Origin of the sequence: Halorientalis marina (assembly GCF_023028345.1) — an archaeon.
In the GTDB taxonomy this organism is placed as follows: domain Archaea; phylum Halobacteriota; class Halobacteria; order Halobacteriales; family Haloarculaceae; genus Halorientalis; species Halorientalis marina.
Genome location: NZ_CP095487.1, coordinates 655897 through 765672, shown reverse-complemented (window position 1 = coordinate 765672; position 109776 = coordinate 655897). Strand labels below are relative to the sequence as shown.

The following is a 109776-nucleotide window of genomic DNA, read 5'->3' as shown; positions in this document are numbered from 1 at the left end:
CGCACCCAGGTCCGCGTACTCCTCGAACTCCTCGTCGGCCGTCGCGTCGTCCTGATTAGTCGTCATCGCTGGTCACCTCCTGGGCGTCGCCGCCGCTGGCACGCGCTTCGAGATCGCCATCGACTTGCAGGTTCAGGTCGCGCAGGCGGTCCTCGGTCGCCTCGTCGGCGTCCCAGAGGTCCCGCTCGATGGCCTCCAGGAGCGTGTCCGTGATCGACTCCAGGGCCCACGGGTTCACGTCCCGGAGCCACTCCTGACGGTCGGCGTCGAAGGCGTACTTCTCGGCCACCTCCGCCCACAGCGTGTCGCTGACGACGCCCGTCGTCGCGTCCCAGCCCAGCGCCACGTCAACCGTCGTGGAGAGGTCGCCCGCGCCCTTGTAGCCGTGCTCCTCCATCGATTCCAGCCACTCAGGGTTCAGGACGCGCGCCCGCATCGCCTTCCGCACTTTCTCCTCGTTGGTGTAGACGTCGACGTTGTCCGGGTCGCTCGAATCGCCCACGTAGGAATTAGGCTCTTCGTCGGCGATCTCGCCGACAGCGGTGATGAAGCCGCCGTGGAAGGCGTACCAGTCCGAGGAGTCGAACTCGTCCTGTTCGGCCGTGTCCTCGATTTTCACCGTCGCGTCGACGTTGCCGAGGCGGCGCTCGAAGGCGTCGTGGGCCTCCGAGACGCGCCCCCGGGAGCCCATCGCGTAGCCGCCCCACTGGACGTACACGTCCGAGAGATCGGAGTGGTCCTCCCAGTTGCCCTCGTCGACGGCCTTGTTCGTCCCCGCGCCGTAGCCGCCGGGCTTCGTGGTGAACACGCGGTCCATCACCGCGTCGCGCGCGTCGTCCTCGTCCATGTCCGTCTCGCCCTGCAACCGCTCGGCCTCTTCCTCGACGTGTTTCTTCACGTAGTTCATGTCGAGGGGTTCGTCGAGGTCGACGACGGCGTCGACAGCGTCGTGGATGACGCCCGCCGCGGCCGGGAACGCGTCGCGGAACAGGCCGGAGACGCGCGTCGTCACGTCGATGCGTGGGCGGCCGAGTTCCTCGAGCGGAATCGGCTCCACGTCGTCGACGCGGCCGGCGTCGGTCCACTGCGGTTCGACGCCCATCAGCGCGAGTACCTGCGCGATGGTCTCACCGCGCGTGCGGACGGTCGGAGTGCCCCACGCGACGACGCCGATCTCCTCGGGGTACTCGCCTTCCTCGTCGTGGTGGCGCTCGGCAACGCCGTCGGCGACCTCGCTGCCCACGTCCCACGCGGACTTCGCGGGCACCTTCCGCGGGTCGAGGGTGTAGAAGTTCCGCGCGGTCGGGAGCAGGTCGACGCCGCCGCGGGTCGGCGCGCCGGAGCCGCCGGGTTCGACGTACTCGCCGTTCAGCGCGTCCGCGGTCTGGGGTATCTCCTCGGCCGCCCCCGCGACGCGCGGCGCGGCCTCCTCGCAGATGTAGGCCAGTGCCTCGCGGAGATCGTCGTGGGCGCCGCCCGCGACCCGGGCGTCGCCGAGCGGCTCGATGTCGACGACCAGGAGGTTCATCGTCGTCTCGTCGTCCGGGCCGGCCTCGGGTTCGGCCTCGGGGAGGTCGAAGTCGTGCGCGGCCAGCGTCTCCACGAGGTCGACGCTGGTCTCGTAGACCTCGTCGGCTGCCTGTGCGTACGTCATCCCGAGGTCCTCGTCGTAGGTTCCCGGTTCGTCGAGCATCCGCTGGTAGTCGACGCCGAGCACGCCCGCGACGGATTCCCGGAGGCTCGGCGCGCCGGGGTTCTCCAGTCGCGTCAGCGCGACGAGGTACTCGATCAGGCGGTCGTCGGCCGGCGGCTCGCCCATCGTGTGCAGGCCGAGTCGGATCTGTGTCGTCTTCACGTCCGTGACGTACTCGTGGACGCGCTCGACCAGTTCCTCGACGTCGACCTCGTCGCCGTCGACCGCGCCCTCGGCGAGCGTCGACCCCGCTTCGTCGGGGCCGCGCACGTCGGCTTTCTCGTCGATCTCGCCGGCGATACCGAGTTCGACCGCGAGGTCGAGGTCGTCGACTTTCTCCCGGAGCAGGGCTTCGAGGTGTTCGCCGTCGTCGGCGCGGGCGTCCTCCATCCCGGCCTCGCGGTACTGGTCGGCCAGTTCCTCCAGTTCCGCGATCTCGTCGTACGTGCCCGCGTTGGACATGACCGGCGTGAGGTAGTCGACGATGGCCGCGTACGAGCGGCGTTTCGCCTGCGTCCCCTCGCCGGGGTTGTTGACGATGTAGGGGTAGACGTTCGGAATGTCGTCGACCAGCTGGTCGGGCGCGCTCTCGCCGTTCAGCCCGACGGTCTTGCCCGGGAGCCACTCCAGGGAGCCGTGGGTGCCGAGGTGGACGACCGCGTCGGCCTCGAAGGTGTTACGGAGCCAGCCGTAGAACGCCACGTAGTCGTGGGGCGGCTGGAGGTCCGAGTCGTGGTAGACCTTCGAGGGGTCCATTCCGAAGCCGCGCGGGGGCTGGACCGTCACGAGGACGTTCCCGAACTCGACGCCGGGGATGGCGAAGGGGCGGTCCGGCGGGTCGCCCCACTCCTCGGTGATGCGCTCCTGGAACCGCTCGTCCTTGCCCTCGAACCACTCGGCGTACTGCTCGGGCGCGACCGTGTCGACGCTCAGGTCCCGTACGTCCTCGGGCGCGACCCAGCGGTCCTCGAGCGTCAACTGGGCGGTCAGGTCGTCGATGAGCGCCTGGCCGTCCGGCGGCGACCGACCACCGAGGTCGTACCCGCGCGCGTCGAGTTCGTCGAGGAGGTTGACCGTGCTCTCGGGGCTGTCCAGCCCGAAGGCGGTCCCGATGCCGTCGTCGCTCGGCGGGTAGTTGTGGAGGACGACCGCCACCTGCTTCTCGTCGTTGTCGAGGTAGCGCAGGCGCGCCCAGTTGACCGCGAGGCGCGCGGCGTGGTCCACGCGGTCGTCGATGGGGAAGTGCTGTTTGGGGGCGCTGCCGATGCCCGCCTCGTCGTCGGTGCGCTCCTTCCCGCTGATGGGGTGGGTGATGACGTTGCCGTCGAACTCCGGAAGCGCGACCGACAGGGCGAGCTCGAAGCCCATGACGCCCGTGTCGCTGGACTCGTACCGCGACCGCGAGCGCATCGTCGTGACCGTCTGAAGCACCGGCACGCCCAGTCGGTCCAGGAACACTTCCTCGGCGCCGTCGCCCTCGTCGCTCGCGCTCCGGCCTCGTTCGTCCATCGACAGCGAGAACATGAACGAGGAGAGCACGGCGTCGACGACCGGTTCCCCCTCGTCCAAGAGCCACTGGTCGGTCACCCACTCGGCGTCTTCCTGCTCGTCGGTGTCGGTCGCCGGGTTGCAGAAGATAGGCAGCGCGTCGGCGCCCTGTTCCTCGACGGCCCGGACCTGGGCGTCGACGTAGCGGGTGTTCTCGTGGGTCCAGTGGGACTCGTAGAACCAGATGGCGACCGTCGGGGTCGCCGGGTCGAGTTCCGCCCGGAGTTCCTCGTAGCTCGCGCCCGGGTAGTCGGGGTGGTAGACGCCCTCCGTCGGGAGCGCCACGGGGTCGTCGTGTGGCAGGTCGACGTCGGCATAGCTGTCGACCAGGAAGCGGACGCAGTTGGCGACGTTGCTCGCGCCGCCCCGGTCGAGGTACTCGTAGACGCGGTCCCGGTCGTCGGCCGCGACCGACGTGTCCTCGACGGCATAGGCGTCGCCCGTCGACTTGACCACCAGCGGGACGCCGGCCTCGTCCAGTCGCTCGACCGCGCGCTCGTAGCCGGGCATACTGTCTTCCGCGCCGTGCAACCAGAACACCGCCGCCGTCGTGTCGGCGAGGTCGTCGAGGAAGGCGTCCACGTCGTCCGGTTCGTCGAGGTCGCTCTCGGAGCGCACCACCAGATCGACGTCCGCATCCAACTGACTCGCCGCCCGCTGGACCGCCCCCAGTTCGTTCTCCGTCGCCGTGTACAGGCCGATGGTAGGCATAACGTTGTTAAACCTCTGTTGTTACTAGAGCAAGTATGGTTGATTTCGGATCGGGCAAAAAGCTGTCGCCGCTGGGGTTCGACGAGGTCGTCGGCCAGCACGAGCTGAAGGAGGCCCTGCTGGCCGTCGGCGCGAACGACGCCCTCTCGGGGCTGCTCGTGCGCGGCGAGAAGGGGACCGCCAAGTCGACGGCGGTCCGGGCGCTCGTCGAGTGTCTCCCCGACCAGCGCGCGGTCGCGGACTGTCCCTACGGCTGTCCGCCGGACGAGCCCGACTCGCAGTGTGCGGACTGCCGGGACCGCGAGGACCCCCCGGTCGAGCGGCGGCCGGTCCCGCTCGTGACGCTACCGCTCGGTGCGACCCGCGACCGTGTCGTCGGGACGCTCTCGGTCGAAGATGCCCTCGATGGCACGAAGGAGTTCGAGCCGGGACTGCTCGCGCGAGCCAATCGGGGAATCCTCTACGTCGACGAGGTGAATCTCCTCGACGACCATCTGGTGGACGTGCTTCTGGACGCGGCCGCCAGCGGCGTCAACCGCGTCGAACGCGACGGACTGAGCGTCACGCATCCGGCCGACGTGACCCTCGTCGGGACGATGAACCCAGAGGAGGGGGACCTCCGCCCACAGCTCCGGGACCGGTTCGCTCTGCAGGCGACCGTCACCGGCTGTGACGACATCGAGGACCGCGTGGCGATCATCGACCGCGCGCTCGGCACGGACGGTAGCCCCGGCGAAGCCGGGAGCGACGACGAGGGCAGCGAACTCGACGCGGCCGCGCGGCTCGCGGCCGCACGCAAGACACTTCCCGATGTGGAACTGCCCGCGGAGTTCAAACGCGAGATCGCGGAACTGTGCCGGGAGGCGGGCGTCGATGGGCACCGCGCCGACATCGCGGCCGCGCGAGTCGCACGGACCTTCGCGGCACTTGACGGCCGGCCGACTGTCATCGAAGGCGACGTGCGCCGCGCGGCCGAACTCGCGCTCCCGCACCGAATGCAGTCCGACCCCTTCGAGGACGCCCCCGACGCCGACGAGGTGGTCGACGACCACTTCGACGACGAGGGCGAGGACGACGATACGGAGGGCGACGACGCCGAGGCGGCGGACGGTCCCGACGAGAACGACGCCCCGGACGGCGACGTGGACGACGAGCCCGGCGGCGAAGACGAACAGGGTGACGGAGAGACCGGTGCCGACGACGCGAGCGACGAGGACGCGGAGAGCGGCAACGGGGAGGACAGCAACGAGTCCGGATCCGGGACCGGCCCCGAGCCACAACCGGCGTCGGCCGACGGGGACGGACGCGGATCGGACGGAAGCGACGAGGGGGCAGACAGCGAGGGCGAGGGAGGCGACGGAAGCGGTGACGGAAGCGACGGTGAGAGCGACGAACAGGAGACCGGCACGCCGCTCGTCCCCGGTGCCGCCCGCGAGGGAATCGGGGACGGCGTCGCGCCGTCGGTCGACGGGGTCGACCCCGGCGACGCCACGGGGAACGGACAGCGGGCCAGCGCCGGCGCGAGCGTCGATGGGACGGGCGCGCGGGTCCGGACGGAGCGAGCGAGCGCGGACGACGACGTGGACGCGGTCGCGTCGATGCGGGCGGCCGCGACGCGCGGCAGCGACGCGGTCGGCTCCCGGGACCTCAGAAAATCCGTCCGGACGGACTCGGCAGGGACGCTCGTCGTGTTCGCGGTCGACGCGAGCGCGTCGATGCGGCCGGCGATCCGCGCCGTCAGGGGCGTCGCCATCGACCTGCTCCGGGACGCGTACGAACACCGCGACGAGGTGGCGGTCGTCACGTTCGCGGGCGAGGGTGCGGAGGTCGTCCTCCCGCCGACCGACAGCGTGACGCTCGCGACCCGCCACCTCAAGGACCTCCCGACCGGCGACCGGACGCCCCTCCCCGCCGGGCTGTCGACCGCCGCGGACGTGCTCGACCGCGCCGACCCGGACGCCGCCGTCGTCGTGGTCGTGACCGACGGCCGCGCCAACAGCGGTACCGACTCCCCGACCGCCGACACGCGCGCGGCCGCCCGCCGACTCGCCCGCCTGGACGCCCACACCGTCGTCGTCGACACCGACCCCGACGACAGCCGGACCAGTCTGACCGCCGACATCGCCGCGACCACCGACGGCCAGCACGTCCCCCTCGACGCGCTCACGCCCGAACGCGTCGACCGCGCGCTCGGCGGCGCACGCGACTCCTGACTGCGACGCCCCGGTCCGTGCGCACTCACCGTGCCCGGAAGTTTTACAATCTTGCTTGTGTAGGGAACAAATAGAGTTTCAAATGGAGACGGAAACGGACACGGTTCACGGACGCATCGAACACGCACGGACGACGCTGTCGCGGACCCAGCTGGTCGTCGGCCTCGCGCTCCTGCTGGCGCTCGGCGCCGCGCTCCTCGTCGTGCAGGAACCGATGATGCACGACTCCCTGCACAACTTCCGTCACTCGGCGGGGATCACCTGCCACTGATGGCGACCGACTACCTGCGGCGCGGCCTGCTCGCCGGGCTCGCCGGCGGCCTCGTCCACGGCGCCTACGTCGCCTTCGTGGGTAACAATCTGATCGCGGTCGCGGAAGGCTTCGAGCAGGGACACAGTCACGGCGGGGCGGCGGTGTCGGAGGCGACCACGACGGCGGTCAGCATCGGCGCGGGCGTCCTCTGGGGCGTCCTGTTCGGGATCCTCGTCTTCGGCGTGGGCTACTACCTGCTCGAGCCGCTCCTGCCGGGCGGCGAGGGGACCCGGAGTTACCTCCTCGGCGCGGCCGGGTTCGTGACGGCCTCCGGTGCGCCGTGGCTCGTCCTCCCACCGGTCGCCCCCGGCGTCGAGCAGTCGCTCCCGACCGGGACACGCACCGCGTGGTACGTCGGGATGATGGCGCTCGGCGCGCTGGCCTGTGGCGGTGCCGTCCTGGCATACCGTCGGCTCGCCGACCGACGACGCGCAGTCGCACTCGCCGGGGCCGCGGTGCCGTTCGCACTGCTCGCGGTGCCCGTTGCACTCGCGCCGGCGAACCCGCTTCACGGCCACGTTCCGGCGGCGCTCGCGACGACCTTCCGGGCCGTCGTCGTCGCCGGCCAGCTCATCCTCTGGGGCGCACTCGCCGCGTCCCACGCCTGGCTCGTCGGGCGCACGGACGAGGCGCCCAGGCTCGACGCCGACCGAGCCGAGCGATCCGCCCACCACGCTGGCTGACGCCGAGCGGTCGATCACACGCCCCCTTTCGTACCGCAATCCCGTAGTGTCTGGCGCGACCAGTACCGCTTATGGGTACACCCCCGGTGACGCTCGAACCGGCCGAGCCGGACGCGCTCCGCTACGTCGAGTCGCTCCTGGAGCAAAACGACCTGCCGGTGAGGGACGTGCCCTCGAAACCCGAGTGTTTCTACGTCGGGTACGACGGCGACGTTCGGGTCGGTATCGGAGGAATCGAAACCGAGGGGACCGTCGGCCTGCTCCGGTCGGTCGTCGTCGAACGGGCCTTGCGAGGAGCGGGATACGGGAGCGCGCTCTGTGGCGCGCTCGGAGACGTTGCGCGGGCCGAGGGTGTCGAGCAGTTGTACCTCCTCACGACGACCGCAGCGGAGTTCTTCGCGGGCCGCGGCTACGAACGGATCAACCGGTCGAGTGTGCCCGCATCGATCCGGGAGACCACCGAGTTCGCGGAGCTCTGTCCGACGACAGCCGCCTGTCTGCGAAAAGAACCGTAGTCGCTACTCGCCAGCGGAGAGGCCGGTGACGTGGAGCCGGTACGCGCCGTGTTCGACGCCCTCGTCGTGGTAGACGACGGGCTCCTCGACGCTCGCGGCCGTCGCCGAGTCGAGCGCCGCGGCGGTCACGACGCCCGCCGCGTCGACGGTGTGCTGGCGGCCGTCGGCCACCGCAAACACCCGGAGCGCGTGGCCCGAGGGGTCGCGGTCGCGGAAGTGCTGTGCGACCGGGACGGCGATCCGACTGCCGTCCGCAGCGATGCCGTGTGCGAAGCCGCCGATTTCGGCGGCCCACCGCCGGGTCCCGTCCGGTGCGACGCCGACCGCCGTGTGCTCGCTCGGGTGGCGGCCCTCCGCCTCGCGGCCCTCGGTTGGGTAGGTGTTGCCCGTCAGGAAGACCGCGCCGTCGGCGGTCGCGTGAACGTGGTTCGGGTAGGCGTAGAGCCGTTCGTCACCCACGTCGGTCGGTGTCGCGAGGTCGACGCGCCAGCGCACGTCGCCGTCGCGGTCGAGCGCGTATCCCCGGTAGTCGCCGTGGGAGGCGGCGACGGCACCGTCGGGAACGAGCGACACGTCGCCGACGCGGCGGTCACCGTCGGTCCCGGGGTCCCAGTCCGCCCGGAGAGCCCCCGTGCGTCGGTCGAGAACGACCAGTCCGCACCCGTGCTCGCCGGGACAGCGATTGTACGCTACCGCCAGCCGGTCGTCGCGGGCGGCGAGCGAAATGGGCGAGGCGTCGGCCTCGTAGCGCCACGCGACGGTCCCGTCGGCCTCGAACGCGTAGACGACGCTCTCGAAGTGTCGGTCGTTCGTGTCGGGCGCTGCATCGTCGGCCGCTCGTCGTTCGTACCGGCGGGCCGCGACGTAGGTCCGGTCGCCGGCCGTCACCGCGTCGACGACGAACGGCAGGAAAAAGCGCGTGTCCTTCGTCGGTTCGCCCACGTCGTCGGCCGTCCGGTGGCGCCAGCGTTCCGCCCCCGTGTCTCCTTCGAAGGCAGCTACCCAGCCGTCCGGGCCGCGCGTGCCCGCAACGACAGTCTCGTTGGTCGTCGCCAGTGTCACGATACTGCCGCCGTCGCCCGGGAGGGCGGCTCGCCAGCGCTCCCTCGACGAATTTCTCTCGAAGGAAATGATATCACCCTCGGCAGTGCCCACGAGGAGGGCCCCGTCAGTGAGTGCGACGGCCGAGCGGCGGCCGCGCTGGCGCGACCCCGCGGGAGCGATCTCGCCGAGCGGTCGAGTCCGTGCGAGCGCGCCGTCAGTCATCGTCGGGGAACGTCTCGTGGAGCAAGTCGTGGGCATCGCCGAGGCCGGCCAGCACGTCCTCGCCCTGGCCGGCCAGACGGCCCACTGCTCGCTCGGCGTCGCGGACGGCGACGAGGCGGCCCCGGAGGTAGTCGTAGTCGGCGTCGTCCTCGCTCGCCGCGGCGACCTCGCTCTCGAGGTCGACCAGCGCCGCGTCGAGGTGGCGCTGGACGTCCGCTATCGTCTCGGCCTCGGCGAGTGCCTCGATTGGGCCCGAAACGTCGTCGCCGAGTTCCTTGCGGGCGTGGTCGCGTGCGCTACGGTCCTCGGTGCCGAGGACGTTCATCAGTCCGAGTTTCAGTGCTTCGATCTCGTGGCAGGTCATGGTGTGATGTGTATGAGTCGTGTGGTCGCGGGTTTCGATCAGAGGGTCTGATCGACGAGTTCGGAGACGATGCGGTCCCGGTCGAGGTGGGACGAGACGATGCTGTCGGCGTCGTCGGGATCCAGGTCGCCGTACCAGACGCCGTCGGGGTAGACGGCGACGATCGGCCCCTCGCCACAGCGGCCGAGACACGAGGAGCGAGTGATGCGCGCGTCGCACGCCTCGGAGTCCCGTTCGGCCTGCCGGAGGCGTTCGAGGACCGCCGGCGCGCCGTCGGCCGCGCAGGTCTGGTTGGTACAGACTGCGACGTGCTTTTCCGGCGCGTCGTGGACGTGCGGGTCGTCGTCGACGTTCTCGCGGTCGGCGTGCTCGGCCTGGTGGTTCAGCGCCCGGAGCATCGCGCGGGCGCCGCCCACGTCCTCCTCGTAGCCGTCGAGTTCCACCTTGTACTTGCAGGTGTCACAGGACATCTCGACGCTGTCGGTGCGGGCGGCCTGCCAGCGGTCGCCGAGCACGTCCAGCAGGCGCGAATCGGTCCCGAGCGGGTCGCCCGCCGCCGCGTCCACGTAGGGGTACTCCGCGTCGAAGTCGTCGGCTCCGTCCCGGATGCGGCCGGTCAGCACCCCGTCGCCGAGCATGTACGGCAGGACGACGACGGCATCGGGGCGCTGCTTCGCGACGGTGTGGAGCGTCTCGTCGAGCGTCGGCTCGGTCACGCCGATGAACGTCGGGTGGACGCTGGTGAACTCACGACCCTCGTCCAGCAGGCGCGCGAGTTTGTGCACGTCCGCGTTGGCGTCCGGGTCGCTAGAGCCACGGGCACAGAGGACGGCCGCAACGTCGTCGTCCTCGCGGTCGACGCCGAGGTCGGCTTCGACCGTTTCGGCCCGGTCGTCGAGCAGGTCCACCAAGGCCGGGTGGATGCCCAGATGCGAGCCGTTGTTGATCTCGATGTCGTGGCGGGAGCGGGCACGGTTGATAGCCAGCGGCACGTCGTTTTTGACGTGGCTCGCCGCGAACAGCGAGAGGTGGACGACCGTCACCTGCGAGACCGACGCGGCCAACCCCGCGATGGCCTCGGGAATGGACGGTTCGGCGAGTTCGAGAAACCCAGCGTCGACCGGGACGCCGAGCCGTTCCTCCAGCGCCGCGGCCAGCGTCCGGACCTGCTCGTTCGACTTCTCGCGGCGGGAGCCGTGCCCGGCCAGCAGCACCGCCTCGTCGTCCAGCTCGCCGGCCAGCGTCGGCGTGGTCCCCGTCCCCTCCTCGGGGTCGCTGCTCCGGCTCATCCCTCTACCTGCGCCAGACTGCGGGTGAGTTTCCGCCGCCGTTCGGGGTCGAACAGGCCCGACGATTCGCTGCCCTCGTAGAGCCACGGGCCAACGTCGGGGACGGCGTCGTCGTCGATACTGAACCAGTAGCCGCCCGAGGAGGTCTCACCGATCTCGCCGGTCGGCGCGTCGACGGGAATCCCGTCGAGCAGGCCGTCGATGCCTTCCAGGACCGCCCGGTCGTCGTGGACGAACGAGAGCCCGACAGCGCCGGCGTCGGACTTGAAACAGACCGTCCCACACCCCTCCAGCAGGCCACGGAGGAGCTGGCGGTCGTGGTCGGCCAGCGCGTCGAGGCGGTAACCGCCCGCGTCGCCGTCGATTGGCAGGCCCAGCGCCGCGCCCGCCCGGTCCGCGAGCGGGCCGAACACCTGCACCGTGTACTCGTCTTCCGTCCGCGTGACCGACGTGTCGTGGGCGTACTGCCGTTCGACGATGCGGTGGTCGACCTGCTCCGCGCCGGCGATGGCCGCGAGCCGCCGGGCGGCCGTCTCGTGGCCCGCCCGGACGGTCACGCAGTCGCTCGTCAGATCCCCGTCGCCGACGACCCGCCCCCAGAAGTACGCCGTCTCCGGGTGGGCTTCGAGCATGTCCGCCGGCGAGCCGGTCTCGATGCTCACGAGGATAGCACCTCCACGTCGATGGCCCCCGGCGGACAGGCCGCGGCCGCCCCCTCCGCGTCGGCCAGGCGGTCGTCCTCGAACTCGGCGACGATGCGCGTCCCGTCCTCGTCGGTTCGCATCGTCGCGTCCGCGGCGTCGAACGTCGCTAGCCCCTCGGCGTCCTCGACGAACCGCTCGTCGCGGGTCAGGCAGGCGAAGATGCCGTCGCAGGCGTCGCGGTCGATGGTGACTCTGTAGCGTGGCATGGTCAGTAGTCGTACTTCGTCTCGTAGCCCCGCGGGGTCACCATCCGATCGTCCCAGACGTACGTGTCCTCGTTGCCGACGATGATCGTCGTCGTCATGTCGATCAGGTCCGTCTCGCCCAGGTCCGCCAGCTCCTGCAGTTCGACGATCTCGGCCTGCTCGTCCTCCCGGCCCGCGCCGTGGACGACGCCGACCGGCGTCTCCGGATCGCGGTGCTCTGCCAGGATTTCACAGCACTTCTGGAAGTTGTCCCGCCGCTTCCGGCTCCAGGGGTTGTAGATGGTGATGGTGAACCCCTCCTTGGCCGCGGCGTGCAGGCGTGACTCGATGGTCGGCATGTCGGTCAGGTGGTCCGACAACGAGATGGAGACGGTGTCGTTGACCAGTGGCGCGCCGACGCGGGCCGCACACGACTGCGCCGCGGGCACGCCGGGGACGACCTCGAAGTCGACCATCGACGCGGTGCCGCCTTTCGACTCCAGGATTTCCAGCGCGAGGCCGGCGAGGGCGTAGACGTTCGGGTCGCCCGAGCCGATGATCGCCACGTCGTTGCCCGCGAGCGCGCGGTCGATAGCCTCCTCGGTCCGGGAGACCTCGCCGCACATCGGCGTGTCGTAGATGTCGTCGGCCGACTCCGTGATTTCGTCCGGGAGGAGGTCGACGTAGGTCGTGTAGCCGACGATGTGCTCGGCCTCGGCGAGCGTCGATTTCGCGCGGGTCGTCATCCCCTCCGGCTGGCCCGGGCCGAGTCCGACCGCGATCAACCGTCCCGGGTCGGCGTCGAAGTCGTCCACGGTCGCGCCGACTTCCTCCTCCTCCTCATCGTCCGCTTTCGCGCCACAGCCGGAACTTGACGAGCTCGACGAGGACGACGCCCCGCACTTCGAACTCGACGATTCCTCGTCCGTGGTCGAGGCACCACACTTCGACTCGGTGTCGGTGCTTGCCTCGGCGCTCGCCTCGGCGGTATCGGCGCTGGATGCGCCACACTTCGATTCGGTGCTCGCGTCGGTCGTATCTGTGCTCGCGTCGGTCGTGTCGGTGGTGGTGTCGTCAGTACTCATTGTCAGAAGTCGTCGACGTCACGCCCGCCGCGGGGCGTGACCAGGAACTGTTCGTAGTCGTTGCGCCAGACCTCGGTCTCGTGGTTGCCGACGATGATCGAGGTGCCCATCCCGCCGACCTCCTCGTCGTGCTCGGTCGCCTCGTCCAGCCGGCAGATGGTGTGGGTCTCGTCCTCCAGGTTCCGGCCGGCCTCGCCGCGGGCCGCGTCGTTGAAGATGGCGACCGGCACGTCGTCGGCCCGTTCCTCCTGAATGACCTCGATGGCCCGCTCGTAGTCGCGCCAGCAGTTGTAGAGGACGATGACGAACCCCGAGATGGCCGCCGCCCGGAGTTTCTCCTCGATCTCCTCCCAGCCGCGCCACTTGTCCGACAGCGACACGGTACAGAAGTCGTTCGAGAGCGGGGCACCGACGTTCGCCGCCCCGCCCAGCGCCGCCGTCACGCCCGGGACGATCTCGATGGGAACGTCGGTCGCGTCCTCCTCCTGTGCCATCAGGAAGAGCAGGTCCGATTTCCCGTAGACGTTCGGGTCGCCCCCGGAGACGTGGGCCACGTCTTCGCCCGCGCGGACGCGCTCGAAGGCTTCGCGCGCGAGTTCGATCTGCCGCCCCATCGACGAGCGGACGAGGGTCTGCCGGGAGCCGTCGGGCCGTTCCAGTACCGTCCCCTCCTCACCGGGTGCGACCGCCGTGCCGTCCTCGGCGCTCGTCCCGCCGTCGGCGGCCGCCTCGACGGCGGCGCTCTCCGGCGGCAGGGTCCCGTCCTTCCGGAGGAACTCCTGGTAGAGGTTCGAGGCAATCACGCAGTCGGCGGTGGTGATGACGTCGCGGGCCTCCTGTGTCATCTCGTGTGGGAGGCCGGGGCCGATGCCGACCACGTACAACGTGCCGAGGTCCGCATCGGGAGTACCGTCGGCCCCGTCTTCAGCGTCGCTCGCGCCGTCCTCGGTCCCGCTCATCGACCGATCGCCACCGTGACGGCTTCGTCGTACCGCTCCTTCTCGGCGACCAGTTCGTGCTCGCGCCCGCCGGCGATGGCCGACGCCTCCGAGATGCCCGGCCAGCCGATCAGTTCCTTCGAGCGGGAGGGCGTCGGCCCCTCGAACTCCTCCAGGGTCTCCTTCTCGAAGGAGACGACGCCGAGGTCGAGTTCCGCGGCCGCTTCGAGCAGACCCTCCTCCTCTTCCTTGCGCGTGCCCGTAGCGACGAACTCCACGTCGCCCATGTCGTAGTCGGTGCCTTCGAGGGCACTTTCCCAGGCCTCGATGAACTGGCCCTTCTTCGCACCGGAAACGCTGCCCGTGCCGAGGACGACGCCGTCGTCCGTGTTGCGCTTCAGTACCGTGACGTCGTCGCCGACCATCACTGCCTTCGGCCCGTCGAGTCGCTCGACGGGGCCGAGTTCGTCGTCGAGGACGGCGAGGTTCGTCGCGACCGTCGAGTCGCCGTTGACGACGTGGGAATCGAGGGCCTTCGCCTGCTTTTCGACGCCCTGTTTGTCCGCGGCCTCGGACGCGGTCGTCATCGCGGGCACCGCGCCCATCGACGCGAGGTCGTCGGCCACCTGGTTCGCGCCGTGGTGGCCGCCCGTGATTGGGATGGCCCACGTCAGTTCCTCGTCGACGACCACGACGGCGGGGTCCTCCCACTTGTCGTCCAGCAGGCCCGCCGTCTTCCGCATCACGATGCCGCTCGCCATCAGGCCGACGAAGCAGTCGTACTCGCCCCAGTGCTGCTCGAACACGTCGCCCTCGTACTCGATGAGGTCGATACTGTCGTAGCGGTCGCCGATTCCCTCCTTGATTTCCTCCGCAGTATCCCACTTGCGCTCGAAGGAAATGATTGCAATGTCATCGGCGACTTCCCCGTCGCTGTCGGGGGTCGAGCAGTGGCCGCCGGAGTCATCCGAGTCATTCGATGCGTCCGCGTCGGTCGTGTCGTTGGTGTCGGTGCTCATTGTCAGTCGTCTGCCTCCGTTTCCGAACCGCGATTTGCCCAGCCGTCGTAGAGGTAGGAGCGCTCGTAGCCGCCGCCGGTGACGGCCTCGCCGATGACGACCATCGCGGAGGCGCGGTAACCCGCGTCCTCGACCTTGTCGCCGATGGTCTCGATGGTCCCCGTGATGACGTCTTCGTCGGGCCAGGAGGCGTGGTAGACCACCGAGACGGGCGTCTCGGGGTCGTGTCCCTCGTCGAGGAGGCGGTCCATCGTCTCCCCGACGGCGTGGGTCCCGAGGTAGATGCAGGTCGTCACGTCGCCCATCCCGACGAACTCGGAGATGTGATCCTCGTCCTCGTCGAGCGTCTTGCCCTGCGGGCGCGTGAACGCGACGTGGTTGGCGACCTCGTTGAGCGTCAACTGCGTCCCGAGGGTCGCACTCGCCGCGAACGCCGAGGTCACGCCGGGGACGAAATAGGTCGGCACGCCCTCGCTCTCCAGCGCGTCCATCTGCTCCAGCGCGGCGCCGTAGATCGCCGGGTCGCCGCTGTGGAGCCGGACGACAGTCCGCCCGTCCTCGTAGGCGTCCCGCATCAGCGGAATCAGCTCTTCGAGGTCCTTGCCGATGGAGGACACCTGCTCGGCGTCGGCACAGAACTCCTCCAGGAGTTCGCTGTTGACCAGCGACCCCGCGTGGACCACGAGGTCCGCGTCCTCGACGAGTCGTTTGCCCGTCACCGTCAGCAGCCCCGGATCGCCCGGGCCGGCGCCGATGAAGGGAATCCCCTCCTGTACGTCTCCCGCAGTGTGCTCCGCGTCCGCCGTGGTGTCTTCAGTCATCGCCCATCACCGGGTCCCCGTGTTCGATGCCCTCCGAGCGTTCGGTGCTTTCGAGGAAGGCGTCGGTCGCGCGGTCGGTCGTCAGCCCGCGCTTCTCCGCGTAGGCGAGCGTGTAGTAGTCCCGCTCCGCGATGTCCGACGGGTCGTCGGTCACCAGCGTCTCGCCCTGCTCCATGTAGAGCCGGCGGCCGTAGGTCACGTCGTAGCCGGCCTCGACCAGTCCCTCGTGGGTCGCCGGCGCGTCGGTCACCTTGAACAGGACCATCCGGTTCGGCCCGGTCGGGGACGCCCCGTTCGCGGCCTCCCGGAGCGACAGGCCCGCCCCGGCGTCGATCTCGACGCCGAGCGCGGTCGTGAAGGCCGTCACCGCGCTCACGCCCGGAACGATCTCCAGGTCCACGTCGTCGTGGAACGCCGCGAGCGTCCGGCGCAGGTGGCCGAACGTCGAGTAGACGTTGGGGTCGCCGAGCGTCACGAACGCCGCCGTTCCCTCCCGGGCGCGGGGCGCGATCTCGGCCGCCGCCTCCTTCCAGGCGCGCCGGAGTTCGTCCGGGTCCTTCGTCATCGGGAAGTCCAGGTCGCCGATGCGGTCCTCGGGGACGTGCTCGATCGCGACCGTTCGCGAGAGTCGGCCCGGCGAGTACACCACGTCCGCGTCCTGGAGAACCTCGCGCCCGCGCACGGTCACGAGGTCGGAATCGCCGGGACCGAGACCGACGCCGTACAGCGTCATCGCTGCCCCTCCGTGGGCGCTCGACCGGAAACGGTCCCGCCGTCGGCCGCGACCTGCTCGCCGTCGTCGCCCGTCCCGCCGACGAGCATGTAGACGGGGTTGTCCGAGTCGAAACTCGTCGCGCCCGCGAGATCGTAGCCGTGACTCACCTGGAACTGGACGACCTCGGAGAGCAGGTCGCGCTCGCGGAAGGCCCGCGTCGCGTCGCCCGCGACCTCCAGCCGCGAGACGTTCATCACGACGCGGTCGATTCCCGTCTCGACGGCGTGGTCGAGGACGCCCTCGAAGTTGCGGCTCCCGCCGAGGAACAGGGCATCGGCGTCGTCGGGCAGACCCGACGGCGCTTCCGTGACCCGCAACTCGATCTCCGCGTCCGTCTCGTTGGCCGCGAGGTTGTCGCGTGTGACCTCCGCTCGCTCCGTCTTCCGTTCGAGTGCCGTCACCCGGCCCGCCCGCCGTGCCGCCTCGATGGTGACCGCCCCCGTACAGGAGCCGACCTCCACGAAGTGGTCCGACGGCGTCAAGCCGAGTTTGGACTGCAGGACGGCCCTGACCTCCGCTTTGGTCGGCCCGGCCCGCGCGTCCCGTGGCAGTTGCACGCGTGGCATACCGCGTACAAGTACGGTAGCGCCTAAAACAATTGTGCTTGTCTTAACCAAACTGAGGTTTGGTTTCTGACGAACCTAGACAATTTCCGTTGTTCAGAGTTCGAAGACGGTCGCCCGGCGGTCGGTCACGGCACCGTGGTCGGCGTCGGCGACGGAGCGGGGGAACGCGCGGTCGGGGTAGCGCGCGGCGAGCGCGGCGCGGACGGCCTCGCGGACGCAGGCACGGGTCGCCGCGCCGACCGGCGTCGCGCTCCCGGCGAAGGCCGCCGGCTCGCCGCTCGGGTCCGCGCCTACGATGACGGCGTCGGAGGTCGTCCCGGTGAAGCCCGTCTCGGCGAGCAGCGTCGCGGTCTTGGCCTCGACGGCCGTCCCCAGGAGCGTCGCGAGGGCGCCGTCGTCGAGCGCACGCGCCGTGGTGACGAGGAGATTGACGGTCCCGGTCGGCGGGTCGTCGCCGGGAGCGTCCTCCTCGCGGCCCCCGCTATCGCCACCCCCGCCAGCCGGGTCCAACGGCAACGTCGACGGATTGGAGAGGCCGACCGTCGCCAGAACCTCGACGGGACCCGACCGGGCACCGCGCGCGTGGGCGAGGTCGACGCCGGTCAGCGTCGCCGGACCGGGCTCGTCGAAGCCAGCGTGCTCGCGGCGCTCGCGGACGTAGGTCAGGAGGTCCGTCCGGTCGAACCCCTCGGGGACGGAGACGTTGTACGCGGCGTTGGCCGTCCGGTAGCCCCCGTCGAAGCCGGTCGTGAGCCAGCGTGCCCCCTCCTTGCGGACCCGGCAGATTCCGTCGCGGACCGTCGCCATCAGACACCCAGTGCCGCGAGCAGACGGTCGTTCTCGTCGGGCAGGCGGACGGCGACCCGGACGTGGGAGTCCAGCCCGCGGAACGTCCGCGCGTCCCTGATCGCGATGTCGTGCGTGCGCGCGTCGTCGATAGCCTGGGTCGCGTCCTCCGTCGACCCCGCGTCGAGCAGGAGGAAGGGTGCGTCCGAGTCGTGAACGTCGAACCGCGCCGCCAGGCGCTCGGCCATCCGGGCGCGCTCACGAGCGACCCGGGCGCACGTCTCGTCGACGAACGCCTCGCAGGTCATACAGTGTTCGCCGACGGCCATCGCCGGGACCGAGAGGTTCCAGGTCCGCCGCGCGGCTGCCAGCCGGTCGTGGAGCCGGCCCGTCGCGACCGCGAAGCCCATCCGGAGGCCGGGCAGGCCGAACAGTTTCGTCAGCGAGCGGGCCACGACGACGCCGTCGGTCCCCGCGAGGGAGGGCTGGTCGGTGAACCCCAGGAACGCCTCGTCGACCAGCAACACGGTGTCGGCATCGCGACACCGGGCCGCGAACGAGCGCAGTTCGTCGGGGTCGGCGGCGTCGCCCGTCGGATTGTTTGGATTACAGACGACGGCCATCGCGTGGTCGCCCGGGTCGGCGTCGAGCAGGTCGTCGTGGGCCACCGGCGTCGGCTCGCCGCCCTGGAGCCGGACCTCCCGGTCGTACTCGCCGAAGCTCGGATACGGGACGAGCACGGACTCGCCGGGGCGCACGCAGGTCCCGATAGCCAGCCGCATGGCCGCCAGTCCGCCCGGGGTCGGGACGACCGCGTGCGGCTCGCAGCCGACGTACTCGCCGGCCGCGATCCGATACTCGCTGTAGTCGTCGGCGGGGTAGGACTGTGCCGCCGGGAGTGCCGAACTGTAGACCCGCGTGACGCCGTCCGGATACCGCGGGTTCGTGTTCGCGCTGAAATCGAGAATCCGTGGGTCGTCGCTACTCCCGTGTGGGACGCGCGCGTTCGCGTCGTCCCGGTCCGCACCCGCGAGCAGTTCGTCGACCGCGTCCGGATTCATCGTCGATACCGGCGTGTGACATCGGTCGCCGCTCTCGCTGTCGCCACCGGCCGAGACCCTCCGGGGCGTTCGCCACTACCGTTGACGGAGCACCACATAGTCATGGCATACACATCGGGAGCGAACGGAAATAAGTGGGCGTTGTGGCAGGTGTCGCGGGCTACGCCAGCCGTTCCGCGACCGCAGCGTCGCCCGCACGGTTGACGTTGACCGCCAGCCGCGCGTCGTAGGAGCACACCAGTCCGTCGGTCCCGCCCGCGCCGACGACGTTCAGCCCGACCGGCGCGACCGTCCGCCCCTCGTGGGTCGTCGTCGTGTCGACGCTGGTCCCCAGCGCCCGCTTGAGCGCCGCCGGGACCGCGACCGTCAGCGAGTCGACCGCTCGCTCGGCGTGCGTCGCCAGCACGTCGTCCACGGCGTCGGCCGCGAGCAGGGGCAGGTCCGCCACGCAGGTCAGCACCGGCCGCTCGATGCGGTCGGCCTCGAGCGCCACACCGAGGTCGGTCACGTACCCTTCGCCAGGGGTTTCGATTACGTCGCACGCGCGCTCGCGCAGGTGCTCGCGCGTGCCCGGCGCGTGCGGGGAGACGACCGCGTGGACGGCGTCGACCCCACTCGCGACCAGCGCGTCGAGGACGCGGTCCACCATCGGCGTCCCGTCGACCTCGTAGAGTGGTTTCTCGACCGCGGCGTCCAGCCGCGTCCCCTTCCCGCCGCACATCACGAGAGCGTCCACGCGATCACCCCTGCGTGGAGCGCGACGATGCGCGCGAGTTCGTTCGTCGCCCCGAAGGCGTCACCGTTGACGCCGCCGAGCGTGTCCTCGGCCCAGCGCCACACGAGAAGGGCCGTGCCGAACGCGGCCGCGAGCGCGACGCCAGCGGCCGGCGACGGCCACGACAGGAACGCGGCCGGCAGGGCCACCAGCACCGGCGCGAGCAGGTCCCGCTCCGTCGAGGCGCTCGTCAGCGCCGCACCCAGCCCGTCGAAGGGAGCCGTCCCGAGACAGGCGAGCGTCGCCATCCCGAGTTTCGCGCCCACCTCCGCGGCGACGACGACGCCGGCGACCTGGACGGCGGGTCGGCCGGCGAGACCCAGCGCGCCCAGTGCCAGCCCGGCGACGACGAGGACGAGCGCGACCGTCCCGCCGACGCCGATCTGGCTGTCTTCGAGGACCCGCCGGCGCTTCTCGGCGTCGCCGTGGACCACCGCCGCGTCGCCGAGGTCCGCCACGCCGTCCGCGTGGTTGATGCCCGTCACGGCGACGAGCGCGACCGGGTAGACGAGCGCGAGCGTCGCCGGCGGCAGGCCAACGAGGAAGGGCAGCGCAACCAGCGCGCCGACGACGTAGCCGACCGGGACGAACGCGACCGGGCGGTGCTGGAACGCCTCCCAGCCCGCACGGCCCGCCCCGACCGGGAGCCGCGAGAGGAACCCGAACCCGCCGGCGACCGCCGGCAGGAGGCCGCCGGCGCTCCCGGCAGTCACATCGTCTTCGCCCGCCGTCGTCGCGCCCGTCCCGTCGACCGCGCCCGCCGCGTCGGGATCGTCGGAGTCGGTCACACGCTCACCCCCCCGCCGAGTGCGGCGACGACAGCGGCTGCAACGTAGGCGAGCAGGCCCGCGACCGCGACCGTCCGGACGGCGCGCCGGGCCGTCGCGACCGACGGGAGGTCGGCATCGCCGTTCAGGACGTAGACGCCGGGCTTCTCCAGGCGCACGTCCAGCGCGGCCGCGAGCGCGCCCATCGGCCACCCCGAGTTCGGCGATGGCACGTCGCGGACCCAGCGGGCGGCCGCAGTGAGCGCACCGGGAGCCATCGCCGCGACGGCCAGCAGGACCGCGCTCGCGCGGGCGGGCGCCCACATCACGAGGTCGTCCAGTCGCGCCGGCGCCCACCCGACCGGCTTCGACCGGTAGCCCAGCATGGAGTCCATCGTGTTGACGGCTTTCACCCACGCCGCGAGGGCGGCCCCGACCGCGAGCGAGAACTGCGCGCCGAGTGCGAACGCGAGGAGCGGCGCGACCAGTCCGTCGGCGAGGTTCTCCGCCGCGCTCTCGACGGCGGCGCTGCGGACCTGCCCCGCCGACAGCGACGCGGCGTCCCGACCGGCCAGCGCCCGGAGTTCGTCGCGGGCGCTCGCGAGGTCGCGGTCGGTCGCCGCGCTCACCGCGACCGCCGTCGACAGCAGCGTCCGGAAGCTCGTCGTCAGAAAGAGCGCGACGCCCGCGGCAGCGACGCCGACCAGCGAGTCCGCCCGCGTGGCGACGACTACCAGTCCGCCGACGGCACCGGCCGCGAGGAGCGGGAGCGCGACCGCACCCACGAGGCCGACGAGTCGGGGACGCACCCACGCGCGGTCCAGGGGCGCGGCGAGACGGCCGAACCACGCGACCGGGTGGAGGGAGGTCGGTGGCTCCCCCACCGCGGCGTCGAGCGCGAGCGCCAGTCCGACCGCGCCTGCTCCCAGCATCTCACTCACCCCGTCGTCGGTCGGCCAGCCACGCCGGCAGGTCGGCGAGCGAGACCTCCTCGAGCAGGACGGGCGTCGCCCCGGCTTCCTCGGCGCCCCCGTCAGTCGCCGGATCGTCGCCGACGTGGACGAGCGCCGAAAGGTCGACCCCCAGCGCGGTCGCGACCGTCTCGAACGCGCGTCGGTCGGGCTTGCGCCAGCCGCAGTCGGCGCTGGTCACGATGGCATCGAGGCGGTCACGGTCGATCTCCGAGCGCAGGAGCGCGCGGGACACGAGCTCGGGGACGCTACAGTTCGAGCAGACGCCGACCGGCCCGTACTCGGCGGCCGCGTCGACGGCGGCGACGGCCCCCTCGCGGGTCCGCACCGTCGGGTCGAACGCGGCGATGACCGCCCGGCGGACCGCGTTGTCGCCCGGCCGCTCGACGCCGCGACTCGACAGCGCGGCGGCGACGTGGGCCTGCAGCGGCACCTCGGCGCCCTCGGGTGGATCGAGATGTGGCTCGCGATACGCCTCGTCCCAGTCGTCCGGGACGATTACATCGCGAGCACGGAGTTCCGCCGCGACCGCGGCGGCCGGGTCGTCGGGTCGGTCGACGTCGACGAGCGTCCCGAAGAGGTCGAACGAGACTCCCACGAACGCGTGATTAGCGCAAGCACACTTGAACACCGCGGTGCCCGAGTCGGGTAGACGGGAGTCGAGAGACCCCTACCAAACACCACTAGATGGACATATAGAGTCCCTAAATAGTCCAGCGGATTCGACTCCCGTGGTGCGGTTGAACGGTCTGGGGTTTTCATTAGGTGGCAGTTCGTATCCGTGTAACATGACTGAGGCCAGAGGTGCGAGCGACCGGTCAGGGGCACCTGTCGCGCGGGCGGTACCTCCCGCCGGGGACGTGATACGATGAGCACGTTCGCCCGGATCAGGCAGTTACTAACGAGCGAGGGTGACGGCAGGTACGAGTGTCTCACCTGTCACACTCGGTTCGACCGACAGTACCAGGTCTGTCCGAGCTGTGGCGGCTACGACATCCGCCGCGTGGAGTGGCTCGGGGGCGACGAGCGACCCCCGGAGAAACGCGCCTGAGAGCCGGCGGCCCCGGGCCGTGAACGTGCGCCAGTCTCGCTACTCACTATCGGTCACCGCACCCTCTCGGGCGGTGTGGGACAGTCGTTTCATCGCGCGCGACTTCCGGGCTCGAATCGTGTCGGGAGAGAGTTCTCACCGCTCGTATTCGGTTGCAGGAAAAAATCCGCCCTCCCCGATTTGAACTGAGGAAGGCGACGGCCTCGCTTCGCTCGGCCGCTTCGACTTCCAGGCTCGAATCGGCTCGGTCGGCTTCACTGCGTTCATCCGCCCTCCCCGATTTGAACGGGGGACAAGTCGATCTACAGTCGACTGCTCTACCAGTCTGAGCTAAGGGCGGTCGCATCAGGTAGTAGGTCGAGTGCGGGACTTAACGGTTATCATTGCGGACCGGGGGACGGCGCTCCGAGCGACTGGTGGTCCGACCCCGCCGAACAGGCCGTGACGACGGTACGACGACACGCGTCAGACAGGCGGGAAGATTGAAGTAGGACGGGAGACGTGGTGTATGACAGAGCGAATGAGCAAGATCACGTTCCGTGCGGACGACGAACTCATCGAGCAACTCGAGGAGTTCGACGCGTCCAAAAGCGAGGTCATGCGGGATGCACTCCGGTCCTACCTCGAGGATCGGGAGCCGTCCGACACGACCACGCCGGCGTCGACGCCCTCGTCGGACGGCGACGAGAGTCTCGACGCGCTCGTCGCGGAACGTGTGGACGCGATCATCGCGGACCGGCTCGACGGCGCGTTTACGCCCCGTCAGCCCCAGGACGTCAACGTAAACATCTCGCTCGACGGCGCGTCAGCCGCCGACGACGACGTTTCCGTCGACGAGCGTAAGACGGACGTTGACGAACCCGCCGAGACGTCAGACACGACCGCCGACCGGCGTAAAACGTGTAATCAGTGCGGTGAAGAACTGTCGCCAGAGCACGTCCACTGCCCGAATTGCGGGGAAAAGGCCGCCCGGCGAGTGTTCTGTGATTGCGGGGACGAACTCCGGTCAGACTGGGCCTTCTGCCCCGGTTGTGGCCGCCGGACCCCAGCCGCGGACGTCCTCGACCAGCCGTAGCCGGCAGTAAACACCTGTTAAACACCGTTTACTCGATTAAGACACTACTGTCTTACGAACGGGGAAAGTTTTATAATCCCACAGTCAGATGTAATCCCTGCGTAAGACGGCTCGTATGACATACCGGGCGTGGTGCAAACATCCACCCGCTGTCTGGTGGTTCCGGTGTGTACAACACACGGGGCGCGGTGACACACCCCAGGTCGTCTTACCCCAAGGGGAACCAAAAATATGGAGCGTGTGACACTACGGATTCCGAAGCAGCAGATCGAAGAGGTCGAACAGATGGTCGAAACCGGGGAGTACCCGAACCGCAGCGAGGCGATTCGCGCGGCTGTTCGAAATATGCTAAACGAGCACGAGGGCAACAGCGAGTCCTCCGACAAGCGCAAACGCAGCTGGGCGAAGGTGTAGACCATGCAGGACCTGGTCAAATCCGCCCTCGAAAACGACGAGAAAGAGAAAGAGCAGCAGTCCACCGAGGACGCGAAGGGGTTCGGTGAGCCCCGGATCGTCATCGTCGGCGCCGGCGGTGCCGGCAACAACACGGTCAACCGCCTGTACAACATCGGCGTCGACGGTGCCGAGACCATCGCCATCAACACCGACCGCCAGCACCTCGAGATGATCGAGGCCGACACGAAGATCCTGGTCGGGAAGTCCCTCACCAACGGGCTCGGTGCCGGTGGCGACCCCAACATGGGCGAGCGCGCCACCGAGATGGCACAGGGCACGATCAAGGAGGTCATCGGCGAGGCCGACCTCGTCTTCGTCACCGCCGGTATGGGTGGCGGGACCGGGACCGGCGCCGCGCCGGTGGTCTCGAAGATCGCCAAAGAGCAGGGCGCCATCGTCGTCGGCATGGTGTCGACGCCGTTCAACGTCGAGCGCGCACGCACGGTCAAAGCCGAGGAAGGTCTCGAACGGCTCCGCAACGAGGCCGACTCGATCATCGTGCTCGACAACAACCGCCTGCTGGATTACGTGCCGAACCTGCCCATCGGCAAGGCCTTCTCGGTGATGGACCAGATCATCGCGGAGACGGTCAAAGGCATCTCCGAGACCATCACCCAGCCCTCGCTCATCAACCTGGACTACGCCGACATGTCCGCAATCATGAACCAGGGCGGCGTCGCGGTGATGCTCGTCGGCGAGACCCAGGACAAGAACAAGACCGAGGAGGTCGTCAAGGACGCGATGAACCACCCGCTGCTGGACGTGGACTACCGCGGTGCCTCGGGCGGCCTGGTCCACATCACCGGCGGCCCCGACCTCACCCTCGACGAAGCCGAGGGCATCGCGAGCAACATCACCGACCGCCTGGAGGCAAACGCCAACGTCATCTGGGGCGCGCGCATCCAGGAGGAGTACAAGGGCAAGGTGCGGGTCATGGCTATCATGACCGGCGTCCAGTCCGCTCAGATCCTCGGCCCGACCGCCCAGAAGCAGGCCGACAAGTCCAAGCAGGCGATGAACACCGGCGACGGCGAGATCGCCGACCCCGCCGACGCCGAGGCGTTCGACGCCAGCGAGAACGTCGACACCCGCGAGGGTGACGCCTGGGGCGACGGCGGCCAGAACGAGACCGACAATAACGGCGGACTCGACGTCATCCGCACGAACTGATCGGCCCGACGACCTCGCTTTTTTCGTAACCCGTCGCGTTAGACCAGCGGTTCGCGCTCGCAGAAACTGGTGAAAACACGCGTTTACGTCGGCCGAGCGTCCGCTTTCCGTGTGACGGACGTCAGACGCCGAGCGGACTGCGGGGGACGTCGACCCCGGTCGTCAGTCGGCAGCGTGGACGGACTCGACGAGCTGGCACTTCCGGCAGAACTCGCGGCGGGAGGGTGCGCCACAGCGGTCGCACTCGCCGGTCCCGTCGGCGGGGTCGCCGCTCCGGTACTTCTCAGCGGCGAGGGCGGCGAGGTCCTCGTAGCCGGCCATGATCGAGTGGCGCGTCCCGGGATGGCGCTCCTCCATGTCGAGGAGGAGCGACTGGATCTCGCCGCGGTAGGCCTCGCTGGCGTGCGGGCACTCGGTGATGTGGGCTGGCAGGTCCCGGAGTTGGGCGTAGAGGGCGATCTCCTTCTCGGGCACGTCCCGCAGGGGCTTGGCGCGGGGGACGAAGGGGCCGTCGGTGCCGCGGACGCGGGCGGGGGTCTCGCCCCCCTCCGCGAAGGCGCCGAGGCTGGCGTCGAAGTGTTTCGCCATCTGCTCGACGTCGCCCTCGAAGAAGTTCATCAGCGCGGTCTGGGCCTCGTCGTCGAGGTTGTGCCCGGTGAGGAGTTTGTCGGCGTCGTACTCGTCGGCGTACGCCGAGAGGAGGTCCCGTCGGAAGACGCCACAGTAGGCACAGGCGGCCATGTTCTCGGGATCGGATTCGACCACGTCGTCCATCCGGAGGTCGAACTCCTCCTCGTAGGTGACGACCTCGTGGCGGATGTCGAGGTCGTCGGTGAGTTCGAGACAGGCGTCCAGCGACTCGTCGCGGTAGCCCTCGATGCCCTCGTGGATCGTGAGGGCGACGAGTTCGACGCGGGGGTCCTCGGCGAAGGTGTGGTGGAGGATTTCCGTGAGGACGACGCTGTCTTTCCCGCCGGAGAGGCCGATCAGCCACGTCTCCGGGTCCTCGGAGGTGGCGTCGTCGGGGAGGAGGGCGTCCTCGCGGACGCGGTGGCGCAGTCGGGACTCGACGGAGCGACAGAAGTGATCGGCACAGAGGTGCAGGCCGGAGTAGGCGGCGTGCATCACCGCGTCGGCCCCGCACTTGTCGCAGGTCATTGCGCGTTCGTTGCCCGCGCGGGCGGTTGACCGTTTCGGAAACGTACTTCCCCGCGGGTCGCTTCGGCCCCGGCATGCTCGACCGATTTCGCGCGCGGCTGTGGCAGCTCGCCTTTCGACTGTTTCCGGCCTACCGCGGGACCGGGGGCCGGGTCACGCACATCGCCCCCGACTGGTCCGAGGTCCGTGTCCGAATCCCCCACAGCTGGCGGACGCGCAACTACGTCGGCACGGTATTTGGCGGATCGATGTACGGTGCCGTCGATCCGATCTACATGCTCATGCTGATCAACCGGCTCGGCGATGACTACGTCGTCTGGGACAAAGCCGCCGAAATCCGGTTCAAAAAGCCCGGCGAGTCCGACCTCTACGCGACCTGTACGGTTCCCGACGAAGAAGTCGAGGCGATCCGACGAGCACTCACTGACACGGACGCCATCGACCGCGAGTACAGTATCGATCTCGTCGACGACGAGGGCGTCGTCCACGCGACCGTCGAAAAGACGGTCCATGTCAGCACCGACGAGGGGAAACGCGCCTGAGTTACAGCGCGTCGGCGCCCTCGTCGACGGCAGCGAGGACGGTGTCGATGTGGTCGTCCCGCGAACGCGAGTTGAACAGTTCGTGGCCCCCCTCGTAGGCGACGCGGTTGACATCCGGTGTCTGGGTCTCGATGGCGTCGACGCCGACGATGGAGTCCGTCGGACAGTAGAAGACGGCGTCGTCGGTGTCGAACGGGGGCATCCGCTCCTGGGCGCGGTTGGCCTCCCGGAGGAAGGTCGGGGCCGCGTAGTCCGGGGAGTCTTCGAGCCAGTCGTCGGAGGCCAGGACGCCGAGGTCCTCGCGCGTGGCGCTGGCCGGGAGAATCGGTCGCGGGATGGGGAGTTTCATCAGCACCGAAACCAGGGGATTGTCCAGGTCGTCGTGGAACCCCCACCACGGGCTGAGGTAGGTCCGCGTGATCGGTTCGGTGTCGTCGATGTACCGGGTGATGAGGCCACCGGTGCTGTGGGAGAGCAGTCGATATTCGTCGAGGTCGGCGAGGTGGGCCTCGACCGGGCGCAGGTACTCCGTCTCGAAGTCGGTGATGGTCCGCGGAATCTCGAAGGTGTCGACGCGGTAGCCGGCCTCGACGAGGTGGTCGAGGAGCCACCGAATCCCGTCGTGTCGCGCCCGGTTCCCGTAGCCCATGACGAACACCAGTCTGTCCCCGCCGTCGCCGAAGGTCTCTCGTTTCACGTCGACGTGGGTTGTCGCTCGGGGCCCAACTAGATAGCGGCCGTTCCGCGAGTCGGTACCGACCGGAAACCGTTTTCACCGTCGCTCGCCTATCCCGGACGATGACCGATCTGGACCGGGACGCGGCCGTCGCTCGCGTCGAGGAGCTGGTCGACACCGTCGCGTCCGAGCCGATGCCGGTCCCCGTCCGCGAGGTGTGGGTCTACGGCGACGTGGCGCTCGGGCTGGATCCCGTCGAACGGCTGGACGTCTACATCACGAAGGATATGCTGTTTGGGCGGGAAGCCGACCGCGAGGCCGAGTTCCGCGAGTCCCACGGCGTCAAGGGGGTCGGCAAGACCGTCGACGCCGACTGGGCCACACAGTACCCCGAGTACCTGCGGGCGAACGCCAACGGCCACGCCGCGCCCGAGAAATGTCTCGCAGCCCACCTCGTCGACGACGACGAGCCGATTCACCTGGAGGTCTGTAACGCCTCCTTCGAGGACAACGTCACCCAGCGACTGAAAGCCGCCGTCGACCAGGGCAACTACGAGCAGATACTCGACCCACGCGGTGCCTGCCTGTGGGTGGACGGGACACGCAGTGAGGAAGCCTTCAGAAAACTCCGCGAGAGCGAGTTCGCCTTCCCCCTGCTGTCCGGTGCACTGGAGATGCTCGGGCTCGACCCCGAGGAAGCCGAGGACGCCGCCGAGACCGTCGAGGCCTACCGGGCGCAACAGGCCGGCGCGACCGTTCGGGGGGACGTGGTGTGACCGACGCGGACAGGGGGCGACCGTGACCAGTCGAGGCGTCCTCGTGTACGGGAGCCTGCTCGACCCGGAGGAACTCAAAGCGACGCTCTCGCCCGAGACCGTCGCCGAAGCGATTCCCGTGGCGGTCGAGGGGTACCGCCGGTCGTTCAACAAGGTCTCGGCCCACCGCGAGGGGGAAAACGGCGAGAAAGCCATCTGTAACGTCGAACCCGACCCCGACGCCCGGCTCAACGCCGTCCTCGTCCCGGACGTGCCCGACGACGAATACGAACGCTACCGCGAACGCGAGTACCGCTACGAGATGGTCGATGTCCCCGCTACCAGAGTTTCTACCTACGAGGGATACAATGGGGGGCAGGTGAAGGCACTCGACGAGCGACTGATCGCCACCAGCGAGGGCGGCCTCACGGACCCGGAACCGATCCCCTACTACGTGGCGATGTGTGTCGACGGCGCCCGGGAGTGGGGGGAGAAGTTCCTCGCGGACTTCGTGGTGACGACCGAGCGAGTGTGAGGCGGTCACGTTGATATGCCCTCACGTCGCATCTCACGTATGGTCAGAACGTCCACACGGCGACGGCTGCTGGCTGTCGCAGGAGTCGGCCTCGCCGGAGTCGCCGGCTGTGGCGAGCCTGCCGAGGACGGTGACGAGGAGGACGGCGGTGAAGACGGAGCGGAAGGCGACGATGGCGAAGGGGAAGAAGACGGCGGATACAGCCTCGCGGTAGACCGGCGCGACACACCCAGGAACGGCTGAGTCGGCAGTTCACGGATTCTGCCCGCTGTTCGCAAATTCATAAATTTCCCGTCACAAATTGTACCATATTTCGTATGTTTCTACCATAAGCCATCTGTCATACTTTCATACGGAAAGTGGTACGTCAGACGCGGCCCGTAGTGACGAAGAAGGGGACGACTTCGCGGCGGTAGTAGTCGTCGTCGCGCATTTGCTCGACGACGTCGCGACCCATCGCACGCCAGGCCTGGCGGAGGTCGTCGAGGTCGGCCGGGGTCGCGTCGCCGGCGAGCATCGTCGCGCGGTCGTCGTCGAGCCCGGCACCGCTGGCCTTCCGCCGGGCGGCCTCGATGGCCGCCTCCGAGTACGGCGGGTCGACGATCCGTTCGTGATCGTACCGGCGCGTGGAGACATCGGCCAGTCCGGCGTCCGCGAACACGTCCGCGGCGTCCGCCCCGAGAGTCACGTCCGTCTCGACCCCCGAGAGGTAGAGCGCCCGTGCGCGCCGGGCGAGTCTCGCTTCGGGATCGGCGGTCGAGGTGATCGATACCGCACCGTTGTCCGGCTCGATGGCCGCGACGCGGTCGCTGGAGACGCGAGCGAACTCCCGCACCGCAGCCTCCGGGTCGGGGAGATTGATGAGCAGGGCCTGACAGACGACGAGGTCGAAGCTGTCGTCCGGGAAGGGGAGCGAGAGCGCGTCACCCTGGACGATCGGCGGGGTCGCGTGGCCGAGCAGGTCGCGGTTCGCGTCCAGCCCGACGACCGTCGCGTCGGTCTCCTCGCGGAGGACGGCCGTCAGTTCGCCCGTCCCACAGCCCACGTCGAGGACCCGCCCGCGGCTGTCAAGCGCCAGTTCCGACAGGGCCTCGCGGGCCCCGTCCCACATCCCCGTCCGGGTCCGTTGCAGGTACGACGCGCTGAACTCGCGCACGGGGACACCTGACACGTCGGCGGGCAAAAGCGGTTCGAAGCCGCTCACGTCGCGATGAGAAAGACGCTACAGACGGCGAAGGCGATGCCGAGCCCCTTCCGGGCCGTGAGGGGTTCGTTCAACACGACGATACCGAGGACGGACCCGCCGACGATGAACAGCCCGTAGATGGGGACGACCGAACTGACCGGCCCGAGCGAGAGCGCACGGAAGTACCCGACGACCGCGCCGGCCAGTCCGAACCCGGCGGCGAGCGCGTACAGCGTGTGGACGCCGGCGTGTGGAGACGGGTCCCACTCGCCGGTCGCCACCGTCACGACCGTCGTCGTCGCCATCAACACGAAAATCGCGATGGACATGACCGTGAATATCGGGAGTTCCCGCTGGGCGAGTTTCACGAAGAGGAACACGAACGAGTAGCTCACCATCGCCCCCAGCGCCCAGAGCAGGTAATTCACGGGTGGCAGACCCCCGTTTGGCGCGGCCACGGATATCCGGTACGCTGTCGTCGAGGCATACGCGGGGCCACGGCTGCCAGCCCTAAACCGTTCCCGAGCGTTCACCGCGTCGAAACCGTTTCCGTCGTGGGAATTTACTCGTCGTCCCGGAGTTCTCGGACCCGCTCGACGTTCCACTCGAAGCCCTTGCCGTCTTCCGTCGGGGTTTCGAGCACGAGCGGGACGTCCCGCAGTTCCTCGTGGTTGATCAGCGCGCGCATCCCGTCCTCGCCGATCAGGCCCTCGCCGACGTGGGCGTGCTCGTCCTTGTTCGTCCCGCACTCGTGTTTGGAGTCGTTGAGGTGGATGCAGGCGAGGTCGTCGAGGCCGACCACGTCGTCGAACTCGGCGACGGTCTCGGCGACGCCCTCGGGGGTCGAGACGTCGTAGCCCGCGGCGAAGGCGTGGGCCGTGTCGAGACAGAACTCGACGTCCAGCGACGTGCGCTCGCGGACGGTCGCGAGGTGTTCGAACTGCCCGCCGAGTTTCGTACCGCTCCCGGCGTCGCTCTCGATCAGAACGGTGACGCCATCCGGGACGTCGAGTTCGTCCAGCGCGCTCGCGGCGTTGTCGAGACCTCCATCGACGCCGGCGCCGGTGTGTGCGCCGAGGTGGACGTTGACGTACTCGATGTCCAGCAGGTCGGCCGCGTCGACTTCCGCCTGCATCGAGTCGATGGACTTCCGTCGGAGATCGTCTTTCGGCGTACAGAGGTTGACGAGATACGAGGAGTGGATGACCCACGGTCCCACGCCGTGTTCGGCGGAGGCGTCGCGGAACTGCGCGGCGTTGTCGGGGTCGATGTTCGGGTCCTGCCAGACCTGCGGGGAGTGGGAGAAAATCTGCCCGCAGTTGCCCGCGTACTCCGTTTGTTCGTCGACGGCGTTGTGGACGCCACCGGCGATAGACGCGTGTGCGCCGACTCTGAGCATATCGGGAGGTAGGCATCGCTCGGCAAAGCCGTGTCGATATCCGCGACCCGGGGTCCTCGCGTCGGGACGGGTCAGTCCGGCTCGACCCGGTTCCGCGTCCACGCCTCTGTCTCGTACTTTTCCCGTGCACGCTCGCGTGCGCGCGCGACCTCGGCGTCGGTCCAGCCACCCTGGTCGGCGTCGGCCCAGGTCGCCAGCGCGTCCTCCAGGGCCGCGACCGCTCCGGCCCGGTCGATATCCGCGTGCTCGTCGATGGCTGTGACCCGCTCGCGGAAGGCCGCGGGCGTCACCTCGTCGGTCGCGAAGGGAGCGAGCTGTCGTCCCGGATCGCTCGCGTACGTGATAGAACCGTGCTGGATGACGCTGTCCCGCCGACGGTACTGGGCGTTCCCGCTGAGTTTTCGGCCGTCGGCCGCGACCACGTCGTGGGCGGGGTGGAGCGCCCGCAGATAGCAGGCCGGTTCGTGGACCGGCGGCCGCTCCGTCTCCGCGAATCCGGCATCGATTCCGATTCCGTCGAGGGCATCGAACAGCGGCTGACAGAGGAGTTCGTAGGTGTCCATCAGATCGCCGGGGAGTTCGTCGGCAGGGGCGACGATGGAGTAGGAGATATCGCCGTAGTTGTCGTGATAGATCGCCCCGCCGCCGGTCGGGCGGCGCGTGACGGTGATGCCCTCGCGCTCGCAGTACTCCCAGTCGACCGTTTCGGGGTCCTGGTGGTAGCCCAGCGAGAGCGTGCTGGGCTCCCACCGGTAGACCCGGACCGTCCGCGGGCCGCCGTCGGCAGCGGTTTCGGCGGCGACCTCGTCCAGGGCCATGTGCATCGGGCCGTCACGGGCCGTTTCGCGGACGAGTCGCCACTCCCGGTCGGCGAGATCGGTCATGCCACCGGGTAGCGGCCCGACGGACAAAGCGATTGCGTCGACCAGGGGGTCGACGTCGCCCGGAGCCGGAGATTCGATATAGCGGCATGAAATTTATGGCCGCCGGACGGCGGACGCGTCGGGCTTTTACCCGCGGGTCGTCTACGGAGCGGTGATGGTCGAGAACGTGGCGCCGCTGATGCGGGAGCTCGAACCCGAGGACTTCTATCTGCTCTCGGGCATCGAGCAGGGGATGCGGTTCTCGGAGTGGGTCGCCCGCGAGAAGCTCCCGGAGTTCTCTCGGCTCACCGCCGAGAACGTGGACTACCGGCTGGACCGGTGTGAGGACAGGGGGTTGATCGAACGCAAGACGATCCAGTACCAGGGGTTCAAGCTCACGTTCGAGGGGTACGACGCCCTGGCCCTGCACACCCTCATCGAGCGCGAGACCATCGACGCCTTCGGGTCGCCGCTGGGCGTCGGGAAGGAGAGTGACGTGTACGAGGTGCGCTCGTACAAGCCGTTCGCGCTGAAGTTCCACCGCGAGGGGTACACCAACTTCCGTGAAGTGATGAAAGAACGGGAGTACACGGCCGACCGCGACCACGTCTCCTGGCAGTACACGGCCCGAAAGGCTGCCGAGCGGGAGTACGACGCCCTGGAGGGACTCTACCCGGACGTGAGCGTCCCCCGTCCGATCGACCAGAACCGACACGCCATCGTCATGGAGCGCATCGATGGGACCGAACTCTCGCGGACGAAACTCGAGCCCGGCCAGGTGGTGCCGATCCTCGATCTCGTCTGCCGTGAGGTCGCGGCGGCTTACGACGAGGGATACGTCCACGCAGACATGAGCGAGTACAACGTTTTCGTCGCCGACGACGGCGTGACGGTTTTCGACTGGCCCCAGGCCGTCCCGACCGACCACGAGAACGCCGACGAACTCCTCACCCGCGACATCGAGAACCTGCTCGGGTACTTCAAGCGGAAGTACCCCAACGACGTCGGCGAGGTCGACACCGACGCCGTCGCGGACGCCATCGTCGCCGGTGAGTTCGATTCGGTGGCCCAGTTTACCGCCGAATGAGGTAATTTCCGCGGATTCCGTCGCCTCCAGACCGTCAGAACCGGAGCCGAGCGGCGGCGGATAAACTGTATGCCGCGATATAGAATTTCGGAGTGACCACCTGGGGTCGGTCGAGCGCGCGGCCGACCACCCTGCTCGTCCTCGGCGAGGACAAACCACGCATCGGCGACCAGGTGTTCGGCGACACGGCCGACCGCGTCGTCAGCGGTCGCGGTCCTGGTCGGCCAGCGTCACCGCGACTAGGTTCGCCCCACGTTCTGGGAACGGCCGCGGGATATTTTCCCTCCGAGCGTCCACAACTCGGGTAAGCGATGGCTGCATTGACGACCGGCGCACTCGTCGTCTTCCTCGTCATTTTCGCGGCACTGGTCCTGTTCGTCACCGAACCCGTGCCCATCGACGTGACGGCCATCGGCATCATGGTGACGCTGATGGTGCTCGGGCCGTGGACCGGCGTCTCGCCGAGCGACGGTGTGGCCGGCTTCTCGAACGCCGCCACCATCACCATCCTGGCGATGATGATACTGAGCGAGGGGGTGCGCCGGACGGGGCTCATCCAGCGGCTCCAGGAGGCCGTCTCGTCGTTCACCGGGTCCGACGAACGGAAACAACTGGGGACGACCATCGGCATCGTCGGCCCGCTCTCGGGACTCATCAACAACACGGCCGCCGTCGCCGTCCTCGTGCCGATGGTCAACGACCTGGCCCACGAGAGCGGTACCTCGCCGTCGAAACTCCTCATGCCGCTGTCGTACGCGTCGATGTTCGGCGGGATGCTCACCCTCATCGGCACCTCAACGAACCTCATCGCGAGCAGCCTCTCGGCGCAGTACCTCGGCCAGCCGTTCTCGATGTTCGAGTTCACTCACCTCGGCCTGGTCGTCTTCCTCGTAGGAGCCGCCTACCTCCTGACGGTCGGCCACTGGCTCACGCCCGACCACGTCACGCCGCGGAGCGAGCGAGCGACGACGGCCGAAGAGGAGTATCTGACGGAGGTCGTCGTCCGCGAGGATTCGCCCGTGGTCGGCATGACCATCCAGGAGGTCTTCGAAACCGTCGACTTCGAGGTGGACGTCGACCAGCTCATCCGAGACTACAGCTACGTCCGGAACCCGCCGACGTCGACGGCCGTCGAGGCGGACGACGTCTACACCATCCGGACTACGGACGAAGGGCTGCGCGACCTGCTCGACGTCGATGGCGTCGACCTGGTCCCGGGCGTGACCGCGGAGGTCGAACTCGACACGCTCGCCCCGGAGCAGACCCTCGTCGAGATCGTGCTCACGGCCGGGTCGGACCTGATCGGCGAGACCGTCGCCTCGAAGGAGTTCGCGGACAACTACCAGGCACGCGTGCTCGCCATCCGTCGCGGTGGCGAGGTCACCCACGAGCGACTGACCGACTTCGTACTCAAGCCCGGCGACGTGTTGCTCATCGAGTCCCGGGCCGAGTCCGTCGACCGCCTGGCCGACGACCCGAACGTCATCGTCGCCGGGGAACTGGCGCTCCAGGAGTTCCGCCGGTCGAAACTCCCCATCGCCGTCGTGACCGTCCTCGGCGTCGTCGGACTGGCCGCGGTGGACCTCCTGCCCATCATGGTCTCGGCGTTAGGCGGCGTCGTCGCCATGATCGCCGCCGGCGTGGTGAAACCGGCCGAGGCCTACGAGGCAGTCCAGTGGGACGTCGTCTTCCTGCTCGCCGGCGTCATCCCGCTTGGGAAGGCGATGCAGGAAACCGGGGGTGCGGACTTCCTCGGCGAACTCGTCGTCTCCAGCGCCGCCGTCCTGCCAGCCGTCGCCGTTCTGGGGCTGTTCTACCTGGTGACGGCGCTGATGACCAATCTCATCAGCAACCAGGCCAGCGTCGTCTTGCTCGTCCCCGTCGCCATCGATGCCGCTGCCAGACTCGGTGTGAACCAGTTTTCGTTCGTGCTCGCGGTGACCTTCGCCGCAAGCACGGCGTTTATGTCCCCCGTCGGCTACCAGACCAACCTCTTCGTCTACGGGCCCGGCCAGTACGAGTTCAGCGACTTCGTCCGCGTCGGCGGCCCCCTGCAGCTGTTGCTCGCGGTCGTGACCACCGTCGGTATCGCCGCCTTCTGGGGACTGTGAGCGACGTCCCGGCGGTCGCGACGGTCGAGCCAGTTCGAAGCGCTTAACCCCGAAAGCTGGGAAGAGAGGGGTAACTCGCTGGTCGACGGGCACCAGTGGGCACCTGTCACGCCGGCCGCGCCGGCCATCACAGGTCGGGATGTGAACCGCCGGAGGACCGCCCTCCGCGGTTTGAACCACGCAACGCCCGTGGTGATAATCCATGGCAAAGAGCTTCTACTCCCACATTCAGGAAGCGTGGAAGGACCCGGACGACGGCAAACTCGCCGAACTCCAGTGGCAGCGACAGCAGGACTGGCGCGAACAGGGCGCCATCGAGCGCGTCGAGCGCCCGACCCGGCTGGACAAGGCCCGTTCGCTGGGCTACAAGGCCAAACAGGGCGTCGTCGTCGCCCGCCTCAGTATCCGGAAAGGCGGCGCGCGCAAGAAGCGGTTCACGGCCGGCCGGCGCTCGAAGCGCCAGGGTGTGACCCGGATCACCCGCCGGAAGAACCTCCAGCGCGTCGCCGAGGAACGCGCCACCCGGAAGTACCGCAATCTGCGCGTGCTGAACTCCTACTGGGTCGGCGAAGACGGCCGGCAGAAGTGGTTCGAGGTCATCCTCCTCGACCCGCACCACCCGGCCATCGAGAACGACGACGACCTCAACTGGATCTGTGACGACACCCAGCGCGGCCGGGCCTACCGTGGCCTGACCAGCGCCGGCAAGTCCAACCGCGGCCTCGACAAGAAGGGCAAGGGTACCGAACACACTCGCCCCAGCGTCCACAGCGGCCAGGGTCGCGGCAAGTAATCGAATTCGCGTCTTTTTACGCTGCTCCGAACCGTCCAGCCGCCGGCTTCTCGTTTTCCGTCGTATCACGGAGTTCGTCGTGGTCAGCCGAGCGGTTCGCCCGGTCTCCGCGTGGCCGGGCGGACCAGCGAATAAATCGGAGGGCGCTATAGGAAACCGGAGCAGTGTGGACTGCGAGGGTCGACCGACAGCTACAGGGAGCGGTCGCCCGAACAGTGGGGTATGGCAACGACACTCGATGTCGAGACCGAGCGCGACGAGTTCGAGCGCCTGGTCGATGGGGTGACACTCGCCGGCGACGACCGCGAGGGGATCGAGGTGGTCGCGTCGTTCACAGGGGAGCCGCTGGCGACGATTCCGGCGGGGACGGCCGAAGACGTGACCGAGGCCGTCGAGCGCGCCCGCGAGGCCGGGAAGCGGTGGGCCGACCGCCCCGTCGCGGAGCGCGCCGCGGTGTTCGAGGGACTGGCCGAACTGATCCTCGACCGGCAGGCGGGGATGCTGGACGTGATCCAGGCCGAGACGGGGAAGGCGCGACTAGACGCCTTCGAGGAGGTCATCGACGTGGCGGGGACGGCCCGATACTACGCCGCGGAGGGGCCGGGGATGCTGGCGCCGGCGAAACGCCGTGGGGCGATCCCGCTGGCGACCCGCGTCGAGGAGCGCCACCACCCGGTGGGTGTCGTTGGGATCATCAGCCCGTGGAACTACCCCCTGGCGCTGACGGTGTCGGACGCGATTCCGGCGCTTTTGGCGGGCAACGGCGTCGTCCTCAAGCCCGACGAGCACACCTCGTTCACGGCGCTGAAAGCACGGGAGCTGCTGATCGAGGCGGGGCTCCCGGAGGACCTGTTCCAGATCGTGACCGGCGAGGGCGTCGAGGTGGGGCCGCCGCTGATCGATTCGGTCGATTACCTCACCTTCACGGGGAGCACGGAGACGGGGCGGGCCATCGCCGAGCAGTGCGGGCGAAACCTCATCGACTGCTCGCTGGAACTCGGCGGGAAGAACCCGATGCTGGTCCTCGACGACGCCGACCTCGGGAAGGCAGTGCGGGGCGCGGTGGTCGGCTCGTTCAACAACGCCGGCCAGCTCTGTCTCGCCGCCGAGCGCATCTACGTCCACGAGTCGCTCCGGGAGGAGTTCACCGAGCGATTCGTCGCCGCGACGGAGTCGCTGACGCTCGGGACCGGCACCGACTGGGGGATCGACGTCGGGTCGCTCATCTCCGCCGAACACCTCGGGCGCGTCGAGGACCACGTCGACGACGCCGTCGAGAAGGGCGCGACGGTGCTGACCGGCGGGCAGGCCCGGCCCGAGGTCGGCCCGTACGTCTACGAGCCGACGATCCTGACGGACGTGACCGACGAGATCGCGCTGTGTACGGAGGAGACGTTCGGGCCGGTGACGGCCATCTACGGCGTCGAATCGGAGGCCGAGGCTATCGAGCGGGCCAACGACACCGACTACGGGCTGAACGCGAGCGTCTACACGGAGGACAGCGAGCGGGGCCGCGAGGTCGCAGCGCGGATCGAGGCGGGGACGGTCAACGTCAACGACGCCTACGTCGCGAGCTACGGGTCGGTCGACGCGCCGATGGGCGGCTTCAAGGACTCGGGCGTGGGCCGGCGCCACGGCCGCGAGGGACTGCTGAAGTACACGGAGGCACAGACCATCGCGGAACAGCGGACGGGGCCGAACGCCCCGCCGGGGCCGGTGCCCAACGAGTGGTACGCGAAGGGGATGACCGCACTGATGCGCCTGCTGAACCGCTCGCCGTTCTAGCCCCGGGTGATCCAGCGGGCGAGGATCGCCGACGGGGCGTCGGGGCTGGGCTGCCAGATCAGCCGCACCTCGACGTTCTCGATGTCGGCTGCCTTCGTCTCGAACCGGAGGCTGTCCTCGACCCGGAGCGCCGCGCCGCGTTCCGCGCCGTCGTCCTCGGCGAGCCGGAACCAGCTGAGCCGCGAGTCCGACGACGGCGAGCCGTCGGCGTCCCGGATGCCCTCGTCGCTCGTGATATAGAGGTTCGTGTTCTGGACCGTCTCGCCGTTGGCGTGCGTGACGACGACCTCGTCGTGACCGGAGGGCTGGTCGATCTTCTCGAACTCGAACTCGACCTGCGGCGCGCTCTCCCGTGGCTCCTCGAAGCCGAACACGAACGCGCCGACCACCGCCGCGAGCGTCACGGTGATCGCGACCATGAGGACGACGCTGATGACCGTCGAGACGGCTGTCTCGTCGCCGAGTACCCCACCCACCTGCATGGGCGACCCTCGCTCGGCCACAAACTTTTAATAAAACATTGTTTCGAGGCCCGAAACGCGGCTCAGCCCCACACCGACTGCTGGCGGTCCATCCACGAGACGACGGCGACGTGGGGCAGCGTCAGGACTGCGATGAGGACGAGATAGAGCGCGACCACCCCGAGCGCGTCCCCGGGCCGGCGGGGGATCACGAGATAGAGGCCGCCCAGCAGCGCGAGCGAGACGGCGGTCAGTGGTGCCGCCTCCAGCGCGAACCGCCGGAGCGCCGGCCACAGGTCGCGGTCGGTGAGGGCCGTCCGCGACCCCGATTCGAGCAGGACGAGCCGTGCGATGTGGCGGTAGGAGTGCCAGACACAGAAGTAGACGCCGACCGCGAGGATCGGCGGGACGACTGCGAAGTACGCGAGGAGCAACAGGGTCTCCCCGGCGTCGACGAGCCAGGGCGTGCGGTCGTCGGCGCGGGCGAACCCGAGCGCGAGCGTCCCGACCGTCAGGAGGCCGTACCCGACCGCGAGGGCGAGGCGGGTGTCGGCGGCGAACAGCCACGCGGCGTCGGCGACCGAGGCGCTCCCGAAGAGGCCGACGAACGCACGGGCGACCCGGCGGTACACGTCGGGGAAGGCGAGCAGGGGGACGAGCATGGGGAGGCCGCCGCGGACGACCGTCGCGAGCGCGCGCTGTGTCCGGGTCCGGAGGTGGTCGGCGTCGGCGACCGCGAGGAGTGCATAGAGGTCACCCTGGCCCCAGTGGGCCCAGGTGAGGGCGACGAACACGAGGAATGCGGGGAGCGGGGCGAGGAACCAGACGGCCGCGTAGACGGTCCCGAGGCAGACGTAGACGCCGACGACGACGCCGACGGCCCGGAGCGTGACCGGGTCGCCGTTGACGCGGGGGTAGGCGAGGTGGTCGACCGCGCCGTGGGGGAGGCCGAGGACGACGGCGCTGGCGACCAGCGGGACGAACTGGACGACAGGCGGGACCGAGAGCCCGAGCGCGAAGGGGACGGCGAGCGCGGCGGTGACGACCCACCCTGGCAGGAGGACGCCACGGACGAGCGTCGCCCGGACGGGCGACGCGAGGTCGATGCCGGGGACCGGAACGGCGGTCTCGCCGCTCGTGAGCCGGTTCATCCGTCGGTGGCCCGTCCCCAGCGGTCGGTCACGCCCTGCCAGCGGGCCAGGACCGCGGGCCAGCGGTCGGTGACCCACCAGAACAGGAGCAGGCCCTGGACGAGGAAGACGTTCGTGAGCAGGAAAAAGAGCATCTCCTCGACGGGCAGGCCGAACACGGCGAGCCCGGTCATGTAGGCCGGGTTGAAAAACCAGATACCCATGGCGATGGCGATGCGGTCGACGATCCAGAGGTAGACGGTGGGGACGAGGACGCCGACCGCCAGCGTTCGGCGGAGGTCCCAGAGGACCGGCCAGGCGAAGGCCCACTGGATCGCGAGCGGCGGGCCGGCCCACAGCAGGAGGGTGCCGATGTAGTAGTACTGCCCGACGAGCAGCCAGCCGGCGGCGCTGACGAGGCCGCCGCCGAGCAGGCCCAGCGCGTGGTGGCCCAGCGGGATACCGAAGTCGCGATCACCGATGGGGTCGGCGTCGGTGACGGCGGGCAGGCGACACAGCCACAGGCTCGTCACGAGCGGCTGGAGGACGAAAAAGAGGTACTCCTCGATGGGTGCCTCCCAGATACGGAAGAGGACGGCCCCCTCCGCGTACCCCCAGACGCCGACGGCGATGAGGTGGTTGTCCCAGGGTGTCGTATAGAGGAGGGCGACGACGGCGAGGATGGCGATTCCCGCCGGCGCGGCGTACGGCCGATTCCCGAGCGGGTAGGAGGCGACGGCGGCCAGTCCGAGGAGGACGGGCAGGACGAACACGAGGTGAAACTCGGCGTAGGAGAGGGACGGAAGCGCCGATGCGCCGGTCGCGACCGCGACGGCCGCGCTCGTGCGTCCGGCTCCCCCCGTGGTCGCGACTGCCGCCCGTGTGGTCCATCCGACCATCCCCCGCATGGCTTGTGGATTCACGGGGCACCACCATGTGGTTTTCCCCGGCGGGCGCGGCCGGCGGGGAGCACGTCAGGGGGTGGTGTCATGGAGTCAGGAGTCGGATACGGGTCGCTGGTCGTGAAACGGGCGCTGATCGCGTGGCACAAAAAACGCAACGAGCGGTCGTCTCGTCAGTCGGCAGCGGCTGTTTCGGGTGCGCTGCTGCTCACCTGGTCGAGGACGTTCCGGCTGCGGAGCAGCAGGAAGCCGAAGCCGACCTTCGCGGTCACGTCGAGGACCATGAACGCGGCCGTCTCGGGGTAGAGTCCGATGAGGCCGAGCCCCTCCGTGCCGACGATCCACACGATGGGGTACGCCGTCCAGAGGAGTATCACCACGTTCCTGAGCGTGCTGAACAGACTCGCCACGTCCCCGCTCTGGGTCGCGGCCTGGGCCGACAGCCTGCTGACGAGGATGTACAGCAGGGCCAGGAAGAAGCCACAGCTGATTCCCCACCAGGCGATCCGCATCGTCACGCTGGAGGTCACCAGTGCACCCACGAGACCGGTGACGATCATCCCGACGTCGAGGCCGACCAGCGTCGCGATGGTGTTGCGGTCCGCCCCGGCGAGCAGGGCGAGGTCAACGAGCAACAGCGGCGTCGTGAACAGCCAGTCGGCGTAGCGGGCCCAGTAGATGTCCAGGACCTCGCCGGCGACCGTGATCTCCGTCAACCCGAATCCCATGACCATCGAGAAGTACGACGTCGCCGCGATGGCCGGGATGAATATGGTTATGATGTAATACTCCTGTGCCTCTGGGTCGTCCTCGTTCCAACCCATCGCGATGAACGCCAGCGTCCCGAGCGCCATCAGTGCAGTTCCGATCAGCAACCAGATCCGTTCCGAGCCTGGAGTTGGCATGGTACACAAGCAAGTACGGTTTCGACTTATAAAATATCAATGCCCAACTGGTTAGTCATGTTTGGAACGGACAGTAGAAGGCCGTTACCGGCAGTCAGTGTGCGAGCGTTCACGGGAAGAGTAACATATATGAATGGAATCGAGGGCGGAGAGCGGCGACGACAGGGATTTAGCCTCCAGTCGTCTGGTATCGGGCATGGAGCCGCCGGGTGCCGACACCGTCCTCGTCAGGTACGGCGATATGGGCACGAAGAGCAGGCAGGTCCGCGGGAAGATGGCGGACCGGCTGCTCGACAACGTCGCCGCCGTGCTGGCCGACCGGGGAATCGACGGCGAGGTCGAGGCCCACCCGACGCGGCCGCGGATCCGGACGAGGGAGGGGAGTGCGGCCCGGGCAGCGCGGGCGGCGGCCGATGTCTTCGGCGTCGTCTCGACGAGTCCGGCGCTGTCGGTCCCGCCGGAGCACGACGCAATCGTCGACGCGCTCGTCCGGACGGCCGACGCGCGCTACGACGGCGGGAGCTTCGCGGTTGACCCCCGGCGGGCCGGGACGGACTACCCGTTCACGAGCGAGGACCTCGCCGAGGCGGGCGGGGAGGCGATCTGGGAGACCGTCGCCGACGACTTCGAGCCGGTGGTCGACCTCGACGACCCGGACCTGACGTTCAACGTCGAGGTCCGCGAAGACGAGGCGTTCGTCTTCCTGGAGACGGTTGCGGGGCCGGGTGGGTTCCCGCTGGGGAGCCAGCAGTCGGTCGTCGCGCTGGTCAGCGGCGGCATCGACTCGCCGGTCGCCGCCTACGAGTGTATGCGGAAGGGCTGTCCGGTCGTCCCCGTCTACGTCGATCTCGGGGCGTACGGCGGCCCCGACCATCGGGCCCGCGCGGTCGAGACCGTCCGGACGCTCGCCGAGTACGCGCCGAACTTCGAGATGCCACTGCGGGTCGTCCCGGGCGGGCCGGTCGTCGAGTCGCTGGCCGACGACCTCGGCACCGGCCGGATGCTCGTCTTCCGGCGGTTCACGTTCGCCGTCGCCGAGGCGGTCGCGGAGCGGACCGGCGCCGGCGGCATCGTCACCGGCGAGTCCATCGGGCAGAAGTCCAGTCAGACCGCCCGGAACCTCCGGGTGACGAGCGCCGCCACCGACCTCCCGATTCATCGCCCCCTGCTCACGATGGACAAAAACGACATCGTCGAACGCGCCCGCGAGATCGGGACCTTCACCGACTCGACGATCCCCGCCGGCTGTAACCGCTTCGCCCCCGACCAGGCAGAGACCAACGCCACCCTCGAGGCGGTCGCCGCCATCGAACCGGACGACCTATATAAACGGGCCGAATCCCTCGCCGAAACCGCCGAAGTCGTCGACCCACGTGGCTGACAGTAGGTCCCACTTTCACCCCGTTATGCCGTTGTTTCGCCAGCCGCTCGACCCCTCAGTTTCGTGTGGAGAGTTACCAGCCACCACACAAACTTTATACAGAATCGCAAATCTAGCATTCGATGGGTGATGCTCGATGGCCCTGCCAACCAACCCAGCCAGTTCGTGGACGAGCAGCGTGGACCTGCCGTCCCGGCTGTTCCCCGGGTTCGGCAGCGACGACTACGAACTCTACGAGGAGGACGGCGAGTTCGTCCTCACCGTGGAGATGCCGGGCTTCGAGCGCGAGGAGATCGAGGTCAACTGGTACGAGGGGCGACTGGATATCTCGGCCGAACACGAGGACGAGGCGGCCGGGCGCAAGCAGACCTACCACCGGACGTTCCGGATGCCCAAGGAGATCGAGCCCGAGGAGATCGCCGCGGAGTACCGCAACGGCATCCTCGAAGTCCGGCTGCCGGTCCTCGACGGCGCGACGACCCGCGGCCACACCATCGAGGTCGAGTAATCCAGTCGTCCGCGGGGCGGACCCGTCGCGCCGCTGGTGAACCGCGGTCGCGTTCCCGACTTTTTTGTACCAGACCGTGACCAGACCCGCCCGTGATTCCGGTGGGACACAGGGCACTGGTGGCCGTCGAGCGCGCCGACGGCCGATACGACTGTCACTACTCACACGGCGGCGCCCACGAGTGTGGACTGCTGGATTCGCTCGCGGCGGTCACGGAGAGCGGGGCCAGCGCGAGCGGCGATCACGACGAGAAGCCGAGCGTCGACCCGCATACGGTCCCCGGCGTCGATCCCGCGCCGCTCGCGACCGGCGTGTCCTTCGAGACGGTCGTGGACACGCACCTGGATTTCTGTACGTACGAGGCCTGTTACCGGATCGACCGTGACGGGACGGAACCCTTCTTCGTCTGCTGGTTCGGGTTCCCCGCGGTCGAGACCGATCGGTCGGGTGCGGGCGCACTGATCGGCATCGACGCGGCCGACGCACGGGCCGACGGCGCGCTCGTCCGTGGCTGGTTCACGGGGACGAAGGGCGTCCTCGCCGCGGCAGTCGACGAGGGGCGACTGACGCCCGCCGAGGCACGCGACCGGCTCCGGGTCCGGCTTCGGGCGTGGGCGGGCGACCGGACGGTCGTGTTCGGCCCGGGCGCCGACGGGGCGAGCGAATGAGGGGACCCGAACCGGTGCGGTCCCGACGGGCTTATGCGCCCGGCGGCGGCTACTCCCGTGACAGTGACGGAGGACACACCGACGGGCGAGGAGGGGGTCGAGACGCTGACGGGGCCGGCCCCCGCCACGGCGCGCGACCGGATCGCCGCCGCCATCGACCGGGACGCGATGGTGACGGTCTTTGGCCGCTGTACCGTCGACTACGACGGGCGCGCGTCGAGCCGCCTCGGCCCCGGCGACCGGCTGGTCGTTTGCAAACCCGACGGGACGATCCTCGTCCACACCGACGAGGGGCAACAGCCCGTCAACTGGCAACCGCCGGGCTGTACGCAGGAGGCGGGGCTGGCCGACGGCCGACTCGAACTCCACAGCCTGCGCTCGACGCCCGAGGAGGAACTCGTGGTCACCTTCGAGACGGTCCATCACGTCGTCGCCTACGGCGTCACCGACGAGGAGGACCTCTCGCTCGTCGGGACCGAGGAGGACCTCCGCCAGCGTATCCTCGCGGACCCGGACCTCGTCGAGGAGTCGTTCACGCCGCTGTCGACCGAGCGGGAGACGCCGGCGGGCGCCGTCGACATCTACGGCGAGGACGAGCGCGACCGGCCGGTCGTCGTGGAGCTGAAACGCAGGCGCGTCGGCCCGGACGCCGTGGGCCAGCTCTCGCGGTACGTGGACGCGCTCTCGCGGGACCTCCACGCCGACGCCGAGGTGCGGGGTATCCTCGTCGCGCCCTCCGTGACCGACCGCGCCCGCGGCCTCCTCGCCGAGAAGGGACTGGCATTCGTCGCGCTCGAACCGGCGACCGACGACCCCACCGCGGACGACGGCGACGCGGACGACGGCGAGGCGTCGGCACCCATCGAGGACTAGTCGTCGAGCCGTTCCTGCAGGTCGTGCAGCAGTTGCAGCGCCTCGATAGGCGTCGTCGTCGCGAGGTTCTGTGCGCGGATTGTCGCCGCGAGGTCAACGTCCGTCGAGTCCGCCGCGCCGTCGGCCGTGTCGTCGGCCGCGTCGTCCGTCGCGGCCGAATCCCCGTCGGCCGTCGCGCCGTTCGAGCGCACGTCGGGGCGGTGGCCGTTCGCCGTCTCGTCGCTATCCCCGCGGCCGGGTTCGTCGGCGTCGAGCAGCGCCCGCGAGCGCTCGACCACGGCCTCGGGGATGCCGGCCTCACGGGCGACCTCGACGCCGTAGGACGCCGCGGCGGGGCCGGACCGGACCTCGTGGTCGAAGTCGACCCGCTCGCCCCGCTGTTCGGCCGTGAAGTGCAGATTGAACGCGCCCGGCAGGTCTACGGCCGTCTCGGTGAGTTCGTGGTGGTGGGTGGCAAAGAGCGTGCGCGCCCCGATCTCGTCGTGGACGTACTCGGTGACCGCCCGCGCGATGGCGAGGCCGTCGGCCGTGCTGGTGCCCCGGCCCACCTCGTCGAGCAGGATCAGCGAGCGCTCGGTCGCGTTGTCGAGGATGGTTGCCAACTCGGTCATCTCGACCATGAACGTCGATTTCCCGCCTGCGATGTCGTCGCTGGCGCCGACGCGGGTGAACACCCGGTCGACGAGCGCGAGGTCGGCGTCGGCGGCGGGCACGAACCCCCCGGCCTGTGCCATCAGCTGGATCAGCGCGACCTGGCGCATGTAGGTCGACTTCCCGCTCATGTTCGGGCCGGTGACGACCGCGAAGAAGCGGTCGGCGTCGAGGCGTGTGTCGTTGGGGACGAACGACTCCTGGGTGCGCTCGACGACGGGGTGGCGGCCGCCGCGGATGTCGACGTGTTTCGGTGCGTCGACGAACGACGGGCGCGTGTAGTCGTGTTCCGCGGCGACCGTCGCGAGCGAGACGAGGGCGTCGAGTTCGGCCAGCGCCTCGGCGACGGCCTGGACGCGCTCGGCTTCGGCGGCGACGGCGTCGCGCGTCTCCCGGAACAGCCGGTATTCGAGGTCGTCGGCCCGCTGTTCGGCCTGGATGATCTCGTCCTCGCGGGCCTTGAGTTCGGGCGTGACGAACCGCTCGGAGTTCTTCAGGGTCTGGCGACGCTCGTAATCCTCGGGCACCGCGTCGAGGTTTGGGTCGGTCACCTCGATGTAGTAGCCGTGAACGGAGTTGTGCCCGACTTTCAGCGAGTCGACGCCGGTCCGTTCGCGCTCGGTCTCCTCCAGGGCGTCGATCCACTGCTTGCCGGAACGCTCGGTCTCGCGCAGGTCGTCGAGGTCCGCGTCGTACCCCTCGCGGACGACGCCGCCCTCGGTCACTTCGATGGGGGGCTCCTCGCGGATGGCCCGACCGATCCGGTCGCGCACGTCTTCGAGCGGGTCGAGACGGTCCCGGAGGGCGCGGAGTTTCTCGCAGTCGGCGTCAGCGAGCGTCTCCCGGAGTTCGGGCACCACGTCGAGGGTCGCTTTCAGCGAGCGGAGGTCGCGGGCGTTCGCGCGGGCCCGCGATACCCTCGATATCAGCCGCTCGATGTCGTACACGTCCCGGAGGTCGTCGTGGAGGCGTTCGCGGGTCCGCACGTCGCCCGTGAGTTCGCCGACGGCGTCGTGGCGGGCCGCGATGCGGTCGCGGTCGAGCAGCGGCCGGCGGAGCCAGTCTTTGAGTTCCCGGCCGCCGAGCGCGCAGGCCGTCTCGTCGAGCACTTCGGCGAGGGTCGCGCCGGCGCGCCCGTGGACCGCCCGGCGGTCGAACAGTTCCAGGCTCTCCAGGGCCACGCGGTCGAGCAGGAGGTATTCGCGAGGGTCGTAGCGCGTGAGGTGGTTGAGGTAGTCGAGTCGACCGTGGTCGTCGCCGGCGGCCCCGTCGCCATCCACGGAAGCGGCCGACGCCCCGCCGTCGTCGGGCGCCGCTCCGTCGTCGGTTTCGGCACCGCGCGTGTACTCGGCGTAGTCGAGGAGGGCACCGCAGGCACTGATTTCGGCGTCGCCAGCCAGGAGGGCGTCGGGGTCGCCGAAGTAGGCCGCGACCAGCTCCCGGGCGTGGTCGTCGGCGAAGACGGCCCCGTCGTAGGGCGTGACCATGCAGTCGTCGGCGAAGAGGTCCGGGGCGTCGGGGCCGACGATGGCTTCCGCCGGCGAGAAGCGCCCGAGTTCGTCGACGACGGCGGACTCGCGGGCGACGCTCGTGGCGTAGAAGTCGCCGGTCGAGACGTCGAGCACGGCCAGCCCGTACTCGCCGTCGGCCAGCGCGAGACAGGCGACGAAGTTGTTGTCGTCGGTGCGGAGGAGTTCGTCCTCGGTGAGCGTCCCGGGGGTGACAACCCGCGTCACCGCGCGGTCGACGACGCCCGTGGCTTCCTCCGGGTCCTGGACCTGGTCGGCGACGGCGACGCGGTAGCCGGCATCCAGCAAGGTGTCGATGTAGCTCTCGGCGTTGTCGATAGGGACACCGGCCATCGGGTAGGTGCCGGTCGAGTCCTCGCGTTTGGTGAGCGTGATCTCACAGAGCCGCGAGACGCGCTCGGCGGCGTCACAGAACGCCTCGTAGAAGTCCCCCACCTGGAAGAGGACGAGCGAGTCGTCGTACGCCGAGCAGAGCTCGAAGTACTGGCGCATCATCGGCGTCAGGTCGTCGGCCCGGTCGGCCATCTTCTCGGGCGGGCCAAGCGCCGCGTCCATAGACGCGAGTCAGCGTGGCCGGCGCTATCAAGCCACCGGAAGCGGCGCGGTCACGACCGCCGAGCGGTCGCGAGTGCAGCCAGTGCGACCAGCGCGAGCAGTGCCGCGAGCGGGCCGAATCCGGGGCCGTCGGCGGTGGTCGGCGGTGCGGTGGTGGCCGTCTCCGGATCGGGGGTATCGGGGGGATGAGGCGTGGGCGAGGTCGTCGTCGTCGGCGTCGTCGCGGTCGTCGGCGAGTCAGTGGTCGGCGGTGCGGTCGTGGTCAGTGTCGTCTCGTTCGCGGCGAGCGAGACGTTCAGGTCGGCGGCGACGAGGGTCCCGTTGACGAACACCGGGTCGTCGACGCCCGGGTCGAACCGACCGTTCCGGTTCGAATCGAGGAAGGGGACGGCGACGAGCCGGCGCGATTCGGCGAGCGGGTCGTCGAGCCGGACCGTCACGTTCGTCGACCTGTCCTCGGGGAGACGGACGCTCACGCCGACGGTATCCGCGGCGCGGTCGCGGTCGATCTCGACGGGGCACCTCGCCGGCGCAGTCCGCTCGGGCGCGGCGTCGGCCGGATAGAGGACGACGAAGCCCGGTTCGAACAGGAACACCGAGTCGACTGTGACCGTTCGACCGGCGCCGGACTGGTCGCTCGCGGCGACGGTCGTGAGACTCCGGCCGAAGCCGACGACGCCGTCGGTCTCGCTGTCGGGGAACCCGCGGACCGTGGCGACGAACGCGGTCTCCGACGGCCGGGTGAGGTTCTCGACGTCCGTCCGGAAAGTACCGTTGCGGTCGACGGTCACATCGCGCGTCAGCGAGAAGGCGTCACCCGTGCCACGGAGGCGGACGGTCACGTCCGTGCCGGGCGCGACCGAGGACTGACCGGCGACCGCGTTGCACTGCCGACCCAGGTCCAACCGGAGCGTCCCGTCCGTGGTCTCGAAGCCAGCCGTCCGCTCGGCGATCTCGACGGTGCCGAGCGACGTCCGGCGGCCGCCGGAGAGGCCGACCGATTCGGCGATGGTGAAGTTCGCCTCGTACTCCTGTCCGGGCCGGACGCGCACGCCCGCACGGTCGGGCCGGTCCAGAACCAGTCGGTCGGTCTTGAGCGCGACGAACAGCGTGCCGTTCGCCTCGTCGGGGACCACCCGGAGGCCGTCGTTCTCGTTCGTCGCCGCGAGGTCGAGGCGGGCGGGCGCGAGGTTCGGCGCCGGATTCGTCTGGTTCAGGTGGAAGCGAAAGCCCTCGCGGGACCCGACCAGGTCGACGAAGGCGTCCGCGTACGGCTCGTTCTCGTCTTTCTGTCGGTCGAGCGCGCCGAAGGCGCCCGACGCGGGGACCGCGAGGACGGCGACGTCCCGGTCGGCGACGGTGTCGTCGCGGGTCAGCGACCCGTTCCCGATCGCCGTCCGGACCGCCTCGCGGTCGTCGAGGTCGTCGAAGTCGGCCGCCGGCGCGGTCCAGGTGCCGATGTCGGCGGCGTCCTGGGCCGTCGTGTTCGTGGCGGGGGCAGACGACGGCGCCGTGACGGCATCGGTGGCGCCGGCGCTACCGATCAGGAGGGCTGCGAGCACTATCGCCCCGAGGGCACTACGGGGGGTCATGGGCGCAGTTGCCACGGGCGACAAAAAGTGTCTTGCGGGATCGGTCAGTCCCGGACGGCGACGGAGAGGGCGGCGGCCGGGTCCGACGGCCCCCGGACGTATCGGCGCGGGTCGCGCTCGGTCTCGAAGGTGCACAGGGTGACGACCAGCCGGTAGTCGGAGAGGGTCGCACGGAGGACCGGTCCGCGACTCGTGACGACGACGTACGGCGGGGCGGCGACCGGCGACGCCGGGAGCGTGCCATCGACGGCGTCGACGGCCGTGACGAGGACGCCGGGGAGCGCCGGGAGGACGTCGGCCGCCGAGAGCGCCCGTTCGAGTGTCCTCGCGAGTTCGCGGCCGTCGGTCGGCGGCGAGTCGTACGTGTCCGCGACGGCCTCGGCGCAGGCGAGGACGCGCTCGACGGTCGAGGCGTGCTCGGCGAGGACGGCCTCGCGGACGGCGGCAGGGTCGGCCACGTCAGTCCGCGAGGTCGGGGCTGGCGGCGCAGTTGTTCGGCCCGAGTTCCAGCTCGAAGGCGTCCTCGTCGTCGGCGTCCTCCAGCCCGAGGTTGATGGCGACGATCCGCTGGAAGTTCGCGGGCCGGTCGGGCGTGTCCATCACGATCCGGCCGGTGAACGACTGGCGGTCCATCGAGAAGACGGCGAGTCGGTCCCGGAGGTCGCCAAGCGGAGCGGCGTAGGCACCGTCCTCGCGGGGGGTCGCGTCCGGGCTGTAGTGGCCGGGCGCGACCAGCGTCTCGTCGGGGAGGTCCGCCAGCCGGGCGGTCAGGGACTCGTAGAGCTGGGCCGCGAGCGCGGGCGCGCCGTCGGCCCCCTCCTCCAGGTCGGGGCGGGCGACGCTCTCGACGAACAGACTGTCACCCGCGAGCAAAAGGCCGTCGAGCAGGAACGCCGTCATCCCCGTCGTGTGGCCGGGGAGATGGATGGCTTCCATGGCGGTGTCGCCGACGGCGAGCTCCTCGCCGTGGATGATCGGCTCGGCGTCGTAGGTGACGCCGCGTTCGATGCTCATGCGGGGCACGACCGGCGTCGCGCCGGTGCGGTCGGCGAGTTCGCGCAGGCCGCTGACGTGGTCGGCGTGGACGTGCGTGTCGACGACGGTGGTGATCTCGGCCCCGCGGGTCGCGGCGTCGTCGACGTAGCGGTCGACGAACGCCCGGAGCGGATCGACGACGACGGCCTCGTCCCCGGCGACGACGAGGTAGCCGAGACAGCCAGTCGACGGGCGGCGATACTGGACGACTGTCGCCGGGTCGGTGGCGAGTTCGGCGGTCCGAGAGACGCGGGCCCAGGCCTCCATGCCACCGTCGAGGTTTGTAGCGTCGTGGCCGGCGCGGTCGAGCAGGTCGGCGACGTAGGCGCTGGCCTCGCCGCGGGCACAGACGACGAGGATCGGTCCCTCACCGTCGACGTCGGCGGCGCGGTCGGCCACCGAGTCGGTGGCGTCGGCCTGGACCCACTTCATGTATGGGACGAGGGTGGTCGTGACGCTCGGGCCCTCGACGTGCCAGGCCTCGAACTCGTCGCGGTTTCGCACGTCGAGTACCCGGACCGGTTCGCCGGCGGCCAACCGGTCGGCGAGCGCGTCCGGCGAGAGCGACGCGACCTCGCCCTCGGGGTCGCGGTAGTCGGTCATGCCCGCCAGTAGGCTCCCGGCGGGGATAAAACGGCGGGCGCCGCGGCGGGAGAGATAAGCCACCCGCGGTCGAACGACCTGGCATGAACGGACCGACGCTGGTCGACGGAGTCCGGGAGGACGAACGAACGGAACTCGACCGACTGGGCTCGGACAAGGCGATGATCGCGGCGACGGACGCGGATCTCGCGGCCGACCCGGTCCTCGAACACGTCGCCGCGACCCTCGCGGGACTGCGAGAGACCTGCGAGGAGTGGGCCGAGACGACCGACGACGCGGACGCGACGGCGCTGTTCGCCGCGACCGCCGAGGCCGCCGACGAGGAGTACGGCCGGGTAACGGCAGCGATGGACGGCGAGCCGACCGGTGAGCCGCCGGCGGTCGTGGCCGCCCTCGGGGAGTTCGAGGAGCCGCCGGCGCGGGTGGGTGCCCTCGTCGGCGAGGCACTCGTGGCCGAGCGCACGCTCCTCCAGGCGGTGAATTTCTTCGTCAACGAGGCCGACGAGCGGCGGGCCGACCTGCTACGGGACGTCCGAACGGCGGCGAAAAACCGGACCGACGAGGCCGCGGCCGTCCTCGATTCGGTCTGTGCCGACGACGCCGACTGGGACGAAGCGGAGACCGCCGCGGTCGCGGTCGTCGACGCGGCCTACGCGGCCTACGCCGACACGCTCGACGCCCTCGGGATCGACCCGAAGCCGGTGTGCTAGACCGCCCCTTCGGCCGGCGGAAGACGCTCGTCGGCCCTGCGAGGGAGTTCCGGTCCGGTTCCCACGTCGCTCGGCGATATCGCGGTCGTCGTGGGGACGGCGATGGGCGTCCCGGGCTCTCCCCTCGTCCGTTGCCCGACGGTCACCGTGTGCGGCGCGGTCGCACTCGGCCACCGCTCGTGCGTCCGAGCGTTCGTCACCGGTACTGGGGCCACCGAAACCGATATGTAGCTGATGTGTCGATTGTCGGTACGATAGCGGTCGACGGCCGCGGCGTCGGCTCCACGAGGGTTCCCGATGCACCGACAGGGTACGGACGGCGAGGCCGCGATTGCGCTCGAGGGTCTCGAGAAGGTGTACGACGGGACGGTCGCAGTCGACGAGGTAACGTTCACCATCGGGCACGAGGAAATATTCGCGGTCGTCGGGCCGAACGGGGCGGGCAAGACCACGCTCGTCGAGATGCTCGAATGTCTGCGGACGCCGACGGGCGGATCGGCGACGGTCCTCGGGTACGACATCGCGACGGACGCCCACGCCATCAAGGAACGGATCGGCGTCCTGCCGCAGTCGTTTCGGGCGTTCGACCGGCTCACGGTCCGGGAGAACGTCGCGCTGACGCGGCAGTTGTACGACGATGGGCTGGCCGTCGAGTCGGTCCTCGACCGGCTCGACCTCACCGAGTACGCGGACACTCGTTTCGACGCGCTGTCCGGGGGCTACCAGCAACGGACCGGGCTGGCGATGGCGATCGTGAGCGATCCCGAGGTGCTCTTTCTCGACGAACCGACGACGGGGCTCGACCCCGCGGCCCGGCGGACGACGTGGACCCAGATCGAGCGGCTCGCGGACGGCGGGACGACCGTCGTCCTGACGACCCACTACATGGAGGAAGTCGAGGAACTCGCCGACCGGACGGCGCTGCTGGTCGACGGGGCGGTCGTGGCGGTCGACACCGTCTCGGAACTCGTCGACGCCTACGGCGGCGACGTCAAGCTCGTCGTGAGCGTCGCGCGGGACGCGTCGGCGTCGGCCGCCGAGGCCGTCGAAACCGCGCTCCGGTCGGCCGCGACGGAGGTATACCGGAACGAGACGGACGACCTCGTCGGCCTGTTCGACGACCGCTCGCGCGCACAGGCGGCGTTCGGGCGGCTCCACGACCTCCCGGGGAGTCGGTCCATCGACCTCGTCAGTGCGGGGATGGCGGACGTGTTCCTGCGACTCGCGGGCGGCACGCTCGACGCGGGCGGTGACCTGGCGTGAGACGCGTCGCGAGCCTCGTCGTCGCGCTCTCGAAGAGCTGGCTGCGGAGCCGTGAGGCGGTGTTTTTCGCCCTCCTCTTCCCGATCATCCTCCTCGTGATCTTCAGCACGGCCTTCGGGGGTGGCAGCCCCGAGTTCACGCTCGCCGTCCAGAACCGGGACGTGGGACCGGACGGCGAGCCGACGAACCTCTCGGCGACGTTCGTCGAGGGCCTGGAAGACGTCGACGTGCTCGATGTACGCCCCGTCGCACCCGACCGGAACCTCACGGCGTGGCGCGAGTCCGGCGACGCGGGGGACGCGAGCCGGGTGCTGGTGATCCCCGAGGGGTTCGCGGACCGGGTGCGAAACCGGAGTCTACAGGTCCGGACGGCGGTGATCGCCGACACCGTCGACCGGGTGAGCGGCCGGCTGAACGACTCACAGCAGGCACAGGTCAGGGAGGGGCTGGGGCAGGCGCGGAACACGACGGCGGGGACCGAGCCGGTCGCGGTGACGTATCTGACGGCGCCCGGCGACGAGTCCGCAGCGACGGTTGGCGGGATCGTCGAGAGCGTCGTTTTCCGGTTCAATCAGCGGGCGCTCGGCGTGGACGAGCCGACGGTGACGATGAACGAGAGCGGGTTCGCCGGGGCGGATCGGCCGGCGGCTGCCTACTACCTGCCGGCGTTCATCGCGGCGGTCGTCCTGATCAACGGCGTCATGACGGTGCCGGCCGTCGTCGCGCGGTTCGAGAACGCGGGGACGCTCAAGCGACTGGCCGCGACGCCGCTCCGGAAGCGGGACTGGATACTCGCGACGGTCGTTCACCAGTCGCTGCTCGCGGTCCTGCTCACCGTCGTCATGGTGGTCGTGGCGTGGCTGTTGTTCGGCGTCACGGCAGTTCCCGGCCCGCTGGCGTTCGCACTGGTCGTTGTGGGTGCTGTCGGGTTCACCGGGCTCGGCGTCGCGCTCGGGAGCCTCATCCCGGACCCGGACGCGGCGACGAGCCTCGGCGGTGCCATCGCCTTCCCGACGATGTTCCTCTCGGGCGTGTTCTGGGAACTCGACGTGATGCCGGCCGCTCTCCAGACCGTCGGACGGCTCGTGCCGCTGTATCACTTCCACCGCGGTCTGCATCGGTTGCTGATACTGGAGACGACCGACGGAATCGGCGTTCCCTTCGCGGTCATGGGCGGACTGGCGGTCGTCTGTGTCGGTCTCGCGGTCGTCGTGACCGACTGGCGAGACCTCTGAGAGACGGTGCCGGCGGGTCAGTCCGCCGTCTCTGGCGGTTCGTCCTGGAACTCGCGGACGGCCTCGCGGAACGCGTCGGGGATGCGTGTGGGCTCGCCGGTTTCGCCGTCGACGGCGACGTGGGTGACCGTCCCCTCGGTGAGGACGGTGCCGTCGTCTTTCAGCCGGCCGACGTACTCGGAGGTCATGCTCGATTCGCCGATGGTGGCGACGCGATACCCGTGTTCAAGTTCGTCGCCGAAGCCGGCCTGCCCGCGGTAGTCGATGTCGACGTTGACGACGTGGACGTCCCAGCCGGCGTCCTCGATTTCGTCGTAGCCGTAGTCAATCTCGCGGAAGAACTGCGAGGTGGTCTCGTCCTGGAAGGTGACGTAGTTGGCGTAGAAGACGACACCCTGCATGTCCGTCTCCTCGAAGCGGATGCGGTTCTCCCAGATCGTGGGGAGGTCGCGCTCGTCCATACCCGCCGGCGGGTGGCGGGGGAAGGTAAGCGTTCCCCCTCACCCCTTCGGTCACCGCCCCCGTTCCCGACCGGTTCGGCCCCCGCTCCGGCCCCGGTTCAGCCCTATCTCTCGGCCTCCCGATTCGGCCCCGTCCTACGCCTCCTCGATGGTGTCGAGGACGCGCTGGGAGAACTCCGTCTCCGTGATCTCGTCGGCGGCGAGGTCGTGGAACCACGCGGCCTCGGCGTGCCAGGTGCCGAGTTCCTCGCCCTCCAGGTCGGTGGCGGTTCCGTGGACGGCGACCGGCTCCCACCCCTCGTCGCGGAACTCCCGCAGGAGATTGATGACGCGGCCGATGTCGGTGTGTGGGACACTTTCCTCGGCGTGGACGGTCTCGTAGGTGACGTCGAGGCGGTCGTCGCCGGAATCGAGGTCCCGGATGTAGACGCCGTGGCTCATCAGCCGGTTCTCGATGCGCTCGGCGAGGTCGTCGGGGGGTGTCACGGCACGGGATAGGGTACCGTGGCGCTTGGTCTTTGGGGCGGGTGAGTGCCGTCGCGACGGGCGACGAGCGGCGTGGCCGTCAGACCCGCGGGCGGTCGTACTCGTCGCGGATGGTGTTTGGCAGGAGGCTCTCCGGTTCGACGGTGAGAAAGACGATGACGAAGCGGGCCTCGACGGGGCGGATGACGAACACCTCGTAGGGCGGTTCGGCGTCGCCGTCGCCGAGGCGGTCGATCATGGGTTCGAGGGTCATTCGGCCGTCCCGGAGTTCCGCGAAGATGTCCTTCTCGCCGTCCTGTTTGGCGAAGGTGTAGAGCGCGCCGTTGGGTTCGCCGTCGGTGCTGTAGGTGGTGTTCGCGGCGATGGGCGTCCCCTCGCGGAGCCCCTGCTCGAAGGTGCGTTCGGCCTGGTCGAAGACGTGGTCGGCGTCGTCGACGAACTCGAAGACGGTCTCGGTCTCGACTGCCACCTCGGTCAGGGCGGGCCGACCCTCGGCGGGCCACTCGACGGTGGCCGCGATCAGGTTCCCGGGGTCGAGGTCGTCGACGGTCGCCTGGAGGGCGTCGTCGTAGCCGTCGGCCCGGACGTAGATCGGCTCCTCGGTCCCCCGTTCGAGGAGCGTCAGGTCCCCGGTCTCCCGGGTCCCGGGCAACACTCGGTAGGTCCCCGATTCGGTCGCTGGCATGGGCGGCGGTAGGGAGTCGAGGCCTAAACCGTCTCTGATGCGACAGCGGCCGACGACGTGTGTGCCGCCGGAGGCGATTGGGCGGTTCCGGCCACGCGGCCCCCACAGATTCATCCGGCAGTCCGCCCTAGACGGAGGGGATGGCACCGAACACCGACCCCCGGGTCGTCACGCTCCTGCCGTCGGCGACGGAGATCGTCTACGCCCTCGGGCTGGAACCCGTCGGCGTCTCCCACGAGTGTGACTACCCGCCCGAGGCCGCCGAGCAGCCGGCCGTGAACCGCTCGCGGGTCGACCCCGAGGCGTCGAGCGGCGAGATAAACGACCAGGTGGCGGCGGCCGAGGCCGAGGGAACGGGCGTCTACGAGATCGACGACAAGACGCTCGCCATGCTGGACCCGGACCTGATCGTCTCGCAGGGCATCTGTGACGTGTGCGCGGTCGACGAGGTGCTGGTCGAGGCGGCAGTCGACCGCCTGGGACTGGACGCGGCGGTCCTGACGACCGACCCCCACAGCCTGGCGGACGTCTTCACCGACATCGAGCGGATCGGGGACGCGGTCGGCCGGAGCGAGCGGGCCCGGGAGGTGGTCGCCGACCTCCGGGCGCGCGTCGAGGCGGTCGAGCAAACGGTGCGAACACAGGTCGAGGACCGCCCCCGCGTGGCCGTGCTGGACTGGCTGGATCCCGTGATGGTCGCCGGCCACTGGATCCCCGAGATGGTGCGGATGGCCGGCGGGGAGTACGGTATGGCCGACCCCGGCGCCCGCTCGGAACCCCACGAGTGGACGACGGTCCGCGAGTACGACCCCGAGGTCCTCGTGGCCGCACCCTGTGGGTTCGGACTCGACCAGACCGCCGAGAACCGCGCCGATCTCACCGACCGCGAGGGGTGGGCGGAACTGACGGCCGTCGCCGAGGGACGCGCGTACGCGATGGACGGGCACCACTACGTGAACCGCCCGGGGCCGCGGCTCGTGGACACGCTGGAGCACCTGGCAGGCCTGCTCCACCCCGAGGCGTTCGACGCCCCGCCGGCGGAGATCGCCCGCCCGTTCGCCGAGGTCGTCGCGTAGATGCTCACGGTGGATCGGGCGGTCTACGACGAACTGGTCGCTCACGCCCGCGAGGGTGCACCCGCGGAGGTCTGTGGCGTGCTCGGCGGGACACACGATGCCGACGAGAGCCACGCGACGGTCGCCCGACGGGCGGAGAACGCGGCCGCGACCCCGCGGACCCGGTACGAACTCACCCCCACGGAACAATTCGCGCTGATGGAGGGAATCGAGGACGAGGGGCTGGACGTGGTCGGGTTCTACCACTCACACCCGGCGGGGCCGCCCCGGCCGAGCGAGACCGACGCGGCGCAGGCGACGTGGGCAGGGTACGCCTACGTCATCGTCGACCTCGCCGGTGCGGAGCCCGTCGTTGGAGCCTGGCGCTGGACGGGCGAGCGGTTCGCGCGAGAAGCCGTCGGCGTCGCCTGACTCACAGCACTGCGACGAGGCCGACGTAGAGGTTCGAGACGACGATGGCGGTGCCGAGGCCGAGGACGCCGACCATCCAGGGGCGCCACAGCGGGACCGACTGGATGGGGTCGCGCCACCGCAACAGCGCGACGCCGACGACCAGTGCGACCGCGGCCTTCATGACGAGCAGGAGAAGCGGCGTCTGTGCGAGCAGCGCCCGCACCAGGGGGTTCGCCTCCAGCGAGAGGTCGCGGGTGAGCGCGAGCGCGACGAGCGTCGAGACCGCGTCGCCGACGCCCCAGACGAACACCAGCGCGGCGACGAGATCTGTGTACGACGGGGGTGAAACCGAGAACGTCGGGAGCGGGAACCGTGGTGCGGACGTCGACATGGGGAATACCTGTCAGTAGCGAAATCGGATACATAAATATACGCGCCCGATTTTCACGAACGAAAACAGGAGCGGCCGGGTAGGGTGCGACGAGCGGCTCAGTCGGCGGCGATGGCGCAGGTGTCGACGTACTCCACGTCGTGGACGGAGGCGATGGCGGGATCGTCGCCACAGACGGGGCAGTCGGGGCGCTGGCGGACGGGAATCTCCTCGAAGGTGGTGTCCATCGCGTCGTAGAAGACCATCCGGCCGTCGAGGAGTTCGGCGTTCTCGATCAGGCCGGCGTCCATGAGGATCCACTTGACGGCCTCGGTGGCCTGGATACAGCCGACGGTCCCGGGGAGCACGCCGAGGACGCCGGCCTCCGAGCAATCGGGGATCGTGCCCGCGGGCGGTGCCTCGGGGAACAGACAGCGGTAGCAGGGGCCGTCCTCGCCGGTGAAGGTGGTTATCTGGCCCTCGAAGCGGAAGATCGCGCCGTGGGCGAAGGGGATGCCGGCGAGCGTGCAGGCGTCGTTGACCAGAAAGCGCGTCTCGAAGTTGTCGCTGGCGTCGACGACGAAGTCGTACTCGGCGAGCATCGATTCGACGTTGTCGGCATCGAGCCGCGTCTCGTGGGGTTCGACGGTGATATCGGGGTTGAGGTCGGCGACGTACTCGGCGGCGGAGTCGACCTTGGGCCGGCCCACGTCGGCGTCGGCGTGGACGATCTGACGCTGGAGATTGCTCCGCTCGACGACGTCGTCGTCGACGATGCCGAGCGTCCCCACGCCGGCGGCCGCGAGGTACTGGACGACGGGCGAGCCGAGGCCGCCGGCGCCGACCACGAGCACGTCGGTATCGAGCAGCGCCTTCTGTCCCGCCGGCCCGATGTCCTCCATGATGATGTGCCGGGAGTAGCGGTCCAGTTGCGTCGGATCGAGGTTCAGGTCGCTCATGACCACGCCTACGCGTGCCTGGCGAATAAGCGACGGGGTCGTGACGACCGCCGCACACGACCGCGAGCGAGGCCGTTCCCCGCGCGCTTCACAGCCCGTAGAGGTCGCCGAACTTCCCGCGAGCGTAGTCGAGGAAGTGGTCGGCGGTGAAGGCCTCGCCGGTGGCCTCGCGGACGAGGTCGTCGGTGGTGTACCGACAGCCGTGGCGGTGGACGTTCTCGACGAGCCACTCCCGGAGCGGGTCGAACTCGCCGGCGCGAACGTCCTCGTCCAGGCCTCCGAGGTCGTCCTCGGCGGCGGCGAAGATCTGGGCGGCCAGCACGCTCCCCAGCGAGTAGGTCGGGAAGTAGCCGAACGCGCCGTTGGTCCAGTGGATGTCCTGGAGACAGCCCTCGCTGTCGCTGTCGGGGCGGACGTCGAGGTACTCGTCCATCTTGTCGTTCCACACCTGCGGGACCTCGGAGACGTCGAGGTCGCCGCTGATCAGGTCGCGCTCGATCTCGAACCGGAGGATGATGTGGAGGTGGTAGGTGAGTTCGTCGGCCTCGACGCGGATGAGATTGTCCGGATAAATCTGGTTGGCCGCTTCGTACAGTTCGCGGGAGGAGACGTCGGTCCCGAGGTGGTCGTTGACTGTCGGGGCGAAGAGATCCATGAACGGCCGCGAGCGTCCGACGTGGTTCTCCCAGAGCCGTGACTGGGACTCGTGAACCGAGAGGTCCCGGGATTCGCCAAGCGGCGTGCCGTAGTGTTCCTGCGGGAGCCCCTGCGTGTAGGTGGCGTGGCCGAACTCGTGGATGGTCGACCCGAGCGCGTCGAGCGGGTCCTCGGGGGTGAACCGCGTCGTGACGCGGGCGTCGAACTGCGTCCCCATCGAGAAGGGGTGGGGTGCCGTATCCAGTCTGCCCCGGTCCCAGTCGTAGCCGAGGGTGTCGAGCGCGTCACGGACCAGTTCCTCCTGAGCGGCCTCGTCGTAGGTGCCCTCGAAGGGGCTGGCGAGGTCGGCGTCGCTGTCGCTGATCTCGTCGATGAGCGGGACGAGTTCGTCCCGGAGGCGTTCGAGGACGCGCTCGGCGGTGTCCAGCCCGAGGTACGGCTCGTACTCTTCGAAGAGGACGGCGTATGGGTCCCGGTCGGGGTCGATGTGTTCGGCGTACTCCCGTTTCAGTTCGACCAGTTTCTCCAGCGTGGGCGCGAACTGCTCGAAGTCGTCCTCCCGTTTGGCTTCCTGCCAGACCGGAAGGGCGTTGGAGGACGTTTCGGAAATCTCCTCGACGAGGTCGCCGGGGACGCGCGTCGCGCGCTCGTGCTCACGGCGGACCTCGCGGACGACGGCCGCCTGCTCGTCGTCGAGGTCGGCGCCGTCCAGGGCGTCGAGGGAGTCCGCGAGGTCGTCGTCGGTGAGCATCTCGTGGTGGACCGCCGAGAGGGCGGCCGTCTGCTGTGAGCGGGCGGGCGTCCCCGCGTCGGGCATCATCACCTGCTGGTCCCAGTTGAGGAGGCCGGCGGCGTTCCCGACGTTCGTCATCCGCGTGACGTGCTCGACGAGCGCCTCGTAGGTCTCCCCCGCGTCGGCGGTCGAATCCGTAGCCATGCACCGGGGTTGGGCCGGGACGCCTATAGAAGCCGCGCCCGCGGCGAAGGTCGCTGTCACCCCCTCGCCGCCACCGCGCCACCGCGAACGCGTGCGCCCAATTACCACAATTGAAAATGATGGCGAAAGACACTACAAGGAGAATGGATAGATTCCACGGTAGCGAGTCCGTTCGGCCCGGTGACGACGGGCCGGCGGGACCAGACGGCGTGGTCGCGGGACGCCGACAGGACAATGAACGTCGACACAGACTCACTGGAGCGGTTGAATCTCCTCACACGCGACGCGGCCGAGCGCGCGAGCGATGCACTCGCGACCGCGGTCGGTGCCAGCACGCACATCGGGGCGACGAAGATCATGCTGGCGAGTCGGCGGGACATCGTCGCGGACCTGCTCGGCGCCAGCGAGGAGTGTCTCCAGTACGAACTGGCCGGGCCGCTGTCCGGGACGGTGTTGGTCGCCATCGACCCCGTCGCGCGCGAGCGACTCCGCGAGACCATCCAGGACCCGGACGACGCGACCGACCTCGTGACGGCGATGATGACGGAGTTCGTCAGCGACTGGGAGCGACACATCGGCGGCGAACTGACCGTCGGCGACCGGACCAGAATCACGGACCCGACGACACACGAGTTCTCCTTCGAGGCGATCAGCGAGGACACCGATAGCGCACCCATCTTCCAGAGTACCGTCCACTGGCTCCAGTCGCCGGGGAGCATCACGATCTATCTCGCGCCCGACCGCGGGTCGCTCGAACAGCTCCTGACGATCGAGGAGGAGGCAATCGTGGACGCGGACGGCGAGGACAGCGAAACGCAGTCCGCGGACGCGGACGGCGAGGTTCGCGAGAACGGTGTGGCCGCCGACGGTGACGCCGCGGACGACACGGCCGACGGCCCCTTCGCGACGGGGGACGCGAGCGACGGCAGCGCGGAGGCGGACGGTGGGTCGGACCCCTTCGCGACCGACGCCGGGGGCGCCGACGCAGGAGCCTTCGGCGGCTCCGACGGCGCGTTCGGCGGCAGCGAAGCGGACGCCACCAGCACCGAGGACGGCGGCGCCGACGGCGCCTTCGGCATGGGCGACGCCGACGACACGGACGGCTTCGGGACGGCGAACGACGACGGCGACGACGGCTTCGGGACCGACGAGGGGTCGCTGTTCGAGGACGCGGACACGGTGGAGACGGTCCCGCTCGACAAGCTCTCGGTGTTCAGCGACCTGACCCGCGAGGGCACGACCGCCGCGGCCGACCGCGTCACCCAGATGACCGGCATCGAGACCGAGACCGACATCGCGGGCGTCAGTTTCACCCCTATCGACGACATCTCGGGGCAGTTGGAGGAGGGCGACTACGTCGGCACGACCGTCGAGTTCGAGGGGACACCTTCCGGCCACCTCGTCATCCTCTTCCGGGAGGCGTCGGCGGCCAACATCGCGGAGGCGATGATGCCGATGGAGCCCGACGGCGAGGGACTCACCGGGATGCACGAGAGCGCCCTGGAGGAGCTGTGTAACATCATGACTTCGGGGTTCATCGACGGCTGGGCGAACGTCCTCCAGACCAGCGTCGAGCACACGCCCCCGGAGTTCGTCGCCGACATGGACATGGCGCTGATGGAGATCGTCACCGAACAGCTCGGCCCGTTCCAGACGCACGCCTACACCATCGAATCCCGCATGAAAACCGACGAAATCGAGTTCGATTGCGAAATCCACGCCCTCCCCAACGAGTCCGAACTCGGCGAGGCGCTGAAAGACCTCATCGTCGAGCGCAAAGGCGAGACCGGGGCCGACCCCAGCGACCTGTTCTAGTCGTACTGGATCGTCATTTCACCGACCCACACCGGCACCGTCCGCGTAGCCGTCTCTCCCTCGAAGTGGATCGTGGTGTCGACGGACCGCGGCACGGCGGCGACGACGCGTTCGAAGTCGGTCGACGGTTCCGAGACGACCGTCCCATCGCGGTTCAGTGTGGTCGTCAGTTCGGCCGTGACCGCCATCTCCCCCTCGCGGTTCGTGATACCGACGCTGAGCGTCGGGTCGCCCGCGAGGCGCTCGTCGGCGACGGCACTCACTTCGTCGGCGGCGACCGACGCCGTCTCCGTCGCGGCCCAGTCCGCGAACGGCGTCGTCTCGTAGATCGTCGTCCGCGTCGGCTGGCCCTCCGGTCCCCGGCCCGTCCGACGGTAGTAGGCGGGATACCGCACCGCGTCTTCCTCGGGGAGGTAGTCCAGTTCGGGGTCGGTGATCGTCCGCTCGACCGAGATCGGGTCGCCGTCAGGGCGGAGCGGGCCGCTATCGTCCTCGCTCGCGGCAGCCAGCGCGTCGGTCGTCGGATCGACCGTCGCCGTCGGCGAGGAGCCTGCAGTCGTCGCGGGGTCGGTCGCCGTCGTCGCGGCATTCCCGTCGGCCGATTCGGCGTCGGTCGGCGCGCGGTTCACGCACCCGGCGAGGGCGACTCCGCCGAGCGCGAGGGAGCCGAGGAATCGTCGTCTGGAGGGCATCGTGGTCGGACCATCGCCCCGTCGGGGAAAAGCACTGGCGGAGGGACAAACCCGCGTTTGAGTCAGCCGTCGACCGATTCGGCCAGCCGCTGGTAGATCTCGGCACAGCGCTCGACGACGGCCAGGGAGGCGCTCTCGGTCGCGGTGTGGGCCTCGCCGGGTTCCGCGACGCCACAGATCACGCAGTCAGTGCCGGCCCGTGCGAGCCAGCCCGCGTCGGTCGCGTGCGGCTTGACGACGTGTTCGGGCGTCCCGTCCTGGGCGGCGTCGGCGGCCGCGAGAACCGTGTCCGCGAAGTCGGCGTCGCCACAGGCCATCGGCGGGAGGTCCTGGTCCACGGTCCACTCGACACCCTCGATGGTTTCGACGCGCCCCAGGTCCGCGCGCTCGTCCGGCACCGTCCGTTCGTCGACCGTGACCTCGCACCGTTCCGGGACGACGTTCCAGGCGCTCCCGCCCTCGATCTCCGTGACCGCGACGCTCCCGCGCAGTTCGTGGCCGAGCACCGTCGTCGACGGGAAATCGAGGTCGCGAACGACGTCGATGGCGTCCGTCGCGCGGTAGATGGCGTTGTCGCCCTGATCGACCTCGCTGGCGTGAGCGGCCTCACCGTGGGCCGTGATCGTGCTCCCGCGCCGGCCCTTGTGTGCCACCGCCACGTCGGTCACGCCCGCCCCGGAGTAGCCCGTCGACCCCTCGCCGACGACCGCGTAGTCGGGCGCGAACCCCCGGTCTATTGCATACTGTGCGCCGACGCCGCCGACCTCCTCGCCGACGAACGAGGCGAAGACGAGTTCGCAGGCCGGGTCGCTGTCGCGAAAGGCACACATCGCGGCCGCCAGCGCGCCCTTCATGTCGGCCGTGCCACGGCCGTAGAAGCGGCCGTCGCGCTCCTCGACGACGTATTGCCCATCGGCGTCGACCTGCTCGTCGTCCGGGGGCACCACGTCGTGGTGGCCGACGAATGCGAGGGTGGTGTCGCCGTCGCCCTTGCGGGCGAAAACGTTGCCGCCGCGGCCCTCGTCCGCGCCGGCGTCGTCGCGAGTCACGTCGGCGTCGGTATGCTCGCGGAGCCACCGCTCGATAGCGTCGCCGGCGGCGGCCTCCGACTCGTGGCTGGGAATGGAGACGAGGTCTCGCGTGAGCGCGTTGGCGTCCATACGCTGCGGTGCGAGCGGGGACGGCAAAAGCTCGGGGCCTTTCCCAAGAGACTTGTCGGTGTTCGTAGAACACCGAGTGAATGTCGTCATCGTCGGACCACGCGACCGAGGAGCGCCCGACGCTCCGGGAGTCGGTCCCGCCGCTCCGGGAGTGGGCGTCGACGTACCTGATCGGGATCTTCATGGGCTCGGCCGACGCCGTTCCCGGGGTCTCGGGGGGGACCATCGCCCTCATCGCCGGCATCTACGAGCGACTCATCACCGCCGTCACCGCGGTCACGCCCGGCCGCGTCCTCGGCTTCCTCCGTGCGCTCACGCCGCTCGACGGAGGGATTTCCGTCCGTCGTGCGGTCGGGATCTTCGACGAGGTGGACGGCTGGTTCCTCGTCGCCCTGCTCGGGGGTATCCTCACCGCCGTCATCGTCGTCACCCGCGCCGTCCACGTCCTGGACGAGAGCGCGCCGGTCGTCCTCTTCGGCTTCTTCTTCGGCCTCATCGCGGCCTCCGCCGTGGTGCTCCTGCGGGCCATCTCGATCCGGACGGTCGCGGCGGGCGCCGCCGCGGTCGCGGGCTTCACCGTCGCCTTCCTCCTCTCGGGCGAGGCGGAGGGGCTGCTGGGCGGCGGCCTCCCCGTCGTCTTCCTGGCCGGCACCGTCGCCGTCAGCGCGATGATCCTTCCCGGGCTCTCCGGGTCGCTCATCCTCGTCATCCTCGGGCAGTACACCCGGCTCTCGACCGCCCTCTCGGAGTTCGTCAGCGGAGTCGCGGGCGCGGTCACCGGCGGGTCGAGCGACGCCGTCGGGACGCAGGCCCCGGTCATCGTGACGTTCATCGTCGGCGGCCTCGTTGGGCTGTTCACGATTTCGCGGGTCGTCCGGTACGCGCTGGACCGGAACCGCGAGGTGACGCTTGCCTTCCTCGTCGCCCTCGTCGTCGGCGCGCTCCGGGCACCGGTCGCCGAGGTCCGGAGCGAGGTCGGCTTCTCGACGGAAGTGGCGCTCACCTTCGCCGGCGTGGCCGTGGTGGGGGCCGTCGTCGTCCTCGCGCTGGACTGGTACGCGGCCGACTTCGAGATCGAGGAAATCTGAGCGGCGGGCTCACTCCGTCGGCGGGCCGCCGGGAACGTCCCCAGTCCGCTCGGTCTCGTCCGCCGGAGCGGCGACACGGTCGGCGCCGGCGAGCGCCCGAACGGCGAGGACGAGCACGGCGCCGAGGCCGACGAGCCCGCCCGCGGCGCCGAAGGCGACGGCGGGGCCGAACGTCGCCAGCCAGCCGCCGAGGACGCCGCCGATGCCGCCCGCGACCGCGCCCAGTGCGGTGTAGGCGCCGAGCACGTCACCCCGGGCCTGCGGCGGCGCGAGCCGCGTGACGACGGCCGTTCCCACGACGAGCATGACCGCCCACGTCAGCCCGAGCAGGGCCAGGATGAGCGCGGCCGAGCCGAGCGCGACCGAGGCCGTGCCGAGCGCGATGGCGACGGCGGCCAGCGGGAAGCAGACGCCGCGGACGACGAGCGCCGTCGAGAGGAGGTGCCGCAGGTCGTACCGCGCGGCGAGGCGGCCGGCGCCCCCGTAGAGCGCGGCCGAGCCCAGGCTGGCGACGAGATACAACAGGAAGACCCGTCCGGAATCGAAGCCGGCGTCGGTCAGGAAGAGGGGAAGCGGCGCCCAGAAGGCCGCCGAGCCGGTCAGGAAGCAGGCCGCGGCGACGAAGTACGTGGCCAGCGCCGAGTCGAGCCGGGCGCGGAGCCGCCGCGGGTCGAGGCCGCGCGTCGCCCAGTAGAGCTGGTTGGGCATGAAGACGAACGTCGCGCCCCGGATGCCGCGGCGGGAGGTGGCGACGAGGCGGGCGACCTTTCGTGCGGCGCGGTCGGTCTCGACGTGGGCGGCCGCCGGCGGCCGCGGGAGGGTGCGCGCGGCGCCGACCGCGCTCGCGGCGGCGCCGGCCGCGAGGACCCAGAACAGGAGTCGCGTGCCGTCGGCGGGGCCGGCCAGCCGGCTCCCGAGGAGGGGCCACGCCGTCCCGAGGACGAGGCCGCCGGCCCAGCCGTAGCCCTGGTGCTTGTTCAGGCGGCCGATCCGCACGTCCCACTCGCGTTCGGGGGCGTCGTCGACGACGAGCATCGTCAGGACCGGGCCGACGGCGGCCACGAGCAGCCACAGCACCGCGTTCACGGCGATGACCAGCCCGATGTCGGTCACGAGCGGGACGACCGCGAGCGTGGCGGCGACGCCGACGAGCGTCACGAGGACCAGCGACCGGCGGTAGCGGACGTGGTTGGCGAGCCGGCCGAAGACGATGGCGCCGGGCGCACCGACGAGCGCGGCCGTCGCGGCCAGCACGCCCAGTTCGACCGCGCCAGCGCCGAGCTGGACGATGTACAGCGGGACGAGCAGCGAGGCGCCGCCGAAGGCGACGGAGCCGACGCCCCAGGCGTAGAGCCAGCGATCGCTCACAGGAAGGGGCTCGGCCGTGGGCGGCTAAGACCTGCCGGTCGGGAGCGGGGCGGGCGGCCGGCGGCGCGGACTCGGTCGATGGGAGCAGCGTCGCCACCAGCACCGCCATCACGACCCTTATCAGTGGCGCCCTCCCAAGACGAGACATGGAAATCGTACCGGACACGAGCGTGGTCGTCGACGGCCGCGTGTCCGAACACGTCGACGCCGGGGAGTTCGCCGACGCCACGGTCTACATCCCGGAGGCGGTCGTCGGCGAGCTGGAGTCACAGGCCAACGAGGGCCGCGAGAGCGGGTGGGACGGCCTCTCGGAGCTCCAGCGGCTCGCGGACATGGCCGACGACGGGGAGATCAGCCTGGAGTACGTCGGCCGGCGGCCCGACGCCGTCGAGAAGCACAACGCCAGCGAGGGCGACATCGACGCCCTCATCCGCGACATCGCCGAGGAGTACGACGCGACCCTCTTCACCTCCGACATCGTCCAGAGCGAGGTCGCGGGCGCGAAAGGCATCGCCACCGAGTACGTCGAACCGAAGACCGAGGACCGCGACACGGAGGTGGGCGAACTCGCTATCGAGGACTTCTTCGACGAGACGACGATGAGCCTCCACCTCAAGACCGGCGTCCAGCCGATGGCGAAGCGGGGCGAACTCGGCGATATGCACTACGAGACGATCCACGAGCAGGTCTCCTCGGAGGACCAGCTCAAGGAGTGGGCCCAGGAGATCGAGAACAGCGCCCGCGCCAGCCCCGACGGGTTCATCGAGCTGGCGGAGCCGGGCATGACAATCGTCCAGTTCCGAGACATGCGCATCGCCATCGCCGAGCCGCCATTCGCCGACGGCTACGAGATCACCGCCGTTCGGCCCATCGCCAAGACCGACCTCGACGACTACGCCTTCGCCGACGACCTCCGCGAGCGGCTCACCGACCACCAGCGCGGCGTCCTCATCTCCGGGGCGCCCGGGGCCGGGAAGTCCACGTTCGCCCAGGCCGTCGCCGAGTTCCTCGCCGATTCGGACTTCGCGGTCAAGACCATGGAGAAACCACGGGACCTGCAGGTCGGGCCGGAGATTACGCAGTACACGGAACTCGACGGGCGGATGGACAAGACCGCCGACTCGCTGTTGATGGTCCGGCCGGACTACACCATCTACGACGAGGTCCGCAAGACCGACGACTTCGAGGTCTTCGCCGACATGCGCCTGGCCGGCGTCGGCATGATCGGCGTCGTCCACGCCACTCGCGCCATCGACTCCCTCCAACGGCTCGTCGGCCGCGTCGAACTCGGGATGATTCCGCAGGTCGTCGACACCGTCGTCTACATCGAGGCCGGGAAAGTCGAGAAGGTCTACGACGTCTCGACCGAGGTGAAGGTCCCCGAGGGCCTGATGGAGGAGGACCTCGCGCGGCCGGTCATCATGATCCGGGACTTCGAGACCGGGCGGCCCGAGTACGAGATCTACACGTTCAACCGCCAGGTCGTCACCGTCCCCATCGGCGAAGACGAGGACGGGGGCGGCGGCCGGGAGACGGGGGTCGACCGCATCGCGAAACAGGAGGTCGAACGCGAGATTCGGTCCATCGCACGCGGCCACGTCGAGGTCGAACTCCGGGACGCGAACACCGCCGTCGTCTGGGTCGAGGACGACGACATCTCGCAGGTCATCGGCAAGGGCGGCGGCCGCATCTCGGACGTGGAGAACCGCCTGGGCATCGACATCGACGTGCGGACGTTCAGCGAGCGTCCCGCCGGGAAGGGGCCGGCCGACGGCAGTGACGGCGCCAGCGCGAGCGGTCCCGGCGGCGCCGGCGAGATCGTCACCCCCGAGATCACCTCACGGCACGTCCGTATCCCGCTCGAAGGCCACGCCGGCGACACCGTCGAGGTCCAGGCCGACGGCGATTACCTCTTCACCGCGACGGTCTCCCGCGGCGGGGAGATTCAGGTCTCGCGGGGCAGCGCCATCGCCGAGGAACTGGAGCAGGCCATCGACCGCGGAAAGACGATCACCGTCGTGCCCTCGTAGGACCGCGAACGACCATCGGGAGCGAGCGGCAGTTTTGCCCCATCTTTTGCGAGTAGTGCGGGACCGAAGGTCCCGCATACCGTGCGAACGGGCGCTTCGCGCCCGTGAGCAGAGAGCGGGTCGCGACCGTCGGGAGCGGCCGTTACGTCGGAATCGCCGTGCGGTCGGCGATCTCCGTCTCGCACTCCGGGCACTCGTAGGCGACGCCGGCGGCCCGCTCCCGGACGAGCCAGTCGCCGTCGAGCGGGTTCTCGTGCCCACACGCCGGGCAGAAGAGCCGCAGTTTCGGCGGCACGTCGCCACCGGACGGGCGCCCGTCAGTCGCCATCGGACACTCCCGTGGACCCGACGGCTTCGCCGACTATTTTCGCTTTTTCGTCCACTTTCTCGACGTATTCAACACAGTTTCCGGTACCTATTCCCATCTTATCTAAACGTATGCACCTCGTCAGGGATAAATCCTCTTGTAATCGCGTATTTCACCACCGGCGTCGGGAGGGTGGACGGCGCAGTGGCTGGTGGTCGGGAAATCCGAACCGGGGAAGAGTAGTCGCTCGCCCCGAAAACGGGTCCTCAGTCGGAAACGGCGGTGTCGGTCTGTTCGGCGGTGCCGTCGTCTTCGGTGACGATCTCGTAGAGGTTCTGACGCGCGTCGGCGAAGTAGACGTCTTCGTCGACGGCCCCCACCTCTTCGAGACGCTCGAGTGCGTACCTGACCGTCCGGGCGGACAACATGGATTCTTCGACGATCCCCTTCTGCGTAAGCGGGCCGTTGTACTCGAGTACCTTGTAGACGAGTTTCGCGCTCGGTGGAAGGTCCGCGATAGTCTCCCCGTCGGTTTCTGCCATCACCTCGTTGGACGGGCGCCTGGTCTATAAAGATTGATGGACTGAGGCGAGAGGCCGCCGAAATCGGGACCTTCGCCGTCAGGCGTCGCCCGCCGGGCGGCGGGCGGCGACGGGGCCGACGCGACCACCTCGCCGGCGGTGCCCGGGAGGGTCCCGCCGACCGCGCCCGAAGCGGGCGCCGCCGGCGTCGGGCGACAACGAACGGCTTTTTAGGCCGGATGGCCCACTGTCGCCTATGGCAACGGAAACGGCCGACGAGCGCGCGGCCCACATCCGCGGGGTGACCGTCACGACGCTGGCGGCGGTCGCCGGCATCGCGGCCGCGGTCGTCTCGCAAGTGGTGACGGCCGGGCAGGACCCCGTCACAGCCGCGTCCAGCAACACCGCGCTGTACGTGCTCGTCGGAGCGATCCTCGCCCAGCTCCCCGTCCTGCAGGTGCTGGGCATCGACGTCGAGGACTTCTCCGCGAAGGACTACCTCTACGTCGGCTTCATGACCTTCTCCCTCTGGTTCGTCGCCTGGGGTGTCATGCTGACGACCCGGACCACGCTCCCGTTCTAACATGGCCGAAGACAGCATCGCCGTCGTCGACCTCGACAAGTGCCAACCCGACAGGTGCAACTACGAGTGTGCCAACTTCTGCCCGCCCAACCGGACGGGCAAGGAGTGTATCGTCACCCAGGAGGAACGGTTCGAGGACGCCGACCGGATGGAGGGCGGCCCCGACCAGATCCACATCTCCGAGGAGATCTGTCTCGGCGAGACCTGTGGCATCTGCGTCGAGAAGTGCCCGTTCGATGCCATCGAGATCATCAACCTCCCGCAGGAACTCGACGACGACCCCGTCCACCGCTACGGCGAGAACGCCTTCTCCCTCTACGGCCTGCCCGCCCCCGAGGAGGGGCAGGTCACCGGCATCCTCGGCCCGAACGGCATCGGGAAGACGACCGCCGTCCGCATCCTCGCCGACGAGATGATGCCCAACCTCGGGCGATTCGACACCGACCCCGACTGGGAGGCGGTCCTCGAGGAGTACCGGGGCACGGAACTCCAGACCTACCTCGAAGAGCTACGCGACGGCGACGTGACCGTCGCCCGCAAGCCGCAGTACGTCGACAAGATTCCCGACCGCTTCGACGGGAAGACCCGCCAGCTCCTCGAACGGACCGACGAGCGCGGCGCGCTCGACGATCTCGTCGAGCGGTTCGGCATCGGGCCGGTCCTCGACCAGGACATCGACTCCATCTCCGGCGGCGAGCTCCAGCGCGTGGCGATGACCGCGACGCTGGCCCGCGACGCCGACTTCTACTTCCTCGACGAGATCACGCCCTACCTCGACATCGGCCAGCGGGTGACCGCCGCGCGGATCATCCGCGAACTCGCCGAGTCGGCGGACCGGTCGATGCTCGTCGTCGAGCACGACCTCGCCATCCTCGACCTGCTGGCCGACGGCGTCCACCTCGCGTACGGGCGGCCGGGCGCGTTCGGCGTCATCACGCCCCCCAAGTCCGTCCGCAACGGCATCAACGAGTACCTCTCGGGCTACCTCGAGAACGAGAACATGCGCATCCGCGAGGAGGCGATCACCTTCGAGGAACACGCCCCACGGCAGGTCTCGGCCGGCAACGTCGCCGTCGAGTACCCAGCGCTCACCAAGTCCTACGGCGAGGGCGAGTTCACCCTCGAAGTCGAGGGCGGTCAGATCAACGAGGCCGAAGTGCTGGGCGTCGTCGGCCCCAACGGGATCGGGAAGTCGACGTTCGCCCAACTGCTCGCCGGCCGACTGGAACCCGACGAGGGCGAGATCGACCAGGACCTCGACATCGCCTACAAGCCCCAGTACATCGAGATCGACCAGCACATGCGGGTCGACGCCTTCCTCCGGTCGATCACCGACGACTTCGGCTCCTCGTACTGGAACACCGAGATCGCCCAGCCGCTCCAGATCGACCCGATCATGGAGCAGAACCTCACCGACCTCTCCGGCGGGGAGCGCCAGCGCGTCGCCATCGCCGCCTGTCTCTCCGAGGACGCCGACCTCTACCTCCTCGACGAGCCCTCCGCCCACCTCGACGTGGAACAGCGCGTGCTCGCGACCTCCGCAATCAGGCGGTACGCCGAGAACCACGACGCCACCGCGCTGGTCATCGACCACGACATCTACATGATCGACCTCCTCTCGGACCGCCTGCTCGTCTTCGACGGCGAGCCCGCCGACCACGGCCACGCCTCGACGCCCCAGCCCATGCGCGAGGGCATGAACGAGTTCCTCGGCAACCTCGACATCACCTTCCGCCGGGACGAACGCACCAAGCGCCCCCGCGTCAACAAGCCCGGCTCACAGCTCGACCGCGAGCAGAAGAAGTCGGGCGAGTACTACTACAACTAAATTTTCACCAGCTAAATTTTTACTGCAGGGGGATTCGCCTGCGGCGAACCCCCTTTGCAAAAATTTAGTATAAAAACGACCCGCGAGTCGCGCCGGAGGCGCGCTCGCGGTGAACCGCCTCGGCCCTCCGGGCCTCGGCGGATGCTCGTCCCCTCACCGCCGCGGGCTGCCCTGTGCCGCCGACGGGCCAGGTTCGGGCGTCCCGCGGCCGATCAGTCTGCGCATGACGCGGGTCTCGGCCTTCCGGAGGTGGTTCGAGGCGGTGCTCTCGGCACAGTCGAGGGCGTCAGCCACGTCCGCGAGGCTCGCAGACCGTGGCACGTCGTAGTAACCGAGTTCGACGGCGGCCTCGACGGCGTCGAGCTGGCGGTCGGTCAGCGCGCCCGCGATGGTGGCGTGGCGGCGGTCGTAGTCGCCGATCTCCTCGACGGTCACGTCGATGGGGTCGGGGAGGTCGGAGAGCAGCGCCCGGAGGTCCTCGGCGGCGCCGACGACGGTCATTCGGATACCGCGGTCGCTGAAGACCAGGGGCGGGACGACGACGAGGTTGCGCCGGGCGAACGACTGCCGCCAGGCCTCCTCTTCCGCCCGCGTCTCCTGGCAGACGTAGGCGTAAAAGGACGCGTCGTCGATGGGCGTGAGCGTCACGTCACGCACGGAGTCGACGCGGTCGATGCGCTCGCGGTATGGCTCGATGTCGCCCTCGACGTACAGCAGGGCGTACTCGACGACCTCGGGGCTCTGGTTCCAGCCGAGCAGTTCCTCGCGCTCGACGGCGTCCTCGTGACGCAGGAACTCCTCCATCGGGTGCTGGAACGCCGGGGGCATATCCAGCACGACGTCGAGGTACTTCACGCGCGACGGTACGGCCGCCTATTTAAAAACGCTAGGTACGCCGATGAAACGACCTTCGTCGTGGCGGGTGTAGCCAGAGATATGGCAGAAACAGCCCCGCAGTCCGAGACGGAGACGCCGACGGAGGAGACGCCGGCGCCCGCCGACCTGCCCATCGCGCCCGGCCCGGACGGGGTGCCCGTGCTGGGGAGTACGCTGGCGCTGTTCCGTGACCCCATCGAGTTCATGGAGGTCGCCTCGACGCACGGCGACGTGGTGAGCTACCGCGTCGCCGGCCAGCGGTTCACCGCCGTCCTGCACCCCGACTACGTCGAGCAGGTGCTGGTCCGGGACCACGACCGGTTCCGGCGCTGGACCGGCGACGAGCGCGCGAGCGTCTTCGGCGACTACGCACAGGAAGGACTGGTCCTCTCGGAGGGCGAGCAGTGGCAGCGCCAGCGCCAGTTACTCCAGCGGGCGTTCACGCCGGAGAAAATCGAGGGGTACGTCGAGAAGATGGCGAGCGAGGCCGAGAGCCGGGTGGCGGACTGGAGCGACGGACAGCGGCTCGACCTGCAGTCGGAGATGTCGTCGCTGACGCTCCGGTTGCTCTGTCGGACGCTGTTCGACCTGGACATCGACGAGCGCGGCGACGCCGTCGCGCGGGCCGCGACCGCGCTGAACGCGCGGGCGGGGAGCGTCCTGAGTTTCTTCCCGGCGTGGCTTCCGACGCCGACGAACCGGCGGCTCCACGACGCGATGGGCGACCTCGAAGCGGTCTGTGCGGACCTGATCGCCGAGCGACAGGCCGGCGCGACCGAGCGCGATGACCTCCTTTCGCTGTTGCTCGCCGCCCGGGCGGACGGTGCCGAGATGAGCGAGCGGGAGATCGTCGACCAGCTCGTCACGTTCCTCTTTGCCGGGCACGAGACGACCGCGCTGGCGCTGACCTACGCCTGCCACGCGCTGGGCCACCACCCCGAGCGGTTCCGGCGGCTCCGCGAGGAGGTCGAATCGGTCACCGGCGGCGACCCGCCGACGCTTCGGGACCTGCCCGAACTCGACTACACCGAGCAGGTCGTGAAGGAGACCCTGCGGCTCTATCCGCCGGCCTACGCCGTCTTCCGGGAGGCGACAGAGGACGTGGCGGTCGGCGGCTACCGCGTGCCCGAGGGGACGAAGGTGAGCGTCCCACAGGTCCGGGTCCACCGTGACGCCCGCTTCTACGACGACCCCCGTACGTTCCGGCCCGAGCGGTGGGCCGATGGGTTCGAACAACGACTTCCGGACTACGCGTACTTCCCGTTCGGCGGCGGTCCGCGCCACTGCATCGGGATGCGTTTCGCGATGATGGAACTGAAGACGGTCCTGCCGACGGTCGCCGCCGCCGTCGAGTTCGACCCCGTGACCGACGAGAATCTCGCGTTCGAGACGGGGATCACCCTCCAGCCCGCCGACCCCGTCGAGACGCGCGTCCGGCGGTAGCCGCGCAGGGTTTCGGTACCCCGGCGAGAGTTTCGTTCCCTCGTAGGTACCGCGGGACTCCACATCGAACGCCGAAACGCGACGATACGTTATGCCGGATACGGACCAAGGTACCCCGTCGCGATGGACCGGGACTATCACGTCCACTCGTCGTACTCCGACGGCCGCTTCCTGTTCCAGATGGTCCGGGCGGCCGCGGACGCCGGGCTGGACGGGGTCGGGATCGCCGACCACTGCAACGTCTCGGACCGCGAGGAGATGACCGAGCAGAAGCACCTGCTCGGATTCAACCTCGATCAGACCTACGAGCGCCGCCGACAGGCCATCGACCGCCTCGCCGAGGAGTCCGACATCGACATCTACGACGGCGTCGAGATGGACTACCACCCCGACGAGGAGGGAGCCATCGCGGACTTCCTCGACGACGCCGACTTCGACTACACGCTCGGCGCCATCGACCACGTCGAAACCGTCAACGTCCACGTCGAGGCCTACTTCGGGAGCAAAGACGAGAGCGAGCGCGAGCGCATCGTCGACGACTACTTCGACCGCCTCGTCGCGCTCGTGGAGTCGGAACTGTTCGACGTGGCGGCCCACCCGGACGTGATCGAGCGCAACCCCGCGCTCCGCGGCCTGGCGACCGACGACCACTACGAGCGCGCGGCCGCTGCCTTCGCCGACTCGCGGACCCTCCCGGAACTCAACGCCGGCCGCGCGCTCGCGGAGTACGGCGAGTTCCACCCGACGCCGGACTTCCTGAACGCGCTGGCCGACCGCGACGTGCCGGTCGTCGTCGGCACCGACGCCCACAAGCCCGGCGAGGTCGGCGAGCGGGTCCGCCACCTCGAACGCTATCTCGACAAGCGGAACCTCCAGCCGGTCGACCCGATGGTCGAGTAGTGAGTGGGCGACCGGACGTTACTCGAACCGCACACCGAGGTCGTGCATCCCGTCGTTGTGCTTGGCGACGTTGATGAGAAGCGGCGTGATCGCCTCGATCTCGGGGGCGTTGGCGAGCGGGCCGGCGTCGACCGCACGCAGGCCCTCGATTTCTTCGGCGACGGCCGTGACGGTCTCGACGGCATCGCCGTCGTCGCCGACGATGGCGGTGTCGATGCCCAGGTCGGCGTCGAGGTTCGCCAGCCGCCCGGCGGGGAGGTTGTGGAAGGCGCCGACGACGGGGGCGCTCTCGGGCGCGGCCTCGGCGGCGAGTTCGGTGACGCTCCCGACGCCCGGACGATTGTAGTGGAAGCCGTCTTCGTCGCGTTTCATCCCGACGGCGGGCGTGACGAGGACGGCGCCGTCGTCGAGGTCGTCCGCGACGGCGTCGATGGTGTCGGCGAGGTGGTAGGCCGGGACCGCGAGGACGATTACGTCGGCGCCGGCGGCCGCCGTGGCGTTGTCCGCGCCCGTGATGTCTGCGTCGCGGCCGCGGCTGTCGAGTTCCGCTGCATAGGCCTCGGCCTTCGATTCGGCGCGCTCGGCGTCACGGGAGCCGATCACGAGTTCGTGATCGGTGTCGTGTGCCCAGCGGAGCGCGAGTCCTTCGCCGATGTCACCGGTCCCACCCAGCAGTGCGATTTCCATACCTCCACGTTCGGCCGTCGCGCCGTAAGCGTTGCGCGACCGGCCGACGTTGCGGGTACCGACACGCCGGAACGAACCGGTAGCACGCCGACGTGACGACGGCTGTCAAATGGCCGCTCTGCCTCCGACGACTCAGACCGTCGTGAGCACCTTCGGCAGTTCGTTCACGGAGGGAACCACGAGGTCGGCACCGGCACCCTCGAACTTCCGGCGGCCGTCGTCGCCGGTCAGCCCGCCCGTGAGGACGCCGATGCCGCGGTAGTTGCGTCCGGGATCGGCCTCGGCGGCGTTGACCGCGGTCCGCACGTCGTCGAGCGTGTCGCCGGCGAAGACCACCTCGCGACCGTCGAGTTCGAAGGCGAGGTCGGTCAGGGCGCGCGGTTCCGGCTTGCCGCCGTCCCAGTCGTCCATCGTGTGGACGCGCTCGTCGGGGAGGGAAAGCCCCACGCGGTCGAGGGCGATCTCGGCCTCGGCGGCGGGCCGGCCCGTCAGGACGCCGACCTCGTAAGTCGACGTGAGGTGGTCGATGGTGTCGGGGTCGGCCAGCACCGGTTCGTCGTGGATGTACCCCTCGGTCTCCATGCTGGGGTAACCGTCCTCCAGTTCGCGGTAGAGGTCCGCCCCGAGGTAGAGCTGCTGGAAGGTGTCCCGGAGGCGGCCCGTGTTCCAGACGTTCTGGATGCGCTCGCGCTCGTCGGGGTCGACGTCGTCGTAGACGACCGTCTCGGCAGCGGCGAGGCCGCCGCCCGTGGCCTCGATGGTGTCGGTGTAGGCGTCGAGGTCGCGGTCGAACCCCTCGTTTCTCGCGACGATGTAGAGCGCGACCGCGTAGGTGAGTTCCCAGTCGTTGTTGAACCCCCCGGCATCCTTGAACTGCTGGACGTCCTCGCGGGGGATGGTCTCGCCGTACACCTCTTCGACGGACTCGACGATTGCGCGGCGATACGAGTCCGCCACGTCGACGAGCACTCCGTCGATATCCAGTACGACCGCGTCGGCCTGCATACTCGGTCCATCGCTCCCATGGAGTAAATCGCTTCTGACCGAAACCGGCCGCGTCACTCACAGCGGTACAGCGCGGACGCTCGCCCCGTCAGGCGTGGGTAGCTGACTCGACCACGAACAGCGTCGTCCGGTCGCCCGGAAGCGACACCCGGCGAACGGGGACGGTCGCCGGATCGCCACCGAGCGTGGTGAACAGACAGTCCGCGTCGGCGTCGGCGGCGACCGCACGGAGCGGGGCCTGGAGTTCCGGCGGGCAGTTCAGCGCGTAGACGGCGTCGGCGTCGGCGTAGACGGCGGGGTCGGGGTCGGTCACGTCGTCGCGGACGAAGGCCACGCCGTCGGGGACCGACCGCCGGTGAACGTCGGTCGCAGTGACGGCACAGCCTCGGTCGGCGAGGGCAGCGGCGGTGTCGGGGCGCTCGCCGATCCCGACCTCGACGAGGGCGTCGTAGCGGGCGAGGAAGCCGACGAGCGTGTCTCGTGAGTCCGACATGGCGGGATGTTTATGGGCAGCCCGGTCATATGGGTTGGCATGCACGTCGACATCGTGCCGGTCGGCGAGGTCTCCGCCCCCGTCAAGCGGGAAGCCTCCGCCGGGTTGCGGACCGTCTACGACTGTGACGCGACGGTTCACGACGCCCAGCCGGTGCCTGACGGGTCCTACGACGCCAACCGGGACCAGTACCGCGCCGAGGAGTTCATCGAGCTCGCGAGTCGCATCGGGAGCGGCGAGAAGAACATCGCCATCACGCCGAAGGACCTCTTCTACCGCCGTCGAAACTACGTCTTCGGGCTGGCCTACCTCGACGGGAACGGGAGCGTCATCTCGACGTACCGGCTCCAGACCTCCTCGGACGGCGGCTTCTCGAACCGGTCGGCCGACGACATCTTCGCCGACCGGGTCCGCAAGGAGGTCGTCCACGAGATCGGCCACACTCTCGGACTGGAGCACTGCGACAACAAACGCTGTGTCATGAACTTCTCGCCGACCGTCCGCGAAGTCGACGTGAAAGAAGAGAAACTCTGTGGCACCTGCCAGCGGCAGGTGCTGTAGGCGGAGCTCCCGGGGTCACGGACCGGAGAACGAACGCGGGAACTGCAGTCAGGCGCTGGCTTTCTGGAGGGCGTCCTCGATGTCGTCGGCCTGTGTGACGCCGACGAACCGCTCGACGATGCCGTCGTCGTTCTCGATGATCAGCGTCGGGAGCGAGCGGACCTGGTACTCGTTTGCCACGTCCTGTTCCTCGTCGACATTGACCTTCTCGAACGATACCTCGTCCCACTCCGTCTCGAGTTCCTCGAGGATCGGGTCCTGCGTCTTGCACGGACCACACCAGTCCGCGTAGAAATCTTTGAGCGTGACTGTCATGGATGCTCTACGTCGAATCTAACTTTGCGTCCCCGATAAGCGTTTCCACTGGTTCACCGGGTGATGGCGACGGCTCGCAGGCGATGTCCCAGCGGGCGACCGGGGACGCGAAGGCGAAAGGCTTACACCGAGGGACTGGCGATTGGATAGATATGAGTGGTAGCAGCGACGGCGGCGGACTGATGTCCAGTGCCGGCCTGGTCCGGTACTTCGACGCCGAGGACACTAACGCGATCCGCATCGACCCGCGAACGGTCGTCGCGGTCGGGGCCTTCTTCGGCCTCCTCGTGCAGATCATGAACGCCCTGTTCTAACGCGGTTCTTTTAGGAACCCGGCGCGCCAACCCCGGGTATGCACTTCGACCAGCGGACACAGCGGGCGCTCCGCGAGGCCGGCCTCTCGACCGCCGAGATCGAGGACGCGTCGGCGGCCGTCGTCGCGGCCACCGAGGACGCCGCGGCCGATCTGGAAGCGTTCTTCGACGGACTCGCCACCGTCTACTCCGACATGGACCTCGCCCACAGCAGCGGCGACACCGCCGAGCACACGGTGGAGTACGTCGACCTCTACACGCACGCCGCGGACCTGCGGGGCTATCTGAAGTTCGAGGGCTGGGGGGTACCCGTCGAGGGGGGGCGCGTCCTGAGCGACGACGTGGTGGAACTGCGACTGGGGGACACGGTGAACGACCGCGTGCGGTTCGCGACGGACCGGGACGCCCCATGAACGTCAGGGTCCGTGGCATCTACAGCACGGCCCTGACCGCCCTGTTCGAGGGCCACGACGACCTCCGGGTCGTGCAGGCCTCCGACGCCATCGCCGAGCGGTTCGAGGCCGACCTCCCGCTGCGCCCCGCCGAGGCCGGTATCGAGACGACCCCGGATCGGCAGGGGGTGGGCGTCGTCGGCGACGCCGAGGCGGTCACGACGGTGGCCGAGGTGCTCGGGGACGTGGGCCTCGACGCGCTGGTCTGGGCGGATCCCGCGCCACGGGACGCGGTGTTCGACGGGCGGGTGACGGACACGCTCGGCAGCGGCGCGGTCGTCGACCTCGGGGACGCCGAGGGATGGCTCCCGTTCGGGAACAGCGACGACCGGATCGAGGAGGGCGACCGCCTGCGCGTGCAGGTCCGGGAGCCGGCGGCGCCGTGGGAGTTCGACCGCCCCCTGCTCGATACGACGCTCGAACTACCGGGGTCGCTCGCACGGCTAGTCCGCGGCGGGTCGACCGGGCGCGGCACCGGTGCCGCCGACGTGGTAGACCTCATTCCCGCAGACCCACGCGACGGCTGGGCAGTCCGGTGGGGCTGGCTGGCCGACGACGCGGAGTTCGACGCGCTCGACGCGGCGCTCGCGGCGAGGAACGAGCGCGCCGCCGACCTGGACGCGGCGCTCGCCGACGCGCCGGACCCGGCGGAGGGCGCGCCCCGCCAGGTCTGGGCGGGGTCGGCGACGCGGTGGTGCTGGTTCGGGCGCGAGTCGCGGTTCGAACTCGACGACGTGCGCGGCGACGTGGTGGCGACGATGCCCGGCCACCACCGGATCAAAGCCGGTGCCGAGGCCGCGAGTGCCGCCGTCGACTTCGTGGAGGCGATCTGCGGTACCGAGGCGACCGTCGAGGACGGCGACATGCCCTTCGAGGTCGTGACGCGGCAGTTCGGCCCGCAGGCCGGCGACAGCCTCGCCATCGATCACGGGAAGCCCGACGGCCGACTGGTCGAACTGGGCGAGGGCGAGGTCGCCGAGTGGGACTCGTCGGGCACGGTGACCGTCCGGCGGGAGATGTCGCCGGGCGGGACCTACGACGCGCTCGGGACCGACCGCGAGGCCGGCGACGTGGCCGTCACGAAGTTCAAGGAGGGGCGCTGGTGGTACGCGACGGTGTACCGCGACGCCGACGGCGAGCGGAAGGGAACCTACGTCAACGTCTGTACGCCCGTCGAAATCTTCCCCGACGCCGTCCGGTACGTCGATCTGCACGTCGACGTGGTGAAACACGGGGACGGTTCGGTCGAGCGGGTCGACGACGACGAACTCGACCAAGCGGAAGCCGCGGGGAACGTCCCCGCGGACCTTGCGGAGAAAGCTCGGAGCGTGGCGAGCGCGGTCGAGAACGCGCTCTGAGCGGCGCGGCCACGGCTCGCGGGTGCGGGCCGTCGGGCCCCAGCGGGTCAGTCCCCGCGGCGCTCGCGGAGCCGCCAGGCGCCCAACCCGAGGCCGGCGAGCGCGCCGAGGACGCCGAACCCGGGGCCGCTCCCGGCCGTCGTGTCGCCCCCCGCATCGCTGGCCTCGGTGGTCGGCGTCGGCGTGTCGGTCTCCGTCGCTGACCCGCCGGCGTCGGCAGTCGTCGTGGTTCCGGTTGGCGTGGTCGTGGTTTCGGCGGGAGTCGTCGTCGTTCCAGCGGGCGTGGTCGTCGTCCCGCCGGCCGTCGTGGTGGTTCCCGCGGGGTTCCCGTCGGGCACCGCCGTCGGCGGCCCCGCGACGGGGTCGTCGTCGGGGATCGGGAAGGTGTAGAGCCGGTAGGGGAGGTCCCGGTTCGGGTGTTCGCCGCTCGGGGCGACGAAACAGTCCTCGGTGGCGTACCGGGCGGTCCAGAAGCTCGTCTCGTCGGTGTTCCGGTAGTTGGCGATCTCGACGGGGGCGGCCGGGTCGCTGATGTCGAACACGCGGACGCCACCCTGATACCAGGAGGTGTACAGCCGGTCGCCCTGGAAGTCGAAGTTGTGGGAGGTCGTCCAGATGCCGGCGTAGGAGGGGTCCGAGGAGGGCGGCGGGTCGATCCGGGAGAGCCGCTGTGGGTCGCTCGGCGTCGAGATGTCCCAGAGCGTGACGCCGCCGGGCCCGCCCCGGCCGTCGTCGGGCCGGAGGTCCCAGGACTCGACGCCGATGCCGAGCAGCGAGGCGTCCTCGTTCACCGCGGTGTAGTGGTCGTTGCCCGGGGGCTGGGTCTGCTCGAAGGCGACCTGTGACATCCCCATCCCGGCGAACGCGGACGGGTCCCGGCCCCGGACTTTCGCGACCGGTTCGACCGACCCGGGGTCACTCACGTCGACGATCCACGTGCCGGCGTCCCAGTGTGCGAGGTAGGCGATGTCGTCCTGGACGTACACGTCGTGGAGCGACCAGAGCCGGGTGCTCACGTCGGTCCAGTCTGACTCGGCGTTGGTGATGGACCACGACCCGACTGAGACGGGGTCGCCGTCGTTCGGATCGACCATCACGAGCCCGTTGCTCCCCGACGTGTTGGCGGTGAGGTAGGCGATACCGTCGTCGAAATCGGAGTTGTGGATGGGGTAGCCGGTGTCGTAGACGCCGAGTCGTTCGGGCGCCGCCGGGTCGGACACGTCGAAAAACAGGGCGGCGCGCGGACTGCCGGAGTTGGCAGGCCCGACGACGAGCAGGGTCCCGTCGTCGTACTTCACGTCGTAGATTTCCGCCATCGGGCCGTTGGGTCGGTCGGCGAGGAGGCCGCGACGCTCGGCGAGGACGGTCGGGTTCGCCGGGTCGGCGATGTCGATGGTGACGAAGCCGTCGTCCACGGCGGCGACGGCGACGGTGCCGCTCTCGTCGACGACCGTCTCTTTGATTCCCGGGACCGAAACACGCCCGAGCGGGCCGAAGGAGGACTGTGTCGTGCTGGCGGAGGCTCCGCCGACGACCGCCGGGAGCGTCGCGGCCCCGGCCGTCGCCGTCAGGAACTGGCGGCGATCCATGTGGGTACCGCGGGCCCCCGATTACGTATCCGTTGTGGTCGTCGCGGCGCGACAGTTTCAAGACCGAGCGTGACAAATACTAACAGATGGCACGGAACGACGAACTGACGGACGAGATCGGCGAGCGCGAGCGGGAGGCGCTCCACCAGGTCGAACTCGGTGCCGAGTGGCTCCACCGGGCACACGGCCACCTCGTGGAGTTTCACCACAACACGGGCCACGCGATGGACCACCTGGCGGCGGCGGAGACGGCGCTTCGCGAGTGCGGGCGAACGGACCTGGCGGACGCGCTCCGGGATCGGTACCTGCCACGCGGCGTCATCGACGAGGACCGGTGGTCCTACGACGTGGTGGAGTCGTTTCAGGAGGAGTTCCTGGCGGACGTGACGGCCTTCGAGACGCGGGCGCGTGACGAGATCGCGGACGGGCGGCGACACGTGACCGAACGCGCACAGGAGCGAGCCTGGAAGGACCGGGCGCGCGACGGCGAAAAGTGAGTCAGTCGGCGGCGTCGTACCCGTCGGCGAGCAGGCGGAGACGGATGTACTCGTTCAGTTCTTCGTGGACGACGTCGATGTCGACGTCCTCGATGGTCGTATAGCGGACGAAGGCGCCGTCGAGTATCGTCAGGAGCGTGTCGGCGACCCGCTGGGGGTCGACCTCGCAGAAGGTTTTCTCCTCGATCCCGTCCTGGATGATCTCGACGATTCGGGACCGGATGAAGGTCTCGTTGGCGGTGAACTGCTCGCGGAAGGACCCGTCGTGGGCGGCCTGTGCGCGCAGTTCGGTCATCGCCCCGATGAAATCCAGTCGGTCCGGCGTGAGGAGGTTCTCGAAGACGTGGTCGAAAGCGAATACGAGCTGTTGGTAGGCGTCGGGTTGTTCCTCGAAAGGGATGTCCTCGGCCATCTGTTCGAGCATGAAGCTCAGGAAGTCGATCAGCAGGTCGTCTTTGCTGTCGTAGTGATGATAGAGCAGGGATTTGCTCTTCTCGAACTCGTCGCCGATCCGCTGGATCGTCAGGTCCGCGTACCCGTGTTCGGCCAGCGCGTCGTAGGTCGCCTGCATGATCGCCTCGCGGGTGCTGCCCGGCTCGCCTTCGAACGCGCCCATCCGCTCTGCCATTGTTGAATGAATATTCAGTCACTCGTTAATAGCCTTTCGACTCGTTTTCGGCAGTCTCGGTCCGAGTCGAAAGGTACTTGTGTTGAATGAACGTTCAGTCAAGGTAAGCAACCGGAGAGTCATCAGGCATACATGAATCGGAAACACGTTGCGGTGTTACTGACAGTCGGACTGGTCGCGGCGCCGGCCGTCGGGGTGGCACAGCAGGCGGGGATATGGGGAAGTCCGGATCTATCGGCGACAGTCCCGGACAACACGTTCGTGGCCGGAGAGGACGCACAGGTGACGTTGACACTTTCGAACTCCGGAGACCTCGACAGAGGATCGAACAGTAATCCTGCGCTCAATAGCGAAGTTCAGACAGCACGCGGGGTCGACGTGACAGTGAATCGAAACGGGGCCCCGGTCGAAATCAGAACCGGAACACAGACGCTCGGTTCGCTCCCGAACGGGCAGACGGCACAGTTGCCCTTCGCCGTCTCGATCGATGAAGACGCCGAACCAGGCACGTACGAACTCGAAGCGGTGGTCGAGTACGAGCACACGGCGTACATTTCGCTGAGTGAGGGGACCAGGAGCACCGATTACACGAAGCGGAGATTCGATGTCGAGATCGAAGTCGACGACCGCGCACGGTTCGAGATCGTCGACACGGAGACGGACATGCGGGTCGGCTCGGCCGGCACCATCGACGTGACGATGGAGAACGTCGGCAGCGAGACGGCCTCGGATACGAACGTCGCGCTCGCTTCGCAGAACGCGGACGTCACGTTCGGCCAGTCCGCCGAGGCGAGCCGGTACGTCGGCGAGTGGGAACCCGGCGAGGTCCGGACGGTCTCCTACCAGGCGAACACGGCGCCGACGGCCGAGCAACAACAGTACTCGTTCACCGCGACGGCGAACTTCGAGGACAGCGACGGGACGCCCCGACAGTCCTCGGCGCTCTCGCTCGGCGTGACCCCACAGCCGGAACAGGATTTCAGCGTCGTCGACATCGAGAGCACGGTCGCGGTCGGTGACACCGGCTCGCTGACGCTCACCATGGAGAACACCGGGTCAATCCCGGTCAACGACGCGACGGTCGCGCTCGAATCGACGAGTTCGGACATCGTGTTCGGGCAGTCCGGGTCGACGAGCGGGTTCGTCGGCGACTGGGCGCCCGGCGAGCAGCGGGAACTCACCTTCGACGTGACCGCGACCGACAGCGCCGAGACGCGGAGTTACGCGCTCCGGGCGACGGTCAACTACGACGACCAGGACGACGACGCCGGGCAGTCCAGACCGATCTCGCTCGGGCTGACACCCGCGCCCGAGACCGGCTTCACCCTCTCGAACGTCTCGAACACGCTCCGGGTCGGTGACGAGGGAGCCATCCGCGGGACCATCACCAACGACGGCGAGACGACCGTCAGCGACGCCGTTATCCAGTTCACGACCGAAAACGAGAACGTCAATCCCACCGAGCGGGAGTACTCCATCGGGAACCTCCAGCCCGGCGAATCGACGGACTTCCAGTTCACCGTCGAGATCAACGAGGGCGCCGACGCCGGCCCCCGCCAGTTCTCGTTCGTGACGGAGTACCGCAACCAGGACGGTGACCAGCGCGCCAGCGACGAACTGCTGACGCGACAGACCGTCGGCAGGCAACTGGACACCTTCGCCGTCGAGGTCGTCGAGGGGACAGTCCAGAACGGCGGCTCCGCGGGGATGCAGGTGCGCGTCACCAACCAGAAAAACGAGACGCTGACCAACATCGACGCGAAACTGTTCGACGAGGACCCGATCACGGCGGCGGATTCGACGGCGTTCATCGACGAACTGGGGCCCGGCGAGTCCGAGACGATCAACTTCACCGTCTCGGCCAGCGGCGCCAGCGCGAAGTCCTACCCGCTCAAACTGGACTTCCAGTACGACGACGAAGAGGGTGACACGCAGGTCTCGAACACCAAGCGCGTGCCGGTGCAGGTGACCGAGCAGGAGGGGGGTGGCGGTCTCCCGCTCCCGCTCATCGGCATCGGCGCGGCACTGGTCATCGGTATCGGCGCGTTCATCAGGTTCCGCGACTAGGCAATGGACTACCAGCGAGTCATCGACCGGATCGACGACGCCATCGTCAACCGGCCCGGCCGGATCATCCTCGCCTTCCTCGCCCTGACGGCCGTGTTCACGCTCGGCCTGGGCAACATCAGCACCGCGGCCGGCACCTCGCAGTTCACGACCGGGCTCCCGGCAGAGGAGGCCTTCGACGAGGTCCAGACCGACTTCAATCCGCCCTTCAGCACGGACACCGGCAGCACACAGCTCATCCAGTCACATCCGAACGTACTCTCGAAGCCGGCGCTGGTCCGGATGCTGACGGCACAGGAGCGGCTGAACGGCCGGCCGAGCCTCCGGGTCACCTCCACGTCGAGCGCGGCGGGTATCGTCGCGCGACAGCTCGATCCGTCGGCGAGGACGCCGGCCGAACAGCGCGAGGCCGTCGAGGACGCGACGCCCGGACAGATCGACGCCGCCGTCCGGCGGGCCGCGGCGGAGAACGAGCGGTTCGCCAGCATCGTCAGTGACGACTTCAACCGCCGGTCGAGTTCCGCGTCGGCGACCATCGGCATCGTCGACCACGAGATTCCAGCGGGCCTCTCGACCGGGTCGGGACAGGGCGGCTCCAGCCCGCTGACGCCCCTCCAGGAGCGGTCGAAGTTCGTCGTCGAGTCGGTCGGTGGCGGGATCACGGTCTTCGGCTCGGGGATCATCGCCAACGAGTTCTCCAGCGTCATCACCGACTCGCTTCTGATCGTCGTGCCCGCGGCGGTCATCCTCATCACGCTCTTTCTGATCGTCGCCTACCGCGACCTCGTCGACCTCCTGCTCGGCGTCTCCGCGCTCGCGATGACGATCATCTGGACGTTCGGGTTCATGGGGCTGGCCGGCATCGCCTTCAGTCAGATGCTCATCGCGGTGCCGCCCCTGCTGCTGGCGGTCGGGATCGACTTCGGTATCCACGCCATCAACCGCTACCGCGAGGAGACGATCACCGGCAAGAGCATCTCGGAGTCGATGCGGATCACGACCGACCAGCTGATCGTCGCCTTCTTCATCGTCACCGGGACGACGGTCATCGGGTTCGCGTCGAACTTCACCTCCAGCCTCCCGCCGATCCAGGACTTCGGACTGGTCGCCGCCATCGGCATCGTCTTCACGTTCCTCATCTTCGGCATCTTCCTCCCGGCGCTGAAGACGTGGGTGGACTACAGGCGCGAGGACTACCCGATCCCGACGTTCAGTACGACGCCGCTCGGCTCCGAGGACTCCAAGCTATCGGGGGTACTCCGGATCGGCGTGTCCATCTCCGACGTTGCGCCGGTCGCCTTCCTGCTCATCGTCCTCGTCGGGACGGCTGGCGCGGGCTACTACGCGACCGGCGTCGACACCTCCTTCGCACAGGAGGACTTCCTCCCACCGGAGGACAACCCCGACTGGATCATGGACCTCCCGGAGCCGTTCCGGCCCAACGACTACACCGTGACCGAGACGACGAACTTCCTCGAAGACAAGTTCAGCTCCACGCAGTCCTCGTCGGCCACGATATACGTCGAGGGACCGATGGAGAAAGATTACGCCCTGGAGAGTATCCACAAGGCCAACCAGAACCCGCCGGACTCGTTCGTCAGTTCCGACCGCGAGGCCCAGCCGACGAGCATCCTCTCGGTGATCCAGCAGCGGGCCGAGCGCGACGAGGAGTTCGCGCGCCTGGTCGCCCGGAACGACCTGAACGACAACGGCGTCCCGGACGACGACCTCGGGGAGATATACGACTACCTGCTGGCCTCGGACTCGCGTGACCGGGCCCTGGAGTACATGACCGCGGACCGTCGGAGTGCTCGCGTCGTCTACACGGTCAAGTCCGACGCCGAGCAGAGCGTGGTCACGAACGACGCCCGCGCAGTGGCCGACGACTACCAGATGACGGCGATCGCGACGGGTCAGATCGTCGTCTTCCAGGCGGTCTCGGACGTGATCCTCGAATCCGCACTCGTCAGCCTCGCGGTTGCCCTCGCGGGCGCGACGCTGTTCCTGTTGTTCGCCTACCGGCTGTTCGAGGGGGCTGCGAGCCTCGGAGCGGCCAACATCGTGCCCATCGTGATGACGGTCACGCTGGTCGCCGCGTCGATGCGGTTCTTCGACATCCCGTTCAACGCCATCACGGCGACGATCCTCGCCATCACCATCGGGCTGGGGATCGACTACTCGGTCCACGTCACTCACCGCTTCGCCGACGAGCGCGAAATGAACGACCTGAACACGGCGCTCGACCGCACCGTCCGCGGGACCGGCGGCGCCCTGCTCGGCAGCATGGTCACCACCGTCTCGGGCATCGGCGTCCTCGCACTGGCGCTGTTCCCGGCCATCGGCCAGTTCGGCATCCTCACGGGGCTGTCGATCTTCTACGCCTTCGTGGCCTCCGTGTTCGTGCTCCCCTCGGTGCTGGTCATCTGGGACCGCTTCTTCGGTCCGGACCACGCCGACACCGACACCGGGACCGGGCCGGCTCCGCGGCCGGAACTCGGCCCCGAGCCCGCGACCGGAACGCCCAACCCGGACGTGGACATCGACAGCGAGGACGACTGACGGGCCCCGTCGGACCCCCGCCCCCGGACCACCGGCGATTAAGCCTGTTCGACCCGAAGCGGGGGTATGCTCGCACCCGACCTCGCGGGGCGGACGGCACTGGTAACCGGGAGCGCGAAAGGCGTCGGCCGGGAGTTCCTGCTCGCCATCGCGGCCTGTGGCGCGGACGTGGCAGTCCAGTACCGGACCAGCCCCGACGCCGCCGCGGAGGTGGCCGACCGCGCCCGCGAACACGGCGTCGCGGCCGCCGCCGTCGAGGCCGACGTGACCGACCCCGACGACGTGGCCGCCATGTTCGAGTCCGTCGAGGCGACCCTCGACACGGTCGACATCCTCGTCAACAACGTCGGCGCGTTCGCCCCCCGCCACTGGGAGGACATCGACTTCGAGACCTGGCAGACCGTCCTGGAGACGAACCTGAACGGGACCTACCTCTGTGCGAAGGCGGCACTCCCGGCGATGCGCGAGCAGGCGTGGGGCCGGATCGTCAACGTCGGCTACGCCAGCGGCGAGCGAGCACTCGTGAGCCCGAAGAACTTCCCGTACTTCGTGGCGAAGACGGGCGTGTTGATGTTCACGCGGATGCTCGCGGCCGACACCAGTGAGTCGGGGGTCACGGTCAACGCCGTCTCCCCGTACGTCGTCGAGAACTCCGACGAGTTCCCCGACGACCTGCCCCGCGGCCGCCCGGCCTCTTTCGAGGACATGGTCCAGCCGCTCCTCTTTTTCCTCGACGAGGACAGCGACTACATCAGCGGCGCGAACGTCGAGGTGTCGGGCGGCTGGCTCCCCGAGACGGTCTGACAGCGGTCTGACAGCCGCCGGAACGTTTTTTCGACATCGGGTCGGGCATCCGGTGTGGCACAACGAGACGTGACGGACGGCGACGCGAGTGGCGGAGCGGCTGACGGCCTGCGGGCACGGGCCGAGGCGTTCCCGTGGCCGGTCGGGCTGGCGGCGGGGGTCGGCGCGTTCATCGTCGGCTACCTCGCCGTCGTCGGCTACATGCTCGTCGGCATCGCTCCCCTCCAGGGGGGGATCGTCGACAGGCTCGTCGGCGTCGGGTTCATCTTCTACAACGCACACACGATCCCGGTGGTCTCCGCCGACCCGACGGTCATCAGCCGCATTCCGAACCCGGTGTCCGGCGCGGCGATCCCCTGGGCGTACTACGGGATTCCGGTGGTCGCGCTGACCGTCGCCGGCGGCCTGTTCACCTACTGGTACCGGCCGCCCGAGCAGGACGCGTTCGTCGCCGTGGCGACCGGCGCGGCCATGACCATCGGCTACCTCCTGCTCGCGCTGGTCGGGACGTTCGCGTTCACGCAGTTCGGGGTGCTGTACCCCGACCGACTGTGGACGCTCGGTGCCGCCCTCGCGTACCCGCTGGTCTGTGGCACGCTCGGCAGTATCGTCGCACAGCCGTCGCTGGCGGGCGAGACCGAAAACGAAGCGGGAACTGAGAGAAGTGGCGGCGAGGGTGGAGACGGCTAGACTCAGTCGTCGTTGCCGGAAATGGCGCTGACGAAGCGGTCGATCCGACCGCCGTTCTCCTCGGAGTCGCCCGCCGTCGACGCGTCGTCACCGCCGGACCCGGATTCCTCGTCGCCGGCGTCCCCGGTGTCGGCAGTCGTCTCGACGCGCACGTCGGGCTCGTCGTCGAGTTCCGATTCGTCGGGAGCCTCGGGTGCGTCGGTGACGTCGGGGGCGTCGTCGGCGACCGGCACGGGTTCGAGGGTCTCGGTGATACGGGGGGTGACGCCCTCGATATCGAGGACGGCGGCCGGGTCGGCGGCGGAGATTTCGCTGCCGATCAGTAGCCGGACGAGCAGCGTCCGGTAGGGCCGAAGCGGGTCGGTGCCGGGAACGTCGAGGTCGGGGACCGTCGCCAAGTGGTCGACGCCGACGGTCTCGACGACGTCGCCCTCGTCGAGGCCGTGACAGACGCGGGAGACGACGAGGCCGGCGACGGAACCACCGACCTTTTCGACGAACTCGACGGTCTTTTTCGCGTCGAGGACCGCCGCCTCGCGGGGCGTCGTCACGACGATTGTCTCGTCGGCGAGCTGGATCGGGACGGCCGTCTCCCGGGTGACGCCGCTGGCCGTATCCAGCACGATGGTATCGTACTCGGTGGCGAGTTCGTCGACGACCTCGTTCAGGCCCTCGGGATCGGCCCGGGCGAAGTCGTCGAGGTCGGTCGACCCCGGCAGGATGTCGAGCCGACCCGCCGTGTCGAGGACGTCCTCGGACTCCTCGATCAGCGCCGCCGAGAGCGTCGCCGTCCCGGCCAGGACGTCGTGCAGTGTCGGGTCGTGTGCCAGGCCGATGAGGTCCTGGAGATTGGACATCGCGAGGTCGGCGTCCACGAGCGCGACCTCCCGTCCCGTCGCCCGCAGCGTCGCTGCGAGGTTCGCAGCGGTCGTCGTCTTGCCGACACCACCCTTGCCGCCGGCAACCGCATACACTGTAGCAGGCATCACTTCTTCACAACGGTCGCTTGCACAATAAATAATCACAGCCATCGAGTAAGTATCCTAACTGATTCTCCCAGCACCCGGCTCGAGCCGGCGTTCTCACCGTTCGAAACCGTATTTTCACCGACGAAATCGGGCGTGAGAGGGGTTCATACTCCGATCTCTCGTCCTCGGTCGTGAGAGCGGGGTCGCGGCGTCGGTTGGGGAGGCGCAATCGAGCGCTCGCGGTGCCCGGCCGGGCGCCGAGTGGGAACCGACAGTGTTTCACTGGCCCCGCCCGTGGGCGTGTCTAGATGAGCAAGGACCACATCGAGGTTCGCGGGGCGGAGGAACACAACCTGAAGGACGTGGACGTCTCCATCCCGCGGGAACAGCTGACGGTCGTGACGGGCCTGTCGGGTTCGGGGAAGTCCTCGCTCGCATTCGAGACGGTCTACGCCGAGGGCCAGCGGCGCTACATCGAGTCGCTGTCGGCCTACGCCCGGAACTTCCTCGGGCAGATGGACAAACCGCAGGTCGAGAACGTCGAGGGGCTCTCGCCCGCGATCAGCATCGACCAGAAAAACGCCGCCAACAACCCGCGGTCGACGGTCGGGACCGTCACCGAACTCCACGACTACCTCCGACTGCTCTACGCCCGCGTCGGGACGCCACACTGTCCCGAGTGTGGCCGCGAGGTCGGCGAGCAGAGCGCGGGGAACATGGTCTCTCGCATCGTGGCCCTCCCCGAAGGGACGAAAGCGAAGCTCGCCGCGCCGGTCGTCCGCGACCAGAAGGGCGCCTTCGAGGACCTCTTCGACGACCTCGTGAGCGAGGGGTACGCCCGCGTCGAGGTCGACGGCGAGGCCTACGACCTGACGATGGACAGGCCGGACCTGGACGAGAACTACGACCACACCGTCGACGTGATCGTCGACCGCGTGAAAGTCAGCCCCGACGCCCGCTCGCGCATCACCGACTCCGTCGAGACCGCCCTCGAAAAGGGAGAGGGTGTCCTCAAGGTGATCCTGCCCGACCCGCCCGAGGACGTCGAACTCGGCGGCTCGTCCGTCCGCTCGACGGGGGATCTGGCGCGCGAGGCGCGAAGCGCCTCGGACGGGGCGAGCGGGGAGGGGACCGACCCGCGAGCCGACGACCGCCTCGTCGTCGAAATGTCCGAGGCCCTCGCCTGTACCCACTGCAACATCGACATCTCCGAGATCGAGACGCGGTCGTTCTCGTTCAACTCCCCCTACGGCGCCTGTCCGGAGTGTGAGGGCATCGGCTCCACCAAGGAGGTCAGCGAGGACCTCGTGATCACCGATCCCTCGAAACCGCTGAAGCACGTCTTCGAGCCCTGGAGCTACAACCGGACCTACTACTCCCGCCAGCTGGACAACGTCGCCGAGCACTTCGGCGTCGACCTCGGGACACCCTTCGAGGAACTCGACCCCGACATCCGCCGGCAGTTCCTCTACGGCACGGACGACGTCGTCCACTTCGAGTGGACGACCAAGAACGGCACCCGGGAGAAGACCGAGCGGTTCGAGGGGGTCATCCCCAACCTGGAGCGCCGGCACGTCGAGACCGACAGCGACCGCGCCCGCGAGCACATCGAGGAGTACATGGCCGTCACCACCTGCCCGGCCTGTGAGGGGACCCGACTCAAGTCGGAATCCCGGGCCGTCCTCGTGAACGGAACCACCATCACCGAGGTCAACCGGATGTCCATCGGCGACGCGCTGGAACACTTCGAGGAGATGGAAGCCGACCTCGACGAACGCGACACGAAGATCGCCGAGGAGATACTCAAGGAGATCCGCGCCCGCCTCGGGTTCATGTGCGAGGTCGGCCTGGAGTACCTCACGCTCGACCGGGAGGCCGCCACCCTCTCGGGCGGCGAGAGCCAGCGCATCCGCCTCGCGACGCAGATCGGCTCCGGCCTCGTCGGCGTCCTCTACGTCCTCGACGAGCCCTCCATCGGCCTCCACCAGCGGGACAACGACCGTCTACTGAACACCCTGGCAGAACTCCGGGACCTCGGGAACACCCTGCTCGTGGTCGAACACGACACCGAGACGATGCGGCGGGCGGACAACATCATCGACATGGGGCCCGGTCCGGGCAAGCGCGGTGGCGAAATCGTCGTCGACGGCGATTTCGACGAGGTGATCGCGGCCGAGGAGTCGGTCACCGGCGACTACCTCGCCGGGGAGCGAGCGATCCCGGTCCCCGAGACGCGGCGCGTGCCCGACCGTCGAAAGGGCACGGATGGAGCGAGCGGGGACGACGGACACGCGAGCCGCGACGCCGACGGCACCATCACCGTCCGTGGCGCGCGCCAGCACAACCTCAAAGACCTCGACGTGGACCTCCCGGTGGGCGCGTTCACCGCCATTACCGGAGTTTCGGGGTCCGGGAAGTCCACGCTAATGCACGACATCCTCTACAAGGGGCTGGCCCGGCGGATGAACGACAACACCTCCGTCGACCCCGGCGACCACGACGACATCGAGGGACTGGAACACGTCGAGACGGTCCGGCTCATCGACCAGTCGCCCATCGGCCGGACGCCGCGCTCGAACCCTGCCACGTACACCAACGTCTTCGACCACATCCGGGAACTGTTCGCCGAGACCAGCCTCGCCAAACAGCGCGGCTACGAGAAGGGGCGGTTCTCGTTCAACGTCAAGGGCGGCCGCTGTGAGGAGTGTAGCGGGCAGGGAACCGTCACGATCGACATGAACTTCCTCTCGGACGTCAAGGTCGACTGCGAGTCCTGTGGTGGCGCCCGCTACAACGACGAGACGCTCGACGTGACCTACAAGGACGCGACCATCGCCGACGTGCTGGGGATGAGCGTCGACGAGGCCGCCGAGTTCTTCGAGAGCCACCCGCAGATCAGCCGGCGGCTGAAACTCCTGCAGGACGTGGGCCTGGGCTACATGCGACTGGGCCAGCCGTCGACCACCCTCTCGGGCGGCGAGGCACAGCGCGTGAAACTCGCCGAGGAACTCGGGAAGAAAGACTCCGGGGAAACCCTCTATCTGCTCGACGAGCCGACCACCGGCCTGCACCCCGAGGACGAGCGCAAGCTCATCGACGTGCTCCACCGGCTGACCGACGACGGCAACACGGTCGTCGTCATCGAGCACGAACTCGATCTCGTCAAAAACGCCGACCACATCGTCGATCTCGGGCCGGAGGGCGGCGAGCACGGCGGCGAAGTCGTCGCGGCGGGCACCCCCGAAGCGGTCGCCCGGACCGACGAGTCCCACACCGGCCGGTATCTCCGTGACCTCCTGCCGACAGTCGACCTGGAGGGGCCGCGGTCGGACCGCGAGATCGCCGCGGAGGAGGCTGCCGAGGCCGATGGCGAGCAGGCGACCGGCGCCGGTGACGACTGACGGTCGGGTCGACCATCGGGAGGGAACGCGCGAGCGGTGAGAGCAGGGCGCGACCCCGACTGGGTTTTTATCACTGATAATCGACGGCAAATACTCATTAGCAGTGTCATGTGATGGTGGTATACTGTGACGCCGCTACCGGAGCCGGCGGTTCTCGCCCACCTCGTGCCGCTAGTGGCGACGGTACTCATAACCGCCGGCATAATTGTGTGGGTGTTCCAGCGTCGCTGGGACGTCCGTGGTGCCCGGACGTTCGTCCTCCTCTTGCTCGTCGGGGCGTTCGGGTGGCAGGCGCTGACCCTCGTGCACGTGCTGGGGACCGGCGAGGCGCTGCTTCGGCAGGTCGCCATCGCCGACAAGTTCGCCGGGATGCTCACCACCTCGCTGTTCGTCGTCTTCGTCTCGCAGTACACGAACGCCGACTACCACCGGTGGCCGGTCGTCCAGGCCGGGATCGCCGTCCAGATCGGCGGCTTCCTCCTGCTGTGGGCCACGAACCCGTTGCACGGGCTGTTCGTGAGCGGTATCTCGATGACCGGGGCGCCGTTCATCTACGCCGGGATACAGCGCGGCCCGCTCTACTACCTCCTCCTCGGTGTCACCTACGCGCTCCTGGCGCTGAGCTACTACTACATGATCGATTTCCTGCTGACCACGCGCGACGACGCGCGCTGGCAGGTGGCGCTGCTCATGCTCGGCGCGGCCAGCGTCGGGACGCTCAACACGCTCTCCATCGTGGAGGTCGTGCCGTTGCAGGGGTTCAATTACGGCTCGTACGGCTCCCTGCCGTTCGCGGTGTTCACGACCGTCAGCATCTTTCGCCTCGGACTGCTCGACATCGTGCCGGTCGCGCGGAAGACGCTGGTCGAGACGCTCCCGGACCCGGTGCTCGTCGTCGACGAAGAAGGTCGGGTCGCCGACTACAACCGCGCGGCGGCGGACCTGTGGCCGGACGTGGTCGACCACGTCGGCGACCCGCTCGACGCGGCCTGTCCCGACCTGGCCAGCCACCTCGCGTTCCCGGACGGCGGCGAGACCGTCACTGACAGAGTGTCGCTTCCCGACCGGCCCGGTATGAAGCACTTTTCGGTGCTGATCTCGCCGGTTCAGAAGGAACGGCGGGGGGACATCGTCGGTCACTCGGTGCTGGTCCGGGACGTGACCGAACTGGAGGCGTCCCGGCGCGAACTCGAACGGCAGAACGAACGGCTCGACCGCGTTGCCGGTACGATCAGCCACGACCTGCGCAACCCACTGAACGTCGCCGGCGGTCGTCTCGAACTCCTCTCGGAGGTCGTCGACGCGGACGACGAACGGGCCACGGACCACCTGACCAGCATCGAACGGGCCCACGACCGCATGAGAGAAATCATCGACGACGTGCTCACGCTGGCCCGGGAGGGGCGCGATGCCGACGAGTTCGAGGCCGTCGACATCGAGGCCGCGGCTCGCGAGGCCTGGGCCACCGTCGACACCGACACCGCGACCATCGAGGTGTCGATGACGGGCACGATCTGGGCCGACCGGAGCGGTCTCCTCACCGTCTTCGAGAACCTCTTCCGGAACTCGATAGAGCACGGCCCGGCGAGCGAGCGACCGGGGGCCACCGACGGCCCGGCCCGCGAGCGCACGGACGGTGGGACGACGACGATCCGCATCGGGGCCGTCGAGGACGGGTTCTACGTCGCGGACGACGGCCCGGGCGTGCCGGCGGACCAGCGCGACCAGGTGTTCGATCACGGCTACACGACGAGCGAGGACGGAACCGGATTCGGCCTCGCCATCGTCGAGACCGTCGCCGAGACCCACGGCTGGACGGTCGACCTCGAGGAGTCCGCGACCGGCGGCGCACGGTTCGTGTTCCGCGGCGCCTGGATCGAGGACGGGGCAGACTGAACCGGGAGACTATTGATTGTCGACTGCCAAGTTCTGCCCGAATGCACGACTTCGTCGTGGTGGGTGCCGGGCCCGCGGGATCGCGGTTCGCCCGCCGGGCGGCCGAGGCCGGGTACGACGTGCTCGTTTTCGAGCAGGGGCAGGTCGGGGAGCCGCTGGCCTGTTCGGGCCACGTCAGCACGGACGTCTGGGAGTTCACGCCGGACGGTGCCCGCGAGGCGCTCCTGCAGAACGAGATCAGCGGCGCGCGGTTCCACCGCGGCGGGCCGGGCGACGAGGCCCACCCCTTCTACAAGGACGAGGTGATCTCGAACGTCATCGACCGGGTGGGGCTGGACCGGTGGCTCGCCGACGCCGCGCGCGAGGCCGGCGCGGACCTCCGGGAGGAACACACGGTGGTCGCGGTCGAGGAGGGCCGCGACCGCGTGGCGGTGACCGCACGCGGCCCGGACGGGACCGACACGTACGAGGGGCGGATGGTCGCGGGCTGTGACGGCCCGAACTCGCGGGTGCGGTCGGAACTGGGTCTCCCGGAGCCGGACGAACTCCTCCACGGCGTCCTGGGGTTCACCGACGAGGCCGACCACGACGACTTCGTCGACGTCCACCTGACGGTGCCGCGCTTTTTCGCCTGGCGCATCCCCCGTGGCGAGGCTGGTGTCGAGTACGGGCTGGCGACGCCGCCGGGCGACGACGTGCGCGCGGCCTTCGATGAGTTCACCGGCGACTACGGCGCGGCCGTGACGCGGCGCTGTTCCGGGCTCATCCCCATCGGCCCGCCGGAGCGCGTGACCGGCAGGCGGTCGTTCCTGATCGGCGACGCCGCCGCACAGACGAAGCCGTTCACCGGCGGCGGCATCCTCTACGGGATGACGGCCGCGGACCACGCCGCACGGGAAATCGACCCCCGGGAGCCGGGGACGCTCGGGGACTACGAGCGGGCCTGGCGCGCGGACCTCCGCCAGGAGATACGGCTCGGGAAGGTCGTCCGGGCCGGCTACTCGCTGCCCGGGCCGGTCCAGGAGGCCGGACTGCGGGCGTTCGCCGGCGAGATCGGCGTCCACATGGACCGCCCGACGACGCTGTTCTCGACGGAGCAACTGAAGGCGCTGTTCTCGCGGTCCTAGGCGCACGGGAACCGGAGTCGGACGACGGTGCCGCGTGGGTCGTTGTCGACGATCTCGATCTCGCCGCCGGACTGTTCGACCGTCCAGCTGACGAGCCAGAGCCCGAGGCCGCTCCCGTGTTCGGTCGGGTTCTCGACGGTATCCCGGACGACGCGGCGCTCGAAGTCGGGGACCCTGGGGCCGTCGTCGGCGACTTCGAGCACGACGCGGTCGCCGTCGGCGCGGACGGTCACGTCGACGGTCGGCCTGTCCCGGTCGCTGTGTTCGACCACGTTTTCGAGGAGTTCGTCGACGGCGCTTCGCAGACGTCCGCGCGTCCGGATCGGGGCCTCGTCGGGTGTAGCGACCGTGATATCGGTGTCTGGGAACGCCGCACGCTTGTCGGCCACGGCGTCGGCGGCGAGCGCGGCGAGATCGAGCGTCGACGGCTCCTGTTCCTTGAGCGCGAGCACGTCACGGAAACGACGTGCATCCTGGCTCGTATCCAGCAGCTCCGCCGCGGCGTCCATCACGGCGTCGACGTGAGCGGCCGCGTCGTCGTCGAGGTCGGTCTCTTCGCGGAGCGCCTCACTCCGGCCGAGAATGACGTTCATCTTGTTCCGTAGGTTGTGCCTGAGGACGCGGTCGAGGACGGCCAGTCGTTGCTCGCGGCCCTTCGGCTCGGTGACGTCGCGGACGACACCGACCGTCCCGCCGAACTGGCCCGCCTCGAAGGGCAGCAGGCCGAGCGAGACCTCACAGAGCCGGCGGTCGCCGTCGACGGTCTCGACGACGATCTCGACCGTCACCTGGGTCGAGTCCGACGAGCTGAGCAGGTCCGCGATGCGCCGGCGGCAGACCGCGACGTCCTGTTCGTCGATCACTTTCGAGGCGTGTGCGCCGATGAGGTCGGCGCGGTCGTACCCGGTAAAGGAGACGAACGTGTCGTTGACGTCGGTGAAACAGCCGTAGGCGTCGAGCGTGTAGATGGGGTCGCCGGCGGCCTGAACGAGCGTCCGGTACTGGCCGAGTTCGCGTTCGCGCCGGACCCGCTCGGTCACGTCCCGCTGGAAGCCGAGGAAGTGTGTCGTCTCGCCGCCGTGGTCGACCGGCATCAGGTGAACCTGGTTCCAGAACGGCGTCCCGTCGGCCCGGTAGTTCCGGAGGGTGACCGTCGCCGGCTCGCGGGCCGCGATGGCGGCCCGCATCGTCGCGACCGGTTCCGGGTCGGTGTCCGTCCCCTGGAGGAACCGACAGTTCCGGCCGAGCACCTCGGCTACGTCGTAGCCGGTGATTTCGGCGAAGGCCTCGTTGGCGTAGATCAGGGGGTCGTCGTCCCGGGTCACGTCGGCGATAGTGATGCCCTCGGCGGCCGCGTCCAGGGCCGACAGGTACAGCCCGAACCGGTCCGACTTCCGCTCGCTGTCACGGAGATCGCGGAAGACGATCTGCATCCGGCCGGCCCCGTCGTCCCCGACCGCGACGGCGCTCATCGAGACGGTAACGGCGTCCCCGGTTCCGGTCGTGAGCGTCACCGGCTGCTGGATGGTTGCACGCCCGTCGATCCGGACGTCCGCCAGGAGCGACTCGACGACCGGTACGTCGCCCTCGGCGACGAACGCGGTGAGGGGGTCGCCGGTCGCGGCCTCCTGTTCGACGCCGAGCAGTCGGAGGCCGACGTCGTTCACGTAGGTGACGGTCCCGTCGTCGAGGAGACAGATGCCATCGTCGAGGAGGTCGAGCAGGCCGTGATACTGTTCGTGCCGCTCGGCGACCTCGACGGAGAGCGACCGGATACGGAGCAGTGCTCGCGCGCGGCGGCGGACGGTGACCCGCTCGAGTGGGTATGTCACGACGTCGTCGGCCAGCTCGTCGGGTCGGTCGGTGGCGGCCGCGGCGGATTCGAGCGGGGGCTCGTCGTCGGGCGTGGCAGCGAGCAAAACCGGAAGGTGTGTCGGGTCGGCCGCGGCCCGGGCCTGCTCGATGGCGTCGTGGCCGGCGGCGAGCGTCGGCCGGTCGAGGACGTACAGGTCCGGCGCGAGGCCGGGAAGTTCGTCCGGGTCGGCGGTGACCACGTCGTAGTCGGGCGCGAGCCACTCGACGAGCGTCGCGCGGGTCGCGTCGTGGGCGACGCCCACGACCACGCGAGAGCCCTCGAACGGGCCGGCGTCGGTGGCGTCTCCGCTCCCGGAGGAAGACACGTCGGTTACACCTCCGCTCGTGTCGCGGCCGGCGACCGTCTCGGCCGCCGCGACAGGTCCCGGGACCGGCGGGTATGAGACATACTAGCAGGGTCTACAAGTGGCACACGAATTAGGTTGGTGGTACTTTCGCTTTTCCGGACAGGTCCGCGGGCGAGTCACGAGTCCGGGTAGGCAGGGAGCCGGGCGGAGGCGTCAGAGCCATCGACGAACGGGAGGGCGGCGCCGGCCGCGGTGACCTCCTCGCCGTCGACGCGAACGGTGAGGTCGCTCCGGTCGGCGTCGAACTCGACGAGTGCGAGCGCGATGGGCTCCTCGCGCGTGGGGCTCTCGGCGGCGCGTGTCACCTCGCCGACGGCGCTGTCGCCGGCGAAGACCGCCGCACCCGCCTCGGGGACGGTCTCGACGGTGAGGCCGACGAGGCGGCGGCTCGGCTGGCCGCGGTTCTCGACGCGGGAGACGACCTCCTGGCCGACGTAACACCCCTTCTCGAAGTCGAGGGCGTTACGGATGCCGACGACGTTTGGAATCTCGCCTTCGAGTTCGGTGTCGAAAAGCGGCGTCCCGGCCTCCAGGGTCAGCGTCTCCCAGGTCCGGTAGCCGAACGGGGCGGCGTTCATCCCGCGGTTCTCCAGGGTGTCGAAGACGTCCTCGGCGGCGTCGGCGGCACAGATGACCTCGTAGCCCTCCTCGCCGGCGAGGCCGTCGCCGCGGACGACGGTGACGCCGCTGTCGGCCATCGACCCGCGGACGAACGAGAGGGGGGTCTCGGGAGATGCGGCCTTGTTGAGGACGCTGGCGATCTTCTCGGTGGCTTTCGGGCCGTGGACGCCGAAGACGCCGAAGTCGTCGGTGGCGACGCGAATCTCGACGTCCTGGATGAACGTCTTCTCGCGCCAGTCCTCGGCGACGGGCGCGGCGCGGGCGGGCGAGCAGAACACGAGCAGGCGCTCGCCGGCGTTGTAGACGTACATGTCGGTCTCGATGGCGCCCTGCGGGTCCAGGAGGAGCGCGTAACACCCCTGCCCGTCGTCGGGGGGGACGCGGTTGGAGACGGCGTTATCGACGAAGTCGACGCGGTCGTCGCCGGTGACCTCGACGATGCCGTATCCCATCTCGCAGACGCCGACGACCCTGCGGACGGCGGCGTGGGTACGTGCCGGGCGCCCGTAGTGGTCGACGACGCGACGGCCGCCGCGCTCGACGAAGGTGGCGTCGTGGGACGTGTGGACGGACTCGATGACGGTCATGCCACGTCGTGGGTGGGCCGCGGCCGTAAAGCCCCCGCTCCGGAGTTCAGCGGTCGAGCCACTGTCGGATGCGGTCGAGCATCGACTCGTCCTCGTCGGGGTCGTACTGCCCGATGGCGTGGTCCTCCGGGAGGATAACCGTCCGCTCGCCGTCGTCTTTCGCCTCGATGAGATCGTCCGCCTTGAGGTCCGACAGCGCCCCTTCGAGTTCGTCGATGCCGACGTCGACGTGGGACCGGAGCTCGAAGACGGTCATTCCCTCCTCCCGCCGGTCCGCGAGAGCGTCGAGCACCGCGACCTGTGTCTCGTCGCGGTCGCGGTACTCCCGCTTTGCCCTCATATCCGTTCGTTCGACCGGGTGGGTCTTACGTGTGTCCCTCGGGCCGACGGTTCGTTTCACCGCCACGACCGGTCGAAAGTCGGAGGTGTCGGCGTGACAAGCAGTACGCTTATAATCCGCTCGGCGGCATTATCGTGACAATGGGTATCAAGTGTTCGCTACTGGGTCATCGGTTCGCCGAGACGGAGGTCACCGAGGAGCGTGAAGAACAAGGGAGCGAGGTCGTGGTCACGATCAGGGAGATCGAGCGCTGTGACCGGTGCGGGGCCGAGCGGGTCGTCTCCGAGAACAAGGAGGTGACGTCGCTGGAGACGGCGGAGGCCGCGGCGGAGGACACGGACGACGAACCGGACGTCGAGACGACGGCCGGACCGAGTCCGTCGACCGGGACGGACCCCGCGCCGGACATGGACGCCGCCGAGGACGAGGCGGTCATCCTCGACGACGAGGACGACGAGGCCGAGTCCCCGGCAGCACCGGTGGAACCGGACGACGCGGGGACGGAGACGGAACCGGCGTCGGGGTCGACGGCCGAGACGACGGAACCGGACGAGCCGGAGCCGACAGCGGCAGAGGACGACGCGGTCATCCTCGACGACGAGGACGACGAACCGGAGCGTGACCCGGGCGAGTGGCCCGACGAGGCCGACGAACCGGCGGCAACCGAGGACGACCCCGGTGAACCCGACGCGGGATCGCCGGGCGAGTCCTGGCCCGACGAGGCCGATAGCGGCCCGGCGGCGGGCGACCGCACGGCCGAAGAGGTGGCCTGGCCCGACGAGGGCGACGACGGAGACGACGACGAGTGGGAGCCCGCCGAGAGCCTCACACAGAAGATCGACCAGGGCGAGGTCGAACCCGCGGGCAGCGCGACGGTCACGGTGCCGGAAGGGGAGTTCCACTGCCCCGAGTGTGAGTTCGTCACCTCCGTCGAGTCCACGTCGCTGCGTGCGGGCGATTTCTGCCCCGAGTGTCACCGCGGCTCGCTCGAACACGTTCCGGAAGGCGAGACGCGAAAAGAGTAAAACGGGGCCTGTCCAAAGGTCTCCCCATGCGGGAGTACAAGATGCGTCGGGGCGAGCACCTCGAAGACCGCGTACCGGACATGAAAGCAAAGATCGAGGACTTCTTCGGGACCGTGACCGACACCCAGGAGTACAAGGGGAGCGACCTCTACGTCGTCGGTGACCCGGACAACCCGGTGTTCGAGCGCATCGTCGCGGGAACGGTGGAGTACAGTGGCAAGAAGGACAAACTGGGCGTGGACTTCATAGAGCGACCGGCCGAGGACGTCATCGCGGAAGGCAACGCCGACGCCGCCGCCGACGCGGTCGACGCGAAAAACGACTTCCTCGAGGAGTGTACCGGCCGCGACGCCAAGAGCCGCCGCGACTCCATGAAGCGGTCCGTCGAGGACGACGCCGAGACCCCCGACAACGTCTGATACGTTCTCGGTCCGTCTCCGGACGCCCGCGACCGCTTCGTACGCTTCCGTGATACACGCTATCACACTCCTCGGCCGGGGGAGGGGAACGTATCCGGCTCGCGGGGAGTGTCGTGTGCCGCCGTAGCCAGTAGTCGAGTGGCGACGGCGTCGTCCCGTGCGGGCACCGCCGGCGGCCGTGTCGCCGTCCGCCGGTGGGCCGGTATCCGGTGGCCCCGTGTTCGCCACCGGTTACCGTTCGGCCGCGAAGATACCGTACTGCCACAGCCCCGCCGACAGCGTCTCGTGCTGGTAGCGGGCGGCGACCCTGTTTTCCTCCTGGGTCGGCGTCCGGATACCGGCTTTGAGCATGAGTTTCGCCAGCGGCGCGCCGAGCCGACTCACCCAGTAGAGCCGCTTCGACGAGGGCAGTACGTTCTCGGTGGCGTCCTCGAAGCGAACGTTTCCGAACCCGGCGTCGTCGAGGGCCGCGCGGAAGTCGTCGGCGTCGGCGAGGTTGGGGACGGCCCAGCCGTCGAGCCACTTGTCCATCGACTCGCGTTCGTAGGGAGTCATGTTCTCGACGGCCCGGAAGCCGTCCGAGAGGACGAGCCGGCCGCCGTCGTCGAGCAGGCGGGCCGCCTCCGCGATGAAGTCGGTCTTGTCCTCGGCGTGGCAGATTGCCTCGATCCCCCAGAGCACGTCGAAGGAGTCGTCGGGGAACGGCGTGTTCGTGAAATCGGCGAGCGCGAACGACGCGCGGTCCGCGACGCCGCGTTTCCGGGCGAGTTTCCGGGCCTTCCGGAGCTGCATGGGCACGAGATCGATCCCCTGAACGGTCGCGCCCCGCTCGTCGGCGACCCAGACCGAACTCCCGCCGACCCCACAGCCACAGTCCAGCACGCGGTCGTCCGGCCCGATGTCGACCGTGTCGGCCAGCACGCGGTTCATGTTCTCGACGGCGGCACCGTGTGAACTGTGGTCGTCGTCGTGATAACCCGCGTGGAGCCCGTGGCTCACCGGCAACTGCCAGATGAGCTGGTAGTCGATGTGACTCTCCTCGTAGTAGTCCTGAATCGTCCCTGCGTCCATGGCACGTCCCCCCATTCTGTTGTCCCCTACACGGGGGCGCCGGCATAAGGGCATTCCGAAGCCATCGATGCGACCAAAAAATGAAGCGAGTGACGTGGACCGTGAAGCGACCGCGGGCGCCCTACGCGTCGTCGGCCCCGTCGTCGTCAGCGTCCGGCAGTTCGACGAGGAGCAGGCCGTCGTCGACCGGTTCGAGCGTAGCCGTCGAGAAATCGAGTGTGAACGAATCGTCGGCAGTGATCCGGGTCGGCTCGTCCTCTACGACCGTCGTGTTCTCGCCGACGGACATCGTGACCGACTCGTCGGCGGTCAGCCGGGTCGCGTTCTCCGCGTCGTCGTCGGCCGGGTCGTCCGTGGCCGCGTCGTCGGTCGGGTCCGTGCTGTCGTCGGGCATCGGTGCGTCTGCGGTGTCGGGGCCCACGCTGTCGGCGGCGGCCAGGCCGGTGCCGCTGATGGCCAGGGCCACCGAGAGCGTGAGCGCGACGAGTTTCGATTTCATGCGTCTCACGAGTGCCGGGCGCGACCGGTCGCGGGGACCGGTGGGCGGTCCAGCGGGGACCCGCGCCCGTGGCACTCGGTTCGGGGTTAGACGAAAGGCCACATAGCTACCCGTTGAAAACGCGTTCTGAAACGGCCGAAACCGGGTTTTCGCCGGTCGGCACCTACAGTAACAGGACGACGTTGCCCATCCCGCGTCGCTTGCGCTCGACGAGGTTCTTGGTCTCCAGGCTGTCGAGTTCACGGCTGACCGTCGCCTTCGAGAGGTCGGTACGGTCGACGATGTCGCTCTGGGGGAGGACGCCGTCGGCGTCGATCAGCGTCTCGTAGATCTCGCGTTCGTTGTTCGCGAGGCGCTCGGCCGTCTCTTCCCACTCCGCCCGGCGGACTTCGAGTAACTCGCCGTCCGGTGTCGGACCGGAACTCCCGTCGGTCACGAGCGACTCGGCGCGTGACGGAGCGGTATCGTCCGGTCGAGCGGTGGCCTCGGGCGACTGCTCGGCGAGCAGGAGATACGTGCTGGACGCGCCGAGCACGCACGACGCGACGGAGATGACGGCGACGTCGGTGTACCTGAAGTAATTGCCCAATTCGGCGACTTCCGTGCCGCGCTCGCCGACGCGAACCACGACCGGGGACGGAGTGATGAACTGGACCGCGAGGACGAGCGTCGCGGCGAGGAACACGACTGCGGCGAAGAGACGTCGGGTGGGGAGGGCCCGCAGTTGCATAGTCGACAATTCGAAAACGCGTGCAAAGTACCATCGATTCCGCTTCGCGGAGACCGGCACGAGACGGCGTGAAACACCGCTGAAACGCGTTTCGAACGCGTTTCAACCCAACGTTCATCAGGGCTTTCAGCCAACGGGAACACGATGACCGACGACCTGCGGTCCCGGCTCGGACTCCTCGCCGTGCTGGCCGTGCTGGGTGCGAGCATCGGCTGGGCCGGAGCTGCCCTCGGGTACGGCGGCCCAGTCACGGAGACCGGTTCCCCGCCCGCGTTCGTCGTCTCCGAGTCGAACGTCACGTTCTCGGACGGCACGCGGACGGTGACCGTCCTGGGCAACGTGACACGTGCCGAGACGGTCGAAATCGCGGCCGACGACGGACAGTTCCGCGTCGTGACCGAGTCGGGGCCGCTCACCGACGCCGAGCGACGGCGGGCGCGCGAGATCGCGCGGGCGAACGAGACGGTGCAGCGCCACCTCGCCGCGGTAGGGGACGCCGAACTCGTGGTGAAACCGATCCGGAACGCCGTGACCTCCGAAACCGTGCAAACGGTCGAGGTCGAACGGACCGACATCGGCAGGCCGGTCCGGGCGAACGGGAACGGAAGCACCTTCGTCGTTTCGACAGGGAACGTGAGCGTCGACGCGGACGGCGACTCCGTGACTATCGACCGCGAGCCGGCCGCCGCCGAGGACGACGTCTTCGTCCGGATACGCGACGCGGGAACCGGCGAACTCGAATACGAGGCCCAGGTCGACCTGGCCGAGGAACGAGTGGTCGTCGTGACCGAGGAGTGACGGCTCGCCCGCGGACTCAGTCCTCGTCCTCGTCTCCTGCGTCGACGAGACCGCGGCCCGGGCACGCATCGCGGCCCTCGCCGGTCAGTCCTCGTCGACGACCTCGATCCCCCGGTTGTTGACCGCGCCGGGATCGAGGCCGACCTCTTCGAGGAACTGCCGGTACTCCCGTTCGCACTGCTCGGCGTCTTTCTGCTTGTCCGAGGCGTGCGAGCAGAGTTCGTCGAGGTTCGTCGGCACGTCGTTGTTGTGGACGATCCAGTGGTTGACGAGGTCCGACAGCCGGCGGATTGGACTGGTGAAGTGGCCGTAAATCTCGAAGTTCAGGGCGTGGTGGCCGCCGAAGGGGTCGGCCATGTACTTCGCGCGGGGCATCACGCGCATCACGGCCCGCTGGATCTTCCCGAGTTGGCGCTCGGGGGCCTCCTCCAGGGTCTCGTTGACGGCGATGCGGGGGTCGTCGGCGGTCGCCGACACGGACACGCCGTCGAGGTCCTGGATCTCCCGCAGGGCCTCGTTCCACTGGTCGGGGGTGGGCTGTGGGTGGACGCGGAACATCGCCTCGACGCCCATGTCCCACTGGAGCGTGTGGGTGACGGCCTTGTTGGCCTTGAGCATGCACTCCTCGATGATGGTGTGGGCGCGGTCCCGGCGGGGATTGAGCACGAGCGAGCCGTCCTCCTTGCGTTGCTCGTGGAGTTGCTGTGCCAGGTCCCAGACCTGCTCGCACTTGGTGGCGAGGTCGACCTCGGGGTCCTCCAGCAGGTCGTCGGCGCTGTCGGGCTCGTCGAGCAGGCGTTCGGCCTGCGAGTAGGTCAGGCGGGCGTCCGAGCGGACGACGGACTTGTAGATGTCGATGGTCTCGTATGAGAGCGTCTCCGGGTCGAGATGCATCTCGACGGTGTGAGCCAGGCGGTCCTCGTGGGGCACGAGCGAGCAGACGGTCTCGGCCAGCACCGGCGGGAGCATGTGGACGGTGTAGGCGGGGAGATAGATGGTGTTGGCACGCTTGAGCGCCTCCGCCCACATCTCGCTGTCGGGGTGGACGTAGTGGGTCACGTCGGCGATGTGGACCCAGAGGACGATTTCGTCCTCGTTGACCTCGATGGAGAGGGCGTCGTCGAAGTCCTGGGCGTCGACGGGGTCGGTGGTCCAGGTAGGCATCTCCCGGAGATCGGCGCGGTCGTCGATCTCGGCCTCGATCTCGCTCTGGACGTCCTCGGTGCGTTCCTGGGCTTCCTCGAGGACTTCGGGCGGGAAGTCGTCGCGGAGCTCGAACTTCTCGAACAGGTCCTCGCGCTTGTTGGCGAGGTGGCGGGCCATCTCCTCGTCGATCTCGACGGGGCCCTGTCCCTCCGCAGTCCCGGCCGCTGCCTGGTCGCTGGTCATGCGACTCGGTACGGCGACCCGACAGTTAGGGGTATCGACCGGACACCGGGGCTCGCGGGCGACGGGTCAGGACTGCTGTTCCTCGGCGTCCTCGCCGGTGCCGGCGAGGGCGTAGAAGGCGGCGAAGAACTCCTCGCGGTCGGCCTCGCCGGCGCCGCTCTCGACGAGGAGGGTCTCGAGGCCGCCCCGGGGCTGGTGACAGCACTCGCGGTGACAGCCCTTACAGAGGAACTCGAACTCCTTGTCCTCCCGGGAGAACCGGTCGCCGTACTTGTCGTACTCGCGGGCGTCGGTGCGTGCGACCGACTGCCCACACGCGATACAGGTTACCTGTGAACCGTCCCGGGACCGGCCGGAGCCCCACATAACGCGACGGTTCGTGACTGACCTACTTATCCCTTTTCGACGCGGCAGAACGGGGAGTCAGCGCACCGCGTCGAGCGACACGGCGTGGTCCCTGTCGGCGGTGAGCCAGGCCGTATAGAGGCTGTCGCTCTCCTCCGTCGAGAAGACCGTCACCGCCGTCGGGTCGTCCCAGTCGTCGTACATACACTCCAGTTCGAACTCCGGCAACTGGTCGAACTCAACCCCGCTCTCCTGTTCGGATCTATCGACGACACTCATATCTGGCTCACCTCGTAGCGGTCGACACGGCGTCTCCCGACCGGTCGCGACAGCCGGCCCGTGGCCGCCCGCGACCTCGTCGTGTGACAACGCCTGTCGTTCATCCAATTTCACCTGATACGGCACCAAATAAAAGCCTGTGGCACCAGGTATCACACCTGATAACGGACGGGCGAGAGCGGGCGATTTATTCCGAGCGGCAGCCACGTGGGGGTATGGAGGTCACATCGCGACATCACCTGCGGGCGGACGCGGTCGACGAGCTGGAGACGGCGCTGTCGGCCGGTCTCGGCGTCGAACTGGACGCCGACAGCTACGAACTGGTGGAACTGGAGGGGACCGAGTTCGACCTCGTCCTCGTGGACGGTGAGCCGTCGGTGTGCTATCTCGACGACGACGGCGAGCGGGCGCCCTTCCTGACCGTCGACGGGGCCAACGAGTACCCGCCGGCGAAACACCGCGTCACCGTCGACAGCGGCGCCATCTCCTTCGTCAGCGACGGTGCCGACGTGATGCGGCCCGGCATCGTCGAGGCCGACCCCGACATCGAACCGGGCGACCTCGTTGTGATCGACGAGGAGAACCACGGCAAGGTGCTGGCGATCGGCCGCGCGCTCACCGAGGGGTCGGACATGGTCGGCTCCGAGGGCCGCGTCGTCGAATCCATTCACCACGTCGGCGACGATCTCTACGAGTTCACCGTCTGATCGTTCGCGTCTGACACGCGTCATCGCTCCGTCTGGCACCGGTCACGTCCTGCGGTTAATATATTCTCTCTTATGTTTGTCTGACGTAAAAACTATACTTTCAGGGAGTCGTGACGTGGGTATGGGCTTCATGAACAAGATCATCGGGAATTCGGGGTCCGCGCGCCGGACCGACGACTACGAGGAACTCGACGGCGTGGCCATCCCCGAGACCGAGGCCGACACCCAACTTCACATCGCACAGATCAGCGAGAAACAGGACGTCATCGACATCAAAGACGCCGTCTACGCCGGCGACATCGTCGTCGCGGACATCACCCGCCACACGACCCAGGACCGGACGATGGAGCAGATCACCGACGAACTCCAGCAGGTCGCCCGCGGGGTCGGCGGTGACATCGTCCAGAAGAACGACGACCAGATCATCGTCACGCCCCGAAGCGTCGAGATCAGCCGCAAGAAGCTCGGTCGCTAACCGACTCACTCGGTTTCTTCGTCGCCCGGCTCGGGCGAGGCCGTCCCGGCCGGCGGTTCCCAGGCGAACACGAGCACGCCGCCAGCCCCGCCCAGGATCAGCCCGAGGAAGAACACGCCGCCGAACACCACCAGGAAGGAAAGCGCCGAGAGGACGATCCCGACGACCCCGAGCGCCGAGGTACGCTCCGGACGGACGATGGCGGTGACGCCGGCGAAGACCACCAGCGCACCCAGCGGGACGCCGAGCGTGACCACCGACCGGCTCTCGACCAGCGACGCCGTGAGGACGAACTGGAGCGCGGGCCAGGCAATCGCCAGCCCGCCGAGGATCATCACGAGACCGGGCCAGAACGGTCGTTCGGCGCGCCACTCGGCGAACGTAACGGTCTCCGGGTCGGTGGCGTCGGCGCCGTCCGACCCCATCGTCAGTCCCCGACTCCCGGCGGATTCGGTTTCATCCATCACGAGTAGCAGTTAGCGGGCGCCTCACTCGGCTCCTGTGTGACGTTGATGTCCTCGATCTTCTCGGCACGGACCCGGAGCTCGAAGTTCGTCAGTTCGGTCTTCGTGCTCCCGAGCTGGTGGGCCAGCAGGTACACGTCACGGCCGTTGGTCAGCGCCGGGAACGCGTCCAGCCCGAACCGCACGTCGTTGACGCTCCCCAGCCCCGAGGCGTTCTGGGGCGAGCACTCCCAGTAGTTGACGTTGTCGACCTTGATTCCCGGGTCGTAACCGGGGAAGTCCACCACGTCCAGCCGGGCCTCCAGTTGTCGGGCCCGGAACTCCGAGGCGTACACGTCGACCGCTTCCGGCGGGTCGCCGTCGAAGGTCCCACAGTCGCCACCGGTCGCGTAGGCCGTCGTCGCCGACAGCTCCAGGGACTCGATCTTGTCGGTGCCCCGGACCGGGAAGTTCTTGTAGATCTGGAAGCCGCCGATGACGACCTCGTTGTTGTTCCAGCAGTCCAGACGCTGTCGCCCGAACCGGTTCACGTCGTCTTTCTTCGAGGAGTCCAGCGTCGCCTCGATACAGCCCTCGTCTAGCAGGTCGATCGTCGTCGGCTTGGGACAGTGGGCCTGGTAGTTGTACTGCCCGGCGTCGAGCGTGTCCTGTACGAGGACGAAGCCGCCGAGCTCACCGTCCTGCTGTGGGAAGTCGTCGCCCGAGGCCGCCGGTGCTGTCACCGTGACCAGCAGGGCCGCGAGCGCGACCACGACCAGGACGGAGCTCCCGACCCTGACCGCGGTACTGACGCGCTCGATCCGGACCTGCGGCCGCGTGCCGCTGGCACACAGCAGTCCGCCGACGCCGGCTACCAGAAGCGCCAGGAAGAGCGCGTGCGGGTCGGCCACCTCCGTCGGCGCGAGCAGCATACTGGTGACGTCACCGAGGGCGATCAGGACGCCAGTCAGGCCCGCGGCCGTGGCCCGTCCCGGCCACAGGAGGGTAACGCCGGCGAGGACGACGCCCAGAAGCGGCGCGAAGATGCCCGCGTAGCCGGCGGACGTGATCGTGGTGTCGGGCACGCGCACGAACAGGAGCGCCTGCCAGGAGAGCAGGAGGCTCCCGAGCGCGAGCAGGGCCGCGCCGCGGGCCGGACGAGCCGTCAGCCACGACCGGAGCCGACCGGTAGGTGTCTGTGTGGCGGTATCGTCGTCGTCGTGTCCCGTACCGGGATCGGTGCTCTCAGGGGCCATAGTCGTAGGTGCCGTCGCCTTGTGGATCGTACTGGACGACCAGTCCGAGGTTCTGGAGCGTTACCTGATCTGCCGTCAGGGACGACATCTTGAACTCGGCGTTGTACAGCTGGAAGGCCGGGCGCTCGGAGCGGTCGGTCGCACCCGGATCGCTCCCGTCGATGGCAAACTGGGTGCCGGTGTTCACCGCGCCCTGTGGGTTCGGTCCGGCGTACGCGACGAACTCGGTGAACCGCGAGTCCGTGTTGCGCTCGTCGAGGACAAACCCGCGCCAGATGGCGGTCCCGGCGGTCAGGCTGTCGGTCTTGAACGTCACGGTGTTAAGCGTCGCGCGGTCGGCCGTGATGATCAGCCGGAGGTTTCCCTGAACGCCCGGGAGATTCTCCAGCCCGAGTGTCTTCTCGACTTCGAGGTCCTCCGCCACGGTCGTTGCCACCTCGAACTGGGCTGCCGGTGCGCCGTTGCTCGTCGTCGCCGGAACCGATTCCGACTCCGAGGCCCCGAAGTAGCTGGCGGAGACGTTGAACCCCCCTGTCCCCGTCAGCGGAATCGACACACCCACCCCGGTGCTCACGACCAGCAGTCCGACGAGTGTCCACAGCACGAACAGCACGCCGATACCGCTGGCGAGTCGTCTGTTGTCGTACATAGTTGATACCAGGACCGAAGCGAGCCATCCCCGCCGGACCGTCGTCGACCGCACAGCCCGCGCTCGCCGCCCCCTCGCGGCAACCGCGACTGTACGTTCCTGTCGACCACGGATTCCGTCCCCCCCGGAAGTCAGCTCGTGGTCCGGGTGACGAACCACCGGAACTGACTCGCGTGCGGTCTCT

Annotated in this window: 113 protein-coding genes and 1 tRNA gene (1 of these 114 only partly in view); 49 read left to right on the top strand and 65 right to left on the bottom strand. The window is 69.0% G+C overall.

The window, feature by feature from the left end; translation table 11 throughout:
- Both MUG96_RS04100 and cobN read right to left on the bottom strand, forming a co-directional pair.
- Positions 1-66: the 5' end (the start) of a precorrin-8X methylmutase gene (locus MUG96_RS04100; RefSeq protein WP_246986755.1), read on the bottom strand. The gene continues 684 nt to the left of window position 1, outside the view; only the first 66 of its 750 coding nucleotides appear in the window; its start codon is at positions 64-66; its stop codon lies beyond the left edge, outside the window.
- A complete protein-coding gene (cobN, locus tag MUG96_RS04095; protein ID WP_246986753.1) occupies positions 56-3952 on the bottom strand; it encodes a cobaltochelatase subunit CobN in 3897 nt (1298 codons plus the stop codon). The genes MUG96_RS04100 and cobN overlap by 11 nt, the downstream gene beginning before the upstream one ends.
- 35 nt (positions 3953-3987) lie before the next feature.
- Between cobN and MUG96_RS04090 the strand changes: the two genes are divergently transcribed.
- From MUG96_RS04090 to arsN2, 4 genes are all read left to right on the top strand, one after another.
- The gene (locus MUG96_RS04090; protein WP_246986751.1) at positions 3988-6165 is read left to right on the top strand and encodes a VWA domain-containing protein; all 2178 of its coding nucleotides are present in this window, start codon (positions 3988-3990) and stop codon (positions 6163-6165) included.
- An 82-nt stretch (positions 6166-6247) separates the two neighbouring features.
- A complete protein-coding gene (locus MUG96_RS04085; protein ID WP_246986749.1) occupies positions 6248-6436 on the top strand; it encodes a CbtB domain-containing protein in 189 nt (62 codons plus the stop codon).
- Positions 6436-7161, top strand: coding sequence for a CbtA family protein (locus MUG96_RS04080; protein ID WP_246986747.1), 726 nt, complete (start codon positions 6436-6438; stop codon positions 7159-7161). Before MUG96_RS04085 ends, MUG96_RS04080 begins: the two co-directional genes overlap by 1 nt.
- Before the next feature lie 71 nt (positions 7162-7232).
- Entirely contained in the window at positions 7233-7676 is a 444-nt protein-coding gene (arsN2, locus tag MUG96_RS04075) for an arsenic resistance N-acetyltransferase ArsN2 (protein ID WP_246986745.1), read from the top strand.
- 3 nt (positions 7677-7679) lie between these two features.
- Here arsN2 and MUG96_RS04070 read toward each other — a convergent pair whose 3' ends face one another.
- The 17 genes from MUG96_RS04070 to MUG96_RS03990 form a co-directional block, all read right to left on the bottom strand.
- Positions 7680-8942 (bottom strand): outer membrane protein assembly factor BamB family protein, encoded by a 1263-nt coding sequence (locus tag MUG96_RS04070; protein WP_246986743.1) that lies wholly within the window; start codon positions 8940-8942, stop codon positions 7680-7682.
- Positions 8935-9306 carry a DUF3209 family protein gene (locus MUG96_RS04065; RefSeq protein WP_246986741.1) on the bottom strand — a complete coding sequence of 124 codons (372 nt, stop codon included), beginning with the start codon at positions 9304-9306 and terminating at the stop codon, positions 8935-8937. The genes MUG96_RS04070 and MUG96_RS04065 overlap by 8 nt, the downstream gene beginning before the upstream one ends.
- 38 nt (positions 9307-9344) lie before the next feature.
- Positions 9345-10595: a CbiX/SirB N-terminal domain-containing protein gene (locus MUG96_RS04060; RefSeq protein WP_246986739.1), complete on the bottom strand. Its 1251-nt coding sequence runs from the start codon at positions 10593-10595 to the stop codon at positions 9345-9347.
- Positions 10592-11257: a cobalamin biosynthesis protein gene (locus tag MUG96_RS04055; protein WP_246986737.1), complete on the bottom strand. Its 666-nt coding sequence runs from the start codon at positions 11255-11257 to the stop codon at positions 10592-10594. The genes MUG96_RS04060 and MUG96_RS04055 overlap by 4 nt, the downstream gene beginning before the upstream one ends.
- Positions 11254-11505 (bottom strand): ferredoxin, encoded by a 252-nt coding sequence (locus MUG96_RS04050; RefSeq protein ID WP_246986736.1) that lies wholly within the window; start codon positions 11503-11505, stop codon positions 11254-11256. The genes MUG96_RS04055 and MUG96_RS04050 overlap by 4 nt, the downstream gene beginning before the upstream one ends.
- A 2-nt stretch (positions 11506-11507) precedes the next feature.
- Positions 11508-12569, bottom strand: a complete 1062-nt coding sequence (gene cobJ, locus MUG96_RS04045) for a precorrin-3B C(17)-methyltransferase (protein WP_246986735.1) — start codon at positions 12567-12569, stop codon at positions 11508-11510.
- A gap of 2 nt (positions 12570-12571) precedes the next feature.
- Positions 12572-13528: a precorrin-3B C(17)-methyltransferase gene (locus MUG96_RS04040; RefSeq protein ID WP_246986734.1), complete on the bottom strand. Its 957-nt coding sequence runs from the start codon at positions 13526-13528 to the stop codon at positions 12572-12574.
- The gene (gene cbiG, locus MUG96_RS04035) at positions 13525-14526 is read right to left on the bottom strand and encodes a cobalt-precorrin 5A hydrolase (protein WP_246986733.1); all 1002 of its coding nucleotides are present in this window, start codon (positions 14524-14526) and stop codon (positions 13525-13527) included. The genes MUG96_RS04040 and cbiG overlap by 4 nt, the downstream gene beginning before the upstream one ends.
- A 2-nt stretch (positions 14527-14528) precedes the next feature.
- Entirely contained in the window at positions 14529-15347 is an 819-nt protein-coding gene (locus MUG96_RS04030; protein WP_246986732.1) for a cobalt-precorrin-4/precorrin-4 C(11)-methyltransferase, read from the bottom strand.
- Positions 15340-16080: a cobalt-factor II C(20)-methyltransferase gene (locus tag MUG96_RS04025; RefSeq protein WP_246986731.1), complete on the bottom strand. Its 741-nt coding sequence runs from the start codon at positions 16078-16080 to the stop codon at positions 15340-15342. Before MUG96_RS04025 ends, MUG96_RS04030 begins: the two co-directional genes overlap by 8 nt.
- Positions 16077-16688: a precorrin-6Y C5,15-methyltransferase (decarboxylating) subunit CbiT gene (gene cbiT, locus MUG96_RS04020; protein WP_246986730.1), complete on the bottom strand. Its 612-nt coding sequence runs from the start codon at positions 16686-16688 to the stop codon at positions 16077-16079. Before cbiT ends, MUG96_RS04025 begins: the two co-directional genes overlap by 4 nt.
- A gap of 93 nt (positions 16689-16781) precedes the next feature.
- Entirely contained in the window at positions 16782-17495 is a 714-nt protein-coding gene (locus MUG96_RS04015) for an adenosylcobinamide amidohydrolase (RefSeq protein WP_246986729.1), read from the bottom strand.
- Positions 17495-18535, bottom strand: a complete 1041-nt coding sequence (locus tag MUG96_RS04010; RefSeq protein ID WP_246986727.1) for a threonine-phosphate decarboxylase — start codon at positions 18533-18535, stop codon at positions 17495-17497. Before MUG96_RS04010 ends, MUG96_RS04015 begins: the two co-directional genes overlap by 1 nt.
- A 160-nt stretch (positions 18536-18695) precedes the next feature.
- Positions 18696-19256: an NTP transferase domain-containing protein gene (locus MUG96_RS04005; RefSeq protein ID WP_246988619.1), complete on the bottom strand. Its 561-nt coding sequence runs from the start codon at positions 19254-19256 to the stop codon at positions 18696-18698.
- The gene (gene cobS / locus MUG96_RS04000; RefSeq protein WP_246988617.1) at positions 19256-20023 is read right to left on the bottom strand and encodes an adenosylcobinamide-GDP ribazoletransferase; all 768 of its coding nucleotides are present in this window, start codon (positions 20021-20023) and stop codon (positions 19256-19258) included. The genes MUG96_RS04005 and cobS overlap by 1 nt, the downstream gene beginning before the upstream one ends.
- Positions 20024-20094: 71 nt before the next feature.
- A complete protein-coding gene (gene cbiB, locus MUG96_RS03995) occupies positions 20095-21009 on the bottom strand; it encodes an adenosylcobinamide-phosphate synthase CbiB (protein WP_246986726.1) in 915 nt (304 codons plus the stop codon).
- A gap of 1 nt (position 21010) precedes the next feature.
- Positions 21011-21646 (bottom strand): HAD family hydrolase, encoded by a 636-nt coding sequence (locus tag MUG96_RS03990; protein WP_246986724.1) that lies wholly within the window; start codon positions 21644-21646, stop codon positions 21011-21013.
- Positions 21647-21916: 270 nt separating this feature from the next.
- Between MUG96_RS03990 and MUG96_RS03985 the strand changes: the two genes are divergently transcribed.
- Positions 21917-22099 (top strand): hydrogenase maturation nickel metallochaperone HypA, encoded by a 183-nt coding sequence (locus MUG96_RS03985; RefSeq protein ID WP_246986722.1) that lies wholly within the window; start codon positions 21917-21919, stop codon positions 22097-22099.
- A gap of 266 nt (positions 22100-22365) precedes the next feature.
- Here the strand turns inward: MUG96_RS03985 and MUG96_RS03980 are convergent.
- Positions 22366-22439, bottom strand: a tRNA-Tyr gene (locus MUG96_RS03980).
- A gap of 180 nt (positions 22440-22619) precedes the next feature.
- Between MUG96_RS03980 and MUG96_RS03975 the strand changes: the two genes are divergently transcribed.
- The 3 genes from MUG96_RS03975 (at position 22620) to ftsZ (ending at position 24800) form a co-directional block, all read left to right on the top strand.
- Positions 22620-23174 carry a double zinc ribbon domain-containing protein gene (locus tag MUG96_RS03975; RefSeq protein ID WP_246988616.1) on the top strand — a complete coding sequence of 185 codons (555 nt, stop codon included), beginning with the start codon at positions 22620-22622 and terminating at the stop codon, positions 23172-23174.
- A gap of 231 nt (positions 23175-23405) precedes the next feature.
- A complete protein-coding gene (gene cdrS / locus MUG96_RS03970; RefSeq protein ID WP_246986720.1) occupies positions 23406-23588 on the top strand; it encodes a transcriptional regulator CdrS in 183 nt (60 codons plus the stop codon).
- Positions 23589-23591: 3 nt separating this feature from the next.
- Positions 23592-24800 carry a cell division protein FtsZ gene (ftsZ, locus tag MUG96_RS03965; RefSeq protein ID WP_246986718.1) on the top strand — a complete coding sequence of 403 codons (1209 nt, stop codon included), beginning with the start codon at positions 23592-23594 and terminating at the stop codon, positions 24798-24800.
- Positions 24801-24962: 162 nt separating this feature from the next.
- Here the strand turns inward: ftsZ and ncsA are convergent, their stop codons facing one another.
- Complete coding sequence (gene ncsA, locus MUG96_RS03960) at positions 24963-25958, bottom strand: tRNA 2-thiolation protein NcsA (protein WP_246986716.1); 996 nt, start codon at positions 25956-25958, stop codon at positions 24963-24965.
- Positions 25959-26032: 74 nt separating this feature from the next.
- Between ncsA and MUG96_RS03955 the strand changes: the two genes are divergently transcribed.
- Positions 26033-26500 carry a DUF4442 domain-containing protein gene (locus MUG96_RS03955; RefSeq protein WP_246986714.1) on the top strand — a complete coding sequence of 156 codons (468 nt, stop codon included), beginning with the start codon at positions 26033-26035 and terminating at the stop codon, positions 26498-26500.
- Position 26501: 1 nt separating this feature from the next.
- Here the strand turns inward: MUG96_RS03955 and MUG96_RS03950 are convergent, their stop codons facing one another.
- Positions 26502-27197, bottom strand: coding sequence for an alpha/beta fold hydrolase (locus tag MUG96_RS03950; protein WP_246986712.1), 696 nt, complete (start codon positions 27195-27197; stop codon positions 26502-26504).
- A 101-nt stretch (positions 27198-27298) separates the two neighbouring features.
- Between MUG96_RS03950 and MUG96_RS03945 the strand changes: the two genes are divergently transcribed.
- From MUG96_RS03945 to MUG96_RS03935, 3 genes are read left to right on the top strand one after another with little or no spacing between them, the layout of a single operon-like run.
- On the top strand, positions 27299-27952 hold the full coding sequence (locus tag MUG96_RS03945; RefSeq protein WP_246986710.1) for a DUF7095 family protein: 654 nt from the start codon (positions 27299-27301) through the stop codon (positions 27950-27952).
- Positions 27953-27974: 22 nt separating this feature from the next.
- On the top strand, positions 27975-28466 hold the full coding sequence (locus MUG96_RS03940; protein ID WP_246986708.1) for a gamma-glutamylcyclotransferase family protein: 492 nt from the start codon (positions 27975-27977) through the stop codon (positions 28464-28466).
- A 39-nt stretch (positions 28467-28505) separates the two neighbouring features.
- Positions 28506-28709, top strand: coding sequence for a hypothetical protein (locus MUG96_RS03935; RefSeq protein WP_246986706.1), 204 nt, complete (start codon positions 28506-28508; stop codon positions 28707-28709).
- 124 nt (positions 28710-28833) lie between these two features.
- Here the strand turns inward: MUG96_RS03935 and MUG96_RS03930 are convergent, their stop codons facing one another.
- From MUG96_RS03930 to MUG96_RS03915, 4 genes are all read right to left on the bottom strand, one after another.
- The gene (locus MUG96_RS03930; RefSeq protein WP_373222088.1) at positions 28834-29622 is read right to left on the bottom strand and encodes a class I SAM-dependent methyltransferase; all 789 of its coding nucleotides are present in this window, start codon (positions 29620-29622) and stop codon (positions 28834-28836) included.
- Positions 29623-29666: 44 nt separating this feature from the next.
- On the bottom strand, positions 29667-30080 hold the full coding sequence (locus MUG96_RS03925; protein ID WP_246986704.1) for an EamA family transporter: 414 nt from the start codon (positions 30078-30080) through the stop codon (positions 29667-29669).
- Between the two features lie 134 nt (positions 30081-30214).
- A complete protein-coding gene (locus tag MUG96_RS03920) occupies positions 30215-31051 on the bottom strand; it encodes a deoxyribonuclease IV (protein ID WP_246986702.1) in 837 nt (278 codons plus the stop codon).
- Between the two features lie 71 nt (positions 31052-31122).
- Entirely contained in the window at positions 31123-31935 is an 813-nt protein-coding gene (locus tag MUG96_RS03915; protein WP_246986700.1) for a lipoate--protein ligase family protein, read from the bottom strand.
- A 154-nt stretch (positions 31936-32089) separates the two neighbouring features.
- On the opposite strand from MUG96_RS03915, the gene MUG96_RS03910 reads away from it, so the two are divergent.
- The 4 genes from MUG96_RS03910 to MUG96_RS03895 all read left to right on the top strand — a co-directional run bounded on the left by MUG96_RS03910 (position 32090) and on the right by MUG96_RS03895 (position 37690).
- Positions 32090-33001, top strand: a complete 912-nt coding sequence (locus tag MUG96_RS03910) for a serine/threonine-protein kinase RIO2 (protein ID WP_246986698.1) — start codon at positions 32090-32092, stop codon at positions 32999-33001.
- A 311-nt stretch (positions 33002-33312) separates the two neighbouring features.
- Entirely contained in the window at positions 33313-35112 is a 1800-nt protein-coding gene (locus MUG96_RS03905) for an SLC13 family permease (protein WP_246986696.1), read from the top strand.
- A 202-nt stretch (positions 35113-35314) separates the two neighbouring features.
- On the top strand, positions 35315-35905 hold the full coding sequence (locus MUG96_RS03900; protein ID WP_246986694.1) for a 50S ribosomal protein L15e: 591 nt from the start codon (positions 35315-35317) through the stop codon (positions 35903-35905).
- Positions 35906-36127: 222 nt separating this feature from the next.
- Complete coding sequence (locus MUG96_RS03895) at positions 36128-37690, top strand: succinic semialdehyde dehydrogenase (protein ID WP_246986692.1); 1563 nt, start codon at positions 36128-36130, stop codon at positions 37688-37690.
- Here the strand turns inward: MUG96_RS03895 and MUG96_RS03890 are convergent.
- The 4 genes from MUG96_RS03890 to MUG96_RS03875 all read right to left on the bottom strand — a co-directional run bounded on the left by MUG96_RS03890 (position 37687) and on the right by MUG96_RS03875 (position 41088).
- Positions 37687-38172, bottom strand: coding sequence for a type IV pilin N-terminal domain-containing protein (locus MUG96_RS03890; protein WP_246986690.1), 486 nt, complete (start codon positions 38170-38172; stop codon positions 37687-37689). The genes MUG96_RS03895 and MUG96_RS03890 overlap by 4 nt on opposite strands.
- A gap of 62 nt (positions 38173-38234) precedes the next feature.
- On the bottom strand, positions 38235-39302 hold the full coding sequence (locus MUG96_RS03885; protein WP_246986688.1) for a Brp/Blh family beta-carotene 15,15'-dioxygenase: 1068 nt from the start codon (positions 39300-39302) through the stop codon (positions 38235-38237).
- Positions 39299-40204 (bottom strand): lycopene cyclase domain-containing protein, encoded by a 906-nt coding sequence (locus MUG96_RS03880; protein WP_246986686.1) that lies wholly within the window; start codon positions 40202-40204, stop codon positions 39299-39301. Before MUG96_RS03880 ends, MUG96_RS03885 begins: the two co-directional genes overlap by 4 nt.
- A 152-nt stretch (positions 40205-40356) precedes the next feature.
- Positions 40357-41088 carry a bacteriorhodopsin gene (locus MUG96_RS03875; RefSeq protein WP_246986684.1) on the bottom strand — a complete coding sequence of 244 codons (732 nt, stop codon included), beginning with the start codon at positions 41086-41088 and terminating at the stop codon, positions 40357-40359.
- Between the two features lie 196 nt (positions 41089-41284).
- On the opposite strand from MUG96_RS03875, the gene MUG96_RS03870 reads away from it, so the two are divergent.
- The 4 genes from MUG96_RS03870 to nucS all read left to right on the top strand — a co-directional run bounded on the left by MUG96_RS03870 (position 41285) and on the right by nucS (position 44518).
- The gene (locus MUG96_RS03870) at positions 41285-42469 is read left to right on the top strand and encodes a tRNA sulfurtransferase (RefSeq protein WP_246986682.1); all 1185 of its coding nucleotides are present in this window, start codon (positions 41285-41287) and stop codon (positions 42467-42469) included.
- A gap of 136 nt (positions 42470-42605) precedes the next feature.
- On the top strand, positions 42606-42977 hold the full coding sequence (locus MUG96_RS03865) for an Hsp20/alpha crystallin family protein (protein ID WP_246986680.1): 372 nt from the start codon (positions 42606-42608) through the stop codon (positions 42975-42977).
- Between the two features lie 92 nt (positions 42978-43069).
- On the top strand, positions 43070-43645 hold the full coding sequence (locus MUG96_RS03860) for a DUF6735 family protein (RefSeq protein WP_246986678.1): 576 nt from the start codon (positions 43070-43072) through the stop codon (positions 43643-43645).
- Positions 43646-43708: 63 nt separating this feature from the next.
- The gene (gene nucS / locus MUG96_RS03855) at positions 43709-44518 is read left to right on the top strand and encodes an endonuclease NucS (protein ID WP_373222086.1); all 810 of its coding nucleotides are present in this window, start codon (positions 43709-43711) and stop codon (positions 44516-44518) included.
- On the opposite strand, the gene mutS is transcribed toward nucS, so the two are convergent.
- The 4 genes from mutS to MUG96_RS03835 are packed head-to-tail and all read right to left on the bottom strand — an operon-like array spanning position 44515 to position 50483.
- Entirely contained in the window at positions 44515-47253 is a 2739-nt protein-coding gene (gene mutS, locus MUG96_RS03850; RefSeq protein WP_246986676.1) for a DNA mismatch repair protein MutS, read from the bottom strand. The two genes, nucS and mutS, sit on opposite strands and share 4 nt — an antisense overlap.
- Before the next feature lie 50 nt (positions 47254-47303).
- The gene (locus tag MUG96_RS03845) at positions 47304-48845 is read right to left on the bottom strand and encodes a DUF7282 domain-containing protein (protein WP_246986674.1); all 1542 of its coding nucleotides are present in this window, start codon (positions 48843-48845) and stop codon (positions 47304-47306) included.
- A 44-nt stretch (positions 48846-48889) separates the two neighbouring features.
- Positions 48890-49303 carry a DUF7988 family protein gene (locus MUG96_RS03840; RefSeq protein WP_246986672.1) on the bottom strand — a complete coding sequence of 138 codons (414 nt, stop codon included), beginning with the start codon at positions 49301-49303 and terminating at the stop codon, positions 48890-48892.
- Between the two features lies 1 nt (position 49304).
- Positions 49305-50483, bottom strand: a complete 1179-nt coding sequence (locus MUG96_RS03835; RefSeq protein ID WP_246986670.1) for an MBL fold metallo-hydrolase — start codon at positions 50481-50483, stop codon at positions 49305-49307.
- Between the two features lie 83 nt (positions 50484-50566).
- Here MUG96_RS03835 and MUG96_RS03830 point away from each other — a divergent pair, with 83 nt between their 5' ends.
- The 3 genes from MUG96_RS03830 (at position 50567) to MUG96_RS03820 (ending at position 53691) form a co-directional block, all read left to right on the top strand.
- Positions 50567-51193, top strand: coding sequence for a rubrerythrin family protein (locus MUG96_RS03830; RefSeq protein WP_246986668.1), 627 nt, complete (start codon positions 50567-50569; stop codon positions 51191-51193).
- 297 nt (positions 51194-51490) lie between these two features.
- Entirely contained in the window at positions 51491-52456 is a 966-nt protein-coding gene (locus tag MUG96_RS03825) for an ABC transporter ATP-binding protein (protein ID WP_246986665.1), read from the top strand.
- Complete coding sequence (locus MUG96_RS03820; RefSeq protein ID WP_246986663.1) at positions 52453-53691, top strand: ABC transporter permease; 1239 nt, start codon at positions 52453-52455, stop codon at positions 53689-53691. The genes MUG96_RS03825 and MUG96_RS03820 overlap by 4 nt, the downstream gene beginning before the upstream one ends.
- Positions 53692-53708: 17 nt before the next feature.
- Here MUG96_RS03820 and MUG96_RS03815 read toward each other — a convergent pair whose 3' ends face one another.
- The 3 genes from MUG96_RS03815 to MUG96_RS03805 all read right to left on the bottom strand — a co-directional run bounded on the left by MUG96_RS03815 (position 53709) and on the right by MUG96_RS03805 (position 55323).
- Entirely contained in the window at positions 53709-54152 is a 444-nt protein-coding gene (locus MUG96_RS03815) for an acyl-CoA thioesterase (protein WP_246986662.1), read from the bottom strand.
- Positions 54153-54287: 135 nt separating this feature from the next.
- Entirely contained in the window at positions 54288-54638 is a 351-nt protein-coding gene (locus MUG96_RS03810) for a DUF8159 domain-containing protein (RefSeq protein WP_246986660.1), read from the bottom strand.
- Positions 54639-54717: 79 nt separating this feature from the next.
- On the bottom strand, positions 54718-55323 hold the full coding sequence (locus MUG96_RS03805; RefSeq protein WP_246986658.1) for a DUF6663 family protein: 606 nt from the start codon (positions 55321-55323) through the stop codon (positions 54718-54720).
- A gap of 140 nt (positions 55324-55463) precedes the next feature.
- Here MUG96_RS03805 and MUG96_RS03800 point away from each other — a divergent pair, with 140 nt between their 5' ends.
- Positions 55464-56399 (top strand): cobalamin-binding protein, encoded by a 936-nt coding sequence (locus tag MUG96_RS03800; protein WP_246986656.1) that lies wholly within the window; start codon positions 55464-55466, stop codon positions 56397-56399.
- Positions 56400-56810: a desampylase gene (locus tag MUG96_RS03795; protein WP_246986654.1), complete on the top strand. Its 411-nt coding sequence runs from the start codon at positions 56400-56402 to the stop codon at positions 56808-56810.
- Between the two features lies 1 nt (position 56811).
- Here the strand turns inward: MUG96_RS03795 and MUG96_RS03790 are convergent, their stop codons facing one another.
- From MUG96_RS03790 to MUG96_RS03780, 3 genes are all read right to left on the bottom strand, one after another.
- A complete protein-coding gene (locus MUG96_RS03790; protein WP_246986653.1) occupies positions 56812-57183 on the bottom strand; it encodes a DUF5658 family protein in 372 nt (123 codons plus the stop codon).
- A gap of 98 nt (positions 57184-57281) precedes the next feature.
- Positions 57282-58121 (bottom strand): SAMP-activating enzyme E1, encoded by an 840-nt coding sequence (ubaA, locus tag MUG96_RS03785; protein WP_246986651.1) that lies wholly within the window; start codon positions 58119-58121, stop codon positions 57282-57284.
- A gap of 88 nt (positions 58122-58209) precedes the next feature.
- On the bottom strand, positions 58210-59715 hold the full coding sequence (locus MUG96_RS03780) for a carboxypeptidase M32 (protein ID WP_246986649.1): 1506 nt from the start codon (positions 59713-59715) through the stop codon (positions 58210-58212).
- Positions 59716-59949: 234 nt separating this feature from the next.
- Between MUG96_RS03780 and MUG96_RS03775 the strand changes: the two genes are divergently transcribed.
- Entirely contained in the window at positions 59950-61530 is a 1581-nt protein-coding gene (locus tag MUG96_RS03775; protein ID WP_246986647.1) for a chemotaxis protein CheX, read from the top strand.
- On the opposite strand, the gene MUG96_RS03770 is transcribed toward MUG96_RS03775, so the two are convergent.
- Positions 61527-62222, bottom strand: a complete 696-nt coding sequence (locus MUG96_RS03770) for a twin-arginine translocation signal domain-containing protein (RefSeq protein ID WP_246986645.1) — start codon at positions 62220-62222, stop codon at positions 61527-61529. The two genes, MUG96_RS03775 and MUG96_RS03770, sit on opposite strands and share 4 nt — an antisense overlap.
- Before the next feature lie 62 nt (positions 62223-62284).
- A complete protein-coding gene (locus MUG96_RS03765; protein WP_246986643.1) occupies positions 62285-63382 on the bottom strand; it encodes a M20 family metallopeptidase in 1098 nt (365 codons plus the stop codon).
- An 80-nt stretch (positions 63383-63462) separates the two neighbouring features.
- On the opposite strand from MUG96_RS03765, the gene MUG96_RS03760 reads away from it, so the two are divergent.
- The gene (locus MUG96_RS03760) at positions 63463-64470 is read left to right on the top strand and encodes a DUF368 domain-containing protein (RefSeq protein WP_246986641.1); all 1008 of its coding nucleotides are present in this window, start codon (positions 63463-63465) and stop codon (positions 64468-64470) included.
- Positions 64471-64479: 9 nt separating this feature from the next.
- Here the strand turns inward: MUG96_RS03760 and MUG96_RS03755 are convergent, their stop codons facing one another.
- On the bottom strand, positions 64480-65838 hold the full coding sequence (locus MUG96_RS03755; protein ID WP_246986639.1) for an MFS transporter: 1359 nt from the start codon (positions 65836-65838) through the stop codon (positions 64480-64482).
- A 146-nt stretch (positions 65839-65984) separates the two neighbouring features.
- Between MUG96_RS03755 and MUG96_RS03750 the strand changes: the two genes are divergently transcribed.
- Positions 65985-67868, top strand: coding sequence for a PINc/VapC family ATPase (locus MUG96_RS03750; RefSeq protein WP_246986636.1), 1884 nt, complete (start codon positions 65985-65987; stop codon positions 67866-67868).
- A 142-nt stretch (positions 67869-68010) separates the two neighbouring features.
- Here the strand turns inward: MUG96_RS03750 and MUG96_RS03745 are convergent, their stop codons facing one another.
- Together MUG96_RS03745 and MUG96_RS03740 are read right to left on the bottom strand one after the other, a co-directional pair.
- Positions 68011-68196, bottom strand: a complete 186-nt coding sequence (locus MUG96_RS03745; protein ID WP_246986634.1) for a DUF8106 domain-containing protein — start codon at positions 68194-68196, stop codon at positions 68011-68013.
- 245 nt (positions 68197-68441) lie between these two features.
- Positions 68442-68717 (bottom strand): MarR family transcriptional regulator, encoded by a 276-nt coding sequence (locus tag MUG96_RS03740; protein WP_246986632.1) that lies wholly within the window; start codon positions 68715-68717, stop codon positions 68442-68444.
- 235 nt (positions 68718-68952) lie between these two features.
- Here MUG96_RS03740 and MUG96_RS03735 point away from each other — a divergent pair, with 235 nt between their 5' ends.
- Positions 68953-69279 (top strand): EMC6-like membrane protein, encoded by a 327-nt coding sequence (locus MUG96_RS03735; protein WP_246986630.1) that lies wholly within the window; start codon positions 68953-68955, stop codon positions 69277-69279.
- Between the two features lies 1 nt (position 69280).
- Positions 69281-71107 (top strand): ribosome biogenesis/translation initiation ATPase RLI, encoded by a 1827-nt coding sequence (locus MUG96_RS03730; protein WP_246986628.1) that lies wholly within the window; start codon positions 69281-69283, stop codon positions 71105-71107.
- Positions 71108-71260: 153 nt separating this feature from the next.
- Here MUG96_RS03730 and MUG96_RS03725 read toward each other — a convergent pair whose 3' ends face one another.
- Positions 71261-71962 (bottom strand): helix-turn-helix domain-containing protein, encoded by a 702-nt coding sequence (locus MUG96_RS03725; protein ID WP_246986626.1) that lies wholly within the window; start codon positions 71960-71962, stop codon positions 71261-71263.
- Between the two features lie 81 nt (positions 71963-72043).
- Here MUG96_RS03725 and MUG96_RS03720 point away from each other — a divergent pair, with 81 nt between their 5' ends.
- Together MUG96_RS03720 and MUG96_RS03715 are read left to right on the top strand one after the other, a co-directional pair.
- Positions 72044-73426: a cytochrome P450 gene (locus MUG96_RS03720; RefSeq protein ID WP_246986624.1), complete on the top strand. Its 1383-nt coding sequence runs from the start codon at positions 72044-72046 to the stop codon at positions 73424-73426.
- A 123-nt stretch (positions 73427-73549) separates the two neighbouring features.
- Complete coding sequence (locus MUG96_RS03715; protein ID WP_246986622.1) at positions 73550-74326, top strand: PHP domain-containing protein; 777 nt, start codon at positions 73550-73552, stop codon at positions 74324-74326.
- Between the two features lie 18 nt (positions 74327-74344).
- Here the strand turns inward: MUG96_RS03715 and npdG are convergent, their stop codons facing one another.
- The 3 genes from npdG to MUG96_RS03700 form a co-directional block, all read right to left on the bottom strand.
- A complete protein-coding gene (npdG, locus tag MUG96_RS03710) occupies positions 74345-75013 on the bottom strand; it encodes an NADPH-dependent F420 reductase (protein WP_246986619.1) in 669 nt (222 codons plus the stop codon).
- 132 nt (positions 75014-75145) lie between these two features.
- Positions 75146-76018, bottom strand: coding sequence for a TIGR01548 family HAD-type hydrolase (locus MUG96_RS03705; RefSeq protein WP_246986617.1), 873 nt, complete (start codon positions 76016-76018; stop codon positions 75146-75148).
- An 88-nt stretch (positions 76019-76106) separates the two neighbouring features.
- Positions 76107-76511, bottom strand: a complete 405-nt coding sequence (locus MUG96_RS03700; RefSeq protein ID WP_246986615.1) for a UPF0146 family protein — start codon at positions 76509-76511, stop codon at positions 76107-76109.
- Between the two features lie 39 nt (positions 76512-76550).
- Between MUG96_RS03700 and MUG96_RS03695 the strand changes: the two genes are divergently transcribed.
- A complete protein-coding gene (locus tag MUG96_RS03695; RefSeq protein ID WP_246986613.1) occupies positions 76551-77072 on the top strand; it encodes an archaemetzincin family Zn-dependent metalloprotease in 522 nt (173 codons plus the stop codon).
- Between the two features lie 48 nt (positions 77073-77120).
- Here the strand turns inward: MUG96_RS03695 and MUG96_RS03690 are convergent, their stop codons facing one another.
- Positions 77121-77387, bottom strand: coding sequence for a thioredoxin family protein (locus tag MUG96_RS03690; RefSeq protein WP_246986611.1), 267 nt, complete (start codon positions 77385-77387; stop codon positions 77121-77123).
- Positions 77388-77539: 152 nt separating this feature from the next.
- On the opposite strand from MUG96_RS03690, the gene MUG96_RS03685 reads away from it, so the two are divergent.
- Genes MUG96_RS03685 through MUG96_RS03675 form a run of 3 tightly spaced genes read left to right on the top strand, consistent with a single transcriptional unit; the run spans position 77540 to position 79511 of the window.
- A complete protein-coding gene (locus tag MUG96_RS03685) occupies positions 77540-77701 on the top strand; it encodes a preprotein translocase subunit Sec61beta (protein WP_246986609.1) in 162 nt (53 codons plus the stop codon).
- Between the two features lie 38 nt (positions 77702-77739).
- Positions 77740-78114: a DUF7532 family protein gene (locus tag MUG96_RS03680; protein WP_246986607.1), complete on the top strand. Its 375-nt coding sequence runs from the start codon at positions 77740-77742 to the stop codon at positions 78112-78114.
- The gene (locus tag MUG96_RS03675) at positions 78111-79511 is read left to right on the top strand and encodes a ribonuclease FAU-1 family protein (protein ID WP_246986605.1); all 1401 of its coding nucleotides are present in this window, start codon (positions 78111-78113) and stop codon (positions 79509-79511) included. The genes MUG96_RS03680 and MUG96_RS03675 overlap by 4 nt, the downstream gene beginning before the upstream one ends.
- A gap of 47 nt (positions 79512-79558) precedes the next feature.
- Here the strand turns inward: MUG96_RS03675 and MUG96_RS03670 are convergent, their stop codons facing one another.
- Positions 79559-81100 (bottom strand): LVIVD repeat-containing protein, encoded by a 1542-nt coding sequence (locus MUG96_RS03670; RefSeq protein WP_246986603.1) that lies wholly within the window; start codon positions 81098-81100, stop codon positions 79559-79561.
- Positions 81101-81186: 86 nt separating this feature from the next.
- Between MUG96_RS03670 and MUG96_RS03665 the strand changes: the two genes are divergently transcribed.
- Positions 81187-81597 carry a hypothetical protein gene (locus MUG96_RS03665; RefSeq protein WP_246986601.1) on the top strand — a complete coding sequence of 137 codons (411 nt, stop codon included), beginning with the start codon at positions 81187-81189 and terminating at the stop codon, positions 81595-81597.
- Position 81598: 1 nt separating this feature from the next.
- On the opposite strand, the gene MUG96_RS03660 is transcribed toward MUG96_RS03665, so the two are convergent.
- Positions 81599-82225, bottom strand: coding sequence for a TetR/AcrR family transcriptional regulator (locus MUG96_RS03660; RefSeq protein ID WP_246986599.1), 627 nt, complete (start codon positions 82223-82225; stop codon positions 81599-81601).
- 384 nt (positions 82226-82609) lie between these two features.
- Here MUG96_RS03660 and MUG96_RS03655 point away from each other — a divergent pair, with 384 nt between their 5' ends.
- The 4 genes from MUG96_RS03655 to MUG96_RS03640 all read left to right on the top strand — a co-directional run bounded on the left by MUG96_RS03655 (position 82610) and on the right by MUG96_RS03640 (position 88345).
- Entirely contained in the window at positions 82610-84292 is a 1683-nt protein-coding gene (locus MUG96_RS03655; RefSeq protein ID WP_246986597.1) for a COG1361 S-layer family protein, read from the top strand.
- A gap of 3 nt (positions 84293-84295) precedes the next feature.
- The gene (locus MUG96_RS03650) at positions 84296-86851 is read left to right on the top strand and encodes an efflux RND transporter permease subunit (protein WP_246986595.1); all 2556 of its coding nucleotides are present in this window, start codon (positions 84296-84298) and stop codon (positions 86849-86851) included.
- A 66-nt stretch (positions 86852-86917) separates the two neighbouring features.
- Complete coding sequence (locus tag MUG96_RS03645) at positions 86918-87655, top strand: SDR family NAD(P)-dependent oxidoreductase (RefSeq protein WP_246986593.1); 738 nt, start codon at positions 86918-86920, stop codon at positions 87653-87655.
- A gap of 54 nt (positions 87656-87709) precedes the next feature.
- Entirely contained in the window at positions 87710-88345 is a 636-nt protein-coding gene (locus tag MUG96_RS03640; RefSeq protein WP_246986591.1) for a DUF7978 family protein, read from the top strand.
- Between the two features lie 2 nt (positions 88346-88347).
- Here MUG96_RS03640 and MUG96_RS03635 read toward each other — a convergent pair whose 3' ends face one another.
- Positions 88348-89331: a MinD/ParA family ATP-binding protein gene (locus MUG96_RS03635; protein WP_246986589.1), complete on the bottom strand. Its 984-nt coding sequence runs from the start codon at positions 89329-89331 to the stop codon at positions 88348-88350.
- Positions 89332-89621: 290 nt separating this feature from the next.
- Here MUG96_RS03635 and uvrA point away from each other — a divergent pair, with 290 nt between their 5' ends.
- The 3 genes from uvrA (at position 89622) to MUG96_RS03620 (ending at position 95737) form a co-directional block, all read left to right on the top strand.
- A complete protein-coding gene (gene uvrA, locus MUG96_RS03630) occupies positions 89622-92714 on the top strand; it encodes an excinuclease ABC subunit UvrA (RefSeq protein WP_246986587.1) in 3093 nt (1030 codons plus the stop codon).
- 126 nt (positions 92715-92840) lie between these two features.
- Positions 92841-94610: a sensor histidine kinase gene (locus MUG96_RS03625; RefSeq protein WP_246986585.1), complete on the top strand. Its 1770-nt coding sequence runs from the start codon at positions 92841-92843 to the stop codon at positions 94608-94610.
- Positions 94611-94651: 41 nt separating this feature from the next.
- The gene (locus tag MUG96_RS03620; RefSeq protein WP_246986582.1) at positions 94652-95737 is read left to right on the top strand and encodes a geranylgeranyl reductase family protein; all 1086 of its coding nucleotides are present in this window, start codon (positions 94652-94654) and stop codon (positions 95735-95737) included.
- On the opposite strand, the gene MUG96_RS03615 is transcribed toward MUG96_RS03620, so the two are convergent.
- The 3 genes from MUG96_RS03615 to MUG96_RS03605 form a co-directional block, all read right to left on the bottom strand.
- A complete protein-coding gene (locus MUG96_RS03615; RefSeq protein WP_246986580.1) occupies positions 95734-97917 on the bottom strand; it encodes a PAS domain S-box protein in 2184 nt (727 codons plus the stop codon). The two genes, MUG96_RS03620 and MUG96_RS03615, sit on opposite strands and share 4 nt — an antisense overlap.
- Positions 97918-98075: 158 nt before the next feature.
- The gene (ygfZ, locus tag MUG96_RS03610) at positions 98076-99167 is read right to left on the bottom strand and encodes a CAF17-like 4Fe-4S cluster assembly/insertion protein YgfZ (protein WP_246986578.1); all 1092 of its coding nucleotides are present in this window, start codon (positions 99165-99167) and stop codon (positions 98076-98078) included.
- A gap of 46 nt (positions 99168-99213) precedes the next feature.
- Entirely contained in the window at positions 99214-99507 is a 294-nt protein-coding gene (locus MUG96_RS03605; RefSeq protein WP_246986576.1) for a DUF6432 family protein, read from the bottom strand.
- A 140-nt stretch (positions 99508-99647) separates the two neighbouring features.
- Here MUG96_RS03605 and MUG96_RS03600 point away from each other — a divergent pair, with 140 nt between their 5' ends.
- Both MUG96_RS03600 and MUG96_RS03595 read left to right on the top strand, forming a co-directional pair.
- Entirely contained in the window at positions 99648-100532 is an 885-nt protein-coding gene (locus MUG96_RS03600) for a DUF7093 family protein (protein ID WP_246986573.1), read from the top strand.
- A 26-nt stretch (positions 100533-100558) separates the two neighbouring features.
- Positions 100559-100951: a DUF5611 family protein gene (locus tag MUG96_RS03595; protein WP_246986571.1), complete on the top strand. Its 393-nt coding sequence runs from the start codon at positions 100559-100561 to the stop codon at positions 100949-100951.
- Between the two features lie 231 nt (positions 100952-101182).
- On the opposite strand, the gene MUG96_RS03590 is transcribed toward MUG96_RS03595, so the two are convergent.
- From MUG96_RS03590 to MUG96_RS03580, 3 genes are all read right to left on the bottom strand, one after another.
- A complete protein-coding gene (locus tag MUG96_RS03590) occupies positions 101183-102022 on the bottom strand; it encodes a methyltransferase domain-containing protein (protein WP_246986569.1) in 840 nt (279 codons plus the stop codon).
- A gap of 121 nt (positions 102023-102143) precedes the next feature.
- A complete protein-coding gene (locus MUG96_RS03585) occupies positions 102144-102521 on the bottom strand; it encodes a hypothetical protein (RefSeq protein ID WP_246986567.1) in 378 nt (125 codons plus the stop codon).
- A 163-nt stretch (positions 102522-102684) separates the two neighbouring features.
- Positions 102685-103251 carry a helix-turn-helix transcriptional regulator gene (locus tag MUG96_RS03580; RefSeq protein ID WP_246986565.1) on the bottom strand — a complete coding sequence of 189 codons (567 nt, stop codon included), beginning with the start codon at positions 103249-103251 and terminating at the stop codon, positions 102685-102687.
- Between the two features lie 144 nt (positions 103252-103395).
- Between MUG96_RS03580 and MUG96_RS03575 the strand changes: the two genes are divergently transcribed.
- Positions 103396-104049: a hypothetical protein gene (locus tag MUG96_RS03575; RefSeq protein WP_246986563.1), complete on the top strand. Its 654-nt coding sequence runs from the start codon at positions 103396-103398 to the stop codon at positions 104047-104049.
- Between the two features lie 84 nt (positions 104050-104133).
- Here MUG96_RS03575 and MUG96_RS03570 read toward each other — a convergent pair whose 3' ends face one another.
- From MUG96_RS03570 to MUG96_RS03560, 3 genes are all read right to left on the bottom strand, one after another.
- On the bottom strand, positions 104134-105438 hold the full coding sequence (locus MUG96_RS03570; RefSeq protein WP_246986561.1) for an RNB domain-containing ribonuclease: 1305 nt from the start codon (positions 105436-105438) through the stop codon (positions 104134-104136).
- 66 nt (positions 105439-105504) lie between these two features.
- Positions 105505-105804 (bottom strand): DUF7562 family protein, encoded by a 300-nt coding sequence (locus MUG96_RS03565; protein WP_246986559.1) that lies wholly within the window; start codon positions 105802-105804, stop codon positions 105505-105507.
- A 57-nt stretch (positions 105805-105861) separates the two neighbouring features.
- The gene (locus tag MUG96_RS03560; RefSeq protein WP_246986557.1) at positions 105862-106062 is read right to left on the bottom strand and encodes a hypothetical protein; all 201 of its coding nucleotides are present in this window, start codon (positions 106060-106062) and stop codon (positions 105862-105864) included.
- Between the two features lie 215 nt (positions 106063-106277).
- Here MUG96_RS03560 and MUG96_RS03555 point away from each other — a divergent pair, with 215 nt between their 5' ends.
- Complete coding sequence (locus tag MUG96_RS03555) at positions 106278-106769, top strand: RNA-binding protein (protein ID WP_246986555.1); 492 nt, start codon at positions 106278-106280, stop codon at positions 106767-106769.
- A gap of 121 nt (positions 106770-106890) precedes the next feature.
- A complete protein-coding gene (locus MUG96_RS03550) occupies positions 106891-107244 on the top strand; it encodes a cell division protein SepF (RefSeq protein ID WP_246986553.1) in 354 nt (117 codons plus the stop codon).
- 5 nt (positions 107245-107249) lie between these two features.
- Here the strand turns inward: MUG96_RS03550 and MUG96_RS03545 are convergent, their stop codons facing one another.
- From MUG96_RS03545 to MUG96_RS03535, 3 genes are read right to left on the bottom strand one after another with little or no spacing between them, the layout of a single operon-like run.
- Complete coding sequence (locus MUG96_RS03545) at positions 107250-107708, bottom strand: DUF6114 domain-containing protein (RefSeq protein ID WP_246986551.1); 459 nt, start codon at positions 107706-107708, stop codon at positions 107250-107252.
- Positions 107708-108943: an ABC-2 transporter permease gene (locus MUG96_RS03540; protein ID WP_246986549.1), complete on the bottom strand. Its 1236-nt coding sequence runs from the start codon at positions 108941-108943 to the stop codon at positions 107708-107710. Before MUG96_RS03540 ends, MUG96_RS03545 begins: the two co-directional genes overlap by 1 nt.
- The gene (locus MUG96_RS03535; protein WP_246986547.1) at positions 108933-109592 is read right to left on the bottom strand and encodes a hypothetical protein; all 660 of its coding nucleotides are present in this window, start codon (positions 109590-109592) and stop codon (positions 108933-108935) included. Before MUG96_RS03535 ends, MUG96_RS03540 begins: the two co-directional genes overlap by 11 nt.
- Positions 109593-109776 lie beyond the last annotated feature (184 nt).

What these genes read in the sequence shown, in the direction of transcription:
- MUG96_RS03545 (WP_246986551.1), bottom strand. Translation starts at nt 107,708, where the DNA reads ATGGATGAAACCGAATCCGCCGGGAGTCGGGGACTGACGATGGGGTCG.
- MUG96_RS03900 (WP_246986694.1), top strand. Translation starts at nt 35,315, where the DNA reads ATGGCAAAGAGCTTCTACTCCCACATTCAGGAAGCGTGGAAGGACCCG.
- MUG96_RS03985 (WP_246986722.1), top strand. Translation starts at nt 21,917, where the DNA reads ATGAGCACGTTCGCCCGGATCAGGCAGTTACTAACGAGCGAGGGTGAC.
- MUG96_RS03730 (WP_246986628.1), top strand. Translation starts at nt 69,281, where the DNA reads ATGGCCGAAGACAGCATCGCCGTCGTCGACCTCGACAAGTGCCAACCC.
- MUG96_RS03875 (WP_246986684.1), bottom strand. Translation starts at nt 41,088, where the DNA reads ATGCCAACTCCAGGCTCGGAACGGATCTGGTTGCTGATCGGAACTGCA.
- MUG96_RS03825 (WP_246986665.1), top strand. Translation starts at nt 51,491, where the DNA reads ATGCACCGACAGGGTACGGACGGCGAGGCCGCGATTGCGCTCGAGGGT.
- MUG96_RS03595 (WP_246986571.1), top strand. Translation starts at nt 100,559, where the DNA reads ATGCGGGAGTACAAGATGCGTCGGGGCGAGCACCTCGAAGACCGCGTA.
- MUG96_RS03680 (WP_246986607.1), top strand. Translation starts at nt 77,740, where the DNA reads ATGCACTTCGACCAGCGGACACAGCGGGCGCTCCGCGAGGCCGGCCTC.
- MUG96_RS03675 (WP_246986605.1), top strand. Translation starts at nt 78,111, where the DNA reads ATGAACGTCAGGGTCCGTGGCATCTACAGCACGGCCCTGACCGCCCTG.
- MUG96_RS04040 (WP_246986734.1), bottom strand. Translation starts at nt 13,528, where the DNA reads ATGAGCGGGACCGAGGACGGCGCGAGCGACGCTGAAGACGGGGCCGAC.
- MUG96_RS03800 (WP_246986656.1), top strand. Translation starts at nt 55,464, where the DNA reads ATGGCACCGAACACCGACCCCCGGGTCGTCACGCTCCTGCCGTCGGCG.
- MUG96_RS03805 (WP_246986658.1), bottom strand. Translation starts at nt 55,323, where the DNA reads ATGCCAGCGACCGAATCGGGGACCTACCGAGTGTTGCCCGGGACCCGG.
- MUG96_RS03885 (WP_246986688.1), bottom strand. Translation starts at nt 39,302, where the DNA reads ATGAACCGGCTCACGAGCGGCGAGACCGCCGTTCCGGTCCCCGGCATC.
- MUG96_RS03670 (WP_246986603.1), bottom strand. Translation starts at nt 81,100, where the DNA reads ATGGATCGCCGCCAGTTCCTGACGGCGACGGCCGGGGCCGCGACGCTC.
- MUG96_RS03660 (WP_246986599.1), bottom strand. Translation starts at nt 82,225, where the DNA reads ATGGCAGAGCGGATGGGCGCGTTCGAAGGCGAGCCGGGCAGCACCCGC.
- MUG96_RS03955 (WP_246986714.1), top strand. Translation starts at nt 26,033, where the DNA reads ATGCTCGACCGATTTCGCGCGCGGCTGTGGCAGCTCGCCTTTCGACTG.
- MUG96_RS03575 (WP_246986563.1), top strand. Translation starts at nt 103,396, where the DNA reads ATGACCGACGACCTGCGGTCCCGGCTCGGACTCCTCGCCGTGCTGGCC.
- arsN2 (WP_246986745.1), top strand. Translation starts at nt 7,233, where the DNA reads ATGGGTACACCCCCGGTGACGCTCGAACCGGCCGAGCCGGACGCGCTC.
- MUG96_RS04065 (WP_246986741.1), bottom strand. Translation starts at nt 9,306, where the DNA reads ATGACCTGCCACGAGATCGAAGCACTGAAACTCGGACTGATGAACGTC.
- MUG96_RS03905 (WP_246986696.1), top strand. Translation starts at nt 33,313, where the DNA reads ATGGCTGCATTGACGACCGGCGCACTCGTCGTCTTCCTCGTCATTTTC.
- MUG96_RS03695 (WP_246986613.1), top strand. Translation starts at nt 76,551, where the DNA reads ATGCACGTCGACATCGTGCCGGTCGGCGAGGTCTCCGCCCCCGTCAAG.
- MUG96_RS03620 (WP_246986582.1), top strand. Translation starts at nt 94,652, where the DNA reads ATGCACGACTTCGTCGTGGTGGGTGCCGGGCCCGCGGGATCGCGGTTC.
- MUG96_RS03605 (WP_246986576.1), bottom strand. Translation starts at nt 99,507, where the DNA reads ATGAGGGCAAAGCGGGAGTACCGCGACCGCGACGAGACACAGGTCGCG.
- ubaA (WP_246986651.1), bottom strand. Translation starts at nt 58,121, where the DNA reads ATGAGCGACCTGAACCTCGATCCGACGCAACTGGACCGCTACTCCCGG.
- MUG96_RS03580 (WP_246986565.1), bottom strand. Translation starts at nt 103,251, where the DNA reads ATGCAACTGCGGGCCCTCCCCACCCGACGTCTCTTCGCCGCAGTCGTG.
- MUG96_RS03775 (WP_246986647.1), top strand. Translation starts at nt 59,950, where the DNA reads ATGAACGTCGACACAGACTCACTGGAGCGGTTGAATCTCCTCACACGC.
- ygfZ (WP_246986578.1), bottom strand. Translation starts at nt 99,167, where the DNA reads ATGACCGTCATCGAGTCCGTCCACACGTCCCACGACGCCACCTTCGTC.
- MUG96_RS03830 (WP_246986668.1), top strand. Translation starts at nt 50,567, where the DNA reads ATGAACGGACCGACGCTGGTCGACGGAGTCCGGGAGGACGAACGAACG.
- MUG96_RS03915 (WP_246986700.1), bottom strand. Translation starts at nt 31,935, where the DNA reads ATGACCGATCTCGCCGACCGGGAGTGGCGACTCGTCCGCGAAACGGCC.
- cobJ (WP_246986735.1), bottom strand. Translation starts at nt 12,569, where the DNA reads ATGAGTACTGACGACACCACCACCGACACGACCGACGCGAGCACAGAT.
- MUG96_RS04085 (WP_246986749.1), top strand. Translation starts at nt 6,248, where the DNA reads ATGGAGACGGAAACGGACACGGTTCACGGACGCATCGAACACGCACGG.
- MUG96_RS03735 (WP_246986630.1), top strand. Translation starts at nt 68,953, where the DNA reads ATGGCAACGGAAACGGCCGACGAGCGCGCGGCCCACATCCGCGGGGTG.
- MUG96_RS03565 (WP_246986559.1), bottom strand. Translation starts at nt 105,804, where the DNA reads ATGTGGGGCTCCGGCCGGTCCCGGGACGGTTCACAGGTAACCTGTATC.
- MUG96_RS03585 (WP_246986567.1), bottom strand. Translation starts at nt 102,521, where the DNA reads ATGAAATCGAAACTCGTCGCGCTCACGCTCTCGGTGGCCCTGGCCATC.
- MUG96_RS03645 (WP_246986593.1), top strand. Translation starts at nt 86,918, where the DNA reads ATGCTCGCACCCGACCTCGCGGGGCGGACGGCACTGGTAACCGGGAGC.
- MUG96_RS03690 (WP_246986611.1), bottom strand. Translation starts at nt 77,387, where the DNA reads ATGACAGTCACGCTCAAAGATTTCTACGCGGACTGGTGTGGTCCGTGC.
- ftsZ (WP_246986718.1), top strand. Translation starts at nt 23,592, where the DNA reads ATGCAGGACCTGGTCAAATCCGCCCTCGAAAACGACGAGAAAGAGAAA.
- MUG96_RS03835 (WP_246986670.1), bottom strand. Translation starts at nt 50,483, where the DNA reads ATGACCGACTACCGCGACCCCGAGGGCGAGGTCGCGTCGCTCTCGCCG.
- MUG96_RS03740 (WP_246986632.1), bottom strand. Translation starts at nt 68,717, where the DNA reads ATGGCAGAAACCGACGGGGAGACTATCGCGGACCTTCCACCGAGCGCG.
- npdG (WP_246986619.1), bottom strand. Translation starts at nt 75,013, where the DNA reads ATGGAAATCGCACTGCTGGGTGGGACCGGTGACATCGGCGAAGGACTC.
- MUG96_RS04050 (WP_246986736.1), bottom strand. Translation starts at nt 11,505, where the DNA reads ATGCCACGCTACAGAGTCACCATCGACCGCGACGCCTGCGACGGCATC.
- mutS (WP_246986676.1), bottom strand. Translation starts at nt 47,253, where the DNA reads ATGGACGCGGCGCTTGGCCCGCCCGAGAAGATGGCCGACCGGGCCGAC.
- MUG96_RS03765 (WP_246986643.1), bottom strand. Translation starts at nt 63,382, where the DNA reads ATGGACGCCAACGCGCTCACGCGAGACCTCGTCTCCATTCCCAGCCAC.
- MUG96_RS03770 (WP_246986645.1), bottom strand. Translation starts at nt 62,222, where the DNA reads ATGCCCTCCAGACGACGATTCCTCGGCTCCCTCGCGCTCGGCGGAGTC.
- MUG96_RS03685 (WP_246986609.1), top strand. Translation starts at nt 77,540, where the DNA reads ATGAGTGGTAGCAGCGACGGCGGCGGACTGATGTCCAGTGCCGGCCTG.
- MUG96_RS03865 (WP_246986680.1), top strand. Translation starts at nt 42,606, where the DNA reads ATGGCCCTGCCAACCAACCCAGCCAGTTCGTGGACGAGCAGCGTGGAC.
- cbiG (WP_246986733.1), bottom strand. Translation starts at nt 14,526, where the DNA reads ATGAGCACCGACACCAACGACACGACCGACGCGGACGCATCGAATGAC.
- ncsA (WP_246986716.1), bottom strand. Translation starts at nt 25,958, where the DNA reads ATGACCTGCGACAAGTGCGGGGCCGACGCGGTGATGCACGCCGCCTAC.
- MUG96_RS04025 (WP_246986731.1), bottom strand. Translation starts at nt 16,080, where the DNA reads ATGACGCTGTACGGCGTCGGTCTCGGTCCCGGCGATTCCGACCTCGTG.
- MUG96_RS03895 (WP_246986692.1), top strand. Translation starts at nt 36,128, where the DNA reads ATGGCAACGACACTCGATGTCGAGACCGAGCGCGACGAGTTCGAGCGC.
- MUG96_RS03635 (WP_246986589.1), bottom strand. Translation starts at nt 89,331, where the DNA reads ATGCCTGCTACAGTGTATGCGGTTGCCGGCGGCAAGGGTGGTGTCGGC.
- MUG96_RS03555 (WP_246986555.1), top strand. Translation starts at nt 106,278, where the DNA reads ATGGAGGTCACATCGCGACATCACCTGCGGGCGGACGCGGTCGACGAG.
- MUG96_RS03715 (WP_246986622.1), top strand. Translation starts at nt 73,550, where the DNA reads ATGGACCGGGACTATCACGTCCACTCGTCGTACTCCGACGGCCGCTTC.
- MUG96_RS03870 (WP_246986682.1), top strand. Translation starts at nt 41,285, where the DNA reads ATGGAGCCGCCGGGTGCCGACACCGTCCTCGTCAGGTACGGCGATATG.
- MUG96_RS03570 (WP_246986561.1), bottom strand. Translation starts at nt 105,438, where the DNA reads ATGACCAGCGACCAGGCAGCGGCCGGGACTGCGGAGGGACAGGGCCCC.
- cbiT (WP_246986730.1), bottom strand. Translation starts at nt 16,688, where the DNA reads ATGCCACGCGTGCAACTGCCACGGGACGCGCGGGCCGGGCCGACCAAA.
- MUG96_RS03650 (WP_246986595.1), top strand. Translation starts at nt 84,296, where the DNA reads ATGGACTACCAGCGAGTCATCGACCGGATCGACGACGCCATCGTCAAC.
- MUG96_RS03590 (WP_246986569.1), bottom strand. Translation starts at nt 102,022, where the DNA reads ATGGACGCAGGGACGATTCAGGACTACTACGAGGAGAGTCACATCGAC.
- MUG96_RS03795 (WP_246986654.1), top strand. Translation starts at nt 56,400, where the DNA reads ATGCTCACGGTGGATCGGGCGGTCTACGACGAACTGGTCGCTCACGCC.
- MUG96_RS03700 (WP_246986615.1), bottom strand. Translation starts at nt 76,511, where the DNA reads ATGTCGGACTCACGAGACACGCTCGTCGGCTTCCTCGCCCGCTACGAC.
- MUG96_RS03750 (WP_246986636.1), top strand. Translation starts at nt 65,985, where the DNA reads ATGGAAATCGTACCGGACACGAGCGTGGTCGTCGACGGCCGCGTGTCC.
- MUG96_RS03945 (WP_246986710.1), top strand. Translation starts at nt 27,299, where the DNA reads ATGACCGATCTGGACCGGGACGCGGCCGTCGCTCGCGTCGAGGAGCTG.
- MUG96_RS04060 (WP_246986739.1), bottom strand. Translation starts at nt 10,595, where the DNA reads ATGAGCCGGAGCAGCGACCCCGAGGAGGGGACGGGGACCACGCCGACG.
- uvrA (WP_246986587.1), top strand. Translation starts at nt 89,622, where the DNA reads ATGAGCAAGGACCACATCGAGGTTCGCGGGGCGGAGGAACACAACCTG.
- MUG96_RS04015 (WP_246986729.1), bottom strand. Translation starts at nt 17,495, where the DNA reads ATGGCGACGGTCCGCGACGGAATCTGCCGGGTCCGCAAGGAGGGGGCA.
- MUG96_RS03780 (WP_246986649.1), bottom strand. Translation starts at nt 59,715, where the DNA reads ATGGCTACGGATTCGACCGCCGACGCGGGGGAGACCTACGAGGCGCTC.
- MUG96_RS03920 (WP_246986702.1), bottom strand. Translation starts at nt 31,051, where the DNA reads ATGCTCAGAGTCGGCGCACACGCGTCTATCGCCGGTGGCGTCCACAAC.
- MUG96_RS03975 (WP_246988616.1), top strand. Translation starts at nt 22,620, where the DNA reads ATGAGCAAGATCACGTTCCGTGCGGACGACGAACTCATCGAGCAACTC.
- MUG96_RS03890 (WP_246986690.1), bottom strand. Translation starts at nt 38,172, where the DNA reads ATGCAGGTGGGTGGGGTACTCGGCGACGAGACAGCCGTCTCGACGGTC.
- cdrS (WP_246986720.1), top strand. Translation starts at nt 23,406, where the DNA reads ATGGAGCGTGTGACACTACGGATTCCGAAGCAGCAGATCGAAGAGGTC.
- MUG96_RS03550 (WP_246986553.1), top strand. Translation starts at nt 106,891, where the DNA reads ATGGGCTTCATGAACAAGATCATCGGGAATTCGGGGTCCGCGCGCCGG.
- cbiB (WP_246986726.1), bottom strand. Translation starts at nt 21,009, where the DNA reads ATGCTGGGAGCAGGCGCGGTCGGACTGGCGCTCGCGCTCGACGCCGCG.
- MUG96_RS04010 (WP_246986727.1), bottom strand. Translation starts at nt 18,535, where the DNA reads ATGAATCCGGACGCGGTCGACGAACTGCTCGCGGGTGCGGACCGGGAC.
- cobN (WP_246986753.1), bottom strand. Translation starts at nt 3,952, where the DNA reads ATGCCTACCATCGGCCTGTACACGGCGACGGAGAACGAACTGGGGGCG.
- MUG96_RS03845 (WP_246986674.1), bottom strand. Translation starts at nt 48,845, where the DNA reads ATGACCCCCCGTAGTGCCCTCGGGGCGATAGTGCTCGCAGCCCTCCTG.
- MUG96_RS03745 (WP_246986634.1), bottom strand. Translation starts at nt 68,196, where the DNA reads ATGGCGACTGACGGGCGCCCGTCCGGTGGCGACGTGCCGCCGAAACTG.
- MUG96_RS03535 (WP_246986547.1), bottom strand. Translation starts at nt 109,592, where the DNA reads ATGTACGACAACAGACGACTCGCCAGCGGTATCGGCGTGCTGTTCGTG.
- MUG96_RS04070 (WP_246986743.1), bottom strand. Translation starts at nt 8,942, where the DNA reads ATGACTGACGGCGCGCTCGCACGGACTCGACCGCTCGGCGAGATCGCT.
- MUG96_RS03705 (WP_246986617.1), bottom strand. Translation starts at nt 76,018, where the DNA reads ATGCAGGCCGACGCGGTCGTACTGGATATCGACGGAGTGCTCGTCGAC.
- MUG96_RS03910 (WP_246986698.1), top strand. Translation starts at nt 32,090, where the DNA reads ATGGTCGAGAACGTGGCGCCGCTGATGCGGGAGCTCGAACCCGAGGAC.
- MUG96_RS03935 (WP_246986706.1), top strand. Translation starts at nt 28,506, where the DNA reads ATGGTCAGAACGTCCACACGGCGACGGCTGCTGGCTGTCGCAGGAGTC.
- MUG96_RS03540 (WP_246986549.1), bottom strand. Translation starts at nt 108,943, where the DNA reads ATGGCCCCTGAGAGCACCGATCCCGGTACGGGACACGACGACGACGAT.
- MUG96_RS04005 (WP_246988619.1), bottom strand. Translation starts at nt 19,256, where the DNA reads ATGTGCGGCGGGAAGGGGACGCGGCTGGACGCCGCGGTCGAGAAACCA.
- MUG96_RS03600 (WP_246986573.1), top strand. Translation starts at nt 99,648, where the DNA reads ATGGGTATCAAGTGTTCGCTACTGGGTCATCGGTTCGCCGAGACGGAG.
- MUG96_RS03815 (WP_246986662.1), bottom strand. Translation starts at nt 54,152, where the DNA reads ATGGACGAGCGCGACCTCCCCACGATCTGGGAGAACCGCATCCGCTTC.
- MUG96_RS03560 (WP_246986557.1), bottom strand. Translation starts at nt 106,062, where the DNA reads ATGAGTGTCGTCGATAGATCCGAACAGGAGAGCGGGGTTGAGTTCGAC.
- MUG96_RS03665 (WP_246986601.1), top strand. Translation starts at nt 81,187, where the DNA reads ATGGCACGGAACGACGAACTGACGGACGAGATCGGCGAGCGCGAGCGG.
- MUG96_RS04080 (WP_246986747.1), top strand. Translation starts at nt 6,436, where the DNA reads ATGGCGACCGACTACCTGCGGCGCGGCCTGCTCGCCGGGCTCGCCGGC.
- MUG96_RS04030 (WP_246986732.1), bottom strand. Translation starts at nt 15,347, where the DNA reads ATGACTGAAGACACCACGGCGGACGCGGAGCACACTGCGGGAGACGTA.
- MUG96_RS03720 (WP_246986624.1), top strand. Translation starts at nt 72,044, where the DNA reads ATGGCAGAAACAGCCCCGCAGTCCGAGACGGAGACGCCGACGGAGGAG.
- MUG96_RS03790 (WP_246986653.1), bottom strand. Translation starts at nt 57,183, where the DNA reads ATGTCGACGTCCGCACCACGGTTCCCGCTCCCGACGTTCTCGGTTTCA.
- MUG96_RS03760 (WP_246986641.1), top strand. Translation starts at nt 63,463, where the DNA reads ATGTCGTCATCGTCGGACCACGCGACCGAGGAGCGCCCGACGCTCCGG.
- MUG96_RS04090 (WP_246986751.1), top strand. Translation starts at nt 3,988, where the DNA reads ATGGTTGATTTCGGATCGGGCAAAAAGCTGTCGCCGCTGGGGTTCGAC.